Source organism: Bradyrhizobium sp. McL0615 (assembly GCF_049993905.1).
Classification (GTDB): domain Bacteria; phylum Pseudomonadota; class Alphaproteobacteria; order Rhizobiales; family Xanthobacteraceae; genus Bradyrhizobium.
Map to the genome: position 1 here is coordinate 5,126,927 of NZ_CP188254.1, position 113,576 is coordinate 5,240,502.

Genomic DNA, 113,576 nt, shown 5'->3' on the forward strand with positions numbered 1-113,576 from the left:
ACCGCCGCAAGCTCTTCCTTGATGATCGCCTGCACGCGCGCGCGCGAGCGCAGGATGTCGAGATAGTCGGCGATCTCAACCGCGAGCTTGTCGAGCTCTTCCGAAATCTCCTCGCGGCCGAGCGCCGTCAGCCGCTGCAGGCGCAGTTCGAGAATGGCCTTGGCCTGCTCCAGCGATAGCCGCGCGGTGCCGTCGGGCGCCATCCGGTGCCGGGGATCGTCGATCAGCGTGATCATCGCTTCCACGTCCCTGGCCGGCCAGTCGCGCGACATCAACGTGTCGCGCGCGGTGGTCGGATCGGGCGAGGTTCTGATGACGCGAATGATCTCGTCGATATTGGCCACCGCAATCGCGAGGCCAACCAGGATGTGAGCGCGATCGCGGGCCTTGTTGAGCAGGAATTTCGTGCGTCGCGTCACCACCTGTTCGCGGAAGGCGATGAACAGCGTCAGAAAGTCCTTCAGGTTCATCGTCTGCGGCCGGCCGGCGTCGAGCGCCACCATGTTGGCCGGGAAATTCGTCTGCAGCGGCGTGAACCGATAGAGCTGGTTCAGCACCACGTCGGGCACGGCGTCGCGTTTCAGTTCGACGACGACGCGGAAACCGTCACGGTCGGATTCGTCGCGCAGATCGGAGATGCCTTCGATCTTCTTCTCGCGCACCAGTTCGGCGATGCGCTCCACCATGGTGGCCTTGTTCACCTGGAACGGAATTTCGGTGACGATGATCGCTTCGCGATCCTTGCGGATGGTATCGATCGTCACCTTGCCGCGCATCACGATCGAGCCGCGGCCGAGATGATAGGCCGAGCGGATGCCCTGCCGGCCGAGAATGATACCGCCGGTCGGGAAATCCGGTCCCGGCACGATGTTGATGAGATCGTCGATGGTCAGCGCCGGATTGTCGATCAGCGCCACGCAGGCGTCGATGACTTCGCCGAGATTGTGCGGGGGAATGTTGGTCGCCATGCCGACGGCGATACCGCCGGCGCCGTTGACCAGAAGGTTCGGGAATTTCGCCGGCAGCACCGTCGGTTCACGGTCGCGGCTGTCGTAATTGGCCTGAAAATCGACGGTGTCCTTGTCGATGTCGTCGAGCAGCGTCTGCGCGATCTTGGTCAGGCGGGATTCGGTGTACCGCATGGCGGCCGCCGTATCGCCGTCCACCGAGCCGAAATTGCCCTGGCCGTCGATCAGCGGCACGCGCATGGAGAAATCCTGCGCCAGACGCACCAGCGCGTCATAGACCGACTGATCGCCGTGGGGATGGTATTTACCGATGACGTCGCCGACCGTGCGCGCCGATTTGTTGTAGGACTTGTTCCACTCGAAGCCGTTCTCGTGCATCGCGTAGAGAATGCGGCGATGCACGGGCTTCAACCCGTCGCGCGCGTCCGGCAGCGCACGTGCCACGATCACGCTCATGGCGTAATCGAGGTAGGAGCGTTTCATCTCGTCGAGGATGGAAACGGGACGGATATCGGAGGGCTCCGGCGGTTCGCCGGGCTTGTTATCTTCAGGGTCAGACAAAGGGGGAATCCGGTCAATTCTCAGCTGAGAATCATATAGCGCATCAGGCCTCCAATAACCACCCCGAAGCGGGCTGGAGAGGTCGTTTTTCCGCTCGTTTTTTCATGGACTTACAGGGATCGCCGGGGTGCCCCGGCGGGCTCGCCGGAGGGGGCATTTTCAGGCCCCGAAAAGCGGGCACTGACACGCCTTTTCCAGCATCGGCCTATGGGCCGAAAACCACCGCGTGCATGATCCGTCCCGGCAGGAACGTAAACAGGCCGGCAATGACGAGCGCGCCTGCAAAAATCATCGTCATGATCCGGCGATGATCGACGACCCTGTGGCGCCTGGCTCTCCATACCGCGATCGGCAGCACGATCAGGGTGAAGATCGACAGCAGGTGGATCGGGCTCCAGGGCCCGAGCAAGCGGATCTCATGGATCCAGAACGAGCTCGCCGCGACGGTGGCCATCAGGGCGACCCAGATCCAGCCGACCGTCCGGTGCGGCAGCGTTCCCTTCGGCGCCGCGAACTGGATGACGCCCAGCGCGAAGGCCGCCATCGCCGCGAAGGCATGAACAGGGATCGCAGGGGCGGCATCCAGCAGCGGCGCAAGGGACATTGGAAACTCCCCGGAAGGTCTGATCGAAGGCAGCGTTGAACGCGTGATGAAGCCGACCCCAGTCGACGCCAAGACACCGATGCGAGCCCGCATCAATGTAAGACATATTTACATTTATCTTTACAATGTCAAGTTCAAACAGTGCGTCGACCTGCCGTCGCGCGATCTCTGGACGTCACGCCTTTCCTCCGAAAATGAAGTCAGGCCCTAAGGCTTCTGCCAGCGCCGTGATAACGCGCGCCTGCCGCCATGGCCGGGCGTGGTGCCGGCCATCTGCGTTTTCCCCGCTGCGGTCGTGTGCTGGGTACGCCCGGAACGGCGCGCGGAGGCATACCCCGCGCTTTGTCCGGATATATGGTTCAGGCAGAACGCCGTGCGATCGGCGGCTGTCGGCCTCAGAACGGAATATCGTCGTCCATGTCGCTATTGCGACCGCCGCCTGCCGCCACCGCCCGCCGCGGCGCGGAGCTGGGACTGCTGGAGCCGAAATCGCCGGCATCGTCAGAGCCGAAACTGCCGCCACCGCCGCCGCTGCGGCCGTCGAGCATGGTCAGGGTCGAGTTGAAGCCCTGCAGCACGACTTCGGTCGAGTACTTTTCGACGCCGCTCTGGTCGGTCCATTTGCGGGTCTGCAGCGCGCCCTCGATGTAAACCTTGGCGCCCTTCTTCAGATATTGCTCGACAATCTTGCACAGCGGTTCAGAGAAGATCACGACGCGGTGCCACTCGGTCTTTTCCTTGCGCTCGCCGGTGCCCTTGTCGCGCCAGGTTTCCGACGTGGCGATGCTCAGATTGGCGATCGGCCGCCCGTCCTGTGTCCGCCGGATTTCAGGATCCTTGCCGAGATTGCCGACCAGAATCACCTTGTTTACGCTTCCCGCCATCGCCGCTCTCCACTCGATATATCGCCGGCAAAAATCACTGGTCCAGCCGTCGCGTGCCGGCCGCCTTCAATTCTTGACCTGTTGCCAATTCTTGACTGTGTTTTCTTGACTGTGTTTGTCCGCTCTTTCGCGTCCGCTTCCGGACATCTGAAACGACCCTATACGCCCGCAAGCGCCGCCGACTTAGCGATCCCTCGGCAAGTCAACGGTTATCCACATGCCGTTGTCCACATATAGCATCGCGCCCGCGTACGTTCCAGCTTTGTTCCGGCAGTCCCACGTCGCCATCGGTCCAACTTGCAGCTCAACCAGACGGCGACTTGAGTTGGCCGCAATTAAGGCCCGAAAACGCCAAAATGGAACCTAGAGTTCCGCACAGTAACGGGAATAACGCATATAGATCATATGCTTGAGTCCATGTTTTGGCTCACGGGTGTTGCAATTCGGAGACGCAATTTCTGGGCGACTCGCGCTATAAAATTACCACCGGCGCGGGACGCTCGCGTCATTTTGAGAACGCTTCGGGACCAACGGAAGCGGACAAAACCTGGAGATAGACCCATGAAGAAGGTTCTGTTGAGTACGGTTGCTCTCATCGCGTTCGCCGCACCTGCGGCAGCCGCCGACCTCGCGGCGCGTCCTTACACCAAAGCCCCGCCGGCGCCGATCGCCGTCGTGTACGACTGGAGCGGCTTCTACATCGGCGCCAACGGCGGCTGGGGTTCGAGCCGCAAGTGCTGGGACTTCGTGACACCGGGCGGCGCCTTCGTCGGAGCCGAGGGGTGCCATGACGCCACCGGCGGCACCGCCGGCGGCCAGATCGGTTATCGCTGGCAGGCCAGCAGTTGGGTGTTCGGCCTCGAAGCCCAAGGCAACTGGGCCGACTTCAGGGGCAGCAATGTGAGCCTGCTGTTCCCCGGCGCCAGGAATGACTCGCGGATCGACGCCTTCGGTCTCTTCACGGGTCAGGTCGGTTGGGCCGCCAACAACGTTCTGTTCTACATCAAGGGCGGCGCGGCTGTTACGGCGGATCGGTTCCGCGCCTTTGATGTTCCCACAGGCGTCATCGTCGGCACCGCCGGTGATGACACCCGCTGGGGCGGTGTGGTTGGTGTAGGCCTCGAATACGGCTTCGCCCCCAACTGGTCGGCCGCTATCGAATACGACCATCTCTTCATGCAGGATCGGACCGTCACCTTCAACGCGCCGGGCGGCGTGTTCTTCGGCACCGATCGCATCCGTCAGGACGTCGACCTCGTCACCGTCCGCGTCAACTACCGCTGGGGTGGCCCTGTGATCGCGAAGTACTGATCTTCGCATTCAATAATCGAATACTGAAAAGGCCGGCCTCGCGCCGGCCTTTTTGCTTGGTTGCATCCCCCCGCTACCTCTGGGAGTGCGACATTCTGTCCATTTGTGGCGCGCAAGCTACAGCCAAGTGCCAGGCGGTGCCTGTACCGTCGGTTCCATCAACCTTGGCTGGGGACTCACCTTGTACAAATTGCTGCTTGGCGCCGTGGGCGCGATTGGACTGACGGCTTCGGCTTCGGCGGCCGATCTTGCGGCGCGCCCCTACACCAAGGCGCCAGCCCCGATGATTGCCGCGGTCTATGACTGGAGCGGATTTTATACCGGCCTCAACGGCGGCGGCGCATCGAGCCGCGCGTGCTGGACCATCACCAACGATAACGGCAATGCGGTCACGCCGAACTCGGAGGGCTGCCACGACGCGACGGGCGGTTTGGCCGGTGGCCAGATCGGTTACCGCTGGCAGGCCGCGAGCTGGGTGTTCGGCGTTGAAGCCCAGGGCGATTGGGCCAACCTGCGGGGATCAAATGCCAGCCAGACGGTGCGAATTCCCGCAACCAACCAGACCAAGATCGACGCCATCGGCCTATTCACCGGCCAGGTCGGCTACGCCTGGAACAACGTTCTTTGGTACGTGAAGGGTGGCGCTGCGGTCACCGACAACAAATACAGCACCTTCTTCACCGCAACCGGCGTCGAATATAATCAAACGAGCGAAGCCCGCTGGGGCGGCGCTGTCGGGACCGGAATTGAAATCGGTTTTGCGCCGAACTGGTCCGTTGCCGTTGAATACGACCATCTGTTCATGGGCACCCGCAACGTTACGTTCCCGGCAACGGCCATTGCCGTCTCGCGCGCCGACGACATTCATCAGAACGTCGACATGGCAACGATACGAATCAATTATCGCTGGGGCGGCCCGGCCATCGCGAAGTACTGAATATCGCTTTCAGCAAACGAAATACCGAAAGGTCCCGCCTCTTGAAAAAGCCGCTGTTCGCCGCCACCGGTCTGATCGCCTTTGGCCTGACTGCGCCCACTTCCGCTGCGGATCTTGCAGCGCGCCCCTACACCAAAGCCCCGATGATTGCCGCCGTTTACGACTGGAGCGGGTTCTATGTCGGCCTCAACGGCGGCGGTGGCTGGAGCGGCAAGTGCTGGGACATCGTGACGAACATTCTCGGCGCACCGGTGGTCCCGCCCGTATCCGAAGGCTGCCACACCGCGTCTGGCGCCGTGGCCGGCGGCCAGTTCGGCTATCGCTGGCAAACCGGCGCATGGGTGTTCGGCGTCGAAGCGCAGGGTGACTGGGCCGATCTGAGCGGGTCCAATGGTCCGAGCCTGCTCGTGGGCGGCGGCGGCTCCAACCGTTCGAAGATCGATGCCATCGGCCTGTTCACCGGCCAGGTCGGCTACGCCTGGAACAACGTCCTGTTCTACGTCAAAGGCGGCGTCATGGGCGTGAACGACAAGTATGAGGGCTTCATCACCGCCACCGGCTTCGTGTTCGACCATGCGAGCGAGACACGCTGGAACGGCGCGGTCGGCGCCGGCCTCGACTTCGGCGTGACATCCAATATCGTGCTCGGCGTCGATTACGTGCACGGCTTCATGGGCTCGCGCGACAACAGCTTCACGTTCAACGGCGGCGGATTCTCGCGCACCGATCGCATTCGTCAGGACGTCGACATCGTCACCGCACGCGTCAGCTACAAATTCGGCGGCCCCGTCATCGCGAAATACTGACCGCGCTCCGCGCGCATTGAATGCAAAAAGGCCGGCGTCACGCCGGCCTTTTCGTTTTGGTTGTACTGCCGGATAGCGCGCACCCGCGGCGGTTGCATATTACCCACTTTCGCCGCCGATGTGGTTTTTCGGCGACAGCATTTTGCGGTGACTTTGCGCTATATGCGCAGGCAACCTGAAATTGACTGCTCCGACAGTTGCGTGGGACACGCCGAAAGGAAGAGAAACGTGAAGAAAATTTTGCTGACGACGACCGCCTTGATCGCGCTTGGGGTCGCCCCTGCGGTCGGCGCCGATCTTGCCGCACGGCCCTATACCAAGGCGCCCGTCGCGGTTGCGATGTACAACTGGGGCGGCTTCTACGCCGGCGTTAACGGCGGCTGGGGATCGAGCCGCAATAGCTGGGATGAGACCTTCGGCGTCGTTTTCCCGATGGGCAGCCATGACGCAACCGGCGGCACCGTCGGTGGTCAGATCGGCTACCGCTGGCAGGCTGCTTCGTGGGTGTTCGGCGTGGAAGCGCAGGGCAACTGGGCTGACTTCAAGGGCAGCAATGTGATCCCGCTTGCTGCGGCGTTCACCAACGAGACGCGTGTCGATGCCTTCGGACTGTTCACGGGTCAGGTCGGCTACGCCGCAAACAACGTCCTGTTCTACCTCAAGGGCGGCGCCGCCGTGACCTCCGATCGCTACCGTATGCTCGCGACCGCCACCGGTGCCCAGGTCGTCAACAGCGTCGATGACACCCGTTGGGGTGGCGTGGTCGGCGTCGGCCTGGAATATGGCTTCGCCCCGAACTGGTCGGCCGGCATCGAATACAATCACCTGTTCATGCAGGACAAGACCTATAACTTCGTGAGCAACGGCGCCATCATCCCGGCTGGCGCATCGTTTGCCCAGAACCGTATCCGTCAGGACATTGATCTCGTCACCGCTCGCATCAACTACAAGTTCGGCGCGTACTGATCTCCGCGTCATCTGAGTTCCCAAAATTGAGAAAAGGCCGGCCTTGCGCCGGCCTTTTTTTGTGCCGCACTGCTGACTGCTGCTGCCAAAAAGCTTGCTTGACGCGTTTTCTTCACGCGACCCGGTCCCAACTTCGCTCGAAAACGCTATGGCCCAACTAATCCGTTGATGATTCGCACGCGGCACTGGAAATCCCTCATCGTTCTTCCTATGTTCCGACTTTCAATCATCGGCGCCTGATCCCGGCTCTCACGGGCAATGCGCGCCCAACTTGGCGCGTCTCCGCACGCGTCTGGAAATGCCGATATGGATGAAGTGCTCAGGGCGAAGCGCCAACCTAACGCCGGCTCCGCATCGCGCGCGATAACCATTCGCGGTGCGCGCGAGCACAATCTCAAGAACATCGATGTCGAGATACCGCGCGACAAGCTCGCCGTGTTCACCGGCCTCTCCGGCTCCGGCAAATCCTCGCTCGCCTTCGACACCATCTATGCCGAAGGCCAGCGCCGCTACGTCGAATCGCTCTCGGCCTATGCGCGCCAGTTCCTGGAGATGATGCAGAAGCCGGATGTCGACCAGATCGACGGCCTGTCGCCCGCGATCTCGATCGAGCAGAAGACTACGTCGAAGAACCCGCGCTCCACCGTCGGCACCGTCACCGAGATCTACGACTATATGCGCCTGCTATGGGCGCGCGTCGGCGTGCCCTATTCGCCCGCCACGGGGTTGCCGATCGAAAGCCAGATTGTCTCGCAGATGGTCGACCGCGTGCTGGCGCTGCCCGAAGGCACAAGGCTCTATCTACTGGCCCCGGTCGTGCGCGGCCGCAAGGGCGAGTACAAGAAGGAGCTCGCCGAATACCTCAAGAAAGGCTTTCAGCGCGTCAAGATCGACGGCACCTTCCATGAGTTGGCCGAAGCGCCGACGCTCGACAAGAAATTCCCGCACGACATTGACGTGGTGGTCGACCGCATCGTGGTCCGCCCCGACATCGGCCAGCGCCTCGCCGAAAGTTTTGAGACCGCGCTGAAGCTCGCCGAAGGCCTCGCCGTGATCGAATATGCCGACGCGCCGGCGGCTGCGGCGGACGAGAAGAAGTCCGACAAGAAGACCGCAAAAATCCACGACAAGAGCGGGCCCGAGCGAATTCTTTTCTCGGAAAAATTCGCCTGCCCGGTTTCCGGCTTCACCATTCCCGAGATCGAGCCGCGGCTGTTCTCGTTCAACAACCCCTATGGCGCCTGCCCGGCCTGCGGCGGCCTCGGCGTCGAGCAGCATATCGACGAGGACCTCGTCATTCCCGACAAGGAGATGACCTTGCGCAAGGGCGCGATCGCGCCGTGGGCAAAGTCGTCCTCGCCCTATTACATCCAGACGCTGACCGCGCTCGGCAAGTTCTACAAGTTCACGCTCGACACCAAGTGGAAAGACCTGCCGAAGAAGACGCAGGCCGCGCTGCTGCACGGCTCCGGCGACGACGAGATCAAGTTCTCCTATGAGGACGGCGTCCGCTCCTACGACACCAAGAAGCCGTTCGAGGGCGTCATCACCAACCTCGAGCGCCGCTTCCGCGAGACCGAGAGCGAATGGGCGCGCGAGGAGCTGGCAAAGTATTTCTCCGACATCCCCTGCGCGGGATGCCATGGCCATCGCCTCAAGCCCGAAGCGCTGTGCGTCAAGATCGGTGGCAAGCATATCGGCGAAATCTCCGAACTCTCGGTGAAGGGCGCCGGCGAATGGTTCGAGACCGTTCCGAAGGCGCTCAACACGCAGCAGAACGAGATTGCCGGGCGCGTGCTAAAGGAGATCCGCGAGCGGCTGTCCTTCCTGCTCGACGTCGGCCTGAATTATCTCACGCTGGCGCGCGCCTCCGGCACATTGAGCGGCGGCGAAAGCCAGCGCATCCGCCTCGCCTCCCAGATCGGCTCGGGGCTGACCGGCGTGCTCTACGTGCTGGACGAGCCCTCGATCGGCCTGCACCAGCGCGACAACGCCAGGCTTCTGGAAACGCTGAAGCGGCTGCGCGACCTCGGCAATACCGTGATCGTGGTCGAGCATGACGAGGACGCCATTCGCCTAGCTGATTACGTGCTCGACATCGGCCCTGGCGCCGGCATGCATGGCGGCCACATCGTGGCACAGGGCACGCCCGCCGAGATCATGAAGAACCCGAAATCGCTGACCGGCAAATACCTCACCGGCGAGATGTCGGTGGCGATCCCCGAGCGCAAGCCGCCGAACCACCGGCGAACCATCAAGGTCGTCAACGCCCGCGGCAACAATCTGAAAAACGTCTCGGCGGAAATTCCGCTCGGGCTGTTCACCTGCGTCACCGGCGTCTCCGGCGGCGGCAAGTCGACGCTCCTGATCGACACGCTCTACAAGGCGATCGCCCGCAAGCTGAACAACGCCAGCGAAGGCGCCGCGCCCCACGACCGCATCGAGGGGCTGGAGCATATCGACAAGATCATCGACATCGACCAGTCGCCGATCGGCCGGACCCCGCGCTCGAACCCCGCGACCTATACCGGCGCCTTCACGCCGATCCGCGAATGGTTCGCAGGGCTCCCCGAAGCCAAGGCGCGCGGCTACGAGCCCGGCCGCTTCTCCTTCAACGTCAAGGGCGGCCGCTGCGAGGCCTGCCAGGGCGACGGCGTCATCAAGATCGAGATGCACTTTCTGCCCGACGTCTACGTCACCTGCGACACCTGCAAGGGCAAGCGCTACAACCGCGAGACGCTGGAAGTCCTGTTCAAGGGCAAGAGCATCGCCGACGTGCTCGACATGACGGTGGAAGAAGCCGCCGAGTTCTTCAAGGCCGTCCCGCGCGTCCGCGAGACATTCAAAACGCTGCACCGCGTCGGCTTGGATTACATCCATGTCGGCCAGCAGGCCACCACCCTTTCCGGCGGCGAAGCCCAGCGCGTCAAGCTGGCGAAGGAACTCTCAAAGCGCGCGACGGGACGCACGCTCTACATCCTCGACGAGCCGACCACGGGCCTGCATTTCCACGACGTCGCAAAACTATTGGAAGTGCTGCACGAACTGGTGTCGCAAGGTAACACGGTGGTCGTGATCGAGCACAATCTCGAAGTCATCAAGACCGCCGATTGGGTGATCGACCTCGGCCCCGAAGGCGGCGACGGCGGCGGCGAAATCGTCGCCTGGGGTCCGCCGGAGGATATCGTGAAAGCGCCGCGGAGCTACACGGGGAAATTCCTCGCGCCGGTGTTGAAGAAGGCGGCGGGCAAGCCAAGGAAAAGCAGCAGCGCGAGTGAGGCGGCGGAGTAGCCGGGGTAATCGTGCAAACTTCGACTAAGCTAAAGGCTGTATATGCCCTTTACCCGCCACTTCGGGTGGATTCAGAAGCGGCCAAAAGTCGATATCGTCAGTTCTTCGAGCATTTTAGAGCAGGAAAAACGATTCCCATCCGAGGTAGTTTTACGCACAACGGGGAAACCCTCACTATTGCGGCACGACCATGCACAGCCGATCAACTAAAGCGACATTTCAGCAAATCCCCATTTCTTCAAGCGGGCGACGCTGTTTTGGAATTCTCGGCCAACTTCGAATTTCCAGGTCAAGAAAAATATTTTTGGACGGATCATAGCGGAGCAAGAATTAAGCGAACGACCGAACAATCAGTCGCCAATTGGAGAGCTTCTTTATCGCATGACCTAGAGCTTACAGTTCAAACCTATTTTTGCGCTTTGGCCATTGCATACGAAGGAGGCGGTTCGTCCCACCAGGGGCATTTGGATCCTGGATGGATCCAACTGCAGAGTTGATCGCTGCTACTTATCTGAAATTCATGGGTCGGTTGAATTTTTGAGAAAAGAGAATGCCTTTCCAGAAATTGATCTCGAAGTGAATGCTGTCATAAACTGGACATTCGCTCAAAACGGAATGTTCGACGGATATAGTGATACATCGGCCTCGCGCGCGTTAAACTACTTTACGAGATTATTTGTCGGCGAATTTCGAAATGACGAGTTGTCTAATCTTGTTTGGGCTTTAGCCGGAATCGAAGCCCTCGTGGTCGAAAGCGGCCGATCATCGATCGGGCAGTTAAAGGAAAAGCTCGGTGCCCTCTTTGCAGAGAAGATTGACCTTCGCTGGCTAGCAAAAATGATTGCAGATTCATACAATTTCCGGTCCAGAATGATCCATGGAGATCGACAAATACGATCATTCTTCCGAAGCAACGAAGATGAAAACAAAAAGCGACTTGATGAAGAGTACAACAGTCAGTTGTTTGCAATCGGCATGCTAGTTCTACTTCTCAGATTTATCATCTCGAATAAGCTATCTGAACTCCATTTCAAGACCGTACTGAGCTCATAGGCAGCGAGCGTTGGGCGGATTAGCGAAGCGCAATCCGCCATTTCTCACTACGTCGAGCGGAGCTTTGTGCCTACAGCTAATTCGTCGGCCCACTACACCGTCCAATAATGCGGATGCGGGCGCGATCGGTCGCCCCAGTCGAAGGCTTCTTCATCGAGTTCGGACGGCCCCGCGCGCAGATCTTCCACCGTCACGTCGGTCTGGTAGGCCTGACGCGCGGGATCAAACCGGAGGGCGTCCCACCGGATCGGACAATGATGGTGGCTGCCGAGCAGCCCTCCGGTCTTGATGACGGCGTAGGCTACCGTTCCGCTGGCCTTGTCGAGCATCAGGCGTTCGATCGAGCCGAGCTTTGTGCCGTCGCGGCAGTAGACGCTCACGTGCTCAACGCGATCACTGGGCACCAGGGTATGCGGCATGGCGTCCTCCCTGTCTTCTCTGTTCTCCCGGCATCATAGCACAAATAAACGCGGCACGAGCGGGCGTCCGACGCCGCGACTCACGGACGCATGTAGGATGGGTAGAGCGCAGCGAAACCCATCAATCCCGCGCGCGGAGAGATGATGGGTATCGCTTCGCTCCACCCATCCTACGGCCACTACCGCCGCAGAAACGCCCCGAACGCCCGCGGCCCGTCGCCGACCTTGACCTCGCCTATCACCTTCAGCTCGACCGCATCGATCACGCTGATCGAGTTGCTCTCCCAGTTCGCCACGATGATCCGCTTACCGTCCGCCGTCGCCGCGATCCCTTCCGGGTAATCGCCGACAGTGATGCGCTTGACCGGCACCAGCGTTACGAGATCGAACACGCTGACGGTGCCGTCATACTGGTCGGTGACGAAGCCGCGGCCTTGCGCGAGTGCGACCGCATAGGGGCGCAAGCCCGTCTTCACACGCCCGATCTCTCTGTTCTCGGCGATGTCGATCACCGACACGTCGTTCGAGCCGACATTGGCGGTGTAGGCGCGCCGGCCCTCCGCATCGATGGTGATGCCAAACGGGCGCTCCCCGACCTTGATCACGGCCCGCCGCTGGCGCGTCGCGGTGTCGATGACGGACACGCTGTCGGCGTCGCGGTCGGCCGAGAGCAGGAGCCGCCCGTCCGGCGTCACCGCGAGGCCCGACGGCGAGGCGCCGACCGCGATATCGGCGATCACGCGCTGCGCTACCGGATCGATCACCCGCACCGCCGCGGCGTACCAGTCGGCCACGTAGACGGTGGCGCCATCCGGCGCCACTGCGACACCGAGCGGACCACCGCCGGTGTTGATCCTGCCCACGACCCGGCGTGCGGCGGCATCGACCACCGTCAGCGCCTTGGCGTCGGGGCTCGTCACATAGGCAAAGCGTCCATCCGGCGTGATGGCGACGCCCGCAGGCTTGCCGCCGATCGCGATGGTCGCGACCGGCTGCAAGGATGTGAGATCCACGACCGTCAGGTTCTCGCTGAGCTGATTGGTGACGAAGGCCTCCTCGGCCCTCGCCTGCCCGGTCCAGGCGGTGCCGATGCCGGCGACGAGCGCCGCCAGAGCGATCGCCCGCACGGTCAGCTTCCGCTTTCGACCTTCTTCTTCAGCGCCTCGAGGCCAGCCTTATAGAGCCCGCTCACCGCCTTCACCGCGGCCTCGTCGCTCAGTTCCGGCGGCGGATCGTTGTTGGGAAAGCCGCGATAGAACGCGCCGGCCCACTCCAGCGTGCTGCCCTTGCCGTCGGCGCTGGGCGTGATCGTCAGGGTGGACGAATAGTTGGTGACCGGCAGCACCTTCACATCCACGGCGGTGATCCGGTACGAATAGGTCATCTTCTCGGCATCGTATTTGTAGAGTTCCTCATCGACGGTCGCGCCGGTCGCCAGCGTCAACTTCCGCGTGGCCTCGATCGCGTTGCCTTTGTCGCCCTCGGTCTTGCTGACCGGCGGCAGCCAGCTCATGTCCTGAAAATTGCCGATCACGGCCCACACCTTGGCCGGCGGCGCGTTGATCTCGATCGATTCCCGCACCTTCTGGCGGGTCGGCCCATGCGCCCAGGCTACGCCTATCACTGCCAGCGCCGCCACTGCGGCCCCCACCCTCGCGAGCGTCGTCCTCATGTCGTTTCCCCATTGTCTTTGTTGGCCTGCGCAGGCGTGCAGCCGCGTTATGATAACGCATTTTCAGACCAAAGGAGGCTGGTTTGTGGCGCCGCCGGGAAGACGAGCGTCCCGCCCGGATAGCCCGCATCGGCGGCGTAGGATGGGTGGAGCGAAGCGATACCCATCGTTTGTCGCGCGTTGCGGCACCGCCGGTGGGTTTCGCTTCGCTCTACCCACCCTACGAAGCGCACCCTGCTCACTCCACAATCGCCGCGTCGACAAACCCCTTCGGGTCCTCACAAAACTCCCGCATGACCTTGTAGTGGTCGGTGTCCTTTACCTTCACCGGCTCCAGTCCGTACTTCGTCAGCCGCAGCAGCGTTGCGTTCGGATAGGCCATCAGCATCGGCGAGTGGGTCGCCATGATGATCTGGCAACGGCCGATGTCCTCCATCCGCCGCATCAGCTTCAGAAACGCGATCTGACGCGAGGGCGACAGCGCGGATTCCGGCTCGTCGAAGATGAAGATGCCCTGGCGCTGGCAGCGTTCCTCGAAGAAGCGCAAGAAGCCTTCGCCGTGGGAATGGGAGAGGAAGTCGGGCGGTGGGCCTCCTCCCAATGGATATTTCTGGGCCATCTCGTCCAGGTATCGGGCGACCGAGAAAAAGCTTTCGGCGCGGAAAAACCAGCCGTTGGTGATTTTGGGCAGCCAACTCGCCCGCAACGCGCTGGATAATCGACCTCCCATTTTTTCCAACGCCCATGAGTGGTCGACCGTCATGTACCCCTTGCCGCCGCCGGCCTCGTCGTAGCCGGCGAGCACGGCGATGCCTTCAAGAAGTGTGGATTTGCCCGTACCGTTCTCGCCGACGATGATGGTAATCGCCTTGTCAAAACTCAGCTCGAAATCGTCGCGCAGCAACGGCAGGCAGAACGGATAGGCCTCGCGATTGGTGATCCGCGAAGGCTCGACCCAGATCCGCTTGAGATACGGCGCCGGCAGGTTGATCGGCTTGTTTCGTCGTGAGGCCATGAGCACAGGTCCGATGGAACAACATCGCATTCTCTGCATATATCTCGATCGTCACGCAACCCCCGATAGCAATCCACTCTGCACAGAACGACAATGCCAAGCCCCACCTACACCCTCTTCCGCAACGCCATCCTCAGCGAGCAGCAGGTCGTGTGCCGCTATGACGGCCGCGTCCGCGAGCTGTGCCCGCACATCATCGGCACCAACAAACGCGGCGAAGAGGTCGTGCTGGCTTGGCAGTTCGGCGGCGAGAGCTCAGGACCGTTGCCGCAATGGCGCTGCCTGAAGCTCGCCAACGTCAGCGGGGCGCGCCCACGCTCCGGCCGCTGGCATGAAGGCGGCTCACATCAGACGACACAGACCTGCGTGAGCGATATCGACATCGATATCAATGTTCACGTGCGCAAACGCAGATGAGGCAAATGCTGCAGTCGCAGGGCAGGCAAAGCGTGCCCACCATTTCAAGACATGTTCGACGAAAGATGGTGGCCACGCTTCTCTTTGCCCGCCCCACTGGCTGCGAACTGATTTGCTTTGCGCGCAAGCACAACTTCATGCAGCGGCCTGCGACCAATTGACACGACGGGCAAATCACCAAAAATCTGTCCAGCCCTTCGCGCAAAAGCAATCCATGCTGCGGCATAAAGAAAGAATGGATTGCTTCGCTTCGCTCGCAATGACGTGGAGCGAGTGCACCACGACGCTTCCCAATATTCCAAGCGATATCGATGCTTTAAACGGCAAACCGCAGCGTACTGAGCACTCGCACACGCGGACACAACGATCGTGATCGCACGAACACAGCCGCCGCTCTCTTCACAAGTCGAACAACTCCGCGCCGTGCGCCGCCGCAGTGCCGTCGAAATGGCAACCTGCCCGCGTCAATGCGCCGTCGCGCTTCGGTCCAACTTTTGCCGGCATACAAATCGTATGGTTAACCCGCAAGTGAACGTTCTCACATCCGCCGGACATCGCTTGCAGACGGCTCTTTAAGGGCGCGTTCGCGCCCACTTCCACAACGATGCGTCACCATGCCGGTGCGATCGGTTCGCTATCGAGCCCGCAGGGGGTTATACGTATGCTCAACTTTAGGGGACAAAATATGAAACTACTACTTATAGCTGGTGCGGCCCTTTCGGTCGCGACTGCGGCCTCGGCTGCCGACATGCAGGCCCGGCCCTACACCAAGGCGCCCCCGGCGGCGGTGGTTGCGGTGTACAACTGGTCCGGCTTCTACATCGGCGCGATGGGCGGCTATGGCTGGGACAGTGGCAACAGTAGCGGCGGCTTCGGCGGCGGCACGGTCGGCTACAACTGGCAGCTCCCAGGCAGTCAGTTTGTTTTCGGTGTCGAAGTCGACGCCGCCGGCGCCAGCATCAAGGACAGCCTCACCGCAGACATCGGCGGGGGCGTCCTGGCCACGGAGGAACTCAAGATCAACTCGTTCGGCAGCGTGACCGGCCGTGCGGGCTTCGCAATGGATGCGGCCCTCATCTACGCCAAGGCCGGTTTTGCGTGGGCCAACAGAAAGGACTCGGTTTCAGTGCCAGCGCTCGGCGCGTCGTTTTCGGATAGCCAGACTCACACGGGATATACCATCGGTGGCGGTCTCGAATATTTGTTCACTCCAAACTGGTCGGCCAAGGGCGAATACATGTACACCAACCTCGGCGGCAAGACTTACAACCTAGGCGGCGACCTGTTTGACTCCGGCACCGTCGACTTCCACACCATCAAGGTCGGCGTGAACTATCACTTCCGGTAAGACAGCAACTTGGTTGTGTAGCTGCGTAGGGTGGGCAAAGCGCAAGCATGCCCACCATTCAGCACACGAACCCGAGAGATGGTGGGCACGGCGCAATCGCGCCTTTGCCCACCCCACGGACCACAGAAGCACTCAGATCACCTCGAGCACCAGCTCCATCGTCATCAGCACCGGATTGTCGCCGCGCATCAGCCGGCCCTCGGCGATGCCGCCGAGATAATCGACCAGCGCGATATCGAGCTCCGCCTGCAGCGTCCCATCAGCGCCGGGCGCGATGCTGCCGGCCTTGATCGCAAGCTCGGTGGCAAACGGCACAACGGTGCGGCCGTCGGAGAAATGCGCGCCGATCGTGCTTCCGACTCCGCCATGAATGCGCGCGCGCAGGATGCCGTGCTGGCGGCAGAAGGTCTCCAGCGCCGCAGAAAACTCCTGATTCGGCCGCAACCGCAGCGCGAAGGCGCGGCTGTCGGCCTCCACATCCGTGCCGGCGCGCGCGACGGGGCCGAACAATTTGAAATTGGTCTCGGGATCGAGCGCGGCCGTGAACATCGCGCCGTCGATGCCGAACGCTTCCACCGCGAACGACTCGGCGACCATGCTCTCCTCGGGCAGAATGTGGCCACCATGCAGATATCCATCAGTCTCGGTCCACAGTCCGTGGCAATGGAAGAACGGCGCGCCGTCACGCTCGCCGAGCGTCATCGCGCCGAGCTTCAGCCGCGTGACGCCGGAGGGACGAAACGTGTCGCTGTAGAACGCCGCATTGGCGCCAGTCTTCGACAGCGCCGGCATCACATAGGCAAACGGCCCAAGCGCCCCTCCTTGCATGCTCAGCACGCCGCCGGAAAATCCGGCCTCGGCAAAGCCGCGGCGCACGGCCTCCAGCAGCGGCAGGCCGGCGGCAAGCGTGAATGAAAACGCTCGGCCCCGCGCCTCGACCCATTGGATGCGCTCGGGCACCGGCGGCCCGGGCTGCTCGATGCTGCGCATCGCCTCAGCTACCCGTTTTGGAAATGAGCTCAAGCAGCCCTCGCGCCTCGAGTTCGTCGCGGACCAGCCGCTTTGGAATCTTGCCGTAGCCGGATTTCGGCAGCGCCTCCCAGAAGAAGAAGCGTTTTGGCATTTTGTAGCGCGGCACCTTCGGCGCAAGAAATGCGGCGAGCTCCGCCTCGCTCACGGCGCCAGCGCCCTCGCGCGCGACGCAAACGGCTACTCCCACCTCGCCCCAGAACGAGTCGGGCACGCCGAGCACCGCCACCTCGCCGATCGCCGGATGGGTGAGAATCTTCTCCTCGACCTCGCGCGGATAGATGTTGGAGCCGCCGGAGATGTACATGTCGGAAGCGCGGCCGGTGATGTAGACAAAGCCCTCCTCGTCCATGTGGCCGAGATCGCCGGTACGAAACCAGCCGTCGCGAAACGCCTTCGCGTTGGCCTCGGGGTTGTCGTAATAGCCGGCAAACACGGCGGGACCGATCACGCAGATCTCGCCGGTCTCGAACGGTTTCAGCTCGCGCCCGTCATCGCCCTGGATCGAGACCTGCATGCCCGTGCGCTCGAAGCCGCAGGTGCCGATGCGGGCCTGTGGGCCGTCCTCGGGATCGTGCAGATTGGCCGGCATCACCGTGATGTTGCCGGTTACCTCGCCAAGCCCGAAATACTGCACCAGCACCTGGCCGAGCTTGCCGAGCGCCGCCTTCTGGTCCTCCCGGTACATCGGCGCGCCGGCATAGATCACGAAGCGCAGCGACGAGTGATCATATTTATCGACCGCGGGATGCTCGACCATCATCTTCAAAATGGTCGGCACCGTAAAAATGTTGCTGACGCGGTGCGCCTCGATCAGCCGGAACGCTTCGGCGATATCGAATTTCTCCGACGGCAGCAGGATGGTCGGCACGCCGCGCGCGGCCTGCACGAGCTGGTGCACACCGGCGCCATGCGACAGCGGCGCGACCACCAGCGAGGCATCCGTCTCCGTCGTGCCCGGCATCAGGTCGGCGAGATGATTTGTCACCACAAAGGCCATCTGCCCGTGGGTGAGCACCGCCGCCTTGGAGCGCCCGGTGGTACCGGAGGTGAAGAAGAACCAGCAGGGATCGTCGTAATCGACCGCGGCGTTATCGACCTTGGTGCCCGCATGATCGGCGATCACGCCGCCCACGGATTTTTCGCCAAACGCGCCCTCGCCGATCCGCCAGATAAATTCCAGCGCGGGATTGGCGGCCGCCTTGGCGTGATCCGGAAAATCGCCATGGCACAGAAAAGCCTTCGCACCGGAAGCGGTGGCGAGATAGGCGACCTCGTCCGGCATCAGGCGGAAATTGGTCGGCACCCAGACGGCGCCGAGCCTGAAGGCCGCAAACATCGACCAGAACATCTCGTCGCAATTTTTGGAATGCACCAGGACGCGGTCGCCCTTGGCGATGCCCCGCGCGGCGAGGCCCGCCGCCAGCGCGGAGACGTGGCCGTCGATCTCGCGCCAGGTCCAGGATTTGTCGCCCCAGATGAAGCCGGTGCGGTCGCCGTGGCGGCGGGCATTCTGGGTCAGCATGTGCGCCAGGTTCATCACCCGGCGCGACATCCGCGCCAGGCCGCCGCGCGGGGTGGGAATAGTCACGGTTTCAGTCACAGCGAATCGACCATCACGCTTCGAAAAACAGACATGGAACACCTCATCGCAACGATAGCAGAAAGCCTCGTGCCAGCTCAAATCGACGGCGGGCCGGCGTCACCGTACGCCGGTCCCCTTGCAACGCTGGCACTTGACCACCCTGTCGCCCTTCTTCAGCAGGCCCTTGCCCTCGCAATTCTTGCATTTCTGCTTCTTCTTGATGTTGGGGCCTTTTTCATTGGCCATGATAATCTCCCGGCAAGCGTTGCACGCATCACCATAGCCAGCCCCGCACTCCCGTCCATAAGCCCGCACCAACGATTTAAGAGATCACCATGGTTACCCGTCGAAAGCTGATATTGTCTGGCGCAGCCGGCCTGCTGGCGGCCACCTTGCCGCGCGCGGCGCTGGCGGCGCCCGACGACCCCGCCGGCATCCTGACCGCGATCTACACCCGTGTCGCCCAGGGCAAGGGCGATGGCGGCGGCACATTTGTGATTCAGACCAAGGCTGCCCGAACAAAATACCTGTCGAACGCGCTGGTCGCACTCTGGGCCAAGGCGGACGCCCGCACGAAGAAGGGCGACGTCGGGCCGGTGGATTTCGATCCCGTCACCAACTCGCAGGATCCCGACGTGAAGTCGTTCAGGCTGGCCGCCGAGCAGCAGGGAGCCGGCAAGGCGACCGTCGCCGTCACGATCGAAAGCCATCAGCGGGAGGCGCGCGCCAACGCGGCCGACAAAATTATCCGCTACGACTTTGTCCAGGAGGCCGGGCAGTGGAAGATCGACGACATCAAGGGGGCCATCGACGGCAGCCCGTGGTCGGTCCGCGCCTTGCTCGCCAATTCATTGAAGCACTAGGGATTTAGTCGAGGGCCCGCCGGTCACGTATCGGGCCGGCGGGCCCCGCCCGCAATTACTGCGGATGGTTGGCCAGTTCCTGGTCGCTCAACCGCCAGTCCTGCCAAAGCTGGAGCGCCCCCAGCAGGACGATGATTGCGCCGAGGGCGATGTGCCAGGCCCGAAGCAGATCGTCACCGGAGTAGCCGAGGACGAAGGGCGAGGCGATTAGCCAGAGGCCGAGCGCGATCTCCGCCACCTCCTCCCAGCGCTGCAGTGCGACATATTCGAGCTGGGCCAGGCCGAAGACCAGCATGCCGACCACGAACGTATTCAGGATCATGGTGCTGCGTTCGGCGTCCATCACGTCATGGCTGGAGAACGGAAACCACGGCGATACCACGATCAGCATGCCAAGCAGCATGCCGAACCAGTCTTCCCACGTGCGATGCTTGTTGAAGAAACCAAAGCCGGACATTGCAGACCTCCCGTTGAAAAGAGGCATACGTCGGCGGCCGCGATCACAGCATTTTCGATATCGAGCCCAGACCCGGCCGCCTCGGCGGCGTATGTCATGCAAAAGACCTAGGAACCCCACAACCCGTTGCAAGGCCCGCCTGCAAAGATCTTGGAGCGAGCCGCGGGCGCCGTCGCCGGTTTGCATCGCCGGGTTCATGTCCCTAAATGAAACGGTAAATCATCCGGGAATCGTTGCATGGCCGCCGTCCGCGACAACAAGGCTCAAAACCGCTTCGAACTCGATGTCGGCGGCGCTGTGGCGTTTGCGAATTATCGCATTACGCCCGCGGCGGTCATCATCACCCATACCGAAACGCCCCGCGCGCTGCGCGGCCGCGGCATCGCTTCCGAATTGGTCAGGGGCGCGCTCGAACTGATCCGTGCCGACGGCCGCAAGGTCATCGCCGGCTGCGGGTTCGTCGTGGACTATCTGCGCAAAAACCCGGAATTTGCCGATCTGACGGGGTGACATTGCACACCGGCATTCCGGGGCGCGCATTAGCGCGAACCCGGAATGACATGCGTGGCCGAATGACAAACCTCACGTAATCCGGATCGACATATCCGGCAGGCCTTCGAGCTTGCACAGGAGGACGTCGCCCTTCACGACCGGGCCGACATTTTCCGGCGTGCCCGAATAGATGATATCGCCCGGCTTGAGTTCGAAGGCATCCGAAAGCTTGGCGATCTGCTCGGCCACGCTCCAGATCATGTTACGCAGATCGGAGTTCTGCTTGACCGTGCCGTTCACCGCCAGCGAGATCGCGCCCTTGGTGAAATGTCCGGTCTTGGCTGCGGGGTGAATCGGCCCGAGCACGGCAGAACGATCGAAGCTCTTGATGGCTCATCGGCGTCCTCCTTGTTTTGCAAAGTCTTCTTGTCCGCCCGTATCTACAGCGTTTTTCTCACGAAGTGGATACCGTTTGCGCGTTGTTGCATTGCAATCGCACCAAAGAAAAAGGCCCGCGTCACCGCGGGCCTTTGCATCTGTGAACCGGGCGAAGCGTCAGTGCTTGATGTCAGGAGGCAGCTTGCCGCCATTGGCGGCCAGCTTGGTCATGACCTGCTTGTGCAGCCAGATGTTCATGCTGGCGGAATCGTTGCTATCGCCGGTATAGCCGAGTTCCTTCGCCAGCTCTTTGCGCGCCGCGAAGCTGGAATCGATGTCGAGCGCCTTCATCAGATCGACGATCGAGGTGCGCCACTCCAGCTTTTCGCCCTTGGCCTTCACCGCCTGGTCGAGGATGGGTGCGACCTCGACGGTTGCGCCGGCTGGCGCTGCAGCCCCACCAGAAGATCCGGCAGCCCCACCGGACGATCCAGCACCCGCGGCTGCGCCACCGCCGGCCGGCGCAGCGTCTGCCTTGGTGCCGAAAATCGCGCCCATGATTTTTCCGAAAATGCTCATCGTTCGCTCCCAATGACTTGTGGATGGGGTTGAGTCTCTGGCGGCGCTGTCTGACCGGCAGCACCACACCGGGATCGCCGGCCAGTCTAGCCAGCCGGATGAAGCTTTGCCAACGAAACATTCACCGAAGCGTGAGTGCGTTTGTCGCTGTTTGGGAGTACGCTGTTGACTCAGTTCGCGACGTGGCCAGTTTCCCCATCCTGTTTTCGCGTCTGGCTTGATCGTGATCGTTTTATGAACGGCGCTTGGCGTCTTTCGGTTGGCGCGCAATGCGACCGCGAGGGAGACAGCGACCATGGCCACCTATCACGGCAATGTCACAACGGTGGCGCAGAGCGGACCTGACACCGCCGCCGCGCCCGTTATCCGAACCATCGGCCTATCGGAACTCCATCGGGCCTTGCAGCGCGGCTGGGAAGACTTCAAAGCCGTACCAAGCCACGCCATCATCCTGTGTATCATCTACCCCGTGCTCGGATTGATGCTGGCGCGCGCCGTGCACGGCTATTCGGTGCTGCCGCTGCTGTTTCCGCTCGCCGCCGGCTTCGCCCTGCTCGGCCCGTTTGCCGCGCTCGGTCTCTATGAAATGAGCCGCCGTCGCGAACGCGGCGAACAGGCAACCGCCTGGGACGCGCTCGAGGTCGTACGCTCGCCGTCGTTCGGCGCGATGCTCGGGCTCGGCGTGCTATTGCTCGCGCTGTTCGTGACATGGGTGGCGACCGCGCAGGCGATCTACATCGCCGCGTTCGGGTATGCCGGCGCGACCGGCGTTTCCGATTTCGCCGAACGCGTGCTGACGACGACGCAAGGGTGGTGGCTGATCGTGATTGGCTGCGGTGTCGGCTTCCTGTTCGCGCTCGTCGCGCTGTGCATCAGCGTGGTGTCGTTCCCGTTGATGCTCGACCGTCATGCCGGCGCCGGCGATGCGATGGTGACCTCGCTGCGCGCCGTCGCACGCAATCCCGTGCCGATGGCGGCCTGGGGCTTGATCGTCGCGGTGCTGCTGGTGGCGGGATCGTTGCCGGCCTTCCTCGGCCTTGCCGTCGTCATCCCCCTGCTCGGTCACGCCACCTGGCATCTCTACCGGGAGGTGATCGAGCCGGAACTCAATCCGCAGCCGCTTCCGCCCCGCGCGCAGCGCGAGCGCAAGCCCGCCGCCGATTTCCCGGCCAATCTGTTCCCCTGGCGGCGCAAGGACAGCGCATAAGCCTGGACGGAACCCGATCGATCACACCGCCGGCCGAACCGACCGGCGGTGGTGTCGTTCACCGCACGCTAACGATGAATTGAGCATCTTCAACGGAAAGGTATCGAAGACAACGGCCTCAGCCTTGTTTTGGCCGATCTTGCTTCGAACATTCGACGTGACATAGACACGAACCGTCAATGACGCATCGTCGAGGAGCGAACGGCACGATGATCTCCCGCCTTTCTCTGCGCGCCCTGACCCTGGGCGCGCTGTTGCTGACTTCTACGATGCCGGCGTTAGCAGCGCCCTGTGGCACGGGCCCGTTCGAAACGTGGCTGGAAGATTTCAAGAAGGAAGCTGCCGCCAAGGGGATCTCGGCTTCCGCCATCCAGGCTGGTCTGACAGGCGTGACGCTCGACAAGAGCGTACTGGCTCGCGACTCATCGCAAAAGGTGTTCAGCCAGACGTTTGAGGAATTCTCCGGCCGCATGGTTCCGCCCCGGCTGACCCGTGGCGCCAACATGCTCAAGCAATACGGTTCGGTGCTCGGGCGCATCGAGGAGAAGTATGGCGTGCCCGGCGATGTGCTGGTGGCGATCTGGGGCCTGGAAACCGATTTCGGCGTCAACATCGGAAAATTCCAGACGCTGCGCGCGCTGGCGACGCTGGCCTATGATTGCCGCCGCAGCGATCTGTTCAAAGCGGAGTTGATGGACGCGCTGCGCATCGTCGAGCGCGGCGATATCGCGCCGCAGGATCTGCGCGGCGCATGGGCCGGCGAAATCGGCCAGACCCAGTTCATGCCGTCGTCCTACGTCAAGTACGCGGTCGATTTCGACAGCAACGGCCGTCGCGACCTGCTGCGCAGCCCACCGGACGTGCTGGCCTCGACCGCCAACTTCCTCGCCAGCCACGGCTGGCAACGCGGCAAGGACTGGGAGCCCGGCAGCGCCAATTTCGCGGCGATCAAGGAATGGAACAAGAGCGAGGTCTACGCCAAGACCATCGCCTATTTCGCGACCCAGCTTTCGCGCGCGCCTTGAATAGAAAAATTCAAAGGGCCGATCGGAAGCCGACCGGCCCTTTGCAAGCTGATCTACTTCGCCGTACCCACGTGCATCGCCTTGCTCAGATGTGACGCACAGACACCCATCTTGCCGCTCAGCATAGCATCCTGGGCAGCCGCAATTTCCTTCTGGGCAGCGATTTTCCCCTCGCCGTCCGCCATAGTTTCGATCATTGATTCAGTCTTGCTAAGATTGTCGCCGCTGCAGCCCGCCTTGACTCGCGCGGCATCGGCCGGAGAGACGGCGTATGCCATGGCTGCTATCGCAGTGGCCGCGAGTAATTTGTTGAGCATTGGTAGCTCCCCTTTTGTTTTTGGACAGACAGCATCATTGCCGTCTGCAAAGCGATTGTTCGCTGAATCGTGAGAACTTTCAGAATGAACTTCGCGCGAGGTTCTGAGCGCAGCGCGCAGAGGACTTATGCGGAATCATGCTTTTTCATTACAGTCCGGTAAGAAAGGCCGGCGCAGCCTTGTGGCAATCATCGTTGGTGATGCTGCAAATTCATTTCCACGGTGGAGACACCTCAGGCGCGAGTTCGATGCAGCGCTGATGACAAGAGGACAAAGCAATTGAGGCCTGTCTTCCTCATCCCGAAAGGTCAAAGGCGAGACGCCTACGCAATGACACCGACCGCCCATCATCAACCTTAAGCGTGCGGGTGCTGACGAAATGGAACCGTCACGCGGGCTGGCCGCAGAGTTCCACGCCTGCAAGCAGGCCTAGTTTCACCGATCATAATAATGAATTTATATTCATTATTTATCGGCACGACACATGCGATTCGTGCATAAGAAAATTCCAAAAAACCTAGTCAGTTTGCACATTTTGTTCGGGCGGTCCGGTCGCGGACTTGTGTTCTGCCCTCGCTACCGCCACTTGGTCAAACGACAGAAACGATCACGAAATTACAAGAAACCCACAAATTTACGGCATTACTTGCATAGCCCGGTCGCGCGAGGGAGCGCGCTGCTCGGCCGATCCGGCAGCCATGCGCAAAGGTTAAGCTGCCCTTACCGCCGTCATGCGTTTTAGGATTAGCTGCACCGCAACATCGGAACTTCTGCACTGCAGAATCCAAGCTATATTCATTTCAACGATGAGGCCGATCTCAAAGGCTGAATCGTAACTTCAAGGAGACTACGATGTTACTCTCGCTCATCCGCATGATCCAGGCGTTCCGGGATTATCAGCGCAATGTCAGCGAACTGTCCCAGCTCAGCGATCGCGAACTCGCCGATATCGGCCTCGATCGTGCGGACATTCCGCGCGTTGCAGCCGGAAACTACAGCAGCTGATTTTCTGTTCGGCCACCTGACGAACGGATAACGCCCGCCCTGCTGCGGGCGTTGTCGTGTTCGGCCTTTGGTTTGACGCGTTTTCTTCACGCGAACCGGTGCGCTTGGCGCGAAAACGCGCTAACGCTGCGCGCATGATTTCCTCAGCTCCCCAAACTGATACCGTCCATGTGATTGGCGGTGGCCTCGCCGGCTCGGAAGCCGCCTGGCAGGTCGCCAATGCAGGCGTTCGCGTGGTTCTGCACGAGATGCGGCCGTTGCGCATGACCGAGGCGCACCGCACCGAAGGCCTGGCCGAGCTCGTCTGCTCCAACTCGTTCCGCTCGGACGATGCCGCCAACAACGCTGTGGGCCTGCTGCATGCCGAAATGCGCCGGCTTGGCTCGCTGATCATGCGCTGCGCCGACGCCAACCAGGTGCCCGCAGGCGGGGCTCTGGCGGTCGACCGCGACGGGTTTTCCGCAGCCGTCACCCGCGCGCTGCACGACCATCCCCTGATCGAGGTCGACCGCGCCGAAATCGCCGGGCTGCCGCCGGCCGAATGGGGCAACGTGATCGTCGCGACCGGCCCCCTCACTTCGGCGCCGTTGGCGGACGCCATCCGCCAGCTGACGGACGAGAACGCGCTGGCGTTCTTCGATGCGATCGCGCCGATCGTGCACAAGGATTCTATCGACATGTCGGTGGCGTGGTTTCAGTCGCGCTACGACAAGGTCGGGCCCGGCGGCACCGGCGCCGACTACATCAACTGCCCGATGACGAAAGAGCAGTATGACGGCTTCGTCGCGGCACTGCTGGCCGGTGAGAAGGTCGATTTCAAGGACTGGGAGACCAACACGCCCTATTTCGACGGCTGCCTGCCGGTCGAAGTGATGGCGGAACGCGGTCCGGAAACCCTGCGGCACGGACCGATGAAACCGGTAGGACTGACCAATCCCCACAACCCGACGGTCAAGGCCTACGCGATCGTTCAACTGCGGCAGGACAACAAGCTCGGCACGCTCTACAACATCGTCGGCTTCCAGACCAAGCTGCACTACGGCGCGCAGCAGCGCGTGTTCCGCACCATTCCGGGTCTCGAGAATGCTGAATTCGCCCGGCTCGGCGGCCTGCACCGCAACACCTTCCTGAACTCGCCAAAGCTGCTCGACGGCCAGTTGCGGCTGCGCGCGCAGCCAAGGCTGCGCTTTGCCGGCCAGATGACCGGCTGCGAGGGCTATGTGGAATCCGCCAGCATCGGCCTGATCGCGGGTCTTTACGCCGCGGCGAACGCACGGGCGCAGTCGCTTGAGCCGCCGCCCGTGACCACGGCGCTGGGCTCGCTGCTCGGGCATATCACCGGGGGCCACATCGAAACATCAGAGGCCGGAACGCGCTCATTCCAGCCGATGAACATCAATTTCGGGCTGTTCCAGCCGCTGGCGAGCTTGCCGACCAAGAAAGCGGACGGCACACGGCTGCGCGGCAACGAGAAGACGGTAGCAAAAAAGCAGGCGCTGAGCGCCCGCGCGATGGCCGATCTCGATCGCTGGATCGCCGATCATCTTCGCGTAGCGGCGGCGGCGTAACACCATGAGCTTGCCGAAAGATGACGCCGCCATTCTGTCGGCGCGCTGGACCGAAGGCGTGCTGCTGAAGCGCGACGTGTTCTCGACCGTCGAGCGCGGCCGCTTTCGCGATGATGCCGGCGAGGTCGACGCGGTGCTGCGCCGGCTCGATCAGGTGCCGCTGTGGTCCTATCCGCTCGCCCGCCATTTGTTCGCCCGCGAACGCCGCGCGCTGGCGCTGGCGCGCGATCTCGACGTCGGCCCGAAGCTGCTATGGGCCGGCCGGCAAGCGCTGATGCGCGGCTTCATCGATGGCGTCGCGCTGCATCTGGCCAAACCCCATGGCGACCTCGCTTACTTCCGGTCCGCGAAGCTCGCCCTGCGCAAGCTGCACCGCGCCGGCATCTGCCATAACGATCTCGCCAAGGAGCAGAACTGGCTGCGCGGCAGCGATGGCCGCGCCTATGTGACTGATTTTCAATTGGCCGCCTGCTTCAAGACGAGAAGCCGCCTGTTCCGGATAGCGGCCTATGAGGACCTGCGGCATCTGCTGAAGCACAAGCGCAGCTATGCGCCGCAGGCGCTGACGCCGATGGAGCGCAAGATCCTCGCGCGCAAGTCCTTTGTCGCCAGCATCTGGCTCAAGACCGGCAAGAAGGTGTATCAGGCCATCACCCGCGGCCTGTTCAATTTCACCGATCGCGAAGGCGGCGGCCGCCGGCTGGTCAACGATGCGCCGGTGCTGATCGACCTGATCAGGAAGAACCCTGAAGTGCGCGACACCGCCATCGTCGCGTTCGCCGACCGCCGCACCGGCGTCGGGCTGTATGCCTTTGTCGAGGCCGACGAGGTCGCGCTGGAAAAGCAGTTGCGCAGCGAATTGTCTTCCGCCAAGGGCGTCAAGCCGCCGGAGCATATCCAGGTGGTGCATGCCCTGCCGCGCGATGCCGCCGGCAAACCGCGCACCGAGATATTGCAGCTCGTCGCCATGAACCAGGTCGACCTGATCGAGCCGCTGATCAAGAACGAGGTCGACCGCGCGTTCCTGAAGGACATTCTGGAAAGGCGCAAGAATTTGCGGGACCGGTTCAATTTTGAGTCCGCGGATATGGATAGGCCGTCAGCTTAGCGTTTGCTGTCATCACCCGCGAAGGCGGGTGACCCAGTATTCCAGAGACGTCACCGATTGAACGGAAGGCCGCGGCGTACTGGATACCCCGCTTTCGCGGGGTATGACGACGGCCTCTATGCGCGGCAGGCTTTCTACCCGACGAACTCGCGCGATCGTGAGGCACGCCACAGCGTCCACAGGGTCCGCAGCCGCGACGTCGCCTGCGGTGCGAAGGGATCGGCGTCTGCGCGCGACAGGCGCGTCAGGTCGCGGCGGACCAGCGCCAGCGGGAGGAACACCGGCCGTGCCTGCGGCGGCACATGCGTGAGCAGCTCGAAGGCGGTGTCGAGATGCTTTCGGGCGTCGCCCGCCAACTGATCGATCGCGGCACGCGTTCGCGGCGTCTGCTTGCCCGAAAAGACTTCCTCGATCCCGCTGCCGTGTTGCTGCAGCAGCTGCAGCGGCAGGAACAGCTGGCGCCGCGCGGCATCAAGCGGCAGCGCTGCGATCACCTGCGCCATGCCCTGGGCGAGGCCAGCATGGCGGGCGAGATGGTCGATCACGGCCGACGGCTGTACCGCGATCCGCGCGCCAAGCGAGAACAGCGCCGAGGAGGTGTCAGTGACATAGCCTTCCAGCGCCGCCATCGACGGCATCGGATCGTTGTAGAGGTCGAACTGGTGCTCCTCGATCAGCCGCGTCAGCGGCTCAACCGGCAGGCGGAATTCACCGATCGTCTGCAGCAGTTCGGCCGCGACCGGATTGCCCTCGACGCCACCATGGCCGGCGCCTTGCAGCATGTCGGTCCACCATTGCAGCCGCATTTCGCCCGGCAGCGGCTGGCTGACCTGGTCGCGCACCCGCGATATCTCGACATTGAAGGCGTAGACCGCCAGTAGCGCGCAGCGCTGGATCTGTGGCAGGAACAGCGTCGACGCATAGCGGGCAAAGTCGTGCGTACGCACCAGATCGGCGCAGAACGCTGCGGATTCCTTCGACGTCGCCGCCCCGCTCATGGCACCGCGATCAATGCCGCAGCGACCCGTCGGCGCTCGCCCAGCATGATGTTGTAGGTGCGGATGGCAGGTCCCGTCTGCATCGCATCGAGCACCACGTGCACGGCGCGCAGCGCCTCGCGCAGGCCCCGCGGCGGCACCCAGACTTCAGTGCCGGTGCCGACGATCAGCGTGTCGATGGAATTGGCAGCCTTGAAGACGCGCGAGAGCGAATATTCGTCGATCTCCGCAGGCCTGGTCACCTGCCAGGCCCAGATCGCATCCGGCAGGCACAGCAGCGAGCCACGATGCGACATGTCGGCGAAGGCGAAGCCGCCCTTGCCGTAGGCTTCGATCGGCGCCGACCTCGGAAGATGCGGGGCGTCCGAGGATGTAGTCGTTCGATTTGGCATGATCTTTTTCCGAAAATCGGTTCCCAACCCCGGGGCAAGCCCGAGGGCAGGCTTTTCGGACCTGCCTTACTTCTTCGCAGGCTTATCCGGCGCGTCGCGATGCTCACCAACGCCGAGATAGATCAGGATCGGCGCGGCGATGAAGATCGAGGTATAGGTGCCGACCAGCACCACGCCGAACATCATGACCGCCGTGAAGCTGTGGATCGCATGGCCGCCGAACAGCAGCAGGGCCAGCAAGGCCAGCGTCACCGTGACGTGGGTGATGATCGAGCGCGACAGCGTCGAATTGATGGATTCATTGAGGAGCTGCGGCATCGGCATTTTCTTGTAGCGACGCAGCATTTCCCGGATGCGGTCGTAGATCACGACCGTATCGTTCAGGGAGTAGCCGAGAATGGTCAAGAGCGCGGCGATACTGGTGAGGTCGAAATCGACCTGCGAGATCGACATGAATCCGATCGTCAGCACGATGTCGTGGACGTTGGCGATCATAGCGCCCAGCGCGAACTGCCATTCGAACCGGAACCAGAGATAAATCAGGATTGAGAAAATCGCGAGCATCAGGCCCAGCATGCCATAGGCAAGCAATTCGCCGGAGACGCGCGGGCCAACCACTTCGACGCGGCGGTAGTCCACGCTCTCTCCGAGCGCGCCACGAATCTTCTGCACGGCCGCCTGCTGCGCGGCGTCACCGCCCGGTTGTTCGGCCACCCGGATCAGCACGTCCGAGGGACCGCCAAACTGCTGCAACTGGATGTCGCCGAGCCCGAGCGCGCTCAGTGTCGCGCGCATCGCGCCGATATCGGTAGGGCCGGACTTGTTCTGCACTTCCAGCAGCGTGCCGCCCCTGAAGTCGATGCCGAAATTCAGCCCGTGGGTGAAGAACAGCACGATAGCGACGATCGAGAGCGCCGCCGAGATCGGAAAGCTGATGCGGCGAAAGCGTGTGAAATCGAAATGCGTGTCGTCGGGGACGATGCGCAACGGCGGCAGCAGATCGAGCACGGCGACAACGGTCAGCACGGCGATCAGCACGCCCAGCCCAATGAGAACGTAACTGGTCACAGCAAATCCTTAGATCGGCACGGTCTTCGGCCGCTTCCACCGTACCCAGCCGGCGACGATCAGGCTGGTGAGAGTAAACGCGGTGAAGACCGTGGTTATGATGCCGATACCGAGCGTGACGGCGAAGCCGCGGACCGGGCCGGTGCCGATATAGAACAGCACCGCGGCGGCGATGAAGGTAGTGATGTTGGAGTCCAGAATCGTCGACAGCGCCCGCCGGAACCCGGCGTCGATCGCCGAGATCGCATTGCGTCCGCCGCGCAGCTCTTCGCGGATGCGCTCATAGATCAGCACGTTGGAATCGACCGCGATGCCGACCGTCAGCACGACGCCGGCGATGCCGGGCAACGTCAGCGTGGCGTTGAGCAGTGACAGGATGCCGAAGATCATCGCGACGTTGATGGCCACCGCGATGTTGGCGAACACGCCGAACAGTCGATAGGTCAGCAGCATGAACACGATGACCAGGATTGAGCCAACATAGGCGGCAAGCTCGCCTTTCTCAATCGAGTCCTGGCCGAGGCCCGGACCGACCGTGCGCTCCTCGACCACGGTCAGCGGCGCCGGCAGCGCGCCAGCGCGTAACAGCACCGCCAGATCGTTGGCCGACTGAACGGTGAAGCTGCCGGAAATCTGGCCCTGTCCGCCAGTAATCGGCTCGCGGATCACGGGCGCAGAAATCACCTCATTGTCGAGCAATATCGCAAACGGCACCCCGACATTCTCCGACGTCGCTTGCGCGAATTTGCGCGAGCCCGAACTATTGAACTTGAAGTTGACGATCGGCTCGTTCGTGCGTTGGTCGAAGCCGGGCTGCGCATCTGTCAGGTCGCCGCCGGATACCAGCACCTGCTTTTTGATGACGTAGGGCACCTTCGGCGACGACGCGCTCATCAGGACTTCGGAGTCCGCAGGCACCCTGCCCTGCTGCGCCTGATCCGGCGACACGGTCGTGTCGACCATGCGGAATTCCATCTGGGCGGTCTTGCCCAATAATTCCTTCAGGCGCGTCGGGTCCTGCAGGCCTGGCACCTGCACCAGGATGCGGTCAGCCCCCTGACGCTGGATGAGAGGCTCCACCGTACCGAGTTCGTTGACGCGACGCTCGACGATCTGAATCGATTGCTCGATGGTCCGACGCAGAAGGTCGGTAATCGCAGCCTGCGGCACCGAGAGGCGGATCAGGCCGCCGCCGGCATCGGAAACCTCCAGGCTACGCTGGCCGCTCGAGCCGACTAGGCCGCCGAGCGGCTGCGACAGCTCTCGCAGTTTGCTGAGAGACGCCTGCTGGTCGCTCTCCTTGACGCGGACTTCGACGACATCGCCGCGGACGGCCAAGCCGGTATAGCCGATCTTAGCGTCGCGCAGCACCCGCCGTGCGTCATCGCGGAACTGTTCGAGCTTCTTCTTCTTCACATAGTTGGAGTCGACTTCGAGCAGCAGATAGGAGCCGCCCTGCAAGTCGAGGCCGAGCACGATGTGGCGTTGCGCCCACACCGGCCAAGTCTTTACCCGCTCCTGGGGAAAGAAGTTCGGAACCGCGAACAGGCAGACCACAAGCGCGGTCAGAATGATCGCCAGCGCCTTCCACCGCGTGAAATACAACATCGAGTTGACCCGTCAGATCCAGGAAAATACGCCGCGAGAGACGCGGCGCGCAAATCAGCTCGCGGACGTCTCGTCCTTGGCCTCAGCCTTTTCCTTGGCTGGCTCGCCCTTGGCGCGGACGCCCGAAATCATCTGCCGCATCTGCCGCACGCGGACGCCGTCCGAAATCTCGAACTCGATCTGGTCGTCGTCGACAACCTTGGTGACCTTGCCGACCAGGCCGCCCGAGGTGACGACCGTGTCGCCGCGGCGGATGTTTTTGACCAGCTCGGCATGATCCTTCACCTTCTTCTGCTGCGGGCGCAGAATCAGGAAATACATGATCACGAAGATCAGCGCGAACGGCAGCAACGACATCAGCATGCTGTTGGCATCGCCGCCGGCCGCAGCCTGGGCGTACGCAGGGGTAATCAGCATTCGAACAATCCTCGTGAGAAGGAAAAGAACCGGCCATGCCTGGGCTTAGCGCCTTGGGCAAATCGCCGGTCCGGGCAAATTCGCGCGGACTATAGCGGCGGCGGGCCCAATTGCAACGTGGCCGGACCCCTCATTTAGGTCGCTTGCGGGACCTTCCAAGGCCCGTTAAGGCTGCGCCGTCAGGAACTGCAAAAATGTCGAAAAAAGCCAAGAAAACAGCGACTCGCGCCACCCCCAAGGCCGCCTCGCGAGGACCAGCGAAAACCGCGACAAAACGTCCGGCAAGCACGCTCAACGGCGCCGCCGCCGAGCGGATCGCAACCGCGCTGGAAGCCATCGCCGGCCACCTTTCGGCGGCCTCCCCGGGGTCGGGAAACCTCGAGTCGTTCGGCTCTGCGGATGCCTTTGTCTGGCATCCGGACGGACGGCTTTCGCCGGTGCCGCGGGTCAGCCGCGTCGACCTTGGCCTGCTCAAAGGCATCGACCGGATGCGCGACATCCTGATCGAAAACACCGAGCGCTTCGCCGACGGCCTGCCCGCCAACAACGCGCTGCTGTGGGGCGCGCGCGGTATGGGCAAGTCGTCGCTGGTAAAGGCCACTCACGCCAATATCAACATCGACCGCAAGCCGGCCGACCGGCTCAAGCTGATCGAGATCCACCGCGAGGACATCGAGAGCCTGCCCGGCCTGATGGATCTCTTACGCAGCTCCGATTTCCGCTTCATCGTGTTCTGCGACGACCTCTCCTTCGACGGCAATGACGCCTCCTACAAATCGCTCAAGGCGGTGCTGGAAGGCGGCATCGAGGGGCGCCCCGACAACGTCATCCTCTACGCCACCTCGAACCGGCGGCACCTCTTGGCGCGCGAGATGATCGAGAACGAACGCTCGACCGCGATCAATCCGGGCGAAGCGGTCGAGGAAAAGGTGTCGCTGTCGGATCGTTTCGGTCTCTGGCTCGGCTTCCATCGCTGCAGCCAGGACGAATATCTGGCGATGGTGCGTGGCTATTGCGGCCATTACGGCATCAAGATGGATGACGAAGCGCTGGAGCGCGAGGCGCTGGAATGGTCGACCACCCGTGGCTCGCGGTCGGGCCGCGTCGCCTGGCAGTTCACGCAGGAACTGGCGGGTCGGCTCGGCGTGAGGCTTTCGGGGAAGTAGGCGTAGCAAACGCGTAGCCCGGATGAAGCGCAGCGCAATCCGGGGGCAGTCTGGGCCGTTGAAAGAACCGGCCCCGGATTTCGCTACGCTTCATCCGGGCTACGCGCGCTCACGCCCCGTTCAGAAATTGAAGCGGGTCAACCGGAGATGATCCCTTGCGGATCTCGAAGTGGAGCTGCGGCGACCCCACCTCGCCCGATTGACCCGACTTGGCAATGATCTGGCCGCGCTTGATCGTATCCCCGCGCTTCACCATCAGTTCACTCGCATGGGCATATGCGGTGACGTAACCGTTGGAGTGCCGCACCAGAACCAGATTGCCGTAACCCTTGAGCTCGTTGCCGGAATAGGCGACCACGCCATCTTCCGCTGCCTTCACCGGCGTGCCTTCCGGCACCGCCAGGTTGATGCCGTCATTCGATTTGCCGTTGGTCTTGGCGCCGTAGCTCGTGATCACCTTGCCGCGCACCGGCCAGCGGAAGGTCGGCAGCGCGCCGGTGGCTTCGCTTGATTTGACGGACGCTGCTTCGACGACGGGTTTTTCTTCGACGACATTGGTCGTGGCAGACGCCAGCCGCGCGCTTTGCGGCGGACCACCGGCCGAAGCCATTTTGGTGGCCGGCGCCGCAACCGGGGCGACCGGCTGGGCGGGCGCGACGGCGACAGCGACAGACTGAGCGACGGGCGCAGCGGCCGCGGATTTCGAACCGGGCACGGTGAGCTTCATGCCGAGGCTGAGCTTGGCCGTTTGATCGAGATTGTTGGCCTTGGCGAGCTCGCCGACCGGGACATTGTTCCGGCGCGCGATGCTCATCAGCGTATCGCCGCGATTGACGATGTGGACGCTCGCCGGCCCAGCCACTGCGGCAACCGGCTTGCTGACCGCCGGCGCGAGCGCCGGTGCGGCCGCAGCCACTGCGGTTTGCTTCGGAATGATCAGTTGCTGGCCGGGCGACAGCACGCGCGGACCTTTGTAGCCATTGGCCTGCAGGATGGCGGCGGATGAAACGTTGTAGCGCTTGGCCAGACCGTCGAGCGTGTCGCTGGTGCCGACGATGATCGTGGTGCCGTTCTGCGCAGACGGTCGCGCGGCGGCGACCGAGCGCGGCGGTACCGTGGCGGTGGTCTCGATCGGCGAACGGGTCGGCGGCGCGTAGGACGAAATCCCGCGCCCTCCTCCCGACACCCCACCTGAACTGGCCGGATAGGCGTGCGGTGCAGCGACAGCGGGCGCCGGCAAAGCCTGGGACTGGAATTGCGGCGCGGAGGCCTGCGGCCGGGCGTATTGCGGCTGCTCGCGGCGTTCGACGGCGGGCGTGCGCACCGAACCGGTGGCTTCGGGCTGCGAGGCAAAGGGGTTGGAGAATGAGCTATCGGAAAGGCGCGTCTGCATATCGGCGCTGCAGCCGGCAAAGCCGACCGACATCAGCGCCAGCACCGCGACTTGCGGCACCCGACGCGAGCGAAGCAACTCGGCGACACGGGACATGGTTACTCACTCGTACGCAACAAAATACTGTTTTGAGTAAACACGTGCCGAGTAAATAAGCGCTTAACCCTTGGAATAAGATGTTGGCGGGAACCGCCAATCCGAGTTTCTACAGTTCGCGCGCAATTCCCGGCAGGGCCGGCACGAAGCGGACATCGACCAATTCCTTGCGCTCGAACCCGCTGTCCGTCCTGATCACCCGGACCAGCGTCTGGGTGCCGTGATGGGGGCCGACGGGTGCGATCAGGATGCCGCGCGGCAACAGCCGCTCCTGCAGCTTTTCCGGAATTTTCTCCATCGCAGCCGTCACGATGATGCGGTCGAAATCGCCGGCGCCCACTGGCACGTCGAAGCCGTCGCCGTACATCACCTCGATATTGTAGTATCCGAGCGCTTCGAGCCGGTCGCGGGCCGTGTCCGCCAGCGTCCGGTAGCGCTCCATGGTGAGGACGTGCGTGCATAACCGCGATAGCACCGCGGCCTGATAACCGGAGCCGGTGCCGATCTCGAGCACCTTGTGGCTCTTTTGCAGTTGCAGCTGCTCGGTCATGTAGGCCACCACGAAGGGCTGGCTGATGGTCTGCCCGCAGGCGATACCAAGCGCGCTGTCACGGTAGGCATGACCGCGGTCGCCAGCCGCCACGAAAACCTCCCGCGGGACCTCTTCCATGGTACGCAGCACCGCCTGGTCGCTGATCCCCCGCCGCCGCAGGGTGAGCTGAAACATCATCTTCTCGGGCGGTTCTTGCGACATTGCGGTCTCGCAGCGGGGCTTCTGCCGCCAATTCAATGTTCAGGCCTCGCGAGATGTAATAGCGTCCGTGCACTTAAGGAAGAATTTCCTCAAGATTTCGGTTCCGGCTGGGGGAACCGTTGTCGCGCCCCCGACGTTAGGGCACGGCTAATCCCTCGCCTGAGTCTTTGCTTCAAAGCGTGCCGGTTCATGTCGACGTTGCGCCCAGGGGTGTTTTTTGCGAACCTCAAAGCCTTGAAAGGGCAAGGATTCCCCTCATGATAGCGACACGGCCGCCAGGCTGTTCTGTTTTCCTCGTTGAAGACGAGGTGATGATCCGGATGATGGTCGCTGACATGCTGGAAGAGCTGGGCCACAGCGTGGCCGCCGAGGCCGGCGAAATCGGCGAGGCGGTCAAGCTGGCGCAATCGACCGAATTCGACATCGCCATTCTCGACGTCAACGTCAACGGCAAGGTGATCACGCCGGTCGCCGAGCTGATCACGGCGCGCAACCGCCCGTTTATCTTTGCGACCGGTTACGGCTCCTCCGGCCTGCCCCAGGAATATCGCGACCGCCCCGCGCTGCAGAAGCCGTTCCAGCTGGAAACGTTGGCCCAGGTCATCGCCTCGACGATGAAGAGCGCGACGGTTTAAGGATCACAGACTCCGCTGTCATCATCCGCGAAGGCGGATGATCCAGTATCCCAGAGACCTGCGAAAGAATCGAGAAGCCGCGGCGTACTGGATACCCGCCTGCGCGGGTATGACGCTTCGCGTCACTTCAGCGTTGCTGTCAGCGCTTCCGAAAACGCTTCATCGGTGCGGTCGAGCCGCAGCGGCGTGACCGATACGTAGCGGGCCGCAAGCGCCGCAAGATCGGTGCCTTCGGCCGGCGTATCCATCATCGCGGCGCGTTCAAAGCCGATCCAGAAATAGGGATTGCCGCGGCCATCATGGCGCTTGTCGACTTTGAGGAAGCCGAGATTGCGCTTGCCTTGCCGTGTGACGCGAACGCCCTTGACCTGGTCGGGCGTGCAGGCGGGAAAATTGACGTTGATCACCGTGTTCTTCGGCACGCCCGCATCGATCACCTTGCGCAGGATATCGGGGCCGAATTTCAGCGCGGTGTCCCACAGCGGCGCGTGGCGGGTCTCGATGGAAAACTCCTGGCTCAGCGCGAATGACGGGATGCCCAGGATCGTGCCTTCGAGGGCGCCGGCGATGGTACCGGAATAAACCACGTCCTCGGCGACGTTGCGGCCCCTGTTGACGCCCGACAGCACCAGATCGGGTCCCTTTTCGCCGAGGATGTGGCGCGAGCCCATGATCACGCAATCGGTCGGCGTGCCCCGCACGGCGAAATGGCGCGGACCGACTTCGCGCAGACGCAAGGGATCGTTCAGCGACAGCGAATGCGACACGCCGGACTGATCGAGCTCCGGCGCCACGACCCAGACGTCGTCGGATAGTCCGCGCGCGATCTCCTCGACGATTTTCAACCCCGGTGCATGGATGCCGTCGTCGTTGGTGCAGAGAATTCGCATCCGTCAAAATGCCTTCTGGTTCGGGTCGAGGCAGGCTGTTGCCTTTGGGCGTCGTCTTATCCGGCTATCGCGGGCGAGGCAAACCGGCCGATTTCCTCATGTTTTCTTCATCCAAACGCGCCAAGGGCGCGCAAATTTGGCGCCGCCGTCGATTTTCATCTGCATGTCCGGCGATGCCTGCTTTGGCGGCTCAATGGGTAGAGGCGGCAACCTCTCCGGCGCAGGCGGTGCCGCTGCTGCATAGGAACGCGCGACAGGAGCAGGACGTTCGGGCCTCGCCGGTTCGAGCTTCGGCGCTTCCGGTTTCGCGGCAAGCGGAGGCGGCGCGGTCGGCTCTCGCAACGGAACCTGCGCAGTTACCGGCACCGGCGGCACGACGCCCGACGGCTGCGGATGTCGCGTCCGCGCAATCGCCAGCCCCTTGTCGAAATCCTCGATCTTGAGCCACGCCTTGGCACGCAAGCTCTCGATGAGATCGTCGTCCCACAGCCTGATAACTTCGATATCGAACGCCCCCTCCAGCCGCTGATCAATCAATTGCATCCCGTGGCCGGTAACAGCCCATTGCCTCCCGATCCAAAAGATGTCGCGATGCAATGCCATTTTTGCCTTGCGCTATTTGTCCCGCTCGATGGTCTTGAGCCCGCCCATATAGGGCTGCAACACGTCGGGCACCGCGATCGATCCGCCCTGCTGTTGATAGGTTTCCATCACCGCAATCAGCGCGCGGCCGACCGCCGTCCCCGAACCGTTCAGCGTGTGTACAAAGCGCGGCTTCCCGTCCGGCCCGCGCGAGCGCGCATCCATCCGCCGCGCCTGGAAATCGCCGCACACCGAGCAGCTGGATATTTCACGATAGGCGCCGCCCTCGCCCTGCCCCGGCATCCAGACCTCGATGTCGTAGGTTTTTTGCGCGGAGAAACCCATGTCGCCGGCGCACAGCGTCATCACGCGGTAATGCAGGTCGAGCCGTTTGAGCACTTCCTCCGCGCAGGACAGCATGCGCTCATGCTCATCACGGCTGGTCTCAGGCGTTGCGATCGAGACCAGCTCGACCTTGGTAAATTGATGCTGGCGGATCATACCGCGGGTATCGCGTCCCGCCGCGCCCGCTTCGGCGCGGAAGCACGGCGTCAACGCGGTCAGCCGCATCGGCAGCTCTTTTTCGTCGACGATGGATTCGCGGACCAGGTTGGTCAGCGAGACTTCGGCGGTGGGAATGAGACCGAGACGCTCGGTCTTCAGCCGTTCGCCGGGAGCTGCGAGCAATTCGCCCTTGATGGCCCAGAACTGGTCATCCTCGAATTTCGGCAATTGCCCTGTGCCGAACATCACGTCGTTACGCACAAGCAACGGCGGATTGATTTCTGCGTAGCCATGCTCGTTGGTATGTAGGTCGAGCATGAACTGCCCGATCGCGCGCTCGAGCCGCGCCAAGCCCTTTTTCAGAACGACAAAGCGCGCGCCGCTCAGCTTCGCAGCCGCCTCGAAATCCATATAGCCTAGCGCACCGCCGAGATCGTCGTGCGGTTTCGGCGTAAAGCCGTAGTCGCGAATCTTGCCGTAGACGTGCCGCTGCACGTTACCGTGCTCGTCGACGCCATCAGGCACCTCATCAAGCGGCAGGTTGGGGATCGCAGACAATTCATTGGCCAAGGCTTCGTCGGCGGATTTCGCTGCCAGTTCGAGCTCCGGCATCGTGGTCTTGAGCTCGGCGACTTCGGCCATCAGCTTGGTGGCGCGCGCGTCGTCCTTGGCCTTCTTGGCCTCGCCGATTTCCTTCGAAGCCGCATTGCGCCGCGCCTGCGCCTGCTCGGACGCCAGGATCGCCGCCCGGCGTTTTTCGTCGATCGCCAGCAGCCCAGCCGACAGCGGCGCCAGCCCGCGGCGCTTCAGTCCGGCGTCGAACGCCTGGGGGTTGTCGCGGATCGATTTGATGTCGTGCATTGGGCCATTCCTGAATCGTGCCGATAAAGGCGCGATCCCAGTACCACACCGGTCATCCCCCGCGAAAGCGGGTGGTCCAGTATTCCAGAGCATCGGTGCTTAATCGAGAGGGCGCGGCGTACTGGATTCCCCGCTTTCGCGGGGAATGACGGCCGATAATCGGGCGCCAAGGCTGCCCTACTCCGCTGGATTGGCCTCGGGCGGTGGCGGGCTCGCGGAGGGCGGCGTGCCGGCCGCGGACTTGGCCGCGGCGGCCTTCTTTTCCACGACGGCGACCGCAATGATCGCGCCCTCGTAGAGCGCCAGCAGCGGGATCGCGAGCGAGGCCTGGCTGATCACGTCGGGCGGCGTCAGAACGGCGGCGATCACGAAGGCGATGACGATGAAATAGCGCCGCTTCTCGCGCAGCATCTTCGAGGTGACGATGCCGATCCGCCCCAAAAGCGTCAGGATGACAGGCAACTGGAACGCGATGCCGAAGGCAAAGATCAGCGACATCATCAGCGACAGATACTCGCCTACCTTGGGTAGCAGCTGGATCTGAGCTGTCTCGCCGCCGCCCACCTGCTGCATGCCGAGCGAGAACCGCACCAGCATCGGCAGCACGATGAAATAGACCAGCATCGATCCCAGCACGAAGAAGAACGGCGTCGCGATCAGATACGGCAGGAACGCGCCGCGCTCGTGCTTGTAGAGCCCGGGCGCCACGAATTTATAGATCTGCGTCGCCACGATCGGGAACGAGATGAAGCCGGCGCCGAACAGCGCGAGCTTCAATTGCGTAAGGAAATATTCCAGCAGCGCCGTGTAGATGAACTTTGAATTTTCCGCGCCTGCGACCCAGACGAACGGCCAGACCAGCACGTTGTAGATCTGCTTGGCGAAGAAGAAGCAGAAGATGAAAGCAATGCCGAAGCCTAGCAGCGCCTTGATCAGCCGCGAACGCAGCTCGATCAAGTGATCCATCAATGGCGCCTTGCTGGCCTCGATGTCCTCGACGGTCATGACGCTTTGGCGTCCTTGAGAACGTCAGGCGAAGCCGGCGCGATATCCTGCGCCGCCGCCTGAGCTTCACGCGTGATCGCAAGCGGCTCGGACGCCGCCGCATGCGCCTCGGCTTCGACGAAGGTTTCCGGCGTAGGCGCGACCGGTGTCGTCGGCGTGACGGGTTCGCCGATCGCGGACGCTACCTGGGCGTCGTTGGCTGTGACGGCAGGCTTGTCGATGTCGCCGATCTGCATGGCGTCGCTGACGTCCTTCTGCAGCGAGGTCATGACGTTGGCCGGGGAAAGGCCTGTCGCCACGTCCTTGACCTCGTCAAAGCTCTTCTTGAGGTCGGCCATTTCGGCCTCGCGCATGGCTTCCTGGAACTGGCCCTGGAATTCAGCGGCCATCTTGCGCGCCTTGCCCATCCATTGCCCGACCATGCGCAGCACGCCCGGCAGCTCTTTCGGGCCGATGGCAATCAGCGCGACAACCGCGATGACGACCAGTTCACTCCACCCGATGTCGAACATGAATTCTTCCGCTCGCGCGAGACGTCCGCGCCCCAATCCATCATAGCCAAGATCTGGAGCTGCCCGCGCCTTTTCTCAACCGGCGTCCTTCAACCGACGCCCGGTCCAAATGCCTGGTTCAGACAGCCTTGCTGCCGACATCTGTCCGTGCCGCCGTCGGTGCTGGCGCCGCATTGTGATCGATGGTCTTCACCGGTTCGGCAGGCTTGTCGGCGGCCGTCTTGTCGTCGTCCTGCATGCCCTTCTTGAAGGCCTTGATGCCTTGCGCGACATCGCCCATCAGGTCGGAGATCTTGCCGCGGCCGAACAACAGCAGGACCACTGCGATCACGACGATCCAGTGCCAAATGCTAAGCGAACCCATCCTGCAACCCTCCAAAAAGAGACGGCCGGAAACCGGCCAAGCTTTGGCGGAAGGTAGGCCCGGCGGGTGTCAAAAACAAGGACCCACGCCGCGGCAAATCGCTGTCGCGGCTACGTATTATTGCTATCATTAACCCCGTCTGGCGGGACGGTTGGCGAAGCGTCGGAACCAGATTCCGGCTCATCTTCGGGCTCCGCGGCCGGCGCCAGCAACAGTTCCAAGGTGTCGCCGGCATCCAGCGGGTCTTCATCCTCGCGCAGCGCCACGTCGTCGGACGGCGTCGGAACGTTGAAGCCGGAAGGAAGCCGCGAGTCCAGCAGCCCCGTGCCCTTCAACTCTTCGAGACCCGGCAGATCGCCAAGCGCTTCCAGGCTGAACTGCGACAGGAACGCTTCCGTCGTGCCAAAGGTCAGCGGCCGGCCCGGCGTCTTGCGACGGCCACGGGGACGGATCCAGCCGGTTTCCAGGAGCACGTCCAGCGTTCCCTTTGACGTGATCACGCCGCGGATATCCTCGATCTCGGCGCGCGTCACCGGCTGGTGGTAGGCGATGATCGCGAGCACCTCGATGGCGGCCCGCGACAGCCGCCGCGTTTCCGTGCTTTCGCGCGTCATCAGCCACGACAGATCGCCTGCGGTGCGAAAGGTCCATTTGTTGGCGACGCGCACCAGATTGACGCCACGCGGGGCATATTCCGCCTGCAGCTGTGCCAGCGCCGCCTTGACGTCGACGCCGTCGGGCATGCGCTTGGCCAGCGCCGCCTGATCGATCGGCTCGGCGGAGGCAAACAGCAGCGCTTCGAGAAGCCGCAATTCCTCCGGCCGCGCCTCGACTTCAGTAATCTGGTCGATGGGATGATCCTCGGCATCTTCCATGCGTTTTTCCGCCAGGCTTGCCATGGCTGGGTCTCCTTCCACTACTCGACCGTCATATCCGGCGCGGGCATCGCTGCCTGCGGCGGACGTTTACGAAAATAAAGCGGCGCGAACGCCTCTTTCTGGTTCAATTCCATCTCGCCTTCGCGCACCAATTCGAGCGCTGCGGCGAAGCTCGACGCGAACACCGTCGCCTTCTGCGAGGGATCGACGACGTAGCTGAGCAGGAAATCGTCGAGGCAGCTCCAGTCTTCCGACTCGGTCATGCCGACCAGCCGCTCCAGCGACGCGCGCGCTTCGGCCAGCGACCACACCGTGCGCTTGGCCAAGTGGACCGTCGCCAGCACGCGCTGCTGACGCTGCGCGGAATAGGCGGTGAGCAGGTCGAACAGCGTTGCCGTGAATTTGGGGTGACGGATTTCAGCGATCGATTCCGGATTGCCGCGCGGAAAGATATCGCGCTGGAACTGCGGCCGGTTCATCAGCCGGTTGGCGGCTTCTCTGATAGCCTCGAGCCGACGCAGCCGATTGGCAAGCGCGGTTGCCATCTCCTCGGCGCTCGGTCCGTCCGGCGTCGGCGGTTCGGGCAGCAGCAGCCGCGATTTCAGGTAAGCCAGCCAGGCGGCCATCACGAGATAGTCGGCCGCGAGCTCGAGACGGATCTTTCGCGCGGCCTCGATGAACGTCAGATACTGATCGGCCAGCGCCAGGATCGAAATCTTGGCGAGATCGACCTTCTGCTGCCGCGCCAGCGTCAGCAGCAGGTCGAGCGGGCCTTCATAGCCCTCGACGTCGACCACCAGCGCGGCCTCGCCGTCGGTGACTTCGGCGGGCCGTCCGGTTTCAAACGATAGAATTTCCGCGGTCATGCCGTTCCTACCCGATCCGTCAACGCATCCAGTTCAGCCCGTGCCGCCTGCCGGTCGAATGGCTCAGGCGCTTTTCGCGAGGCCAGCGCCCGTCTTGCGCGATCGAGGGCCTCGCCCGCCAGCTCCGGCGTCTCGCGCGCCACGTCGCGCATCTCGTCGAGCTTGCCGTTGCAATGCAGGACCATGTCGCAGCCGGCGTTGACGATGGCGCGGGTCCGCTCGGCGAGCGATCCCGCCAGGGCATTCATCGACACGTCATCACTCATCAACAAACCCTGGAACCCAATTCCGCCGCGAATCACCTGCCGGATGATTGTCGCAGAAGTCGTCGCCGGTTGGGCGGGGTCTAATGCGCTAAACACAACATGTGCGGTCATCGCCATCGGCAGGTCCGCCAGCGGTTGAAATGCGGCGAAATCGGTTCGTTCCAGCTCGTCCCGCGGCGTATCAACGGTCGGGAGCCGGAAATGGCTATCCGCGGCGGCCCTTCCGTGGCCGGGAATGTGCTTCAGGACAGGCAGCACGCCGCCCTGCTCCAGCCCCTCGGTGACGGCGCGGGCGATCGCCGCGACCTTCACCGGCTCGGTTCCATAGGCCCGGTTGCCAATCACGGCGTCGGCCCCGGCCACCGGCACGTCCGCCAGCGGCAGGCAATCGACGTTGACGCCGAGGTCGATCAGGTCGGCGGCGATCAGACGCGCGCTGAGCCGCGCAGCCTTCAGCCCCATCGCCTTGTCGAGGTCGTAGAGCGCCCCGAAGGTGGCGCCTGGTGGATAGACCGGCCAATGCGGCGGCCCGAGCCGGGCCACCCGCCCGCCTTCCTGGTCGATCAGCACCGGGGCATCCGCCTCACCCAGGCAATCCCGCAATTCCCTAACAAGCGCAGACACTTGACTAGGGGCCTCGATATTGCGTTTGAACAGGATGAAGCCCCATGGCCGCGTCCCACGGATAAACTCGCGCTCCGCGGCGTCAAGTTCCAGTCCCGATATGCCCGTGATGAATGCGCGGCTGCTCATGCGCGCCGATTAGGCCCGTCACGGCACCCGGGTCAAGGAAACCGCAGATAATTCTACGGGATAAAGCACTGTCCCCCGGCGGCCTTCAGCTCGGTACAGAAGGCAACGGCCTCCTGCCGGGTCCGGTACGGCCCGACCATCGCACGGTACTTGGTCTTGCCGTCGGCCAGATTCACCTGCTTGATCACCGGCGAGCGCGAACCGAGCACCGAGGCGTACTTGCCTTGCACGGCGCGGAATGACTCCCGGGCGGCGGCTTCGCTGTCCTGCGACGTCACCGAGACCAGGAAAGTGCCGCCACCGTCAGATGCCGCAGCCGGCGCGGTCTGCGTCGGATTGGTTGCGGCCACGCGGGTCTGCGGCTCCGGTTCGGAGGCCTGCGGCGCGAGCGACATCGGCGAATTGGCGCTGGCATTGGCCGAGGCCGGGTTGCGTGCCGGTGCGGCGGCAGGAGCCGGCGCAGCAGTGATATTTCGGGTCTGCGGCGCGGACCTCGGCGGCGGCGCATTGGCGCCTGCCGGAATGCCGCCATTGTCGGCGTCGCCCTTGACGGCGAGCGTCTTGATCCTGCGCGGCTCGTTGTTCGGCATCGTGCCGGTGGCGGCCGCAGGCATAGGCGCCGACGGAGATACACTGGAGGCCGGCGGCGGGTTGGCGTTCTGGTTCAGCTGCGGAAACACCACGCGCGGCCCACCGGACCTCGAATTGACGTCCACCGGCGTCTCTTCGCGCGACACCAGCTTCTCGCCGCCATCGCCCGAAAGCATGCGGTCGGGGTTTTTGGCCGCGTTTGCATCTGACGCCACCGGCACCACCTTGGTCGGGCTGTTGTCGGCCCTGATGATCGGCGGCTCGCCCGAGCGGGGCGAACCGACGAAGGTGCGATAGGCAAAGGCAGCCCCGGTCCCCACCACGGCCAGCGCGAGCACCGCGGCAACCGTCATCAGGCCGCTGGAGCGCTTCTTCGGCGCGGGCTCTTCCTCGTATTCGCCCTGATAGGCATAGGGATCGTCCGGATAGGCCGGATCGCGCTGATAGTCGTGCTCGCCGGTTTCCAGCCGCCCATACAGCGCGTCGTCATAGCGTGACGGGTCTTCCAGCGGCTCGTCGGCGTATTGTTGCTGAGGCTCCTCCGCGTATCGTTGCTGAGGCTGCTCGGCGTATCGTTGCTGGGGCTCCTCGTAATAGTCCTGCTCGGGCAGCTGCGGGGGCTGCTGGCGGGCTGCGTACTGCGGCTGCTGGGCCGCGGCGTGCTGCGGCGGCTGCGTCGCGTAGCGGTGCAACGGATGCACCGGCGTGGGCTCGTAATCCGGCTCGTCATCGTATTCCTGGTGTTCCAGCGGCACAGGCGGCACAGGCGGCGGCAGCGGGGTTTCGTGGCGCGCACGCTGCATCCATGCTGGTGGCGCCGGAGGAGCGTCGGGCAGTTCTTCCGGCGCATCATACTGCGGTAGCCGGACGTTGGCTCGCGACTGCAGCGGGCGCGGCGCAGGCTTGGCGGCGGCCCCCAACGGATCATTCTGCCCGATCAGCCTTGCGAGCTCCGCAAGCGGATCACTCTCGCCGCGAGCCTGGTCGGCGGAGGGAAAAGGTCGGTCCTGATATCGATCAGCCATCGTGATGATGCATCCCCTTCGGGACAGCGCCAAACCCGCCATGTCAAACAAACCATGACGAGCGTGGCCCCTGCCAGATACCCCACGGACCCCCATCCGTGGAGCCTTCGCCCCTGCCTACCGCATCTCGGTCGGAGCGTGGACGCCGAGAACGGCTAAGCCCGATGCCAGAACCGAGACGACGCCCTGGACCATCGCCAGTCGCGCCCTCGTGATCTCTGCATCATTAGTCATAATGAAGCGTAAATAGGGCAAATCCCGCCCTTTCGTCCATAACGCGTGAAATTCACTGGCCAAATCATATAGATAAAAGGCGATTCGGTGGGGCTCATGTGCCACCGCCGCCGACTCAAGCATTCTGGGGTAGAGCGCCAGTCGTTTCAAGAGCTCGAGTTCCGCCGGATCGGTCAACCGCTCCACAGGGGCGGAACCCAGCCAGGCGGACCTGGCGGCATCGTCCTCCGGCAGCTCCGGAACCACCTCGCGGGCATTCTTGAAGATCGAATGGCCGCGGGCATGCCCGTACTGGACGTAGAAGACGGGGTTGTCCTTCGATTGTTCGAGCACCTTTGCGAGGTCGAAATCGAGCACGGCGTCGTTCTTGCGGAACAGCATCATGAACCGCACGGCATCCGAGCCGACCTCGTCGACCACCTCGCGCAACGTGACGAAATCGCCGGAGCGCTTCGACATCTTCACGGGCTCACCGTTGCGCAGCAGGCGAACGAGTTGCACAACCTTTATGTCCAGCGTCGCATTGCCAGAGCTGACCGCCTTCACCGCCGCCTGCATGCGCTTGATGTAGCCGCCATGATCGGCGCCGAACACGTTGATCATGTCGAGGAAGCCGCGATCAATCTTGTTTTTGTGATAGGCGATATCTGAAGCGAAATAGGTGTAGGACCCATCCGACTTGATCAGCGGACGATCGACATCATCGCCATAGGCGGTGGCGCGGAACAGCGTCTGGATGCGGTCCTCGTAATCCTCGACCGGCTTGCCCTTCGGCGGCGGCAGGCGGCCCTCATAGACGTCGCCCTTGGCACGCAGGAAATCGATGGTCTCGGTGACCTTGTTGTTGCCGGTCTCGATCAGCGACCGCTCCGAGAAGAACACCTCGTGCTTGATATTCAGCGCGGCGAGATCGCCCTTGATCATGTCCATCATCATGGCGATCGACTTGGCGCGCACGATCGGCAGCCACGCGCTTTCCGGCATCGCCTTGAGCTTGTCGCCATGCTCGGCCGCGAGCGCCAGCCCGACCGGCGCGAGATAGTCCCCCGGATACAGCCCTTCCGGGATCTCGCCGATACTCTCGCCTAGCGCTTCGAGGTAGCGCAGGTAGGCCGAGCGCGCGAGCACGTCGACCTGCGCGCCGGCGTCGTTGATGTAATATTCGCGTGTAACGGCGTAGCCGGCAAAATCAAGCAGACTGCACAACGCGTCGCCGAACACCGCGCCGCGGCAATGGCCGACATGCATCGGCCCGGTCGGATTGGCCGAGACGTATTCGACGTTGACCTTGGCGCCATGGCCGATCGCGCTTTTGCCGTAGGACGCGGCCTCGCGCAGCATCGTGCGCAGTTCGTCCGCCCAGACCTGAGGCTTCAAGGTGAGATTGATGAAGCCGGGTCCGGCGACCTCGACGGCGGCGACCAGCTCGTCGGCGCGCAATTTTTCCGCGATCTTGTCGGCGAGATCGCGCGGCTTGATCTTGGCTTCCTTGGCCAGCACCATCGCAGCATTGGTCGCCATGTCGCCATGGCCGGCATCGCGCGGCGGCTCGACCACGACGCGGGAGAAATCGATGCCGGCGGGCCACTGGCCCTCGGCCGCGAGCGCGGCGCAGATCGCCTGCACCCGCGCCAGCGCGTCGGCGAACAGATATTGTGAAGCTGGCTTGTCGGACATGGCCGCCGCCTAACGCAAATCCGGGGTCGAGTCAAAAAGCCTTTGATGCTCGATTAAGGCGAAACGGTCGGTCATTCCGGCGATGAAGTTGCCGATCCGGCGGGCGCGTTCCCCTTCGCTCTCGCGCTCGGACCCCTCGACCCATTCGGACGGCAGGTCGCCCGGGGAGGTCTGGTAGCGCGCGAACAGGTCGAACAGGATGCCTTCGGCCTCGCCCATCACCCGCATGACGCGGGGGTGGCGGTACATGTGCTGTTTCAGGAACGCCTTGATCGCGGCTTCCTCCTCCGCGACCTCGGGCGGAAAGGCGACCAGCGGCTGATGGTGGTGGCGCACGTCATGCGCCGATTGCGGTTTTGCCGCGGCAAGCCGCCTGCCCGCCTCCGACATGACAGCCCCGATCATGTAGGAAATCAGCTCGCGCACCAGTTCCGCGCCGCGTCTGGCATCGTCGAGATTGGGGTAATGCCGGTCGATCTCGGCGATAACAGCGGCCGTCAGCGGCATGACCTTCAAATCATCGACGCCGAACAGGCCGGCGCGCAGGCCGTCGTCGATGTCGTGGGCGTCATAGGCGATATCGTCGGCGAAGGCCGCGGCCTGCGCCTCCAGCGAAGCGTAGCTCCACAGCTCCAGATCGAATTTTTGATTGAAATCGGCGATGCCGACCGGAATGCCGCTTTCGCGGTATGGGCCGGCCGGGGCCCCGCCCCGCCCGGTGAGCGGGCCGTTGTGCTTGACGATGCCTTCGAGCGATTCCCAGGTCAGGTTCAGCCCATCGAATTCGGGGTAACGATGCTCCAGCGAGGTCACCACCCGCAGCGCCTGCGCGTTGTGGTCGAAACCGCCATGGGCGGCGAGGCATTTGTCCAGCGCCCGCTCGCCGGCATGGCCGAACGGCGGGTGGCCAAGGTCGTGCGCCAGCGCCAGCGTCTCGGTAAGGTCCTCGTCGAGGCCGAGCTGGCGGGCCAGCGCACGCGCAATCTGCGCCACTTCCAGCGAATGGGTCAGCCGGGTGCGGTAATGGTCGCCCTCATGGAACACGAACACCTGCGTCTTGTGCTTGAGGCGGCGGAAGGCGGTGGAATGGATCACCCGGTCGCAATCGCGCCGGAACGGGCTGCGGGTCCGGCTCGGCGGCTCCGCAAACAGCCGGCCGCGGCTGGAATCCGGGTCACAGCCATAAAGCGCGCGGGGGGCAGCCATTCCGACCGACACGATTTTTTAGTCCTTATCCATTTGATTCCGTGAGACTACGCACTTAACTATGTCTGACCGGCCATACAGTGTATGACCGGCCATACCAAGTATGGCCTGCCATACCAAATGAATTGGGTATGACGGGCCGGAGAGCATGCCATGACCACTGCCATCACCGTCAGCGAGCGGGCCGCCCGCCGCATCGGCGAAATCCTCAAGACCGAAGGCGACGGCGCCATGCTGCGCATCTCCGTCGAAGGCGGCGGCTGCTCCGGCTTCCAGTACAAGTTCGACGTCGACCATGACAAGGCCGCGGACGATCTGGTGATCGCGCGCGAGGGCGCGGTGGTGCTGGTCGATCCAGCCTCGGTGCCATTCCTCGCCGGCTCGGAAGTCGATTTCGTCGACGATCTGATCGGCGCCTCGTTCCGCGTGGTCAACCCGAATGCCACCGCGTCGTGCGGCTGCGGGACCAGCTTTTCGATCTGATTTCCGGTGAGACGTAGCGCGGCCTCGCGGACTACTCCGCAGTCGTAGGGTGGGCAAAGCGAAGCGTGCCCACCATCAAGCAGTGCGCTTGCGGATATATGGTGGGCACGTCGCTTCGCTCCTCTGCCCACCCTACGAAATCTGTACCGAAATCGTAGCCCGCATGAGCGCCAGCGATATGCGGGGACAGTTTCCCCGGACCGGCCTACGCCTCCCGCGCGTAGCGCGGCAAATCGGCTTTCAGCATCTCCAGCACGTCATCGCGCACCGGATCGCGGGTGCCGCGGGTGAAGGCGGCCGCCAGCGGCAGCTTGTTCATGTCGGAGGCTGCAAGGCGGATGAAGCGAACGCCGCGCGTGGCCATTCGCGAGGTCCAGCGCGGGACGATGGCGACACCCAATCCGGCGGAGACCAGATTGACGATGGTCTGCTTTTCGTCGGCGATCTGGGCGACGCGGGCCTCACAGCCGGCCTCGGCGAACAGTTTCATGGTGAGATCATGGCTGTGCGGGCGCGAGCGGCGTTCGGGCACGATCAATGGCTGGTTCTCGAGATCGGCGATGCTCACGCGCTTTCGCGCCGCCAGCGGATGACGCTCGGCAACCGCGACGACGGCGGTCTCGTGAAGAAGAAAGAGAAACTCCAGCCGCTTGTCGGACCGCTCCGGCGGGCGCACGAAGGCGAGGTCGAGCCGGCCGGACAACAGGCGCGGCAGCAGGCGGACGGTCTTTTCCTCGACCAGTTGCACGGCGACGTCGGGCCGGCGCTTGCGGAAATCATGGAGCAGCCGCGGCAACAGCCCTGCGGCGGCGCTGTCGATGGCGCCGACGCGAATGACCGCAGCCCGCTTGCGGCCGCGCGTCCGGAACCGGCCGGCCAGCGTATCGGCCTGCGCCAACAATGACCGCGCTTCCTTCAGCAGCACGGCGCCATCGTCGGTCAGCGCGACGCTGCGCGTCGTGCGCGTCATCAGCCGCGTGCCGAGATCGTCTTCAAGCAAACGGATGAAGCGCCCAAGCGCCGACGGCAGCATGTCGAGCCGTTGCGCCGCCCTGCCGAAATGCAATTCCTCGGCCGCGGCCACGAAGCAGCGCAGGTGATGTAGGTCCATCCGTCCTCCCGGATGGGATTATATCAATTTTTTGTATAAACGCGAGGCAATTGCCCATCTAGGCAAGCGGCCGCAGGATGCCTTGATCGCAAGGCATGCTAGCTCCGCGTCATTGCGAGCGCAGCGAAGCAATCCATAGCGCCGGACGTGGAGAGGTGGATTGCTTCGCTGCGCGCAATGACGGTTTTGCGGCCCAACCAGACCCGAGGGAGATTCCGATGCGTGAATATTCAATCGCGGCAATTCCGGCCGACGGGATCGGTCCCGAGGTCATCGCTGCCGGCGTTCAGGCGCTCGAAAGCCTGCAGCAGCGCCTCGGCGACGTGAAGTTCAATGTCGAAACCTTCGATTGGGGTTCGGCATATTATCGCAAGCACGGCGTGATGATGCCAGCCGACGGTCTCGCTACGCTGAAGAAATACGATGCGATCTATTTCGGCGCGGTCGGCGCACCCGACGTTCCCGATCACATCACGCTGTGGGGCCTGCGCCTGCCGATCTGCCAGGGTTTTGACCAATACGCCAATGTCCGGCCGACCCGGATCCTGCCCGGCATCACCTCGCCGTTGCGGAATGTCGGTCCCGGCGACCTCGACTGGGTGATCGTACGGGAAAACTCCGAAGGCGAATATGCCGGCTGCGGCGGCCGCGTCCATCGCGGCCTGCCCGAAGAAGTCGGCACCGAAGTCGCGATTTTCACCCGCGTCGGCGTCCAGCGCATCATGCGCTATGCCTTCAAGCTGGCGCAGTCGCGCCCGCGAAAATTCCTCACCGTGGTTACCAAATCGAATGCGCAGCGGCATGGCATGGTGATGTGGGACGAGATCGCCGACGAGGTCTCGAAGGAATTCCCCGATGTCACCTGGGACAAGATGCTGGTCGATGCGATGACGGTGCGGATGACGCTGAAGCCGCAGAGCCTCGATACCATCGTGGCGACCAACCTCCACGCCGATATCCTGTCCGACCTTGCCGGCGCGCTGGCTGGCAGCCTCGGTGTGGCGCCTACCGCGAACATTGATCCCGAACGCCGCTTTCCTTCGATGTTCGAACCGATCCATGGTTCGGCATTCGACATCACCGGCAAGGGCATCGCCAACCCGGTCGCCAGTTTCTGGACGGCGTCGCAGATGCTCGATCATCTCGGCGAAGCCGAGGCCTCGGCCCGGCTGATGCGCGCCGTGGAGAAGGTCACGGGCGCCGGCATCACGACGCCCGATGTCGGGGGCACCGCAACGACGAAGGATGTCACCGCCGCCGTCGTGGACGCGATCCACAGCTCCAACGTGTGACGGCCGGCCGCCGCCATGACGGATCGATCGCGAGGCCAAAGGCCCGCGCGACAAATCAGAACAAGAAACTCGGGGAGCTGACGATGCAGACGAAGAAGACGGCCGCCATTGCGCTCGCGTTCGCAATTGTCAGTTCCGCGAGCCTGGCGCAGAACTATCCGAACCGGGCCATTACGCTGCTGGTCCCCTTCGCAGCCGGCGGCGCCACCGACACGGTGGCGCGGGTGACCGCGCAGTCGATGTCGAAACTGCTTGGCCAACCCATCATCATCGAGAACGCCCTGGGCGCCGGCGGTACGATCGCGGCCACGCGGGCCTCGCGCGCGGAGCCGGACGGCTACACGCTGATGATCCACCACATCGGCATCTCCACGGCCGCCACGCTGTACCGCAAGCTGCCCTACGACACCAAGACCGCGTTCGCACCTGTTGGACTCGTGACCAACGCCCCGATGACCATCATCGGCCGTCCCGATCTGCCGCCGAACACGCTGGCCGAGCTCGTCACCTACATCAAGGCGAATGGTGACAAGATGACCTTCGGCAATGCGGGCCTAGGAGCCGCCTCGCATCTCTGCGGGATGCTGTTCATGACCGCCGTCGGCAAGGAAATCCTCGCCGTGCCCTACAAGGGCAATGCGCCGATCATGAACGATTTGATCGGCAAACAGATCGACCTCTCCTGCGACCAGACCACCAACACCACGGCGCCGATCGCCTCAAAGCTGATCAAGAGCTACGCCATCACGACGAAAACCCGGCTTGCATCGATGCCCGATCTTCCGACGGCAGACGAAGCGGGCTTGAAGGGTTTTGAAGTCGGCGCCTGGCACGGCATCTATGCGCCCAAGGGCACGCCCGACGAGATCATCCAGAAGCTGTCCAGGACGCTTCAGGAAGCGTTGCGCGACCCGGACCTCGTAAAGCGTTTCAACGACATCAACACCGAGCCGGTCCCGCAGGATCAGGCCACACCCGAAGCGCTGAAGGCACAATTGATCAGCGAGGTCGATCGCTGGGCACCGCTCATCAAGGCGGCCAATCAGTTCGCGGATTGAGGCGACCTTCGCAGTTCGCCGTCACGCCGTGGATCGCGGCGACCACAAGGTGACCGGCGTTGCGTTTGCACAGCGTGAACTGACGCGAATGAGCAAAGCCGCGCCTCACGGCACTAGAGTGGCGGAGGCGCGTCTGTGTAGGGCCTCTTACGTCCCGGGCGTTTTGACGACGAGTTTTATGTTCAAGAGGTTGACACCCTTGAACGGGTTCGGTGCGCTTTCGATGGTGCCCGTGCCCGTAGCGTTCGCATAGGCACCCGTGCCCGAGAGGATCGTATATTCGCCGGTTGACCGGCCGTCTTTGGTCGAGCCGGTGTAACGCGCCGTGATCGAACCATCCTCGAACGTGTAGGTGCTGTAGCCGTAGAAGGGTCCCGTGCCTTTGAGCGAGTCTGAGGAATTGACGAACTCTTTCACCCCGATACGGCCGTCCTTGAAGACGGCAACGCCGAACAGTCTGCCGGACCCGACCGTCTGGCCTTCGATATTTGCTACCTCTGTTATTTTGTAGTCGATCGGCTTGGTGACGAGCTTGAACTCGAGTACCTGCTCTCCAGCCAGAGCGGTCGACGCCGCAAGGGCCAGAGCCACGCCAGAAAGGAAAACGGCGAGGGACTTGCGCATGTGCTCCTCCTGCGTTTGTTGGAACTAAAATGTGGAATGCTTGCCGTGCCTCGCCAGCGGCTGACGTTCCTGGGATTGTCCAGCATGCAGGCTCGGACACAACGATAGGTCTTAGCGACGGAAGAAAGGTTCAGCGCCTGCGCTCGTGATCCTCTCCGGCCGGGACGCGGTACCGAGCGCATGCCAATTCCGGGCGCGACAGCGCAGGTTCTGGCTATTTACCGGAAACCGGGCACAATCGCCGTCAATGGCCCAGGAAATCTCCGTGAGGCTGTTGCGTCCTCAGGTGACGATGGATCGAAGGTCGCTAGCCCGTCAGCGCGGACCGGAGCTTAGGATGAAACGTCGGTCGCGGTTTTGCACCGGCCGGGCGTTCATCGGGTACAGCTTGGCAAAACGGGCAATATCGCTTTCTGCCACCTCAATCTCATGCATGAGCACGAGCCAGTCTACCGTCTCGCTACATGGCGGCGTCGTCAAAGAGCCCTGATATTGATAGTAGCCGCGTTTGGCGGGCAGCAAAGCCATGGGGTCGATGGTCTGATCCGCAGCAACGGGAGGCCCCTCCTCCTGCGGCATCGTCGAGACGATTTTCTTGAACACCGGGTGGGACTTGCCCGGAATGATGAGTACACCCACGACAGCCAGCCCGCCGCTCTCCGCAGCATGGACAAAATGCGCTTCCATCGCGAAGGCCTTACCTTCGAGGCGATGTTCGCTCGGATGGTGGAAATGGCATTGCTTCAGCTCATAGCTGCGGTCGCCGACCTTGAGCCTGTCGCCTTCCGCGAAGTTGAGCTGGACGGTGTGCCCGTTGTTTACAATCGTGCCAGGCCGCTTGCTCCAGCTGATCTTGAGCGGCGCTTGCTGCGCGGTGACGGCGCCGGTGATGTCGATGGGGGACTGCTGGTGACCAATCGAGCACACCTGGTTCGCAGCGTCGAGACCGCCCCACTTGTCCGGCCCTGTCTCGCCCTCGTAATTCCAATGCGGACGGCTCTCGGCAGCGAACGAGGCCGGCGCACACAGGGGACACAGTGCCAAGCCGGCGAAAACCCTCAATGCCTGACGACGATGCATGATCGCCTCCCTTTGCAGCGGCTGCCACGTCGGCGTTGAGCTACCGCGATTGCTCAGGGCTGCTGCCCCAGTACACCTTGAAGCAGAGATCAAGGACGTTGATCTTGATCAATGTTCCGACCTGGGGAGCTAATCCAATGAATCGCCTCATCCGGGGATATTTCGGTCATGGCGAACTCCGGCCTTGCTTCGGTGCCTCAAAGGCTTCTTCCGATGCTCGAGTGGATTCCCGGATACCGCCGCGAATGGCTGCTGCCCGACTTTCTTGCAGGCATTGCGCTGTGGGCGGTAATGGTGCCCGAGGGGATGGCCTACGCCGGCATTGTCGGCGTCCCGCCGATCATGGGTCTCTACACGATCGTGCCGGCATTACTCGCCTATGCGGTGTTTGGCACGTCGCGCCAGCTGGTCGTCGGACCGGACACTGCCACCGGCCTGCTCTCCGCCCTGACCATTGGAGCTGTCGCGGCGCACGGAACGGCCGAGTTCAATTCGCTCACCTCGACCCTGGCCGTCATGATCGGAGTTCTCTTCCTCTTCTTTGGCCTCGCACGCATGGGGTGGGTAGCCAGCTTCATTCCGACGCCGGTCATGCGCGGCTTCATCGAAGGCCTGGTCTTCGTCACCATCATCGGCCAGGTTCCTCATCTGCTGGGGATCGACGGTACCTCCGGCAACTTTTTCGCAAAGCTTTGGCACATCCTGCAGCATCTTGCGGACATCCCTGCGCTGCCGGCGTTGACGGGGATCCTCTGCCTCGCCGCGATGCTGCTATTGCGCCATCTGATACCAGGCGTACCAGCGGCACTTGTCGTTATGTCTGCGGCAACGATCTTGATCGGGTTGCTCGGCGGAGAAGCAAGCGGGGTGCATGTGGCCGGCCACGTTCCGTCCGGACTGCCCGGCCTCACGGTGCCGAACCTCGATATCGCAATATTGCGAGAGCTCCTGCCGGGTGCGCTGGCGATCGTGCTGGTGGGCTACGCCGAGGCGTTGGGCGCGGCGAAGGCCGCGGCCATGCAGGACGGAAGCGACATCGATGCGAACCAGGAATTGATCGCACACGGGCCCGCGAACATCCTCACCGGGCTTTTCGGAGGATTCCTCGTTGTAGGCAGCCTGTCGAAAACATCCGTGGCGATGGCGGCTGGGGCGCGCAGCCAACTCGCCAACCTGATCGCCGCGGCCCTATGCTTCCTCACGCTGATATTGCTGACGCCGCTGTTCCGAAACATGCCCCAGCCGGCACTCGCAGCCATTGTCATCGCTGCGATGCTGCATCTCACCAAGCCGCACTACCTGCGCAGCGTGCTGGCGCGCAGCCGCTGGTCATTTGCCGTCGCACTGATCGTCATCGCCGGCGAACTGATATTGGGGGTGCTGCACGGCATCGCCGTCGGCGTGACACTGTCGATCGCAAGGCTGATCTATCTCGCGAGCCGTCCCAAAGGTGCGGTGCTTGGGCAGCTTCCAGACACCGAGGCTTATCGCGACGTTCGTATGCACCCCGAGGCGATCACGTTTCCCGGACTGCTGATTTGGCGGATTGGCGGCGATCTTTTCTTCGCGAGCGTCGGCCACATAGGAGCAGCCTTGAGAGCGTCAGCCTCCGCATCATCGGTGAAGCGGGTGCTGTTCGATTTCGGTTCGGTCGACTTTCTCGATATCACCGGAGGTGATGAGCTGCTCAGACTCCTCCGCGACCTGCAGACAAAGGGCATCAGCACGGGCTTCGCGCGCGTGCGAGACCCCATTCGGGAGGACATGCGGCGCGCGGGAATAGAGGCTGTCGTGAGCCCTGACAATTTCTATGAACGGATAACTGATGGAGTGCACGCCTGGCAGCAGCAAGCCGGTCATTCAATCTGCAATACCGATCGCGAGACGGGAGCTGGTCATGAGAGCCGATAATCTGCAGCCGCCCTCAACTTTTTACCGCATGATCGAGGCCCATGGCGACCAGGCCCTGATCGACAGTTTCCTGTTGAAACGACTGGCGGTCGGCGAACGCCTGGCTGCAGGCAAAGCGCTGCGAAAGCAAGTGCCGCGCTCGGCGCACGCAGCCTACAAGCCGCGTGCAGATCGGCCCGACCCAGTCGATGTCCTGAAGCAACAGGACGCCGCACGAGTGACGGAGCTCCTGCCAATCCGGTACGGCCGGATGCTCGATAATCCCTTTGCTTTCTTTCGAGGAGCCGCGGCCATTATGGCGAGCGACCTGTCGGCTTTGCCGATCTCGGGTACGGCCGTCGTGGCATGCGGCGACGCGCACATTAAAAACTTCGGCGTGTACGCCTCGGCCGAACGCAATCTGATCTTCGCGATCAACGATTATGACGAGGCGTATATTGGCCCCTGGGAATGGGATCTGAAGAGGCTGGCAGCCAGCGCCGTCGTCGCGGTGCGATGTCTGGGCGGGGACAAGGCGAAATGCGAGGACGCTGCCCGCGAATGTGTTCGAACATATCGCGAGCGCATTTTTCGCTACGCCGAAATGGGGTATCTGGAAGTTTGGTATGATCGCATCGACGAGCGCGCCGTGCTCGACAGCCTGTCCCCGAAGCTGCGCCGCGTCGCGCTGGACATCATTGACCAGGTCCGCCACATTCGTCCGCTCGAGAAACTGACCGAGCAGGTGAACGGCAAGTACCGTTTCATCGAGCACATTCCCCTGATCGAGCGCGTTTCGCGTAGCGGATCGTCTACTCCGGCACGGGTGTTTCTCGATCGTCTCCTGCAAGCCTATATCGATTCGATGACCTATGATCGAAGGATGTTGCTGTCCCGCTACCAGCTCGTCGATTTTGCGCACAAGGTCGTCGGCATCGGCAGCGTCGGCACCCGCTGCTGGGTGCTTCTGTTACAGGGGGTCGATGACGCCGACCCGCTCTTTCTCCAGATCAAGGAAGCACAATCATCGGTGCTTGCGCCGTACATCGGAACCAAATTGCCATTTGACCATCAGGGTCGCCGGATAGTCGTGGGACAACGCCTGACCCAGGGGTCGCCGGACATCTTCCTGGGCTGGGGACGAGCTGAAGGAAGGGATTACTACGTTCGCCAGCTTTCGGAATTAAAGGGCGGCGCGGCGCTCGACGATATTGAGGCCCTGCCGGAATACTGCGCGATGTGTGGCTGGGCGCTGGCGCTGGCGCACGCCAAATCCGGCGACGCGGCAGCGATTGCAGGTTATTGCGGCAAAAGCGAAGCGCTCGACGAAGCCATCAGCACATTCGCAAGGGCTTACGCGACACAGACTGAGCAGGATTACCAGGCGTTTGAAAAATTGAAGCGCTCGGGCCGGATCAAGGCCACGTCGGCCTATGCGTAGATTCGATCGAGCTCGCCAGCATCACTTGTTGCAGCCGAACCAGCTTTCAGCGCTCGCCGCCAAACAACGCCTTCGCATTGCCGTTCGCAATCTGCGCCGCGACCTTTGGCGGCAACTGTGCGAGCCACGCCCGGTAGCCCGCCATGATGTCGCCGTAGCTCTGCCAGCGCTCGTTGATCCAGGTGTCGGAGCCGAGCAGGAAGCGGTCCGGGAAACGTTCGAACAGCGCGCGCCATTCCGCCCTCAGCTTGCCGCTGCCGTCGACGATGCCGCCGCGGTAGGATAGTTCGCCCCACAGCTTTGGATATTTCGACATCATTTCCGAAACGCGGTCGGTCGAGAGGCCAAAGCCGGTATGGGCCCAGATGATGCGGGCGCGTGGATTGTGGCGCATCAGGATTTCGACGGCGATGTCGTCGGCATGAGCGTGCAGATAAAGGTCGTTTGCAACGGCGAAGTCGACGGTCTTCTTCACCCACTCGCCTTCGGCCGCCCTGCCCGAGATGTGAAACTCGCCGATGCCGCGGTAATAGCCGCGTTTGAATTCGTCCTGCACCAGGTCGAAGATGAAGGGGTCGCCGAACCAGGTCTGGATGTCCGCGCGCACGCGATAGGGCCGGATGAAGGGAATGATCTGCAGGCCCGGTGGCTTCGCATCAACAAGCGCATGCGTGCCGGTGTTGGGACGGCTGGTCGCAAGAATGCCGGTGACGCGGTGCTTTTTGAACAGCGCCAGCACCTCGTCGACGCCGTAGTAGGGCTTCGGCTCCCAATTGTAGTGCATATGGGCGTCGAAGATTTCGATCGGCTCGTCGGCGCGGGCCGGGCCGCTCGCCGCGGCGACAAGGACGAAAGCAGCCAGAATGGTAACGTCGCGGGCCGCCGAGCGTATCGCCCGCCCGAACAGCATCATTCGGCCGCGACCACTTGCGGCCGCTCGCCCTCGCCGGTTTCTTCCAGTTGCGGATCGAGCTTGCGCCGCAGCCGGCGGTCAATGCGGTCGAGATAGATGTAGATCACCGGCGTGATGTAGAGCGTCAGCAATTGCGACAGGCAGAGGCCGCCGACCACGGCGATGCCGAGCGGCTGGCGCAATTCGGCACCGGCGCCCGCGCCGAGCGCGATCGGCAGCGTGCCGAAGATCGCCGCGAACGTCGTCATCATGATCGGGCGGAAGCGCAATAGGGCCGCTTCCCGGATCGCGTGCTCGGCGCTCAGGCCGACGCGGCGGCGCTCCAGCGCGAAATCCACCATCATGATGGCGTTCTTCTTGACGATGCCGACCAGCATCACGATGCCGATCATGGCGATGACCGACAACTCCATCCCGAACAGCATCAACGTCACGATCGCGCCGATGCCGGCCGACGGCAGGCCGGAGATGATGGTGATCGGGTGGATGAAGCTTTCGTAGAGAATGCCAAGAATGACGAAGGCGGCAAACACCGCCGCGAGGATTAGCACCCCCTGCCCGCGCAGCGAATCCTGGAATACCTGCGCCGTGCCCGAGAAGCCGGTGGCGATGGTCGCCGGCAGGTTCGAATTCTGCTCAAGCTCGGTGATCTTGTCGACGGCATAGCCCAGCGAAATGCCGGGTGCGAGGTTGAAGGAGATCGTCACCGCGGGCTGCTGGCCCTGGTGGTTGATCTGCAAGGGACCTACGGTCGGAACCAGTTTAGCCACCGCCGATAGCGGAATGGTCACGTTGTTCTGGGTCTTCATATAGAGCTTGGAGAGATCGGACGGGTCGACCTTGAACTGCGGCTGCACTTCCAGGATGATCTGGTAGTCGTTCGACGGCATGTAGATGGTGCCGACCTGGCGCGCGCCATAGGCGTTGTAGAGCTGATTGCGGACCTGATCGACGGTGATGCCGTAGACCGCAGCCTTTTCGCGGTCGATATCGACCGTCATCTGCGGGTTCTTGAGGTAGAGGTCGGTGGTGACGTCGAGCAGGCCCGGCAGCTTCTCGATCTTGTCGCGCATCTCAGGCGCAAGGCGATACAGCGACTCGGTGTCGCCGCTCTGCATGACATACTGATACTGGCTCTTCGATACCCTGCCGCCAATGTTCAGATTCTGGATCGGCTGGAAGAACGCCTGCATGCCGGGGATCTGGCGGGACTTGGCCCGCAGCCGGCCGATAATCGCATTGATGTTGTCGCGTTCCTTCTTCGGCTTCAGCGCGAGGAACAGTCGGCCGTAATTCGCGGTCGGGTTGGGTCCGCCGGAGCCTACGGTGGAGTTGATGTATTCGATCGCCGGATCGGCCTGCAGTATCCCGACCAGCGCCTGCTGCCGCTCCTTCATCGCCTCGAAGGAGGTGTCGGTGGCGGCTTCGGTGACGCCGATCAGGAAGCCGGTGTCCTCCTGCGGGAAGAAGCCCTTCGGCACGATCATGTAGAGGTAGACGGTGCCGCCGAGGGTGGCGAGCGTCACCACGACCATCACCGCCTTGCGCGCCAGCACCCAATCGAGCGTCCATTCATAGGCGCGCAGCCAGGAATCGAACATCGCTTCGAAGACACGGAGCACGACATTCGGCCGCTTGGTGGCGTCATGGGCCCGCAGCACGCGCGCGCACAGCATCGGCGTCAGCGTCAGCGACACGAACCCGGATACGATGATCGCGACCGATACCGTGACCGCGAATTCGCGGAACACGCGGCCGACGATGCCGCCCATCAGCAGCACCGGAATGAACACCGCGATCAGCGAGAAGGTGATCGAGATGATGGTAAAGCCGATCTCGCGGGCGCCCTTCAGCGCGGCCTCGAATGGCCGCATGCCGTGCTCGATGTGCCGGACGATGTTTTCCAGCATGACGATGGCGTCGTCGACCACGAAGCCGACCGAGAGCGTCAGCGCCAGCAGCGTCATGTTGTTGATGGAATAGTCGAGCCCATACATCACCGCGCAGGTACCCAACAACGAGATCGGAACCGCAAGCGCCGGAATGAAGGTCGCCGAGGCCGAGCGCAGGAACAGGAAGATCACCAGGATGACCAGTCCCACCGCGATCAACAGGGTCTCCTCGACGTCGGCCACCGCCTGACGGATCGACACCGAGCGATCCATCATCACCTGCATGGTGACCGAGGGCGGAATCTGCGCCCGCAGCGCCGGTAGTTTCGCAAGCACCGAATCGACCACCGCCACGGTGTTGGCGTCCGGCTGCTTCTGGATCGCGAGCACGACCGCCCGCTCGCCGTTCAGCCAGGTCGCGATCTTGTCGTTCTCGACGCTGTCATAGATTTTCGCGACCTCGTCGAGCTTGACCGGCGAGCCGTTGCGCCAGGCCACCACGATCTTGCTGTAGTCGGCCGCCTTGTCCATCTGGCCGGAGGCCTGCAGCGCGACGTCCTGCTTCGGCCCGTTCAATGTGCCGACCGGCGTCGACGAATTGGCGCGCGACACCGCGGTCCTGATGTCCTCGAGCGACAGCCCGCGCGCGGCGGCAGCTTCCGGATCGGCCTGGACGCGGATGGCGAATTTCTGGGTGCCGTAGATCAGCACCTGCGCCACGCCCGGAATTTGCGACAGCGTCTGCCCGATGGTGATGTCGCCATACTCGTTGACGGCGGACAGCGGCAATGTCGCCGAGCCGAGCGAGACGAACAGCACCGGGAAGTCGGCCGGGTTCACTTTGCGAAAACTCGGCGGGATCGTCATTTCGATCGGCAGCCGGCGCTGCGCGATGGTCAGCGCGGTCTGCACGTCGAGCGCAGCGGCGTCGATGTTGCGGTTGAGGTCGAACTGGATGGTGATGACGCTGGTGCCCTGCGAGGAACTCGACGACATCGAGGAAATGCCGGCAATGGTCGAGAGCTGGCGTTCAATGATGCCGGCGACCGAGGCCGCCATGGTGTCGGCGCTGGCGCCCGGCAGGGTCGCGGTGACGGCAATGGTCGGGAAGTCGACCCGCGGCAGCGCCGAAACTGGCAGCAGGCGGAAACCGAAGATGCCGAACGCGATGATCGACGCTGTGATCAGCGTCGTCATGACCGGCCGGCGGATACAGAGTTCGGAGAGCGTCATCGGTTACGCTCCGGCCTTTTTGGCCCGGGCCTCGACCCGCGTTCCATCCGACAACAGCAATTGTCCGTCGACAACGACGCTTTCGTCGCCGGCGAGCCCTTCCAAAATCACCGACATGCCCTGCGCGGTGCGGTCGACCTTGACCGGCTGGACCTTGGCGGCGCCGTCCTTGACCACGAACACGAAATTGCCGCTCTGGCTGCGCTGCACGGCGACCGTCGGCACCACGACCGAATCCTCGACGCGGATGACGAGCTTGGTCGCAACCAGCGTCCCCGGCCACAACGTCTCGTTCTCGTTGTTCATGATGCCGCGCACGGTGACCATGCCGGTGGTCTGATCGACGGTGTTTTCGACCATCGCGACCTTGCCGGTCTCGGAGCGCTGGTGGCCCGGGATGGTGGCGGTGACGCCGGAGACGCCCTTGCCCATGGCCTCGCGCAAATCGACCAGCACGCGCTGCGGCACCGCGAAGGATACATAGACCGGCGCCATCTGGTTGATGACGGCAAGCGGCGCGGTATCGGCCGGCCGCACGAAATTGCCGATCTTCACATTGGCGGCGCTGATCCGCCCCGCGAACGGCGCGCGGATCATGGTGTAGCTTTTCTGGACCTTCAGATTGTCGAGCGCGGCCTGATCGGCCTTGATGGTGCCGGTCAGGATGTCAGACTGGGTCCTGGCGTTATCGACATTGACCTGCGTGGTCGCACCCTTGCCGACGAGATCGTTGTAGCGGCGCAGGTCGCGCTGCGCGCCCTCGAGCTGCGCCTGATCCTTGACCAGCACACCCTCGGCCTGTTCGATCTGCGCGTCGATCTGGCGGCTGTCCAGCGTGAACAGCAGATCGCCTTCGTTGACCTTGGCGCCATCCTCGAAATGCACCGCAACGATGGTGGTCTCCAGCCGCGACTTCAGCGCCACACTGGAGATCGGCGTCACCATTCCGATCGCGTCGACGTCGACGGGCACGGATTTGCGCTCCGCCTTGGCCAGCTCGACAGAAACCATCCGCGGCCGCTGCGGACCCTGGGCGTTGCTGCTGCCGCCCATCCACGAGGAGCGGGTAATGAAACCGGCCGCAGCAGCAATGCCGACCGCGCCAGCAAGAAGTATCAAGGTCCGCTTTTTCATAATTTTTCACGCCCGCCAGTCCTAAAGGACTGGACAGTTGTTTTCGTGCCCCTTGACGGCGACTTTTGCGCCTTATTTCTAAACGGTTATCACAGCCTTCCTGCACATGGTATGCCACTGCTGGAAAATGTGTAGTTACTACTTCTTGTTCGAGCGCGAAAAGCCGGGATTTCCCGGATATGCTCCAGCCCGGGTCCCCATTCATGCGTATAGCCACTTGGAACGTCAATTCGGTCCGGCAACGGCTCGACCATCTCCTGACCTGGCTCAAGGAGTGCTCGCCTGATGTCGTCTGCCTGCAGGAAATCAAATGCGTCGATGAGGCATTCCCACGGCTGGAGATCGAGGCGCTTGGCTATAACGTCGTCACCCACGGCCAGAAGACCTTCAATGGGGTGGCGCTCCTGTCAAAACTGCCGTTCGATGAGACCAAATCGGGCCTCGCCGGCGACGATGAGGACGCCCACGCCCGGTTTCTCGAAGGCGTGGTGACGCTGAAGACTGGCGTAATGCGGATCGCCTGCCTCTATCTGCCCAATGGCAACCCGCCGGATACCGACAAATATCCCTACAAACTCAAATGGATGTCGCGCCTTCTTGAGTATTCGAGGGAACGACTTAAGGCGGAAGAACCGCTGGTGCTCGCAGGCGACTTCAACGTCATTCCGGCAGCCGCCGACGTCTATAACCCCGCCGCCTGGGCCAACGACGCGCTGTTCAAGCCCCAAACCCGGGAGGCCTTCCAGTCGCTGCTCGGCCTCGGGCTGACGGACGCGTTGCGCGCGGTGACCGACGAGCCAAACCTCTACACGTTCTGGGACTACCAGGCGGGCGCCTGGCAGAAGAACTGGGGCATCCGGATCGACCACCTCCTGCTGTCTCCGCAGGCCAGCGACCGCCTGACCAATGTCGGCGTCGACAGCTATGTGCGCGCCTGGGAGAAGCCGTCCGACCACGTGCCGGTCTGGGCGGATTTCGACCTGGCGACGCTTTGAGCGCAACCGGAGCGGCAATGGTGGCGATTCGGGATGCAACGCCCGAAGACGCCGTCCCGGCCTGCCATGTCCTCAGAGAATCGATTTCCCGCTTATGCGTTGCCGATCACGGCAACGATCCGGCGATCCTGAATGCGTGGCTGGCCAACAAGACGCCGGAAATCGTGGCCACATGGGCGATCCAGAAAGGAAACTCGCTCCTGCTCGCCGTCGAGGATGATGCCGTCCTCGGCGTGGGGTCGGTAACGGACGCAGGCGAGATTACACTGAATTATGTGGCGCCCCCTGCACGGTTTCGCGGCGTCAGCCGTGCCTTGCTCCGCGCGCTCGAAGTCAGGGCGGCGGCGCGAGGCAACACGCGTTGCACGCTGACCAGCACCAAGACGGCGCATCGGTTCTATCAGTCGGCTGGTTATGTTGACGACGGGGTGCCGACAGGCAAGTTCGGCACGAGCTCTGGCTATCCGATGTCGAAGCAGATCGTTGCTTCGCGTTAGCTTGTAGGGTCGGCCAAGCGAAGCGTGCCCACCATTGAAGCCAACGATCTCGGAGATATTGGTGGGCACGGCGCAAGAGCGCCTTTGCCCACCCTACGGCAGCTACGACTGCGGCCAGCGCCGCTTAGTCCTTCTTGCCCTGCACCCAGTGCTCAAGCATCTGCAACGCCATGGCGCGGTCCTCGTCGGAGGCCTTGGTGAAAGCGCGGTTATAGCTTTCGCGGATCCAGGACTCGTCGGGGGCGGCGTTGTCGCGCGCGAGCGTCAGCCACATCAAGCCGCGCGCGGCCTGCCGCGGCAGCCGGTCGCCGGCGAACAACATCTGGCCGAGCATGGCCTGCGCCTGATGCTGGCCCTTCTGGGCGGCCAGACCAAGCCAGCGCGCGCCGTAGCGGAAATCGTCCCGCGAGGCGTCCGGCGTCTTCAGGTAAAGCCGCGCCAGATCGTATTGCGCGTCAGCGTTGCCGAAATAGGACGCGGCATAGGAGAACATCTCCCGGGCGCGATCAGAGTCGGCCTTGATCTTCGAATTCGGGATGCCGTTGAGGTAGTAGCGTCCCAGCGCCACGAAGGCGTTGGCGACGATCGTCGCCTGCGGTGCCGACGGGCTGTCCTCGGCATGCGCGTTGGCGATGCGGCTGAAATATTCGAAGGCGCGCAGGTCGTCCTGGATGACGCCATCGCCATCGGCATACATCCGGCCGAGCTTCCACTGCGCCACGGGATGACCACCCTCGGCGGCGTATTGCAGCGAGTTCAGGGAGGGCGCGGCAACCGCAGTTGCCGTCGCAGCCGCCGTCGGCGCTGCGGACGGGACCTTCTTCAGGGCCTGGGCGGTGACGGCTTGCGCTGCGTCCGGCTGGCTACGCATCGGCAGCGTAGCGTCCGGCTTCACCGGCGCGCCATCAAATGCGAAGCCGGGAGCCGCCATTGGCGTGGCCCCGAGCATCAACGCGAGTATGATACGCCTAGATGTCCGCATAGCATTGTTTCTCGTGCGCACCGCCAGGATGGGTCACAGCCCCATCCACCGCCGGCCCAACCTGTTGGGCATATTTCCACAGCGCACCCGACGTGTGGTTAGTCTGTCGAGGCGCCCACTTGGTTTTACGTTCGGCGAGTTCGGCGTCGGTCAATTTTACGTTAAGAATTCCGGCCTCGGCGTCGATCTCGATAATGTCACCATTCTGCAACAGGGCGATCGGACCGCCCACGGCCGCCTCCGGCCCGACATGGCCGATGCAGAACCCGCGGGTGGCGCCGGAGAACCGGCCGTCCGTGATCAAGGCGACCTTGCCGCCCATCCCCTGCCCGGTCAGCGCCGCCGTGGTCGAGAGCATCTCCCGCATACCGGGACCGCCGCGCGGCCCCTCATAGCGGATCACGATGACCTCGCCCTCTTTGTAGGTCTTCTTCTGGACCGACTCGAAAGCGTCTTCCTCGCGATCGAAACAGCGCGCCGGACCGGTAAATTTCAGCTTCGACATGCCCGCGACCTTCACGATCGCACCTTCTGGCGCGAGATTACCCTTCAATCCGACAACGCCTCCCGTGACGGTGATCGGGTTGTCGGCGGACCGCACCACATCCTGGTGCGGATTCCATTTCACGCTCTTGAGGTTTTCGGCGATCGTACGGCCCGTGACGGTGAGGCAATCTCCGTGCAGGTGACCATTGTCGAGCAGCGTCTTCATCAGAAGCGGTATGCCACCAACCTCGAACATGTCTTTGGCAACATAACGGCCCCCTGGCTTCAAATCCGCGACATATGGTGTCTTTTTGAAGATTTCGGCGACGTCGAATAAGTCAAACTTAATGCCGCACTCATGGGCGATGGCCGGCAGGTGCAGCGCAGCATTGGTCGACCCGCCGGAGGCGGCAACGACTGCGGCGGCGTTTTCCAGTGAGCGGCGGGTGACGATGTCGCGCGGCCGGATATTGGCTGCGATCAGCTCGACAACCTTCTCGCCGGCGGCGGAGCAAAACGCGTCGCGGATTTCGTAAGGCGCTGGCGCCCCGGCCGAATACGGCAGGGCCAGGCCGATCGCCTCGGATACCGTCGCCATGGTGTTGGCGGTGAATTGTGCACCGCACGCTCCGGCTGAGGGGCAGGCCACCCGCTCGATTTCGTCGAGATCTTCATCCGACATTTCGCCGACCGAATGCTTGCCGACGGCCTCGAACATGTCCTGCACTGTGACCTGCTGGCCACGGAAATTGCCCGGCAGAATCGAGCCGCCATAAATGAAGACCGAGGGCACGTTGAGCCGGACCATCGCCATCATCATGCCCGGCAGCGACTTGTCGCAGCCGGCAAGCCCGACCAGGGCGTCATAGGCATGGCCGCGAACGGTGAGCTCGACCGAATCGGCGATGCATTCCCGTGACGGCAGCGACGAGCGCATGCCGTCATGGCCCATGGCGATGCCGTCGGTCACGGTGATGGTGCAGAATTCGCGCGGGGTGCCGCCAGCCGCAGCGACGCCCTTCTTGACCGCCTGCGCCTGGCGCATCAGCGAGATATTGCAGGGTGCGGCTTCGTTCCAGCAGGACGCAACGCCGACGAAAGGCTGGTGAATCTGCTGGGTGGTCAGCCCCATCGCATAGAGATAGGACCGATGGGGCGCGCGCTCCGGCCCCTCCGTCACGTGACGGCTCGGCAATCTCTTCTTGATGTCGGTCTTGGCGTCCATCCGCAGAACCTGTTTCCCCCAGCCATCTTCCCGTCGGTCTCGGGAGCAATTTCCCGTCGCCTTCGTCGGCGCTGAGGCCAATCAGCTTTGAAAGAGATGGTTTCACGGAGGGGTGTGGCTAAAAAGCGGCGCAAGCAAGAGGCGGGCTTGCGATTAACCAAATGTTCGATAACTGTTGCGGTCACGCAACAATCGTGGCCCGAGGGCAACCTTTATTTGGACTGATTTGAATCTTGCCCCGTGTCGCCTACCCTCCAACGCCTCGATTTCAAGAGTCTGAGCGGGGCCCGTCACAACCTGAGCGCGACCGGGATGAAATTTCTCCCGCGGATTCGCCGCCTCATCGCGGACCAACAGATTTGCGGACACGCGTCGCCGAGAATCGCAAAGCGCGATTCGGACCACGTCCCTACCGGAGTTGATCTTTCGATTCGCCTTGCGTGCGATGGGCGTATTGAAAATTACGACGCCTGACATCAATCGTGTTCGAAAGGGATCGCGTCATTTTTGTGCGGCCAGCACTTTTTGCGCGCGTTTTCGTCACGCGATGATGCAGCCCGCGACACGCGCGCCGACAGCGGGTTATCTTTCAGACGCAAGACAGAACAATGCCGTGCGCAATTTGTCGCAGCCGTTTTTCATCGCCGTCGGAATTGAGGCACGCGCCTGAGAGGTGGTCGCATCAACGCCTTTCGCGTCACCATATTGCCCCTGCCGCGCGCAAATCCGCCGCGCGCACGTCCAGCCACGGACCCGTTTGGCTGTTCATCCTTCGGTGCGGGTGAGGGAATCCTGCCTCACGTTCTCCCCGCGCGCATCACTTCACGATTCCCAAAATCCGTGGTGGTCGTTTTTAGTCCGTGAGGCCTCTTGAGTAAGAGGTTTGAATAAATGGCACGCTTTAATCTGAACGGCTTCCTCGACAATAGCCGCTTCGAGGATTTTTTCGCCAGGTTCACAGGCGGCACCTCCGACCATGATCATCTGAACGGGTCGACGAGCGGCAATGCCCTGTTCGGTGGCCGCGGCGACGACGACGTCTCCGGCATGGCCGGAAACGATACGCTCAGCGGCGGCTCCGGCGCTGACAAGCTCTGGGGCGGCTCGGGCAACGACAACCTGTCCGGCGGCACTGGCAACGATCTCCTGGTCGGCGGCTTCGGCGCTGACCGGATGGATGGCGGTGCCGGCAACGACGTCCTGCTCAGCCGATCGGATGCCGGCGAGATGGTCGCAGCCCAAGACGGCAAGACGCAGATTTTCGCTGCGGAAACCGCGGCGTTCAAGGCGGTCAACGATACGCTGACCGGCGGCGGCGGCGCTGACACCTTTCGCTTCGAAGGCATGGTCAACGCCAAGGACGAGATCGTCGCCAAGCACGTCAATGCCGACGGCACGATCGACTGGAATGGCGTCACCGGCGAGAACAATGCGGTTCACGATCACTGGGTCGACGGTTTCGGCAACGATGTGATCCGGGACTTCAACCGCGCCCAGGGCGACAAGATCGAAATCTCGGCGCACACCGCCGAGGTCAAATCGATCGAGTACAAGGACAGCAATGGCGACGGCAAGAACGACTACAGCGTGATCACGGTCATCAGCCAGCAAGGCAATGCCGGCGCGCATGACGAGGATCTGCTCGGCACCATCACCGTCTACGGCAACCTCGTGAAGCAAAGCGATATCACCGTTACCCAGACGGTGTATGGCGCTTACGAGAAGGTCGGCGAACTCAACGGCGCGCACTTCGAACTGGAGGACGACGGCGTGCTGCCCAATGGCGGAACGGATGGCGGCCACCATGACGCCGCGACGGCGATGGCCAACATGCACATGTAAACCAAGAGCAAGACACGATCACGGACAAGGACCGCCTCCCGGCCCTTGTCCTCCAGCGCCCGGTGCCGATTCATTCGTCACCGGGCGTTGGGCCGTATCCGCCTCACTGCAAGCAAGTAGCCCGCATGAGCGCATGCGATAGCGGGAAACTTCGAAGATCCCGGAATATCCCACGCTTCGCTCATCCGGGCTACGCTTGCTCATAAATCACTGCTGCTTTGACTCATTTTCGAGCAAAAGCTCCCAAACTTGATCCGGACTGGCGCGTAGCAACATCAAGCTCGCGCAGACTGCGTAGACTTCTGCGGTAGAGACGCGTCAAGAAAAGAATCCGGAGCTTCGGCTCTGATTTCGATCGGAACCCATAACGTTCTAGTTTGATTTTTGCCTGACGTACCGGCCGGGCGCCGGCTCGAGCACACCGAAAGTATCATTGCCCAATTCGGCCGGGGCCTGAATGGAGCCGCTGGAATGGCTTTTCATCCAACCATCCCAGACAGGCCACCAGCTTCCCGGCTTCTCGTCGGCCTTTTCCAGCCATTTGCTCGCGTCACAATTCAGATTGTCATTGACCCAATAGCTCCGCTTGTTGCGGGCCGGCGGGTTAATCACGCCAGCAACGTGGCCGCTGGCGGCGAGCACGAAGCACGGGTCTTTCCCCATGAGGTCCTTTGAACGAAACGCGCTCTGCCAAGGCACGATATGGTCCTCGCGAGAGGCCAGTATGAACATCGGCACCTTCACCTTGGCGAGGTCGATCCGTTCACCACATTGGGTGGTCGCGCCGGGCTCCTTGATCTTGTTTTCAACGTAGGTGTTGCGCGTGTACCAGCAGTACATCGGGCCCGGCAAGCTGACGCTGTCGGAATCCCAGTAAAGCAGGTCGAAAGCGTCGGGCGTCGCACCCTTCAGATAACTTTCGACAACATAGCGCCAGATCAGATCGTTTGCGCGCAGGGTTCCGAAGGTAAAGGCCAGTTCCTTTCCAGGCAGTATGCCACCCATTCCGATCGTCGCTTCGCGCATGGCGACGGAATTTTGGTCAATCAGTAGACCGATTTCTCCGGTATCCGCGAAATCTATCATCGTCGTCAGAAGGGTTATCGATGCAAGCTTGTCTTCTCCGCGCGCGGCGAGAACGCCCGCGGCGCAGCTCAAAATGGTGCCGCCGACGCAGAAGCCCAGCGTATGAATCTGATCGACCTTTGCAATGTCGCGCACAACATCGATGCTCCTCAGCACCCCGAGGTTCAGGTAGTCGTCCCATGTCAGATTCTGGATCTCGGGGACGGCGCTTCGCCAGGAAATCAGGAAAACCTGATGCCCCCGAGAGACCGCATATTCAACAAACGAATTTCCGGCGCCAAGATCGAGCAAATAGTACTTGTTGATGCAAGGCGGCACGATCAGGAGCGGCGTTTTCTCGACCTCCGCCGTCTGCGGCTTATATTGGATGAGCTGAATCAACTCGTTCTCAAAGACCACCGATCCGCGCGTCACGGCCAGATTGCGCCCCACCTCAAAGGCGGATTCGTCGACCCGGGTAATGCGCCCCTTCTGGAGATCTTCGATCAGGTTCTTCATCCCGGCCACCAGGCTGCCTGAACGTGTCTGGATGGCTGTCCGAATGACTTCCGGGTTGGTTGCCGGGAAATTCGACGGGCTCATCGCATCAATGAATTGACGCGCGTAGAAGCGAAGCTGCAGCTTCGATTTTTCGTCTACCTCGGCTTCGTCGACAAACTCGGCCAATTGCTTGGAAGTCGTCAGGTAGGATTTCTTGACAAGTTCGTAATATGGCGAATGCTGCCAAGCCTCGTCCTGGAAGCGCCTTTCCTGGCCCGACCGCCGGGCACCATCGGGAGACGCGTCGCCGAGGAAGCCCTTCCAGAAGTCCATAACAGGAGACCAGAACTGCCGCTGCATGTTTGCCGTGAAGGCAAAGGGCCATGGCTCACGCGCGGCAGGCTTGCCCTCTATGCCCATGGCACTGACCAGCGCCTCGTCAAATTGCTTCATTGATTGCTGGCCGGCACGCATCAGGCTCTCAAGATATGCCGAGGTGCCATCTGGGGATGATGAGCTGTTCATATGAGCCTCCCGGAATCGCTCCGTATCTGGTCGTTGTGGCGCCAGAGAGTCGATCGGTGTCGATTATCGCCCAAACGGCGATCAACAAAATAAAAGTGTTTGGCATGTCCTCGGCATGCGGCTTGACCTAGATCAACGAACAGTCCGTTGCCCGCCCCTAGTCCATTGCTCGAGCACGGCCGCGCGAGATGCAACGATTTTTCAGAAGCCGGGAGCGACGGTCGAAGCTTGACGAGTGGTGCGTGCTGTCTTGATGTCAGCTCGCTCCAGGCCATTCCCTCCCGGGAAGTGAGGCGCCATGGATCATCCGCTCAGACGGCCGGAAGAAATTCTGACGTATCGCTCATTGAAAGAGATCATTGCTGCCAAGCCGAGTTTCCTGTGGACCGTCGGCCCCAAGGATAACGCGCTCACGGCAATGCGTCTGATGGCCGAAAAGAACATCGGGGTTGTCGTGGTCATGGAGCATGGGGCGATCGCAGGCATTCTATCTGAACGTGATTGCGTGCGGCGACTGGTGCTTGCCGGAAAAGTGCCAGAACGTACCCCGGTAGCGGACATTATGGTCCGGGAAGTTATCACAATTGATTTTGCGAAGACGTTCGCGGACTGTCTGAAGCTGATGCACCTGCACAACGTTCGTCACCTGCCGGTGGTCGAGAACGGTATCCCAATAACCGTTATCTCGGTCCGCGACTTGCTGGCCGAGGCAGTCCAACACCACGCCAAGGTCATCGACGAACTCGAGCGCGAACGCATGACCATGTTCACGTCAACGGCTTGAGCATACCTGTATCCATTGGACTACCATTGGAGAGGAAGTGTCGTCATGAATCTCTTGATCGTGCTGGGCGCTCTGATCTTTCTGATGTTTGTGGCCTACCGCGGCTACAGTGTCATCTTGTTTGCTCCGATCGCTGCGCTTGGCGCGGTGTTGCTGACCGATCCCTCGCTCGTTCCGCCACTATTCTCCAGCGTCTTCATGGAGAAGATGGTCGGCTTTGTGAAGAATTACTTTCCCGTTTTCATGCTGGGCGCCGTCTTTGGTAAAGTCATCGAGCTGTCAGGCTTTTCCAAGTCGATCGTCGCCGCCGTCATCGGGGTGCTCGGCCGCGAGCGCGCTGTCCTATCCATTGTTGTTGTCTGCGCAATCCTGACCTATGGCGGCGTGTCGTTGTTCGTCGTTGTGTTTGCGGTCTATCCGTTCGCGGCCGAGATGTTCCGGCAGGGGGATATTCCAAAGCGGCTCATCCCCTGCACGATCGCGCTCGGTGCGTTCAGCTTCACGATGGACGCCTTGCCGGGGACGCCGCAAATCCAGAACATCATTCCCACGACATTCTTCAATACGACGACGTGGGCCGCCCCAGTGCTGGGGCTCGTCGGCAGCGCTTTCGTTCTCGGCGTCGGCCTTGCCTATATCGAGAACCGCCGACGGGCGGCACAAAAGCGCGGGGAAGGCTACGGCACTGAACTTCTCAACGAGCCGGTGCCATTCGAAGAGAAGGAACTGCCCAACCCGTGGATCGCCATGCTGCCGCTGGTGGTGGTGGGCGTCACTAACCTCATATTGACGTTTCTGGTGCCTCGGGCTTACGGCGCGAAACACGAGGTCGTACTCGGCGGTCATCCGATCGTTACGCAGATCGGCCCGGTGGCGGCCATATGGGCGGTCGAGGGCGCGCTGCTCCTTGGTATAGCGACCGTATTCGTCTTTGCCTGGCGTCCCGTGCTTGCAAAATTCGCGGATGGCAGCAAGGCGGCGGTTGCCGGGGCCTTGCTTGCGTCGCTTAATACCGCGTCGGAATATGGGTTCGGCGGGGTGATTGCGCTGCTGCCGGGCTTTGCGGCGGTTTCCGCTGCGCTCAGGGCGATCCCCAATCCGCTCGTCAATGAAGCCGTCACCGTGACCGTGCTTGCCGGCATCACCGGCTCGGCTTCCGGCGGCATGAGCATCGCCCTTGCCGCGATGTCCGAAGAATTCATTGCTGCTGCAAAGGCGGCAAACATCCCGCTTGAAGTCTTTCATCGCATCGCGGCCATGGCGAGCGGCGGCATGGATACATTGCCTCACAATGGAGCCGTCATCACACTGCTTGCCGTTACTGGCCTGACCCACCGACAAGCCTATAAAGACGTGTTCGTGATCACGTTGACCAAAACCGCGGCGGTGTTCGTTGCCATCGCGTTTTTCTATTTGACCGGGATCTACTGAGAAAGCACCACGGGGCTGGCCTCCGGGGACAATCCCTCACCTGGGCCACGACGGTCTAGTCCAGCTCGACGTTGGCGGCCTTGATCATCGGCCACCATTTTGCAATTTCGGCTTTCTTCCAGGCGCCGCGCGCGTCCGTCGCAAGCTTGTCCTTTGGCGGCATCCGCAATCCCAGATTTTCGAGTTGCTCTCGCACCGCCGGATCGTTCAGGGCATCGACGGTCGCGGCATCGAGCCCGCTTCATCCACGGTCGAAGGCGATTCCACCTGTGCGCTGGAACTCTTCGGGTTCCGTTTGCCTCATTTTGCACGCGTTTGTTGTGCAGAGGTGACACCTACACCTTGAGCGTGGTGGTATCTTTTCGAATAGTTCAGGGCCACACGCTTCACGCGATCTCTTGGTGTTGCGATCTCTTGGTTTGACAGTGTTTGTGACGTGGGTTTCGCAGGGGGACCATGGAATGAACCGGTGCTTGCGCTCACTGTCTTGTTTTTTCACGGTAGCTGGGCTCGCCCTCCTTTCGACGGATGCGACCGCGCGGGCCAGCCATAAGCCACATGCCCAGAAGGCGCACGAATCGACCAAGAAGTCGCACGCGGGGAAGGAAGCTCGCCCCCATCGCAGCGCCACGTCCGAAAAAAAACGGCAGGCCAAGCACGCTTCCGCGCAACGCAAGGCGAAGCCGTCGAAGGCATCGCCTGCTCCCAAGGAGGCCGTCAAGGAAACTGCCGCTCCGCTGACGGGCGATCTTGCGCTGGTGAAGGAAGCCATCGATCTCGCGCGCAAGGCAAAGACCCAGGAGGCGACGGACGTCAGGAACAGGATCGCCGATCCGGCAGCGCAGAAGCTCGTCGAATGGTACATCCTGCGCCACCCGGAGACGACGGCGCCTTTCAGCCGCTACGCGGCGTTCATCGCCGCCAATCCGCAATGGCCGAGCGCGCCGTTGCTACGCCGGCGCGCCGAGGCGCGGCTGTGGGAGCAGCGCAGCGATGCGGTGACGGTCCGCGGCTTCACCGGCGACCGGCCCGCCACTGCCAAGGGCAAGTTGGCGCTGGCGCGCGTGCTGCTCGCCGAGGGCGACCGGGACGGCGCGGCGAGGCTGGCGCGCGATGCATGGCGATCGGACGAATTGTCGGAGCGCCTGGAGACCGACGCGCTCGAGACGTTCCGCGACCTTCTCACGCGCGATGACCATCGAGCGCGCATGAACAGGCGGATCGGCGCCAAGGACCTCGCCGGCGCGAAGCGCGCCGCGCAGCGCCTTGGCGGCGACGAGCTTGCGATCGTGAAGGCTTGTGCCGCGGTCAAGGGAAAATCGGACAAGGCGAAGGATACGCTCGACGATGTCGCAATCGAGGCACGGCAGGACCTCGGCTACACCCTCTGCCGTATCCAGTGGATGCTCGCCAAGGAGCGGATCGACGACGCGGCCCGCCTGATGGTGGCGGCCTCGCCAGAGACGATGGCGCTGCAGGACACCGATCAATGGTGGCGCGAGCGGCGCTCGCTCGCCCGCAAGCTGCTCGACCAGGGCAAATTCCAGACCGCCTACGATGTGATCCGTTCCGCCGCAACGCCAGCCAATGAATATTACCGGGCCGACGTCCACTTCATGTGCGGCTGGATCGCGCTCCGCTATCTCGACAATCCCAAGTCCGCAGCCGCGCATTTCGCCCACATCGACGACGGCGCGACCAACCCGATCGTGCTGGCGCGGGCGAACTACTGGCGCGGACGCGCCGCAGAAGCCCTCGGCCAGGCGGATGCGATGCGTGCGAGCTATGAAGCGGCCGCCCGCTACCCGACCGCCTATTACGGGCAGCTGGCGCGCGCCAGGCTTGGCCGTGGCCAGATCGAGCTGCGCACGCCCTCGCCCGTTCTCGCGTCCGCCGACGCTTCGGCCACCGACGAACGCGTGCGCGCCGCCGAGATGCTCTACGAGATCGGCGAACGCGATGTCGTGCTCTATTTTGCCGCCGATCTCGGCGAACAAAGCTCCGATGTGGCCGTGCTCGAAGCGCTCGGCGAGCTTACCGGCCGCCGCAACGACGCCCGCGCAATGCTGCAGATCGGAAAGCCCTCGCTCGGCCGCGGACTGCCGCTTGACCATTATGCGTTTCCCACCATCGGGATTCCGCCACACCGTCAGCTTGCCCCCGAAATCGAGCACAGCATGATCTATTCGGTGGCGCGCACCGAGAGCGCGTTCGACCAGCGCGACAAGTCTGCGGCAAATGCGGTCGGCTTGATGCAGGTGACGCCGGAAGCGGGACGCGATACCGCAAAGCGCTTCAAGGTCGACTATGACTGGGACCGGATGGTTTCCGACCCGGTCTACAACACGCAAATCGGCGCCGCCGAGCTCAGCGCGCTGCTATCGGAATACAAAGGCAATCACATCATGACCTTTGCCGGCTACAATGCCGGCCGGGGCCGGGTGCGGGATTGGGTCAAGGCCTATGGCGATCCGCGCGATCCCAAGGTCGACCCGATCGACTGGGTCGAGCGCATTCCGTTTTCCGAAACGCGAAACTATGTCCAGCGCGTGATCGAGAATCTGGCGGTCTACCGCGTCCGTTTCGACGTCAGCACGACAGCGACGGCAAAGACCGGCGCGCGCGTTGTGACCCAGGAGACGAACGCGGCGCCGGGGCCGGCGAGCCCGGCACAATAAGTTCGACGCATCGAGGGGGGCCGTGTGCGCCGAATACCGGCAGGCGGTCAGTGGGCTGCAACCTCGCGCATCCCGGTTTCCTTGATCGTTGGCATCCACAGTCGTGCCAACACCGGGATGACCAAGAGGCTGCAGATCGGGGACAGCAGCATCCCGCCAACGATCACTAACGCCAGAGGCTGCTGAACCTGCGAGCCGATCCCTGTCGAGATCGCCGCCGGGACCAGGCCGATACACGCCGATAGCCCCGTCATGAAGATTTGCCGCATCCTGGTTTCGGAAGCGCGGATGATGGCATCCTCCGTCCCCATGCCTTCCTCGATGTCGCGGCGGATATAGGACATCAGCAGGATGCCATCCATCGCCGAGACGCCGAACAGCGAGATGAAGCCGACCGCGGCCGAGACGCTGAAATTCAGGCCGCCGATAGAGAGGCCGAGAATGCCGCCGGCCACCGCGAACGGAATGCCCGACAGCGCCAGCAGGCTGTCCCGTATCGAATTGAACAGGCTGTAGAGCAGCATCAGGATCAGAAGCAGGCTCAGCGGCACAATCAGCGCGAGCCGCTTCTTGGCGTCAACCAGCGCGCCGTATTCGCCCGACCATTCGAGCGAATAGCCCTGGGGGAGCGGAACGTTTTTCTGAACCCGCTCCTGGGCCTCGACCACGGTCGAACCGAGATCGCGGTCGCGGACGCTATACTTCAGCGGGATAAAGCGCTGGCTGTTCTCACGGTAGATATAGGCCGCGCCGCTGACGAGCTTGATCTCTCCAAGATCGCCAAGCCGGATATAGGCGGTCGGCATCTTCGGATCCGAATTGGGCAACGCGACCGGGATCGCGCGGATGGCATCGACATCCCTGCGGAATTCTGGCGCCAGGCGGACCGTCAGCGCGAAGATCATCTCGCCTTCATAGACCTTGGAAACTTCCTGGCCGCCGATCGCGGCCTGGACCACGGAATTGATGTCGCCCGAGAAGCCGTAGCGCGCGGTCTTGGCGCGATCGATCTGGACGATCAAATTGGGCTGGCCGAGCAGGTTGAAACCGGCGGGATCGGCGACGCCACGGACGCCCGAGAGTTCGGTCTTCACCGACCTGGACAGCCGTTCCAGTTCATTGAGGTCCCTGCCGAAGATCTTGATCGAGTTCTCGCCCTTCACGCCGGAGACGGCCTCCTCGATATTGTCCTGGATATACTGCGAGAAGTTGAAATCGACGCCGACGAATTCCCGATTGAGCTTCTCGCTCATCTGCTTGACCATCTGCTCCTTGGTCAGCCCAGATGGCCACGTGTCGGCCGGCTTGAGCGGAACGAAGAACTCGGCGAGAAACGAGCCGTCGGGATCGGTGCCTTCTTCGCCGCGTCCCTGCTCGGAAAACACGGTCTGGACCGGTGGATAGCTCAATATGATGGCGCGGATCTTTGCCACCGTTTCCATCCCGGCCTCGAGCGTGATGGTCGGCGGCATCACGGCCCGGATCCAGAGGTTGCCCTCCTCCAGCTTGGGCAGGAACTCGGTGCCGAGCCGCAACCCCAGACTGAGGCACAGCACGAGAAACACCGCGGCGATGGCTGCGGCGCGGCGATAGTTGCGGACCGCGAGCGCCAGAACGGGCTGGTAGAGCTTGCGGATATGGCGGACCACGAAGGTTTCGACTTCCTGGACGTCGGCCGGCAGCAGAAATGAGGCCAGCACCGGCGTTACCGTGAAGGTCGCGATCACGGCGCCGAGCAAGGCATAGGCGTAGGTCCGCGCCATTGGCCCGAAGATCTGGCCTTCCACCCCCTGCATGGTGAAAAGCGGCAGAAACGCCGCGATGGTGATGATGACCGAAAACAGGATCGCCTTGTCGACCTCGACCGCGCCGGTCAGGATCCAGCCAAGTTTGTCGCTGCGCGTGGCGATGCGTCCCGGCGGCAATCGTGGCGAGTGATGGGCGATCTGGCGGAAGATATTTTCCACCATGATGACGGTGCCGTCGACGATGATGCCGAGATCGATGGCGCCGACCGACAACAGGTTTGCAGACTCGCCCCGCATCACCGTGATCATCACGGCCAGCAACAGCGCCACCGGAATTGTGGCCGCGACGATCAACGCGCAGCGGAGGTCGCCGAGAAATACCCACTGGATCAGAAAGATCAGCGCTATTCCGAACAGCAAATTATGCAGAACGGTCTGCACCGTGATCGCAACGAGGTCGCCGCGGTCATAGAACGGCACGATCTTGACGCCGGCCGGCAGCGATCCATCGGAGTTGATCCGCTCGACCGCGACGCGTACGCGCTTGACCACGTCCATGGTGCGTTCGAGTTTCTGCATCAGGACGATGCCGGTCACGACGTCGGTCCGGTCGTCACGGCCGGCGAGACCGAGCCGGGGCGCGTAGCCGATCTGGACCTTGGCTACGTCGGACACCAGTACCGGCACGCCGCCCTGCTGGGTCAATACGATATTGCCGATGTCGTCCATCGAGGTGACGACGCCGATACTGCGGACATTGACCGATTGTTCGCCGATCGCGATGGTGCGGCCGCCGACATTGGAATTGCTCGCCGAAATCGCGGTCATGATCTGCGGCAGCGTCAGCCCATAGGCCATCATGCGGTCGAGATTGATCTCGGCCTGGAACTCCCTGGTCTTGCCGCCGAGCACGGCGACGTCGGCGACACCCGGCACGATGCGCAGCTTGCGTTCGACCACCCAGTCCTGCAGCGTCTTGAGCTTCATGACGTCCATGCCCGGAGGCCCGGTAAGCTCGTAGCGAAAGACTTCGCTGATGCCTCCGGCGGGCGAGATCACCGGCAGGACGCCGGCCGGCAGAACCGCATCCTTCAGCCGGTTGATGGTCTGCTGACGAACAAAATGATAGTCGCGGCCGTATTCGAACTGCAGGCGGATAAAGCCCAGTCCGTAGACGGTATTGGAGCGGATGAACTTCAGGCCGGGCGTGCTGGCGACCGCGATCTCGATCGGAATCGTGATGTAGCGCTCGACTTCCTCCGGCGACTGGCCTGCTTGCTGGGCGATGATCTCGATGATCGGCGGCGCCGGATCGGGATAGGCCTCGATGTTCAAGGCCAGGAAAGCAACGCTGCCGATACCGAGAAAGGCCACGAACGCGACCATCACCAGGAGCCGCCGCGAGAGGCAGAATGCGATCAGACTACGCAGCATCGATGACCCCGTACCGTCGGTTCACTGGCGCCACTCGTTGTCAACGAAGATCGCCCCTCGCGCGACCACCATTTCTCCGAAATCGAGACCGCTGCGAATCTGCGTCAACCCGTCCTGCTGGATACCGATGTCGACCACGCGGCGTTTGAACAGCTTCGGTTCGGTCTCGACCCAGACGGTGGCAACGTCTCCCTCGCGGATCACCGCGTCCGTCGGCACCGCCGGGCTGTTCGATCCATCGTCGATGCTGATCTTGAACATCGCAAACATTTCAGCCTTGAGCAGACCATCGGCATTCTCGATCTCGGATCGGACGACAACACGGCGCGTCGCCAGGTCCGAAGCCGAGTTGATGGTGTTGATGCGGGCCTTGAAGATCCTGTTCGGCACGGCGGAGACCCTGGCCTCGATCTCCTGGCCGATACGCACCTGCGCGATATCCTGCTCGAAGATCTGGGCCTTCAACCACATCGTCGAGAGATCGGCGATCGTATAAAGGGCGTCCCCCGAATCGGCTTTGACATGTTGTCCGGGCCCTACCTTGCGTGAAACGACCGTGCCGCCGATCGGCGCCGTGATCGTGGTCACGCGGCTGAGCATGCCGCTCAGTTCGAGTTTCAGGATTTCCTCATCGGTACGGCCGAGAATCCGCAGGCGGGCGCGAGCAGCCTCGAACGCCATGTCAGCCGACCGCAGGTCATTTTCGGCCGCCGCAAGCTGCGCCTCGGCCTGCTGCAAATCCTTGGACGGTGCGGCCTTGCCCTCGTGAAGGTCGCGAACGCGCTTCTCGACGATTTGTGCCAGATCGTGCTGGGAGCCTGCCTTTCTTTTTGCGGCCTGTGCGGCGATGAAATCGTTCTGTGGGACCAATTGCTCGGGACTATCGATTTCCAGCAGCGGGTCACCTCGCTTGACCTTGTCACCGGGCTTGGCAATCAGGCGGGTAACCCGGCCGGAGAATGGCGTCAGAACGACCGTGCTGGCATCCTCATTGTATCCGATCTGCCCGATGGCCGAGGTTTGCGCACGGAACGCATAGCTCCCGACCTTCACGATCTGCAGCTGATGCATTTGATCGGGGACAACACGCAAAAAGTCCGGCCCCTTCATCTGGCCCTCGGCGACGGCGAACGATGCCATCAACGTCCCACCGAACAGCGGGGCAAGCAGCCGAAGCAAAAGCGCTTTCGCGATCATTGACATGCCCCGGACGATACCCCTGCCGCGCAACCCAAGACAAAGAAAATCGCGCGAGCCGCGCGCCCCGCAGCTCTACGCGATCGCCAGTGAGGAAGCCCAGAAGCCGGCGTCATACAGGGGATCAAAGCATGCGGGTCGAGTCGCAGCCAGCGACCACGAAGTTCATATCGGCCGGAATGCCCGTTTCCAGTCAATGGCGCCGATTCTGGCGCGTGTGGTGCAGAGGATTTCCTGGAAATGCAGTTATCCGGATTCGGCCGTTCACTCCACCTTGACGTTGGCCGCCTTGATCATCGGCCACCATTTTGCAATTTCGGCCTTCTGCCAAGCGCCGAGCGCTTCGGGCGTGAGCTTGTCCTTTGGCGGCATCTGCAGGCCGAGATTCTCAAGCTGTTTGCGCACCGCCGGATCGTTCAGGGCGTCAACCGCCGCCCCGTTCAGCTTCGCGACGATGTCCTTTGGTGTGTCCTTGGGCACCCAGAGGCCGGACCACAGCGTCATGTGGAATCCGGGCAATCCGGCTTCGTCGACGGTCGGAACGTCGGAAGCTGATTCCACGCGCTTGCTATCGGTGATGGCATAGGCGCGGATGTTGCCGGCGCGCACCTGCCCGATCGAATTGGAAGTCTGGTCGACGATCAGGTCGATCTGGCCGGCGACGAGATCGTTCATCGCGGGGCCGGTGCCGCGATACGGCACGTATTGCAGCTTAATGCCGGCGACGTTCTCGAAATAGAGCCCGGCGATGTGGCTTCCAGAGCCCGCTCCCGCGGTGCCGGCCGTCGGCGGCGATGGCTGCGCCTTCAGCCACGCCAGTAATTCCTTCAGCGACGTTGCCGGGACTTCCTTCTTGCTGACGATGATCATCGGGTTGCTCGGCAGCAACGCGACCGGTTCGAGATCGGTAACGAGGTCGTAGCCGAGCTTGTAGATCGCGCCGTTGGCGACGTGGGTGCCGAGATGGCCGAAGCTGATGGTGTAGCCGTCAGGCGGCGAACGCACCGCGCGGCCGACACCGACCGATCCGCCCGCCCCCGTCACGTTTTCGACCAGCAACGTTTCGCCAAGCGTAGTCTTCATTCGCTCGGCGAGAATCCGCGCCATCGCATCCGACGGCCCGCCAGCGGAGAACGGCACGATGATGGTGATGGGACGTGATGGAAAGTTTTGGGCGGACGCGACGCCGGCAAATGCCAGCGTTGCTAACAAGGCCGCCACAACAATTCTGCACATATGCTTCCTCCCACGCGCCATTTCAATCCTCATGGTGAGGAGCGCGGCAACGCCGCGCGTCTCGAACCATGAAGCCACCGGACTCGCAGCCATCCTTCGAGACGGCGCTTCGCGCCTCCTCAGGATGAGGATCCTAGAGTTTCGCGTAGTCGATCGGCTGGTGTCGATCGAGCGTGCGCGTGACCGGCGGCAGCGGATATTTAAGCCCTGTCGCGCAATTGAACAGCATGACGCGATCATTTTTCGTCACGCGGCCGTCGGCAAGGCTTTGCTGGTAGGCGGCGTAGGTTGCAGCCCCCTCGGGGCACAGCAACAGCCCCTCCTCGCGCGCCACTTCGTTGAGCGCAGCAGAAATCTTCTCATCCGGTACCGCGATCGCAAATCCCTTGCTCTCGCGGACCGCGCGCAGGATCAGAAAATCTCCGACTGCCTGCGGCACGCGGATGCCCGATGCGATGGTGTGGGCATCCTCCCAGCGCGGCGCGTGCTCGGTGCCTGCTTCAAAAGCACGCACCATCGGCGCGCAGCCCGAGGCCTGGACCGCCACCATCCGCGGCCGCTTCGCGCCGATGAAGCCGATGGCTTCGAGTTCGGCAAACGCCTTCCACATGCCGATCAGGCCGGTGCCGCCGCCGGTCGGATAGAAGATCACGTCGGGCACCTCCCAGCCGAGTTGCTCGGCAAGCTCCAGACCCATCGTCTTCTTGCCTTCGATCCGGTACGGCTCCTTGAGCGTCGAGGTATCGAACCAGCCGGCTTTTGCTTTGCCCTCGCCGACGATCTTGCCGCAATCGTCGATTAGCCCGTTGACGCGATAGACGGTGGCACCCTGCAACTCGATCTCGCTGACGTTCACCTCAGGCGTATCGGCCGGGCAGAAGATCGTGGTCCTGATGCCGCAGGAGGTCGCATACGCCGCCAGCGCCGCGCCAGCATTGCCGTTGGTCGGCATCGCCATATGCTTGATGCCGAGCGCCTTGCCCATCGACACCGCCATCACCAGACCACGGGCCTTGAACGAGCCGGTCGGCAACCGGCCTTCATCTTTTACAATGATCTCCCCGCCGCCGAGTTTCTTTGCAAGCTTCGGCAACCGGATCAGAGGCGTCGTAACCTCGCCGAGGCTGACGATGTCGGAGACTCTTCGCACCGGCAGCAGTTCGCGGTACCGCCACATATCGGCGGGACGCTGTGCCAACGCCTCCTTGGTCAGCGCCTTCTTCACGCCCGCGAGGTCATATCGCACCAGCAGCGGCTTGTTCGCCTTTGAGAGATTATGGATCTGGTCGGCGGGATAGTGATCGCCTTCCATCGCGCATTCGAGATGGGTCACGAACGTCGGGCGTTCGATGGTCAGATTGTCGTTGTCTTTCACGCTTCGTTTTCTTTCTTGTTCACGTGGTCTTTGTAATCGTCATTGCGAGCGAAGCGAAGCAATCCATGCTTCCGCTTGTTGCGCTATGGATTGCTTCGCTTCGCTCGCAATGACGGGGGCATCACATATTCAGCACGCGCCCATAAGCATCCAGCACGGCTTCCTTCATCATCTCCGAAAGCGTCGGATGCGGGAATATCGTGTGCATCAGCTCTTCTTCCGTGGTTTCCAAATTCATCGCGACCACGTAGCCCTGGATCAGCTCGGTCACTTCGGCGCCGACCATGTGCGCGCCAAGCAGTTGCCCCGTCTTTTTGTCGAAGATCACCTTGACCAGTCCCTGATCCTCGCCGAGCGCAATCGCCTTGCCGTTACCGACGAACGGGAAGCGCCCGACCCGGATTTCCCGTCCGCCCTCTTTCGCTCTCGCCTCGGTCAGGCCGACGGAGGCAACCTGCGGGTGGCAATAGGTGCAGCCGGGAATGAGGTTCTTGTCCATCGCGTGCGGATGCAGGCCCTTGATCGCCTCGATGCAGACCACGCCTTCATGCTCGGCCTTGTGCGCCAGCATCGGCGGTCCCGCGACATCGCCGATGGCGTAGATGCCCGGCACGTTGGTCTTGCCGTAGCCGTCGATCACGACGCAGCCGCGGTCGGTCTTGACCCCGAGCTTTTCCAGCCCCAGCCCTTCGATGTTGCCGACCACGCCGACCGCGGAGATCACGCGCTCGAATTCGACTGTTTGCGGCTGCTTGCCGTCATCGATGGTGGCGACGACGCTGTCGGCCTTCTTCTCGAGTTTTGTGACTTTGGTGTTCGAGAGAATCTTGATGCCCTGCTTCTCGAGCTGCTTGCGCGCCAGCCCAGCGATCTCGGCGTCCTCGACGGGAAGAATCTGCGGCAGCACCTCGACCACGGTGACGTCGGCGCCCATGGTGCGGAAGAACGAGGCGAACTCGATGCCGATTGCGCCGGAGCCCACCACCAGCAGCGATTTCGGCATCCGCTCCGGCACCATCGCCTCGAAATAAGTCCAGACCAGTTTTTTGTCGGGCTCGAGCCCCGGCAGCACGCGCGGCCGCGCGCCGGTCGCGACGATGATGTGCTTGGCCTGATAAGCGCCCTCGCCCAGCGCCCCCTTCGGCGCCTCGACGGCGGACTTCTTCACGGTGATCTTGCCGGGCGCGTCGATCGAGGCATCGCCCCAGATCACCGTCACCTTGTTCTTCTTCATCAGGAAGCCGACGCCGTCATTAAGGCGTTTTGAGACGCCGCGCGAGCGCGCCACCACGGCCTTCGGGTCGAACGAGACTTTCTCGGCGGAAAGCCCGTAGTCCTTAGCGTGCTGCATGTAGTGGTAGATTTCGGCCGAGCGCAGCAGCGCCTTGGTCGGGATACAGCCCCAGTTCAGGCATATGCCGCCGAGATAGGATTTTTCGATGATCGCCGTCTTGAAGCCGAGTTGGGCGGCTCGGATCGCGGTGACGTAGCCGCCGGGGCCGGAGCCGATGATGATGACGTCGAAGGAAGTGTCGGCCATTACAGATCCGATCGTGAGAGAACGAGCAGCAAGCCAGTCCAGAGCACAGCAACGGCTCCGGCGCTGCCCAGGATGATACGAACCTGCGTCGTCGACGCGAGGTCCCGCTGACGTATGATAACCGCGGCGATCGCGGCCGCTGCGGCAAGAATGTGAGGAGCCAAGATCGCAAGCATGGCGATCTCCCTCACACCATCATCATCACGGGGTTTTCAATCAGCCGCCTGAACGCCCCGATCAGCTCCGCGCCGAGCGCGCCGTCGATGGCGCGATGGTCGCAGGACAGCGTCGCGCTCATGATGTGCGCGGCCTCGATTTTGCCGTTCCGCACCACCGCCCGCTCCTCGCTGGCGCCGACTGCGAGGATAGTCGATTGCGGCGGATTGATCACGGCCGTGAAGTGGCTGATGCCGAACATGCCGAGGTTGGAAACCGACGACGTACCGCCCTGATATTCCTGCGGCTTGAGTTTTCGCGTCCGCGCGCGGGCCGCCAGGTCCTTCATCTCGTTGGAGATGGTCGACAGCGACTTGCTTTCGGCATTGCGGATGATCGGCGTGATCAGCCCGCCGGGCATGGCGACGGCGACGCCGATGTCGGAATGCTTGTGCTTGACCATGCCGCCCTCGGTCCAGCTGACATTGCAGTCCGGCACCTGCTGCAATGCGACCGCGAGCGCCTTGATGACGAAGTCGTTGACCGACAGCTTGTAGAGCGGCTTCTTTTCCTTGTCCTTCGGTGCGGCGGCGTTGATCTGCTCGCGCGCGTCGAGCAGCCGGCCGATATCGCAGTCGATGGTGAGGTAGAAGGTCGGAACGCTCTGCGTCGCCGCTGTCAGGCGCTGCGCGATGGTGCGGCGCATGCCGTCATGCGGCACGATCTCGTAGGAGCCTTCCTCGAACAGCGAAAGGATTTGCTTGTCCGACATCGTCGGTGCGATCGTAGGCGCTGCACCAGGCGCCGCGGCCGGAGCTTTCAGGCCCTTGCCGGATTTCGCGCCCTCGACGTCACGGGCGACGATGCGGCCGTGCGGGCCGGAGCCGTCGATCCGCGCGATGTCGATGCCGGCTTCCTTGGCGAGGCGACGGGCGAGCGGCGACGAAAAGACGCGCGCGTGGCCATTGGTCTTGGCAGGCGCAGCGGCAGCCTGAGGCGTCGGCGCGGCTGCTGCTGCGGGCGCAGGCGTTGGGGCCGCTGGCGCAGGTGCAGCCGCGGGCTTCGGGGCCTCGGCGGCCTTCGGTGCGGGCGCCGCGCCTGCTCCAGCCGCCTTCACGTCCTCGCCGTCGCCGGCCAGGACCGCGATGATATCGTTGACCGGGACATCCTGCGTGCCTTCCGGCACCAGGATCTTTGCAATCGTGCCCTCGTCGACGGCCTCGACTTCCATCGTCGCCTTGTCGGTCTCGATCTCCGCGATCACGTCGCCGGACTTGACCTTGTCGCCCTCTTTCTTGAGCCACTTGGCAAGGTTGCCCTTTTCCATCGTGGGCGACAGCGCGGGCATCAAAATGTTGATCGGCATTGTCAGTGACCTTGTTGCGACCGGGGCATGGTAGAACCCATGTCGGTCGGCCGGTTGATTTCGGCTTCGAACATGTCGACGATACGCGTCAGCGCCTCGTCTTCGGTGTAGCCGCTCTCGCGCGCATAGGCGCGAGCAGCGTGGCGCGCGATATCGACCAGCAGCATGCCCCACATGTCAGGCTCCTCGAACGCGCGCTGGAAGGCGATCGAGAGCCCGCCATCGACCACGAACGCCCGCAAGACCTCGACTGCATCCTCGCGGCCGATGACGTCGGGCGGCAACGGCTGTTCACTGGGACCGGCCATATCGACCTACCGATAGGCAACGGCCTTGGCGGCCGCGACCACCTCGGCGACGTTGGGCAATGCGAGCTTTTCGAGGTTTGCCGCATAGGGCATCGGCACGTCCTTGCCGGAGACCCGCGCCACCGGCGCGTCGAGATAGTCGAAGGCGTGCTCCATGATGCGGGCGGCGATCTCGGCGCCGACGCCCGACTGCTGCCAGCCCTCTTCTACCGTCACCGCGCGACCGGTCTTCTTCACCGATGCCACGATGGTTTCGGTGTCCATCGGGCGTATCGTGCGCAGATCGATCACTTCGGCCTCGATGCCTTCCTTGGCCAGTTCATCGGCAGCCTTCAGCGCGTAGGTCATGCCGTTCGACCACGAGATCAGCGTGACGTCCTTGCCCGAGCGAACGATGCGCGCCTTGCCGATCGGGATCACGTAGTCATCCAGCTTCGGCACCTCGCCGGAATGGCCGTACAGCATCTCGTTTTCGAGGAAGATAACGGGATTGGGATCGCGGATCGCGGCTTTCAAGAGGCCCTTGTAATCGGCGGCCGAAAACGGCGCGACCACCTTCAGGCCGGGAACCTGCGAGTACCAGGCCGAGTAATCCTGGCTGTGCTGGGCTGCGACGCGAGACGCGGCGCCATTGGGCCCACGGAACACGATCGAGCAGCCCATCTGGCCGCCCGACATGTACAGCGTCTTGGCCGCGGAGTTGATGATCTGGTCGATCGCCTGCATGGCGAAGTTGAAGGTCATGAATTCCACGATCGGCTTGAGGCCCGACATCGCCGCACCGACGCCGATGCCGGCAAAGCCATGCTCGGTGATCGGGGTATCGATCACGCGCCGCGCCCCGAATTCCTGCAGCAGCCCCTGACTGACCTTGTAGGCGCCCTGATATTCCGCAACCTCTTCGCCCATCAGGAACACGTCGCCGTCGCGCCGCATCTCCTCGGCCATGGCATCGCGTAGCGCGTCGCGGATGGTCTGGGTGATCATCTCGGTGCCGGCGGGGACTTCCGGGTCGGGCTCGGCGACGGCGGCCGCCGGTGCAGCCGGCGCCTTCTCGGCCTTGGGCGCCTCAGCAGCTTTGGAGGCCTCCGCCGGAGGAGCGGACGCCGGCGCCGGTGCGCTCGCCATGCCGAGATCGGCGGCGCTTTCGCCGTCGGCCAGAATGGTCGCGATCGGCGTGTTGACGGCGACGTCGGCGGTGCCTTCGGGGATCAATATCCTGCCGAGCGTGCCCTCATCGGTCGCCTCGACCTCCATCGTCGCCTTGTCGGTCTCGATCTCGGCGATGACATCGCCCGACTTGATGGTCTCGCCTTCCTTCTTCAGCCACTTCGCAAGGTTGCCCTTTTCCATGGTGGGCGACAACGCAGGCATCAAAACTTGAATGGGCATATCAGCTCCCGAAATCACTCTTCACTTTGTTCTGCGCGTCGTTTGAATTAGCGATAGATGTCGGTCCAAAGCTCCGAAGGATCGGGCTCGGGATCGCGTTGGGCGAAATCCGCCGACGCGTTGACGATCTCGCGCACCTCGGCGTCGATGGCCTTCAGCTCCTGCTCGCTGACCTTGGCGGCCAGCAAGCGGCTGCGAACCTGTTCGATCGGGTCCTGATCGGTGCGGATCTTCTCGACCTCTTCGCGGGTCCGGTACTTGGCCGGGTCCGACATCGAGTGGCCGCGGTAGCGATAGGTCTGCATTTCCAGGATGTATGGCCCCTTGCCGGCGCGGCACCAGGCGACCGCCTCGTCGCCCGCGGCCTTGACGGCGCGGACGTCCATGCCGTCGACCTGCTCGCCCGGAATGTTGAAGGAGATGCCGCGCTTGGAAAAATCGGTCTGGGCCGAGGAGCGCGTCACCGACGTGCCCATCGCGTAGCGGTTGTTCTCGATCACATAGATCACCGGGAGCTTCCACAGCTCCGCCATGTTGAAGCTCTCGTAGACCTGGCCCTGGTTGGAGGCGCCGTCGCCGAAATAGGCGACGCTGACGAGATCATTGCCGCGGTAGCGGTTGGCGAAAGCGAGACCCGTCCCGAGCGAGACCTGGGCGCCGACGATGCCGTGGCCGCCGAAGAAATTCTTCTCCCTGCTGAACATGTGCATCGAGCCGCCCTTGCCCTTGGAATAGCCACCCCGGCGTCCGGTGAGTTCGGCCATCACGCCGTTGGCTTCCATCCCGCAGGCCAGCATGTGGCCGTGGTCGCGGTATCCGGTTATGACCTGATCGCCCTGCTTCAGCGCCATCTGCATGCCGACCACGACGGCTTCCTGGCCGATATAGAGATGGCAGAAACCGCCGATCGCGCCCATACCGTAGAGCTGGCCGGCCTTTTCCTCGAAGCGGCGGATCAGCAGCATGTCCCTGAGCGCAGCAAGCTCCTGCGCCTTGGTGAACTCCGGTGGGGACCCGTTTGCCTTCTCCTGCCCTGTTTCCTTCGCGGCGACGCTTTTCTTGGGTACAGCCATGGCAATTCCGGGTGAGAGAGACCGATCAGCCCTCTCTATCCCAACTCAAACCGGCGTGAAAGGATTGCGTGCGCTGGAGAAAATATTGCTATGCCGCACTGCAGCGAGCCACGACATTTTCGAAATCGATTTTGGGGTTTTTTGAAATTTGCAGACCGGCCTGCCCGCATCATCAGGACGAACCCAGCGTTCGTGACATCGGTTTGAAAATCAGTTCGGCTTGATGGTCCGAACCAGGTCGCGCGGATTGGCGTAGTCGAGCTGGAAGCGCGCGCGCTCGTCCAGCATGTCGGGGTCGACCCGGTCGGACCGCAGCAGCGACACCCGCTGCTCGCCCTGCGCCCGCTCCCGCTTCAGCCGCGCCAGTTCCGAGGTCAGCGCGATGATCTCTTGATCGAGTTCCTGCCGCGCGTTCAGCCCGTATTTGCCGGTATAGGCGTTGACCCCGAAATAGCCGACCATCAGCGCCGCCATCGTGTAGAGGGCGAGGCCTGTCAGAATGGATTTTAAGCGCGTGCGGGAAACCATGCGCCCAAGATGCGATGGCCGGGTTAATGGAATCCTAACACGGCGAACGCGGGTGCAAATGGCGCCTCCCCGCCATTGCGAGGAGCGACAGCGACGAAGCAATCCATCGCGCGGCATAACGGATGGATGGATTGCTTCGCTACGCTCGCAACGACGCTGAGAGAGCGCCTATCCGTTCTGCTTCTCGACGAACGCCGCGTAGGCATCGATATATTGCTGCAGAACCTTCTGTAGCGCTTCCTTGGTCAACTGACCCTTGTCGTCGAAGGCGTCACCGACAGCGTTCAGGTAGATTTCAGGCTGGCCGAGGATCGGACCGGAAATGCCCGGCAAAATGTTCTGCAGGGTCTTGGCTGCGCTGACGCCACCCAGCGGCCCCGGAGAGTTGCTGACAATGCCGATCGGCTTGCCGAGGAACGAGCTCTTGCCGTAGGGGCGCGAGCCGACGTCGATGGCGTTCTTCAACACGCCGGGAATCGCGCGGTTATATTCGGGGGTGACGAATAGCACGCCGTCCGACTTCTGCAGCTTCTCGCGGAACGCCAGCCAGTCGGCCGGGGGATTGGCTTCCAGGTCCTGGTTGAAGAAGGAAATGCCTTCGAGCGTGGTCACGTCGAGCTTTAGCGAGGCCGGCGCCAGCTTTGCGAGCGCATTGGCGATCTTGAGCGAAAAGCTCTCCTTGCGAAGCGAACCTACGATCGTGACGATGGTGTGGGTGGCCATGAGATATCCCTTGTTAGCAAAAGCGCCTGCCCTCTCTTAAGCCCGATCGGCCGAAAGATGCAAGTGCATGAAATGCGCAATTCTGGAAACGCAACGTTCGCATAATGAGCCTATAGCAAAAACAAGCAGGCCGCCCCTTCGGGCGGCCTGCTCAGGTCGGATGCGTTAGCCGAAGCGCTCAGCCCTTGTTCGGGTTGATCAGGAATTTCTCGCCGGTGGAGCGCTTGTTGTAGACCGCGATGTTGGAGAGCTGCAGCGTCTCCTGCAACGACACCACCTGCGTGTAATGGCTGGCAAAGGTGGTCTTGAGTTCGGAAGCGACGCGCTGGCGCAGCTTGCCGATTTCGGCCGGGCCGATCTTCTGCAGGAACGGCGTCAGCAGCCAGCCGCCGACGCCCCAGGTCAGGCCGAAGGCCCGGCTCAGTTCGGTCGGGCGGTTGTCGAGGCTGCCGTAAATATAGACCTGCTTGTACACGTTGGAGCCGTAGCGGCTGTATTCCTTGGCGGTCTTGTTGGCCGCGATCTCCATGCAGGTGAGGATTTGCCCCGCGAGCTTGCCGCCACCGATGGCGTCGAACGCGATCGTGGCACCGGTCTCCACCAGCGCGTTGGTCAGATCGTCCATGAAGGTATCTGCGGTGGAATCGACGACATGCTTGGCGCCGATCTTGTGCAGGATGTCGGCCTGCTCCTTGCTGCGCACGATGTTGACGAGGCCGATACCGTCCTTGATGCAGATCTTGTTGAGCATCTGGCCGAGGTTGGAGGCGGCGGCGGTATGCACCAGCGCCTTGTGGTTCTCGCGCCGCATGGTCTCGGTCATGCCGAGCGCGGTCAGCGGATTGACGAACCATGACGCACCGTCGGCAGGCGTGGTGCCGGCCGGCAGCTCCATCACGTCCCGCACCTTCATGGTGCGGTACTGCGAGTACATCGCGCCGCCGATGATCGAGACGTTCTTGCCCATCAGCGCTTTCGCAGCATCCGAGGATCCGGTCCTGATTACGACGCCGGCGCCCTCGTTGCCGACCGGCAGCGATTGATCGAGCCGCGCGCCCATCATCTTCACGGCGGCTTCCGGCATCTTCGCCGTCACCACGGGCGTGTCCGTGCTACCCGAAACCTTGGCGGTCGACATGTCGGCCGGGCCGATCAGGAGCCCGAGATCGGACGGATTGATCGGCGTGGCCTCGACCTGGACCACGACTTCGTCGTCGGCCGGTTCAGGCGTCGGGACGTCCACCAGCGACAGTTCGAGCTCGCCGCTCTTCTTGAGCAGCGAACGCAGTTGCAGTCCGCTCTTGCCGTCACTCATCGCAATCCTCCCGTTTTATGTCTGTTATATCTTAACGCGCCTTTGCGTTACGCCAGAGCCTTGAGCGCCGCCTTGCCGGCATAGATCGCCTGCTCACCAAGCTGCTGCTCGATGCGCAGGAGCTGGTTGTACTTGGCGGTGCGGTCGGAGCGCGCCAGCGAGCCGGTTTTGATCTGGCCGCAATTGGTGGCGACCGCGAGATCGGCGATGGTGGAGTCCTCGGTCTCGCCGGAACGGTGCGACATCACGGCGGTGTAGCCGGCCTTGTAGGCCATCTCGACCGCGGAAAGCGTTTCCGTCAGCGTGCCGATCTGGTTGACCTTGATCAGGATCGAGTTGGCGCGACCGTTCTTGATACCGTCGGCAAGGCGGGTGACGTTGGTGACGAACAGATCGTCGCCAACGAGCTGGCACTTCTTGCCGATCAAGTCGGTCAGTTCCTTCCAGCCGTCCATGTCGTCTTCCGACATGCCGTCCTCGATGGTGACGATCGGATAGCGTGAAACGAGATCGGCGAGATATTTTGCCTGCTCGGAGAGCGAGCGGGTCTTGTCCTCGCCGCCGTAGACGTAATTGCCATCCTTGAAGAACTCGGTCGCCGCGCAATCGAGGCCGAGCATCACGTCCTCGCCTGCCTTGTAGCCGGCCTTTCCAATGGCGCTCACCACGAAGTCGAGCGCGGCATCTGCCGACGGCAGGTTCGGCGCAAAGCCGCCCTCATCGCCGACATTGGTGTTGTGGCCGGCCTTCTTCAATTCGCCGCGCAGCGTGTGGAAGATTTCCGAGCCGCACCGCAGCGCCTCGGCAAAACTCGCCGCGCCGACCGGCAGGATCATGAATTCCTGGAAGTCGATCGGGTTGTCGGCATGCACGCCGCCATTGATGATGTTCATCATCGGCACCGGCAGTGTCCGCGCCGAGGTGCCGCCGACGTAGCGATACAGCGGCATGTCGAAGGATTCGGCCGCCGCCTTGGCGCAGGCGAGCGAGACGCCGAGGATAGCGTTGGCGCCAAGTCGGCTCTTGTTCGGGGTGCCGTCGAGATCGATCATGATCTGGTCGATCTGCACTTGTTCCTCGACGGCCTGATCGCTCAGTGCCTCGAAGATTTCGCCGTTGACGGCCTCGACCGCCTTCTGCACGCCCTTGCCGAGATAACGCTTCTTGTCGCCGTCGCGCAGTTCGACCGCCTCATGCGCGCCGGTGGAGGCGCCCGACGGCACCGCCGCACGGCCGATCGAGCCGTCTTCCAGCACCACATCGACTTCAACGGTGGGATTGCCCCGGCTATCGAGAATTTCGCGGCCAATGATGTCGACGATGGCGGTCATGTCTTGAACTTTCCTGGGAATGGTGGGTCAGGCTTCGGGGGCGTCTTACACGGCGCGCAAGCAAATGTGAACGCTTGACCAGCGGCCTTTTCCGGACGGTAGGTCCGGTTCGGAAATGACCACCTCAAAGTTGATATCAGCCACCGAACCTTCACATTGATAGGCCGGGGTAACGCGCTGAATCCCCTCCAGTTTCCTGGAACCACGCTTTCTTGCCGCCCCTCTCGCTACCGGTTGACGATCACGGCCCGTTGCGTCCATGACAGCCCTCGCAACAGGACGATCATGATGGCCAAGAAATCACTACAGAAATCATTGCAGCTCGGCCGCGCCGTGGAATGGCCGGACAGCCCGGAAAAGGCGCAACTGGACCGCGTGCCCAATCCGCAGGCCGACACCAATTATCTGGTTCGCTTCACCGTGCCGGAATTCACCTCGATCTGTCCGGTGACGGGCCAGCCTGATTTCGCGCATCTCATGATCGACTATGCGCCGGGCCAGTGGCTGCTGGAATCCAAATCGCTAAAGCTCTATGTCGCGAGTTTTCGCAATCACGGCGCCTTCCACGAGGATTGCACGGTCATGATCGGCAAGCGGATCGCAAGCGAGATCAAGCCGAAATGGCTTCGCATCGGCGGCTACTGGTATCCGCGCGGCGGCATTCCGATCGACGTGTTCTGGCAGACCGGCAAACTTCCTAAAGGCATGTGGGTACCCGACCAAGGCGTCGCGCCCTATCGCGGTCGAGGCTAAGCGCCAACCAGAAACGTGGACTCGCAGCGGACCTGCGAGAACTGTCTTGGCTTGAGGACCGAAAGGTCAGGTGCGCTGCCATGATCCACATATCGGTTCAGCACAGGCGCGAAAGTCGTATAGTTCAATCCATTAGTGCAATTCATTCTTTCTAGGTGCGCCAAAAGGAGGAAGCCCATGCGGAAGTCTCTCCTCGGGTTTGCTGTCGCAGCTCTTACCTTATCGACATCTCAGCCGCTGTTTGCGCAAGACGATGTGGACCAGCAGCTTGGTACCCTGCACTTCAAAACCTCCTGCAACGACGTGGCGCAGCGTCGCTTCGATCGGGGGATGCGCTATCAGCACTCCTTCTGGTACACCAACGCAAAGGAGATCTTTGAGGAGGCCATAAAAGCCGACCCGACGTGCGCTATGGCATATTGGGGCATCGCGCTCACGCTGATGGACAATCCGCACGCCGCAATCCCGCGGCCGAATCTGGCGCCCGGTCTCGCCGCCATTACGAAGGCCAGGGAGATCGGCGCCCCGACCGAGCGCGAACGCGGCTACATCGATGCGCTGATGGTCATGTATGCGGATTACGACAAAATCTCTCACGTCCAGCGTATGCGCGCGCTGCGCGACGCTCTGGCTCAGGTCGCAGCGAAATATCCAGACGATGACGAGGCTCAAATCGCCTACGCGATCATTCTCAACACCTCGGCGGATCTGAACGACAAGACGTACGCTCAGCAGACCAAGGGCGCCGCAATCCTGGAGCCGATTTCCCTACGGCTGCCGCAGCATCCCGGCGTGACGCACTACCTGATCCATCTCTATGACTATCCGGCGACCGCGCAAAAAGGTCTCGACGCCGCCAACCGCTACGCCAAGATCGCGCCAGCCGCGCCGCACGCCCAGCACATGCCGTCACACATTTACACCCGTGTCGGTTATTGGAAGGAATCAATCGACTCCAACGCAGCTTCCGTGAAAGCCGCGAGGGCGGAAAAGTCGGTGGGCAATTACCTGCACGCGCAGGACTATATGGTTTATGCCCATCTCCAACTTGCCCAGGACCAGCAGGCGCGCGCCGTCATCGACGAAATGACAAAGGAGAACGACTTCAAGGCCACGGTCGCGGCGGCCGACTACGCACTGGCGGCTTCGCCGGCCCGTTATGCGATCGAGCGCGGCGACTGGGACGCCGCCTCCCAACTGTCGGTCAGGCCGAGCAACCTCAACTACGCGATGGCCGTCTCGCACTTCGCCCGCGCACTCGGCGCCGCGCGCTCCGGCAAGCCGGAGGCCGCCAAGGCCGACGTTCAGAAGCTCGCCGAATTGCGCGACAAGTTGCGCGAAGCCAAGGATAATTATTGGTCCGAGATCGTCGATATCCAGCGTCAGGTGGCCGTTGCCTGGGTGCTTCACTCAGAGGGCAAATACGACGAAGCGCTCAAGGCCATGAGCGTTGCAGCTGACGCCGAGGACAAGACCGAAAAGCATGTGGTCACGCCAGGTCCGCTGGCGCCGGCGCGCGAGCTTTACGGCTTCATGCTGCTCGATCGCGGCATGGCCAAGGAGGCGCTCGCGGCTTTCGAGGCCACCAAGGCCAAGGAGCCGAACCGCTTCCAAGGCTACGCCGGCGCCGCCAAGACCGCCGACACGCTCGGTGACAAGGCTGCGGCACGACAAAACTATCAGCAACTCGTGGCACTGACGGCGAGTGCCGACGCGGAGCGGCCGGAGCTCGTAGCAGCGAAGATGTATCTCGCCAGCAACTAGCCCGACCAGAAACTGGAACGATGGTGCAATGAGGACGGTAAGTCGTGTTGCCATTGTAGCAGCGTCGCTGGGAAGCGTGCTCGCGGCGGTGCTGGCATGGACCGGTCTGCCACGGCACGCGGCCGCAACTGCGACCGCGCCGGTATGGACCGAGATAGCCTGGCCCTTCCCCAAAGATCCGTGGGGCAAAGGAAAGGCGTTCCGCTGCAAGGCTGCGGATTGTGGTGCCGAGGTGAACGTTTATCTGCGCGCCAAGATCGGCTTTTGCAATTGCACGACCGGCGTGGCCGATGACGATGATGTGGACCGCATGGGAGATCTTGTTCTCCTCGGCGAGGCCTCGCCGCTCGGCACCAGCCGTCCGATCCGAATTGCGTGGATGGAAGGTCGCAGCCGCGCTTACGCACTCAACGCTCGCAACCCGTCTGGCAAGACGGCGATATCGGTCGTTTTCAGGGACCGCTGCGACATGATCGCCGCGACTGCTGTACTCGGCCACGACCGGCCGGCAGCTATCGAGCCCAGCGTGATCGAGTTTCTCAATGGCAATACCGTCATGCGATGGGCCGAGATCACGCTAGGCCTCTAATCGGACGACGAGAACTCGTTGCCGCTTTCGCGACCGTTTGCTATCGAAAGGGAATAAGTTCCTCGCCCCCATGGGAGCGGAATCTCGTCATCCGCCGATCAAGCAGGGTGAACCGTGGGCTTCTGCCTGAGAATCCCGCGGCGATCATGAATCAAACCCTCCAGCCGATGGGCTGCTATGTTCAGGGTGGTGGCATCCACCGCACTTTCGTCGCCGCTCGCCGCCCTGGCGCGTTGGGCTTTGAGAATGTTGTCGATTTCGTCCTCGATATCCGACAGTTCGGCTTCGGACTCGACCTTCCGTATGCGCCGCGCCAAGGCATAAAGCGAATCCAGCGGTCCTTCCGGGGCTGGTGGATTTCCGATCCCCAGAAATTTCCAGGCGGCCGCAAGAACAGATGCGACACCGCCCAGGATCATCGGCGCCAAAAAGATTTCATTGCTATACTCATCCATGAAGGATTGTTCCGTGCCGTTGTAGTAAGCCGCCGCCCCTGGATGTACCGCAAGGTAAGCATCTGGATCGGTGCTGGCAGCGGTGATCTGCGCGAGAATCGGCTGCTCGGTCATAAGGTCCCGGCGTGCGGTCATGATCGTCTGCGTCAGCGTTGCGATGACGTCGGAGCTGAGTTTCTTGTTGGCGACCAGGTAGAGCGACGTCCTTAGTGTCGTCACGTCATCTTCCGGCACGGGCGGCGATCCGCGCAGGGTGCCCTTCGGCACATCGAAGCTCTCATAGGCCCGTTCGGTCTCGGCTATCGCTCCGGCGGAGTCTATGGCGATCAGAACCGGCAGCGCCTTCGGACCCTGCTGAAAAAGCCCCCGTACGAGCGACAAATATTTCCCGCTTAGAGGGATGACCACCAACAGCGCGCTGACTTCCTTGGATTGGAGCGCCTGCCGGGCTTCCGTCAAAGCCAGGTTCTTGAACAGGACCTTTGCGCGGGACAGGTCATACGTATTGTTCAGGACATCGACAATCTTTGCGTTCACCTCACCTCCAAGAACACCAACAGTGCGGCCCTTGAGTGTACTTATGCTCGTTATAGATGAACCTGGCGGAGCAATGATCAGCGCGGCCATATGAGCGACCACCAGGACGGCCTGCGCCTGCGACAAGTCACCAGCGTCGCCACGAACCACAGCCAGATCCGCTTTTCCCGCCGCAAAAGCCTTGGCGGCTTCAAGGGCGGTGCCGGTATCGGTTACGTTGAGCCTGACGGGCGCCCTGATCGAAGCGAGCCGGCCGGCAATGGCCGACATCGCCTTGGCGGCCTCACCGTCAATCGAGCCGACCGTGACCGTGAGCGTTGTGGGGCGCGTAAAATAGCGATAGCCGAGGAGACTTACGCCGGTCACGACGACGACGACACCGGCAAGGAGGACTATGCGACGCCACAACGACAATCTTATTGAGTTCATGCGCATCGTTCCAAGTCCGTAACCTGCCGGATGAGCATTAGCGGCGTCAGACGTCTTCCACGGCCCGCTTCGGTCAGGATCTGGCGGCATTCTGCAGCCTCATCAGCGGTCTGGTCGAGCTTTGCCGATTTGGGATCGATCGTCGACCCCCCCTTCCCTGTTCGCCTTCATGCCAGAGTGCTCGCGCCGAACGGAACGCATTCACGATCAACGGGTCGCCCGCGTTCGAAAAGTGCCAGACGCGGACGTCACGATTGGCATGTTAACCTGGATGCACCGCGCTATCCCGATGTGCCTCGATCCACCTTTTGACGGCATGCTGGAAAGCAGCGATGAAGCCGTAGTGATTCCGAACATCATGAGACCATTTGCGGCCTGCACTCGACCCACCACAGCGGAGGCCGTAATTTATTTAAACTGACTTAGTGTCCGCTCAGCACCAGCGTCTTGATCGGCAATAGCAGCGCCTGGATCCGCAACAGCAAGGCATGAACGAGTCCAGTCGCATCGACGGCGTGCAGGGCAAAACCCTTCAGCGCGCCGGTTTTCGGGTCGGCAATCACGTCATGGTTGCTGGTATAGGCATTGACGATGCAGGAGCTGCCCGGCGTAACACCGTCGAGGCCACCCTTGTAAAGCGGCTCAAGGAACACGAGAATCGAACCCGGCCTTTGCAGGTTCTGCGGATCGATCAACACCTCAGTGGCCCGGAACTGACCGGCGGCGATGAAATCCTGCACGCTGGTGATAACGAGCGGAATGATCACCCAAGGTCTCGAGATGCAAGTGGCTTCCGCGATCATGCCGGGCTTCATCACCTGGGCCTCGATCTGCCCAAAGCCGGCCTGCAATCTGCCGCGGCCCGCTTCATCGGGAATCATGACTCCGGCCGGCCGCATGATCTGGGCGACGAGGTCGCCGGGGCGAACGAGGAATTGCTCGACGCGGCCATCGACGCCAGCACGGACAAAGGTCTTGTCGAGATCCACTTGCGCCTCCGCCTGTGCGGCCTCAGCGCTCGCCCTCTCGGCCGGCAACAGCGTGGAGACACGCAACGCCGAAGATTCCCTGGCGGCAGCTGCGGCATCGACGCCAGACTGTCGCTGATCGACCAGCACCTGCAGCTTCTCGATGTCACGTTGCGGCACGATGCCCGGATTTCGACGTTGCAATTCACTCTTCACGTCCAGTTCGTCCTTGGCCTGCTGCAGGGACGCTTTCGCCTCACCGATCTGGGCGTCCGCCTTGACGACGTCGGCCCGCGCCGAGATCAACGACGCATCCACCTCGGCGATCTTTCGCTTGGCGGTCTCCACTGCGGCGGCTTGCTTCGAACTGTCCAGCCGGAACAGAACGTCACCCTTCTTTACCGGCGCGGTGAAGTCGACATTGACCTCAACGACGCGGCCGGAGCCTTCGGGCAAGATCGGCACTGTGCGGAAGTAGATCGCCGCGGAGGTTGTCGAGGGATGGAAATAGAAGATCATCGTGATCAGTGAGATCGTGAGCATCAAGCAGCTCGTGATGCCCCATCGCAACTCGTACCAGACGGAGAAAAAGGTAATCTCCTTGCCGAGCCGCTTGCCCTGCCGATAGCGGCGAAAGAGGTAATCGGGAAGGATCGTCACCATCGAGCAGAGCATGAGCTCAAACATGGTTGTGCACCCCTTCCCTCGCGGGCGTCTTGGCGCCCGAATGGCCGCCAGGAGTGGGCTCAACTTCGGGTTCGGCAGCCGGCGCGCCCGGCGTGGCGTCGGCAATGCGCTCGACAGAGTCGGCAATACTGCGCATCGGCGTGCCGAAATCCGGCAGGTCGATCAGGGCAAGCAGCAGCCCCGCGACCCAGAAGATATGCATGTGGGTAAAGAGCGATATCAGCCCGAGCACGGCGACAACCTCGAACTGCAGCTTCTGGGACTTGTGCGCCATGCGCTCGGGCAGGCTGTGCAGCTTCCAGTACAGGGTGCCCACCCATAATACGGTAGCTACAAGGAAAATGCCCATGATCACCGTCAGGGTGTCCGACCCGTCAGCGCCGGGAATAAAAAACGGCAGGTGATGCGGCGCGCTCGGGTGAATCGACTCGCTCAAATGGCTCTCCATTCCGAATGCCCGCGATTATTCCGCAGGCCACTTAAGCACGAGGCCAATTCGACCCCGTCAAGGGAGCTAATCGTTGATTTAAGTCAAACCAAACAGCCGAGAGCGCCGACAGTCGAAGCCGGCTCATCCTTGCACAATACAGAAACTTGGCAAGCGCCGAACGTGCGCCTGCGACGCGAGAGGAGTTCATCGCAATCGTTCGCCTTGAACCAGACGGCGGGTGTGACCGACCACCGCACATGCACAATACCTTTTCCGCCCTTCTCGGGCTGATCGCCCCACTCTTTCTCGCCGCCACAATTGCGAACGCCGCACCGCCGGCAAAGCAGGCTGAAGACCACTACATCGCCGCGCGCGACGCGGCGATCGAGAAAATTTCGGCCATCTACGATGCCGGAAACACCGACGATGCAGCTCGGAAGGCCGAGGAAACCGCGAGCGCCGATCTCACAGCGCAGATGCGTGCCATTCTCAATGAGGCCGTCCGGGAGGGCTTTGGCCCGGCCAAGCTCCACATCGACACCTTCAACAAGGGCGACGAAGGCTTTGGCATGCTCGACGGGCTGCGCTTCGACGCCGTGGTCGGCAAGAACGGCGACAAGGCCGGCCAGGACGGCGCCGACGGCAAGTATGTCGAGCCGAAGGCGCATATCATCGTTACATCGCAGACGCTGTTCGAACGATGGCTGCGCGCCCACAAGGAGTGGTGGGGCAACAACGTCAAGAACGTGCCGCAGCAGATCGGCGCCGCGCTGAAGGACGAGAGTTTTTACACCCAGGCGGTATCCAGCGGCTCCGCGGTGGTGAATTTCAATTCGCTACCCATCGCAAAGCCGGCCGGCGCAACCTTCGCATATGGGATGCTGGCGGGCCGAACCCAGTCGGACATTCCCGACGCGGCCGACACCGTGTTCGTCTCGGCGATCGCCAACGGCAAGGTATATGTCGCCTACGGATCATTCGATCCCAAGGTACAAATCCCGGCCTGCATCGCCGTCCGGGCCAGCTTCAACAAAAAGGCCGAACAGGCCGAGGACGACCTCCGGTTCGAGAGGATCGGCAGGAAGGCCTACGACAAATTGGGAAACCTGCGCCAGAAGGGCGAAGACAAATACAAGCGCTGCTTCACCCAGAATGCGCCAAAGCAGGCCTCCTTTTCGGAAGCGACCCGGCAGGCGCAGAAATTGTTGTCGGCGGCGATGGGAAGATAGCTCGGGCGTGAGCTGATCGATTCAGACGTCCGCTTTTGTGCAAGCGCCAAGCCATCTTCGAGAGGTGAGGCACAACCACCGAAGCGCTGACATCCCGTTGGCACGCACTGGCTTTCAGACGAACCTTCCTTTAGTGAGTGAGGTCGATGGGCCTATCGTTCGCCCGGCCAACGCGGCGTCAGATTTCGGCCAAGCTGCGAGCTGAACATGCGCAACTTTCTGACGATCATTGCGGTGGTATTCATGAGTTCGACGCACGTCGTTCAGGCTCAACCGGTCACTGTCGATCCGGAGTCCGTCGTCCCCCTGCCGGACAAGTTCGATATCGAGCTGCCGGCGCCCGACGTGCCGCCCGAGGTTGCCCGCTTTCACGGCGCCTGGATCGGAACTTGGGGCGACGACAACAGGCATGTCCTCGTGGTCGAGCGCATAAGGCCCGACGGGCATGCGAACGTGGTTTTCGCGCACGCGGACTCGGCTTATTACAACATGTATCGCGAATGGTTTCGGGGCGAGGCGACGATCGCTGACGGCGTGCTTACCTTCCACGCTACTTTCACCGTCGCATCCGTGACGCTGCGATTTGTGTTCGACGGCCCCGACCGGTTGTACGAGACCGCGACCTACCGACCGGAGGGCGTCAGATCCGGAACACTGGTCCGCACCGATTTGGCGCGGCTATCTAAACACGATCTACCGATAGAATGGCCGGGGCCTGGCGAGCGCGTGTCCATTCCACACCTGACGGTCCGGACGCCGGATGGCGCACGGCCGATCATGCTCGAAGCAACGGTGTACCGGCCTGCCGGGTCTGGGCCAGTGCCGCTTGCGATCGTCAGCCACGGAGCCGACGCCGGCCGCAACCAGCTCAGGACGTGGTCAGCCTTGACCGAAGCGCATTGGCTTCGCGACAGGGGATTTGCCGTGCTGGTGTTGATGCGCCGCGGACGCGGCAAGTCCGAGGGAATCAATGGCGAGGAAAACTTCGGGCGTGACCACGAGGGCAGCCTCGTCGATCTTTCGGCAGGGATCGCGGAGGCTGTCGAGGATCTCGCATCGGCAATTGCCTATGGCCGCAAACTGCCCAACGTACGGCCGGGTCCCGTGCTGCTCGTCGGCCAGTCGCGTGGCGGATATCTCGCCCTCCACTATGCCGGTCTCAAACCCGGCGAGGTCATGGGCGTGGTGAGCTTCTCCGGCGGCTGGTACCCGTATGCACCGGTCACCACGCCGGACTTCGCCAAGGCTGGCCGCGGCGCGACGAACAAGGTCCCGCAGCTTTGGCTTTATGCAGACAACGACCGCCTCTACGACGAGGCGATGATCCGCGGCTATTATCAAGCGTTCGTCGCAGCCGGCGGCAGCGCGCGCTTCGAGTTGCTCCACGGTATTCCCGGCGACGGCCACTTACTGCGGCTTTATCCCGACCGGTGGCGGCCGATTGCCGACCAATTCCTGGCAACGCTCGAGCTGCAAAGGCGCTTCTAGCAACACGGGCTACGTTCCCACCGCGTCCGCCGGCCGCGTCTGGCGCAGCAGCTTTGCACAGGCAAAGCCGAGCACGATCATCACGGCTCCCGCGGTCAGCAAGGTCGGGGCCTTGCCGGCATGCTGGATGCCGAAACCATAGGCGATCGGGCCGACGGTTTGGCCCATGAAGAAGAAGAACGAATGCAGCGACAGCGCGGTCGCGCGGGCTTCTACCGACAATTCACTGGCGAACACCTGCAGGCAACCGTGGATCATGTAGAAGCCCCAGCCCATGAAGATCAGACTCAGAGCTTGGACCTTCGCGCCGGGACCCAAGGCGACGACGGCGAGTTGCAACCCCACCAGCGTTGCGCCTGATATCATCATCCCTTTGACGCCAAGCAGCGGCAGAAATCGCGAAACGCTCAGCGTGTAAAAAAGGCCTCCCACCGCGAAGCCTGCGATCACGAGGCCGGCGATCGACAAACTGGTTTCACCGAGTTCAAACAGAAACGACGCGATGAAGGGAAACAACCCCAGCACACAGCAGCCTTCGACAAACACCGCCACATAACAAAAAGCATTGGGGTTGGAGAAGATGGTGCGATAGCCCTGTTTAAGCGCCGCAAAGTCCGTTTTGGGAGGACGGGTCAACGCAGCGCCGCGAAACCCGGCGGCCACGGCGATCGAGGCCACAATGACCAAAACGCCAAGTACGGCAAGAACGCCGCGCCAGCCAAGAAGATCACCGATCAGCCCGGAGACCGAGGCCCCCAACAGATTTCCGGTCATGGAGCCCATCAGCGTGCGTCCGATGGCGATCTGGCGTTTTTCAGGTCCGACCAGATCGCTGGTAAGACTGAGCGCAACTGGAAATACGCCGCCTGAGCCGATCCCGGCGAGAATCCGCGACGCGAACAGCAGCCAGAACGACGTCGCCATCGCGCCGAGGATGTTGGCAATGCCCAGCAGCACCAGGCACACGATCATCAGCCGCGCCTTGCCGAACAGATCGGCCGCCGCGCCGAGCACCGGCTGTATGATCGCAAAGGTGAAGGCGAAGACGGCGGCGAAACTGGCGGCAGACGCGATGCTGACGCTGAAATCGTCAGCCACATGCGGCAACACCGGATCCAGCGCCCGCGCCGACAGGCTTGCAGCAAATGTCGCGAGCGTGATGATATTGAGCGCCGGGGGCAGGCGGCTCGATGAGGTCACAGCGAGGCGTTCTTGGCCAATGCGTCGAAATCCATCAGCCGCTTCACCAGCGCTTCGAACTCGCGCAGCGGCACCATGTTGGGCCCATCCGAGGGTGCACGATCGGGATCGGGATGGGTCTCGATGAACACGCCGGCGACGCCGACGGCCACCGCCGCGCGCGCCAGCACGGGCACGAATTCGCGCTGGCCCCCGGATGAGGTGCCCTTCCCGCCCGGCTGCTGCACCGAATGGGTGGCGTCGAAAATAACCGGCGCCCCCGTCGTCTGCGCCATGATCGGCAGCGCACGCATGTCGGAGACCAATGTATTGTAACCGAACGAGGCACCGCGTTCGGTCACCAGCACATTTGGATTGCCGCCGCCGGTGACCTTGGCCACGACGTTCGCCATTTCCCACGGCGCCAGGAACTGGCCCTTCTTGACGTTGACGACCTTGCCGGTCGCCGCGGCCGCCAGCAGCAGATCGGTCTGACGGCACAGGAAGGCCGGGATCTGCAACACGTCGACCGCCTGGGCGGCCTCGGCGCATTGCGAGGGCTCGTGCACGTCGGTCAGCACGGGCAGCCCGAGCGAGGAACGTATCTCGGCGAAAATCGGCAAGGCCTGCGGCAGGCCAATGCCGCGACCGGCCGCGCCCGAGGTGCGGTTCGCCTTGTCGAAGGAGGTCTTGTAGACGAGGCCAATTCCGAGGCGGCCCGCGATCTCCTTCAACGCGGTCGCCACTTCAAGGGCGTGCGCGCGACTCTCAAGGGCGCAAGGGCCGGCAATGATCGAAAGCGGCAAGCTATTGCCGAATTTGACCGGGCCAACCGAGACGACCGGGGCTGCATCGAGTTTCGCGTTCAAGGGATTTTCCTTACGTTGAGCGCGGACCATGCCGGTCCGCGCTTTCAGGATCAACCCCGTTTAACCCCTGAATATCAGGGTTGCGCCAGCGGCTATTTTACCGCGGAGAACGCCGTCGGCACCAGCAGCTGGCTGACGATGTTGTCGATGATTTGGCCGTCTTCCTCGCTCTTCGCGCGGCCGGCGATCCAGTCGGGATCGGACTGGAATGCGGTCCATTTCTTCTCGCGATCGGCGAGCGAATCCCAGGCGACGAAATAGGTCAGTTCCTGATTGGAGGTGCCAATCAGCGTGGTGTAGAAGCCGGCCTGCTTGATGCCGTGCTTGTCCCACAGTTTCAGCGTCAGCGTATCGAAGCGCTTCATCAGCGCCGGCAGGCGGCCCGGCAGACAACGGTAAACGCGCATTTCCATGATCATCGGCTTCACTCCTTCAATTATTGTTCTTGCAGTTCAAGGGAGGAGTTTGTCGCAACAATTGGCGCGTTCGTCAAAGGCGGAGGGTCGATCCTCATGGTGAGGAGGCGCGAAAGCGCCGTCTCGAACCATGCGGCCCGGCTGGTGCCATTCATCCTTCGAGACGACCGCTCCGCGGTCTCCTCAGGATGAGGTCTGGCAGCCACGAGAAGGACAAACTTTGTAGGGTGGGCAAAGGAGCGTAAGCGACGTGCCCACCATCGCTCAGCGAATGCGGTGCAAGATGGTGGGCACGCTTCGCTTTGCCCACCCTACGAAAAGTTACACCAGCCGCGACTGCGCCATCGCGGCCTGAATGAACGACGCGAACAGCGGGTGCGGCTCGAACGGGCGCGACTTCAGCTCGGGGTGAAATTGCACGCCGATGAACCAGGGATGATCCTCGTATTCGACGATCTCCGGCAGCACGCCATCGGGCGATAGCCCAGAGAAGCGCAGGCCGTGCTGTTCGAGCCGGTCTTTATACGCGGTGTTGACCTCATAGCGGTGGCGGTGACGCTCCGAAATCTCCGTGGCGCCGCCATAGACTTCCGACACCCGGCTGCCGCGTTTAAGTGCCGCCGGGTACGCGCCGAGCCGCATGGTGCCGCCGAGATCGCCGGCCTTCGACCGCTTCTCCAGCTCGTTGCCGCGCAGCCATTCGGTCATCAGGCCGACCAGCGGTTCTTTCGTGGGGCCGAACTCGGTGGAGTTGGCCTCCTCGATGCCGACGAGATTGCGTGCGGCCTCGATGACCGCCATCTGCATACCGAAGCAGATACCGAAATACGGCACGTCGCGGACGCGCGCGAACTGCGCCGCGCGGATCTTGCCTTCGGCCCCGCGCTGGCCAAAGCCGCCGGGCACCAGAATGCCGTTGACGTGCTCGAGGAACGGCGCCGGATCCTCGTTCTCGAACACTTCGCTTTCGATCCAGTCGAGATTGACCTTCACCTTGTTGGCGATGCCGCCATGGGACAGCGCCTCGATCAGCGATTTATAGGCGTCCTTCATGCCGGTGTACTTGCCGACGATGGCAATGGTCACCGCACCTTCGGGATTGCGCACGCGTTCGTTGATGACGTTCCAGCTCTGCAGCGCCGGCGGAATTTTTGGCGCGATGCCGAACGCGGCCAGCACCTCGTCGTCAAGACCTGCGGCGTGATACGCTTCCGGCACGGCGTAAATATTGTCGACGTCCCTCGCCTCGATCACGGCGCTTTCGCGCACGTTGCAGAACAGACCGAGCTTGCGCCGCTCTTCCTTGGGGATTTCGCGATCGGTGCGGCACAAAAGGATATCCGGCTGGATGCCGATCGAGCGCAGTTCCTTCACCGAGTGCTGGGTCGGCTTTGTCTTCAGTTCGCCGGCGCTTGGGATGAACGGCAGCAGCGTCAAATGAATATAGACGGCGTGATCGCGCGGCAGTTCGTTCTTGAGCTGGCGGATCGCTTCGAAGAACGGCAGGCCCTCGATGTCGCCGACGGTGCCGCCGATTTCCACCAGCACGAAATCATATTCATCATTGCCCGAGAGCACGAATTCCTTGATCGCGTTGGTGACGTGCGGAACCACCTGGATGGTCGCGCCGAGATAATCGCCGCGGCGTTCCTTGGTGATGATGTCCTGATAGATGCGCCCGGTGGTGATGTTGTCGGCCTTGGTGGCCGGACGCCCGGTGAAGCGCTCGTAATGGCCGAGATCGAGATCGGTCTCGGCGCCGTCGTCGGTCACGAACACTTCGCCGTGCTGATACGGCGACATCGTTCCGGGATCGAGGTTGAGATAGGGATCGAGCTTTCGGAGACGGACCTTGTACCCGCGAGCCTGCAGCAGGGCACCAAGTGCCGCCGAAGCCAGACCCTTTCCGAGCGAAGAAACCACGCCGCCGGTGATGAATATGTACCGCGCCATGGGACTCAACCTTTAAGGCCACAAACCCGATTCGCCAAAACGAATCGCATGCACGGGCAAACATTCTGCCGGGCTGTGGGTGACGTGAATTTTAAAGCGATATCAGCGCATTGATGGGAAGTTCTGATGCAGGACGGTAGAGGCCGTTCCTGCATAGCCACCCTGCTTTATTGCGAACGGGGGGCCTGCGGGCCCGCCGGTGCCTGCTGTTCATCCACCTTCTTGAGCGTATCGAGCACGCCGCCGGAGGTCGGCGGGGCGACCGGCGTCGCGCCACCCGGCTGCGACTGCGTCGTCGGCGCGCCCAGGATCGAGGCCGGCTTGCGGTCGACGCCGGCGAGCCAGGCCAGCGCCATGCTGGTCAGAAAGAAAATCCCTGCCAGAATCGCCGTCGTCCGCGTCAACAGATTGGCGGTGCCGCGGCTCGACATGAAGCCGGCGCCGCCGCCCATGCCGAGGCCGCCGCCTTCGGATTTCTGCAGCAGCACGGTGCCGATCAGCACCGAGACGATCATGAGGTGAATGACGATAATGACGGTCTGCATCTTAAAAACCTTCCGTCACAAGCTGACAGCGCCGGGCTTCGGCTGCACCAAGAGCTTGTGGGTTTTCCTGAAGTTGCGCGGTGTTACACGATCGGACCGGGCATTGTCACCCCCAACCGCAGCCCCGGAGATAATTGCCGCAGGCGTTCCGGCAAGGCTGTCCCCAGCTTTCGCCGGCGGTCGAATCCGGACTTGATGGCGCGGCTATTTCTCTTATAATAGACAAATGGATACTATAGTAGACGATCTCAGCGCCCGGCTCGCCCAGCGCCTGCGGCTTGAGCGCGACAGCCGCGACTGGTCGCTGGCCGACCTCGCCGAGCGCTCCGGGGTTTCCAAGGCCACCATCAGCAAGATCGAGCGCGCCGAGGTCAGCCCGACCGCAGTGGTGCTGGTGCGGCTCGCCAGCGCCTTCGACCTCACCCTCGCCGGCCTGATGCTGCGCGCCGAAGGCCAAGGCGAACGCCTTTCGCGGGCTGCGGACCAGCCGGTGTGGCGCGATCCCGAAACCGGCTATCTGCGCCGCCAAGTGTTCAACAGGCCCGATCATCCCGTCGAAATCATCAAGGTCGAGATGCCGGCGAAGCAGCGCGTGACGCTGCCCGCCTCGTCCTACGCCCACATCCGCCAGGTTCTCTGGGTGTTGTCGGGCGCGCTCGTCCTGATCGATGGCGGCGAACGCCACGAACTTCGTGCCGGCGACTGCCTCGGCTTCGGCCCACCCGCGGAAGTGACGTTTGCCAACGAGAGCGCTGCGCCCTGCGCTTACGTCGTTGCCCTTGCCCGGAGCTAGGCTTGCGATGTCGGAGATCGAGACCAGGCGTTCTCCGACCGGGCCGGTGAGCCCGGCAAGCTCCCCAACCGCCGGCCACAATCTCGGTCCGCCGCTCGACGAGCACACGCCGGAATGGGGCAACAACGGAATTGGAAACTACTTTTACTGGAAGGCGGCGCATCGCGCGGCCTGGAAAAACCCCTCGCCCGGCATCGTCGCGTTCCGCATCAAGAAAGCCGAGCGGCTGGGTCTCACCTACGAAGAATACACGCTGGAAATTCTCGAACGCGGCCGTCACCTGCAGGTCGAGGACGTCGAACGGATTGCAGAGGTCAAGCGGGCGCGTGGCGAGCACGCCGTCAATCACCGAAAGTAAACCTCGCGGAAATTTATCCTGATGTCGAATATTGAGATCAAAGCCTTGAGCCCGTCGCCCGAAATTCGCGCGATGCTCAGCGAAATCCTGATCGAAACCGTGGCGAACGGCGGCTCGGTCAGCTTCATGCATCCGCTGTCACAGCAGGCGGCGGAGGCGTTCTGGTCGAACTCGCTCGGCGCGGCGGACCGCGGCGAGCGGATTATTCTCGGCGCCTTTGACGGCGTCAGGCTAATCGGGACCGTCACGCTGTTGCTCGATCTTCCGCCGAACCAGCCGCACCGCGCCGAGATCGCGAAGATGATGACGCGCGTCAGTCACCGCCACCGCGGGATCGCCACGGCGCTACTGCGCGAGGCCGAGCGCATCGCGATCGAGCGCGGGCGCTGGCTATTGGTCCTCGATACCGCCGAGGACGAGGGCGCGGCCGGCCTGTACGAGCGGATGGGATTCAAGCTGAGCGGATTGATTCCGGACTACGCACTCAAGCCGCATGGCGGCCTCACCGGCACGCTGATCTACTGGAAGCGGCTCCAGGACGCAGTGCCGGCATAAGCTGCCCGGTCACACAGCCAGCCTCACCTGAATGGTGCAAGCTTTGGCAGCACGATGCGTGTAAGTCGCCGCCGGTCGACCGTCCGGATAGGTAATTCAGGGCGTCGCATCACAGGCTGCTGACACCATACTGTCAGCAGGACTGACTTAAGGACGCGTCGGGATCCGCTAATCCATCGCGCGTCGGCGCGTCCTCGATTCTGGACCTGCCTTCCAATCACCGAAGTCGACGGCCGGCATGCACCAACGTACATCTCCCGGGGCGGAAGGGCGAATAGTCCCAATCACATCTGCCCTTGGCCTCGGCATATTTCTGATGCTGTTTGACGTGACCGCAGTCGTGGTCGCCATGCCCGACCTTGCAAAGGACCTCGGCTTCGCCGTCGCCGGCGCCGCTTGGGTCATCGACGCGTACAGCCTTGCCTTCACGGGCGCTCTCCTTGCTTCCGGGGCGCTCGCAGCGTGGTTCGGCTGGCGTTGGATCTTCTACGCCAATATCCCCATTTGCCTTTTGCTGGCCCTCGCCGTGCCGCGATGGGTTGCCGAGGCGAATCATCCGGACGGGCCACCGCTCGACCCTGTGGGTGTCGCGTTGCTGACGATATCGCTGGGCTTGGCGATCGATGCACTGCTCAGGCGAGACGGTTCATTGCCAGCTCGCGCAACCTGTCTCGCCGGCGGCGCAATGGCGGCGCTCGTGTTCGTTTTGCAGCAAAGGCACCGTTCGCGCCCCGTGCTCGATCCCCGGGTATTCGCGACACCAGCAATGGCCGGGGTCGGCGCGTTGCTCACGGCCATCCAGTTTGGCTACTGGGCCGTGCTTGTCTACTTACCCCTGTTCCTGAGCGCCGGGCTCCTCGTAAGCATGGAGGTGGCAGGTGTAGCGCTGCTTGCGGCAACGTTGCCGATGCTGGTGGTACCACTGATCGGCGGCCGCTTTGTTACGCAATGGGGATGGAGGCGCTTCTTCGTCGTTGCGTTCGGCATTATCGCCTCCGGAGACGCATTGCTTGCGTTAGCTGCCGTCTCCAGCAGCCCGGCAATACGTCTTGCCGCAACCATCACCGGAATGCTCACAATCGGCATCGGCGCCGCCTTGGCGAATCCGCAAATGTCGAGCGTGGTTCTGGCGCTCGCACCGCCCACGCAAACCGGCATGGCCTCGGCCGTGACGTTGATCGTGCGTCAAGCCGGCTTTGCCATCAGCATTGCGGCGTTGGGAGCAACGCTCACGACGACCGACATGGCAACGGCGTTGCGGCACCATTCACCCTGGCGACACTATCCGCCTTGGTCGCCATCGTCGCCGCGTTCATTTTGCTTCCGGCGAGGTCTGCCCAACAAGACCTTGCTCAAAAAGATCTGGCAGGTTGAGCATTCCGGGTTTCGCTGGGAAACGCGCGACGGCCTAACACCCCGCTGCGATCGCGAGGAAATCGGCTGCTTTCAGGCTGGCGCCGCCGACCAGTGCGCCGTTGACATCAGTGACCCCCATCAGTTCCGCCGCATTGGAGGGTTTCACCGATCCGCCGTAGAGAATCCGGACCCTGCTACCTTCCGCCTTAAATCGGCTGGTGAGAACCCCGCGGATAAAGCGGTGAACTTGCTCGACATCTGCAGGCGTCGGCGTCAGCCCGGTACCGATCGCCCAAACCGGCTCATAGGCCACCACCAGATTGGCTGCCGTAGATCCATCCGGCAACGAACCCGCGAGCTGTCCGCCGCAGATATCCAGCGTCTGGCCGGCATCGCGTTGCTTCTGGGTCTCGCCGATGCAGACGATCGCCACCAGGCCCGCCCGCCAGCTGGCTTCCGCCTTTTGCCGGACCAGCGCGTCGGTTTCGCCATGGTCGGCGCGGCGCTCGGAATGCCCGACGATAATGGCGCTGGCGCCGGCATCCGCCAGCATTTCCGCCGAGAGATCGCCGGTATGGGCGCCCGAAGCCTTGGGGTGGCAATCCTGGGCCCCGACGGCGAGTTTTGAGCCGAGCGCCTTGTCGGCGAAACCGGCGATCAGGGTCGCCGGGGGGCAAACCAGCAGGTCGGCCTTGCCGGCCAATGTACCTGCCCCCGCAATCATTGCCTCGAATTCACCCAAGGCGGATTTCAGGCCGTTCATTTTCCAGTTGCCGGCGATCAGCGGCCGGATGGCGTCGGTCATGTCAATTATCCCGCAAATGTCAGCGTTATAGATGCGCTAGCAGAGGGACGCCGCCAGTTCCAGACACCCGCAAGCCGTTAACCGCTTCAAATGGCCCACTCTGCCGAGGTTGCGAGGGGGGCGCTGCCACTTTATGATGCTTTTTCAACTCGGTGACGCCCTGTTGCGGAAGTCGATCCTGAACGGATTCGAATTTTCGCCGGGCACGACCCGGTTCCCCCTCTCCTGCAAAAACAAGTTGGACCTATGCTTCGAGGAATTCGGAAAGCCTCATCAAACTGGCTCGGCAAGGCCGTGATGGCCGTTGTGATGGGCGTCTTGATTGTCAGTTTCGCAGTCTGGGGCATTGCCGACATCTTCAAGGGGTTCGGCCAGTCGTCGCTCGCCAAGATCGGCAAGACCGAGATTTCAACCGAGCAATTCCGCCAGATCTATACCGAGAGGCTGCAGCAGCTCGGCCGCAGTTTCGGCCGTCCGCTGACCTCGGAACAGGCCCGCGCCTTCGGGCTCGACCGGCAGGTGCTGCAACAGACCATCGCCGATGCGGCGCTGGATGAGGAAGCGCGGCGCATGGGGCTCGCCCAGTCCCAGGAAGAAACCATGCGATTGATCTACGGCGATCCCAATTTCAAGGGATTGGGCGGCAATTTCGACCCGGCACGCTTCCAGGCCACGATCCGCCAGTTCGGCTACACCGAGCAACGCTATCTCGCCGAACAGCGGCGCCTCGGGCTGCGGCGCCAGATCGCCGCCACCGTCTCGGCCGGGGTGGAGCCGCCGAAGGTCCTGATCGACGCCATGACCCGATTCCAGAACGAGCAGCGCTCGATGGAGTACGTCAAACTCGACGCCGCGCAGGCCGGCACCATCGATCCCCCCTCGCCCGAGGCGCTGGCCGCCTATTTCGACGACCGCAAGACCCAGTTCCGCGCACCCGAATATCGCAAGCTGTCGTTTGTCGTGATCAGCCCCGAAGAGATCGGCAAGTGGATCGAGGTCACCGACGAGGATGCGAAGAAGATATTCGAACAAAACCGCGACCGGCTCGGCACGCCGGAGAAGCGCGAAGTGTCGCAGATGGTGTTTCCCAACGAAGGCGAAGCGCAGGCCGCGCGCGCCCGCATCACCTCGGGCACGTCGTTCGACGACATCGCCAAGGAGCGCAATCTCAATCTGGCCGACGTCGACCTCGGCATGATCACCAAGAGCGCGATCATCGATCCGGCGATCGCGGATGCGGCGTTCTCGCTGCCGTCGGGCGAAGTCAGCCAGCCCGTGCAGGGGCGGTTTGGCGTGGCGCTGGTCAAGATCGGCAAGATCGAGGCGGGCTCGATGCCGACGTTTGAAAGCGTCGCGGCCCAGGTGAAGAAGGAACTCGCAACCGAACGCGCGCGCGCCAAGGTCAGCGAAATCCAGAACAAGATGGAAGACGAGCGCTCCGGCGGCGCCAATGTGGTGGAGGCATCGCAGAAGCTTGGCCTGACCGCCGTCACGATCGACGCCGTCGACCGCTCCGGCCGCAAGCCGGACGGCCAGCCGGTTGCCAATATTCCGCGCGGCCTTGACGTGGTCTCGCAGGCCTTCAACAGCGATGTCGGCGTCGATAACGAACCGATCCAGTTTGCCGGCGGCTATGTCTGGTACGATGTGCTCGGCATCACGCCCTCGCGCGAGCGCCCGCTCGACGAGGTGCGCAGCCAGGTCGAGGCGAAATGGCGCGAAGACCAGGTTTCGAGCAAGCTGCGGGCGAAGGCGACCGAGATGGTGCAGAAGGTCGAGCAAGGCGGCAGCCTCGCCACGGAGGCGGCTGCCGTCGGAGCGAAGGTCGAGACCGCGACCGGCTTCCGCCGCGACGCCTCGCTTTCAGATGTCCCCTCGGCCGCCGTCGCGGCCGCGTTCCGGACGCCCAAGGACGGCGTCGGGCAGACGCCGGGCACCGGTGGCAGCGAGTGGATCGTGTACCGGGTTACCGATGTGACCGTGCCGCCGGTCGACGCCGCCTCCGATGAGCTGAAGAAACTGAAGGACACCCTGCAGCGCGGCCTGGCCGACGAACAGGTCGCGCAGTACGTGACGAAGATCGAATCCGAGATCGGCACCACCATCAACCAGGCCGCCTTCGCGCAGGTGACGGGCGCTAACAACTGAGCATGATCGGCCGGCAGCGCCGGCCATGCTTCGAGACGACACCCAATCCTGAAAGCCCACGCGATGGACGATCTCAAATCTATCATCGGAAAAGTCGCCACCGGCGCCACGCTGTCGCGCGAGGAGGCGGCCTCCGCCTTCGACAGCATGATGTCCGGCGAAGCCACGCCCTCGCAGATGGGCGGGCTGTTGATGGCGCTGCGGGTCCGCGGCGAAACCGTCGACGAGATCACCGGCGCGGTGTCGGCGATGCGCGGCAAGATGCTGCGGGTCAATGCGCCCGCAGACGCCATCGACGTGGTCGGCACCGGCGGCGATGGTTCCGGTTCGGTCAACGTCTCGACCTGCGCTTCCTTCATCGTGGCGGGCGCCGGCGTGCCCGTCGCCAAGCATGGCAACCGCGCCCTGTCGTCGCGCTCCGGGGCTGCCGACGTACTGGCTTCCCTTGGCGTCAAGATCGACCTCACGCCCGATCAGGTCGGGCGCTGCGTGGCCGAGGCCGGGATCGGCTTCATGTTTGCACCCGCGCATCATCCGGCCATGAAAAACGTCGGCCCGACCCGGGTCGAGCTCGCTACCCGCACCATCTTCAATTTGCTCGGGCCGCTCTCCAATCCGGCCGGCGTCAAGCGCCAGATGGTCGGCGTGTTCTCCAGGCACTGGGTGCAGCCGTTGGCGCAGGTGCTGAAAAATCTCGGCTCCGAATCCGTCTGGGTGGTGCACGGCTCCGACGGGCTCGATGAGATCACCCTCACCGGGCCAAGTTTCGTTGCCAGCCTC

General features: G+C 62.6%; 103 protein-coding genes and 4 pseudogenes (2 of these 107 running past the window's edge). 40 read left to right on the forward strand and 67 right to left on the reverse strand.

Annotation, left to right across the window (positions count from 1 at the left end):
• The 3 genes from gyrA to ACPPVP_RS24350 form a co-directional block, all read right to left on the reverse strand.
• Positions 1 to 1,529, reverse strand: partial view of a DNA gyrase subunit A gene (gene gyrA, locus ACPPVP_RS24340; RefSeq protein ID WP_426525184.1) — the 5' portion only. It extends 1,201 nt beyond the left edge of the window; only the first 1,529 of its 2,730 coding nucleotides appear in the window; it begins with the start codon at positions 1,527 to 1,529; the stop codon falls past the left edge of the window.
• A gap of 205 nt (positions 1,530 to 1,734) precedes the next feature.
• Positions 1,735 to 2,133, reverse strand: a complete 399-nt coding sequence (locus ACPPVP_RS24345) for a DUF2306 domain-containing protein (RefSeq protein WP_426525186.1) — start codon at positions 2,131 to 2,133, stop codon at positions 1,735 to 1,737.
• A 395-nt stretch (positions 2,134 to 2,528) separates the two neighbouring features.
• Entirely contained in the window at positions 2,529 to 3,017 is a 489-nt protein-coding gene (locus tag ACPPVP_RS24350) for a single-stranded DNA-binding protein (protein WP_426525188.1), read from the reverse strand.
• Between the two features lie 561 nt (positions 3,018 to 3,578).
• Between ACPPVP_RS24350 and ACPPVP_RS24355 the strand changes: the two genes are divergently transcribed.
• From ACPPVP_RS24355 to ACPPVP_RS24380, 6 genes are all read left to right on the forward strand, one after another.
• A complete protein-coding gene (locus ACPPVP_RS24355) occupies positions 3,579 to 4,328 on the forward strand; it encodes an outer membrane protein (protein ID WP_426525190.1) in 750 nt (249 codons plus the stop codon).
• Positions 4,329 to 4,509: 181 nt separating this feature from the next.
• Positions 4,510 to 5,265, forward strand: coding sequence for an outer membrane protein (locus tag ACPPVP_RS24360; protein WP_426525192.1), 756 nt, complete (start codon positions 4,510 to 4,512; stop codon positions 5,263 to 5,265).
• A gap of 41 nt (positions 5,266 to 5,306) precedes the next feature.
• Positions 5,307 to 6,071, forward strand: a complete 765-nt coding sequence (locus tag ACPPVP_RS24365) for an outer membrane protein (protein WP_426525194.1) — start codon at positions 5,307 to 5,309, stop codon at positions 6,069 to 6,071.
• Between the two features lie 228 nt (positions 6,072 to 6,299).
• The gene (locus ACPPVP_RS24370) at positions 6,300 to 7,037 is read left to right on the forward strand and encodes an outer membrane protein (protein WP_426525196.1); all 738 of its coding nucleotides are present in this window, start codon (positions 6,300 to 6,302) and stop codon (positions 7,035 to 7,037) included.
• A gap of 306 nt (positions 7,038 to 7,343) precedes the next feature.
• Positions 7,344 to 10,328, forward strand: a complete 2,985-nt coding sequence (gene uvrA / locus ACPPVP_RS24375; protein ID WP_426525198.1) for an excinuclease ABC subunit UvrA — start codon at positions 7,344 to 7,346, stop codon at positions 10,326 to 10,328.
• A 537-nt stretch (positions 10,329 to 10,865) separates the two neighbouring features.
• Complete coding sequence (locus ACPPVP_RS24380; RefSeq protein ID WP_426525200.1) at positions 10,866 to 11,381, forward strand: hypothetical protein; 516 nt, start codon at positions 10,866 to 10,868, stop codon at positions 11,379 to 11,381.
• A 92-nt stretch (positions 11,382 to 11,473) separates the two neighbouring features.
• Here the strand turns inward: ACPPVP_RS24380 and ACPPVP_RS24385 are convergent, their stop codons facing one another.
• From ACPPVP_RS24385 to ACPPVP_RS24405, 5 genes and pseudogenes are all read right to left on the reverse strand, one after another.
• Positions 11,474 to 11,800: a PRC-barrel domain-containing protein gene (locus ACPPVP_RS24385; RefSeq protein WP_426525202.1), complete on the reverse strand. Its 327-nt coding sequence runs from the start codon at positions 11,798 to 11,800 to the stop codon at positions 11,474 to 11,476.
• Positions 11,801 to 11,979: 179 nt separating this feature from the next.
• Entirely contained in the window at positions 11,980 to 12,927 is a 948-nt protein-coding gene (locus tag ACPPVP_RS24390) for a cytochrome D1 domain-containing protein (protein WP_426525204.1), read from the reverse strand.
• Positions 12,928 to 12,929: 2 nt separating this feature from the next.
• Positions 12,930 to 13,472 carry an SRPBCC family protein gene (locus ACPPVP_RS24395; RefSeq protein ID WP_426525206.1) on the reverse strand — a complete coding sequence of 181 codons (543 nt, stop codon included), beginning with the start codon at positions 13,470 to 13,472 and terminating at the stop codon, positions 12,930 to 12,932.
• Positions 13,473 to 13,710: 238 nt separating this feature from the next.
• The gene (locus ACPPVP_RS24400; RefSeq protein WP_426538032.1) at positions 13,711 to 14,235 is read right to left on the reverse strand and encodes an AAA family ATPase; all 525 of its coding nucleotides are present in this window, start codon (positions 14,233 to 14,235) and stop codon (positions 13,711 to 13,713) included.
• Between the two features lie 45 nt (positions 14,236 to 14,280).
• Positions 14,281 to 14,376 (reverse strand): annotated as a pseudogene (locus ACPPVP_RS24405) (AAA family ATPase); the annotation flags it as partial.
• Positions 14,377 to 14,580: 204 nt separating this feature from the next.
• Here ACPPVP_RS24405 and ACPPVP_RS24410 point away from each other — a divergent pair.
• Both ACPPVP_RS24410 and ACPPVP_RS24415 read left to right on the forward strand, forming a co-directional pair.
• Entirely contained in the window at positions 14,581 to 14,904 is a 324-nt protein-coding gene (locus tag ACPPVP_RS24410) for a hypothetical protein (protein WP_426525208.1), read from the forward strand.
• A 685-nt stretch (positions 14,905 to 15,589) separates the two neighbouring features.
• The gene (locus ACPPVP_RS24415; protein WP_426525210.1) at positions 15,590 to 16,252 is read left to right on the forward strand and encodes an outer membrane protein; all 663 of its coding nucleotides are present in this window, start codon (positions 15,590 to 15,592) and stop codon (positions 16,250 to 16,252) included.
• 132 nt (positions 16,253 to 16,384) lie between these two features.
• Here the strand turns inward: ACPPVP_RS24415 and ACPPVP_RS24420 are convergent, their stop codons facing one another.
• The 3 genes from ACPPVP_RS24420 to ACPPVP_RS24430 form a co-directional block, all read right to left on the reverse strand.
• Complete coding sequence (locus ACPPVP_RS24420) at positions 16,385 to 17,242, reverse strand: PCC domain-containing protein (protein WP_426538034.1); 858 nt, start codon at positions 17,240 to 17,242, stop codon at positions 16,385 to 16,387.
• Between the two features lie 4 nt (positions 17,243 to 17,246).
• Positions 17,247 to 18,836, reverse strand: coding sequence for an acyl-CoA synthetase (locus ACPPVP_RS24425; RefSeq protein WP_426538036.1), 1,590 nt, complete (start codon positions 18,834 to 18,836; stop codon positions 17,247 to 17,249).
• A gap of 147 nt (positions 18,837 to 18,983) precedes the next feature.
• Positions 18,984 to 19,112, reverse strand: a complete 129-nt coding sequence (locus tag ACPPVP_RS24430) for a hypothetical protein (protein ID WP_256467493.1) — start codon at positions 19,110 to 19,112, stop codon at positions 18,984 to 18,986.
• Between the two features lie 89 nt (positions 19,113 to 19,201).
• On the opposite strand from ACPPVP_RS24430, the gene ACPPVP_RS24435 reads away from it, so the two are divergent.
• Positions 19,202 to 19,729, forward strand: a complete 528-nt coding sequence (locus tag ACPPVP_RS24435; RefSeq protein ID WP_426525212.1) for a DUF3828 domain-containing protein — start codon at positions 19,202 to 19,204, stop codon at positions 19,727 to 19,729.
• A 55-nt stretch (positions 19,730 to 19,784) separates the two neighbouring features.
• On the opposite strand, the gene ACPPVP_RS24440 is transcribed toward ACPPVP_RS24435, so the two are convergent.
• Positions 19,785 to 20,186 carry an SPW repeat protein gene (locus ACPPVP_RS24440; RefSeq protein ID WP_426525214.1) on the reverse strand — a complete coding sequence of 134 codons (402 nt, stop codon included), beginning with the start codon at positions 20,184 to 20,186 and terminating at the stop codon, positions 19,785 to 19,787.
• Positions 20,187 to 20,423: 237 nt separating this feature from the next.
• On the opposite strand from ACPPVP_RS24440, the gene ACPPVP_RS24445 reads away from it, so the two are divergent.
• Positions 20,424 to 20,696: a GNAT family N-acetyltransferase gene (locus ACPPVP_RS24445; RefSeq protein WP_426525216.1), complete on the forward strand. Its 273-nt coding sequence runs from the start codon at positions 20,424 to 20,426 to the stop codon at positions 20,694 to 20,696.
• A gap of 72 nt (positions 20,697 to 20,768) precedes the next feature.
• Here the strand turns inward: ACPPVP_RS24445 and ACPPVP_RS24450 are convergent.
• Both ACPPVP_RS24450 and ACPPVP_RS24455 read right to left on the reverse strand, forming a co-directional pair.
• Positions 20,769 to 21,065, reverse strand: a pseudogene (locus ACPPVP_RS24450) (fumarylacetoacetate hydrolase family protein); the annotation flags it as partial.
• Positions 21,066 to 21,233: 168 nt separating this feature from the next.
• Entirely contained in the window at positions 21,234 to 21,635 is a 402-nt protein-coding gene (locus ACPPVP_RS24455; protein ID WP_426525218.1) for a DUF3597 domain-containing protein, read from the reverse strand.
• Between the two features lie 295 nt (positions 21,636 to 21,930).
• Here ACPPVP_RS24455 and ACPPVP_RS24460 point away from each other — a divergent pair, with 295 nt between their 5' ends.
• Both ACPPVP_RS24460 and ACPPVP_RS24465 read left to right on the forward strand, forming a co-directional pair.
• Positions 21,931 to 22,842 (forward strand): DUF2189 domain-containing protein, encoded by a 912-nt coding sequence (locus tag ACPPVP_RS24460; protein WP_426525220.1) that lies wholly within the window; start codon positions 21,931 to 21,933, stop codon positions 22,840 to 22,842.
• Positions 22,843 to 23,051: 209 nt separating this feature from the next.
• On the forward strand, positions 23,052 to 23,867 hold the full coding sequence (locus ACPPVP_RS24465; RefSeq protein ID WP_426538038.1) for a lytic murein transglycosylase: 816 nt from the start codon (positions 23,052 to 23,054) through the stop codon (positions 23,865 to 23,867).
• Positions 23,868 to 23,920: 53 nt separating this feature from the next.
• Here the strand turns inward: ACPPVP_RS24465 and ACPPVP_RS24470 are convergent, their stop codons facing one another.
• Positions 23,921 to 24,184, reverse strand: coding sequence for a hypothetical protein (locus tag ACPPVP_RS24470; RefSeq protein WP_426525222.1), 264 nt, complete (start codon positions 24,182 to 24,184; stop codon positions 23,921 to 23,923).
• Between the two features lie 852 nt (positions 24,185 to 25,036).
• On the opposite strand from ACPPVP_RS24470, the gene ACPPVP_RS24475 reads away from it, so the two are divergent.
• The 3 genes from ACPPVP_RS24475 (at position 25,037) to ACPPVP_RS24485 (ending at position 27,865) form a co-directional block, all read left to right on the forward strand.
• The gene (locus ACPPVP_RS24475) at positions 25,037 to 25,189 is read left to right on the forward strand and encodes a DUF1127 domain-containing protein (RefSeq protein WP_426525224.1); all 153 of its coding nucleotides are present in this window, start codon (positions 25,037 to 25,039) and stop codon (positions 25,187 to 25,189) included.
• Between the two features lie 134 nt (positions 25,190 to 25,323).
• Positions 25,324 to 26,757 carry a methylenetetrahydrofolate--tRNA-(uracil(54)-C(5))-methyltransferase (FADH(2)-oxidizing) TrmFO gene (trmFO, locus tag ACPPVP_RS24480; RefSeq protein WP_426525226.1) on the forward strand — a complete coding sequence of 478 codons (1,434 nt, stop codon included), beginning with the start codon at positions 25,324 to 25,326 and terminating at the stop codon, positions 26,755 to 26,757.
• A 4-nt stretch (positions 26,758 to 26,761) separates the two neighbouring features.
• Positions 26,762 to 27,865, forward strand: coding sequence for a serine/threonine protein kinase (locus ACPPVP_RS24485; protein ID WP_426525228.1), 1,104 nt, complete (start codon positions 26,762 to 26,764; stop codon positions 27,863 to 27,865).
• 134 nt (positions 27,866 to 27,999) lie between these two features.
• Here the strand turns inward: ACPPVP_RS24485 and ACPPVP_RS24490 are convergent, their stop codons facing one another.
• From ACPPVP_RS24490 to yajC, 5 genes are all read right to left on the reverse strand, one after another.
• Positions 28,000 to 28,863, reverse strand: a complete 864-nt coding sequence (locus ACPPVP_RS24490; protein ID WP_426525230.1) for a phytoene/squalene synthase family protein — start codon at positions 28,861 to 28,863, stop codon at positions 28,000 to 28,002.
• A complete protein-coding gene (locus tag ACPPVP_RS24495; protein ID WP_426525232.1) occupies positions 28,860 to 29,255 on the reverse strand; it encodes an Mth938-like domain-containing protein in 396 nt (131 codons plus the stop codon). The genes ACPPVP_RS24490 and ACPPVP_RS24495 overlap by 4 nt, the downstream gene beginning before the upstream one ends.
• A 66-nt stretch (positions 29,256 to 29,321) precedes the next feature.
• Positions 29,322 to 30,323 (reverse strand): protein translocase subunit SecF, encoded by a 1,002-nt coding sequence (gene secF / locus ACPPVP_RS24500; protein ID WP_426525234.1) that lies wholly within the window; start codon positions 30,321 to 30,323, stop codon positions 29,322 to 29,324.
• Positions 30,324 to 30,332: 9 nt separating this feature from the next.
• A complete protein-coding gene (gene secD / locus ACPPVP_RS24505) occupies positions 30,333 to 31,931 on the reverse strand; it encodes a protein translocase subunit SecD (protein ID WP_426525236.1) in 1,599 nt (532 codons plus the stop codon).
• 54 nt (positions 31,932 to 31,985) lie between these two features.
• Positions 31,986 to 32,348 (reverse strand): preprotein translocase subunit YajC, encoded by a 363-nt coding sequence (yajC, locus tag ACPPVP_RS24510; RefSeq protein WP_426525238.1) that lies wholly within the window; start codon positions 32,346 to 32,348, stop codon positions 31,986 to 31,988.
• Positions 32,349 to 32,542: 194 nt separating this feature from the next.
• Here yajC and ACPPVP_RS24515 point away from each other — a divergent pair, with 194 nt between their 5' ends.
• Positions 32,543 to 33,514, forward strand: a complete 972-nt coding sequence (locus tag ACPPVP_RS24515; RefSeq protein WP_426525240.1) for an ATP-binding protein — start codon at positions 32,543 to 32,545, stop codon at positions 33,512 to 33,514.
• A gap of 109 nt (positions 33,515 to 33,623) precedes the next feature.
• Here ACPPVP_RS24515 and ACPPVP_RS24520 read toward each other — a convergent pair whose 3' ends face one another.
• Both ACPPVP_RS24520 and ACPPVP_RS24525 read right to left on the reverse strand, forming a co-directional pair.
• The gene (locus ACPPVP_RS24520; protein WP_426525244.1) at positions 33,624 to 35,003 is read right to left on the reverse strand and encodes a peptidoglycan DD-metalloendopeptidase family protein; all 1,380 of its coding nucleotides are present in this window, start codon (positions 35,001 to 35,003) and stop codon (positions 33,624 to 33,626) included.
• A gap of 109 nt (positions 35,004 to 35,112) precedes the next feature.
• Positions 35,113 to 35,757, reverse strand: coding sequence for a protein-L-isoaspartate(D-aspartate) O-methyltransferase (locus ACPPVP_RS24525; protein WP_426525246.1), 645 nt, complete (start codon positions 35,755 to 35,757; stop codon positions 35,113 to 35,115).
• 257 nt (positions 35,758 to 36,014) lie between these two features.
• On the opposite strand from ACPPVP_RS24525, the gene ACPPVP_RS24530 reads away from it, so the two are divergent.
• The gene (locus ACPPVP_RS24530; protein WP_426525248.1) at positions 36,015 to 36,392 is read left to right on the forward strand and encodes a response regulator; all 378 of its coding nucleotides are present in this window, start codon (positions 36,015 to 36,017) and stop codon (positions 36,390 to 36,392) included.
• A gap of 122 nt (positions 36,393 to 36,514) precedes the next feature.
• Here ACPPVP_RS24530 and surE read toward each other — a convergent pair whose 3' ends face one another.
• From surE to ACPPVP_RS24590, 12 genes are all read right to left on the reverse strand, one after another.
• Positions 36,515 to 37,282 carry a 5'/3'-nucleotidase SurE gene (gene surE, locus ACPPVP_RS24535; RefSeq protein WP_426525250.1) on the reverse strand — a complete coding sequence of 256 codons (768 nt, stop codon included), beginning with the start codon at positions 37,280 to 37,282 and terminating at the stop codon, positions 36,515 to 36,517.
• A gap of 96 nt (positions 37,283 to 37,378) precedes the next feature.
• Entirely contained in the window at positions 37,379 to 37,885 is a 507-nt protein-coding gene (locus ACPPVP_RS24540; RefSeq protein ID WP_426525252.1) for a hypothetical protein, read from the reverse strand.
• A gap of 12 nt (positions 37,886 to 37,897) precedes the next feature.
• Positions 37,898 to 39,229: a serine--tRNA ligase gene (gene serS, locus ACPPVP_RS24545; RefSeq protein ID WP_426525254.1), complete on the reverse strand. Its 1,332-nt coding sequence runs from the start codon at positions 39,227 to 39,229 to the stop codon at positions 37,898 to 37,900.
• A gap of 177 nt (positions 39,230 to 39,406) precedes the next feature.
• Complete coding sequence (gene tatC, locus ACPPVP_RS24550; protein ID WP_426525256.1) at positions 39,407 to 40,234, reverse strand: twin-arginine translocase subunit TatC; 828 nt, start codon at positions 40,232 to 40,234, stop codon at positions 39,407 to 39,409.
• Positions 40,231 to 40,746: a Sec-independent protein translocase protein TatB gene (gene tatB / locus ACPPVP_RS24555; protein WP_426525258.1), complete on the reverse strand. Its 516-nt coding sequence runs from the start codon at positions 40,744 to 40,746 to the stop codon at positions 40,231 to 40,233. Before tatB ends, tatC begins: the two co-directional genes overlap by 4 nt.
• A gap of 118 nt (positions 40,747 to 40,864) precedes the next feature.
• Complete coding sequence (locus ACPPVP_RS24560; protein WP_426525260.1) at positions 40,865 to 41,110, reverse strand: twin-arginine translocase TatA/TatE family subunit; 246 nt, start codon at positions 41,108 to 41,110, stop codon at positions 40,865 to 40,867.
• 110 nt (positions 41,111 to 41,220) lie between these two features.
• Positions 41,221 to 42,009: an SMC-Scp complex subunit ScpB gene (gene scpB / locus ACPPVP_RS24565; RefSeq protein WP_426525262.1), complete on the reverse strand. Its 789-nt coding sequence runs from the start codon at positions 42,007 to 42,009 to the stop codon at positions 41,221 to 41,223.
• A 17-nt stretch (positions 42,010 to 42,026) separates the two neighbouring features.
• Entirely contained in the window at positions 42,027 to 42,854 is an 828-nt protein-coding gene (locus tag ACPPVP_RS24570) for a segregation and condensation protein A (protein ID WP_426525264.1), read from the reverse strand.
• On the reverse strand, positions 42,851 to 43,873 hold the full coding sequence (gene nagZ / locus ACPPVP_RS24575; protein ID WP_426525266.1) for a beta-N-acetylhexosaminidase: 1,023 nt from the start codon (positions 43,871 to 43,873) through the stop codon (positions 42,851 to 42,853). The genes ACPPVP_RS24570 and nagZ overlap by 4 nt, the downstream gene beginning before the upstream one ends.
• Before the next feature lie 53 nt (positions 43,874 to 43,926).
• Positions 43,927 to 45,489 (reverse strand): SPOR domain-containing protein, encoded by a 1,563-nt coding sequence (locus tag ACPPVP_RS24580; RefSeq protein WP_426525268.1) that lies wholly within the window; start codon positions 45,487 to 45,489, stop codon positions 43,927 to 43,929.
• Between the two features lie 117 nt (positions 45,490 to 45,606).
• Positions 45,607 to 47,400 carry an arginine--tRNA ligase gene (argS, locus tag ACPPVP_RS24585; RefSeq protein WP_426525270.1) on the reverse strand — a complete coding sequence of 598 codons (1,794 nt, stop codon included), beginning with the start codon at positions 47,398 to 47,400 and terminating at the stop codon, positions 45,607 to 45,609.
• A 9-nt stretch (positions 47,401 to 47,409) separates the two neighbouring features.
• Positions 47,410 to 48,618: a deoxyguanosinetriphosphate triphosphohydrolase gene (locus tag ACPPVP_RS24590; RefSeq protein ID WP_426525272.1), complete on the reverse strand. Its 1,209-nt coding sequence runs from the start codon at positions 48,616 to 48,618 to the stop codon at positions 47,410 to 47,412.
• Positions 48,619 to 48,759: 141 nt separating this feature from the next.
• Between ACPPVP_RS24590 and erpA the strand changes: the two genes are divergently transcribed.
• The gene (gene erpA / locus ACPPVP_RS24595; RefSeq protein ID WP_426525274.1) at positions 48,760 to 49,089 is read left to right on the forward strand and encodes an iron-sulfur cluster insertion protein ErpA; all 330 of its coding nucleotides are present in this window, start codon (positions 48,760 to 48,762) and stop codon (positions 49,087 to 49,089) included.
• 205 nt (positions 49,090 to 49,294) lie between these two features.
• Here erpA and ACPPVP_RS24600 read toward each other — a convergent pair whose 3' ends face one another.
• Complete coding sequence (locus ACPPVP_RS24600; protein WP_426525276.1) at positions 49,295 to 50,200, reverse strand: LysR family transcriptional regulator; 906 nt, start codon at positions 50,198 to 50,200, stop codon at positions 49,295 to 49,297.
• A 218-nt stretch (positions 50,201 to 50,418) separates the two neighbouring features.
• On the opposite strand from ACPPVP_RS24600, the gene ACPPVP_RS24605 reads away from it, so the two are divergent.
• Positions 50,419 to 51,492 carry a tartrate dehydrogenase gene (locus ACPPVP_RS24605; protein WP_426525278.1) on the forward strand — a complete coding sequence of 358 codons (1,074 nt, stop codon included), beginning with the start codon at positions 50,419 to 50,421 and terminating at the stop codon, positions 51,490 to 51,492.
• Between the two features lie 83 nt (positions 51,493 to 51,575).
• Complete coding sequence (locus tag ACPPVP_RS24610) at positions 51,576 to 52,550, forward strand: tripartite tricarboxylate transporter substrate-binding protein (protein ID WP_426525280.1); 975 nt, start codon at positions 51,576 to 51,578, stop codon at positions 52,548 to 52,550.
• A gap of 147 nt (positions 52,551 to 52,697) precedes the next feature.
• Here ACPPVP_RS24610 and ACPPVP_RS24615 read toward each other — a convergent pair whose 3' ends face one another.
• Together ACPPVP_RS24615 and ACPPVP_RS24620 are read right to left on the reverse strand one after the other, a co-directional pair.
• Positions 52,698 to 53,174, reverse strand: coding sequence for a hypothetical protein (locus tag ACPPVP_RS24615; RefSeq protein WP_426525282.1), 477 nt, complete (start codon positions 53,172 to 53,174; stop codon positions 52,698 to 52,700).
• Between the two features lie 315 nt (positions 53,175 to 53,489).
• A complete protein-coding gene (locus ACPPVP_RS24620) occupies positions 53,490 to 54,254 on the reverse strand; it encodes a carbonic anhydrase (protein ID WP_426525284.1) in 765 nt (254 codons plus the stop codon).
• A gap of 168 nt (positions 54,255 to 54,422) precedes the next feature.
• Here ACPPVP_RS24620 and ACPPVP_RS24625 point away from each other — a divergent pair, with 168 nt between their 5' ends.
• A complete protein-coding gene (locus ACPPVP_RS24625) occupies positions 54,423 to 56,165 on the forward strand; it encodes a SulP family inorganic anion transporter (protein WP_426525286.1) in 1,743 nt (580 codons plus the stop codon).
• Positions 56,152 to 57,585, forward strand: a complete 1,434-nt coding sequence (locus ACPPVP_RS24630) for a DUF2252 domain-containing protein (protein WP_426525288.1) — start codon at positions 56,152 to 56,154, stop codon at positions 57,583 to 57,585. Before ACPPVP_RS24625 ends, ACPPVP_RS24630 begins: the two co-directional genes overlap by 14 nt.
• A gap of 46 nt (positions 57,586 to 57,631) precedes the next feature.
• Here ACPPVP_RS24630 and ACPPVP_RS24635 read toward each other — a convergent pair whose 3' ends face one another.
• From ACPPVP_RS24635 to ACPPVP_RS24645, 3 genes are read right to left on the reverse strand one after another with little or no spacing between them, the layout of a single operon-like run.
• Positions 57,632 to 58,498, reverse strand: a complete 867-nt coding sequence (locus ACPPVP_RS24635) for an amidohydrolase family protein (protein ID WP_426525290.1) — start codon at positions 58,496 to 58,498, stop codon at positions 57,632 to 57,634.
• A complete protein-coding gene (locus ACPPVP_RS24640) occupies positions 58,495 to 61,623 on the reverse strand; it encodes an efflux RND transporter permease subunit (RefSeq protein ID WP_426525292.1) in 3,129 nt (1,042 codons plus the stop codon). Before ACPPVP_RS24640 ends, ACPPVP_RS24635 begins: the two co-directional genes overlap by 4 nt.
• Before the next feature lie 3 nt (positions 61,624 to 61,626).
• The gene (locus tag ACPPVP_RS24645) at positions 61,627 to 62,757 is read right to left on the reverse strand and encodes an efflux RND transporter periplasmic adaptor subunit (protein ID WP_426525294.1); all 1,131 of its coding nucleotides are present in this window, start codon (positions 62,755 to 62,757) and stop codon (positions 61,627 to 61,629) included.
• A gap of 203 nt (positions 62,758 to 62,960) precedes the next feature.
• Between ACPPVP_RS24645 and xth the strand changes: the two genes are divergently transcribed.
• Together xth and ACPPVP_RS24655 are read left to right on the forward strand one after the other, a co-directional pair.
• Positions 62,961 to 63,752 carry an exodeoxyribonuclease III gene (gene xth, locus ACPPVP_RS24650; RefSeq protein WP_426525295.1) on the forward strand — a complete coding sequence of 264 codons (792 nt, stop codon included), beginning with the start codon at positions 62,961 to 62,963 and terminating at the stop codon, positions 63,750 to 63,752.
• Between the two features lie 17 nt (positions 63,753 to 63,769).
• Positions 63,770 to 64,249 (forward strand): GNAT family N-acetyltransferase, encoded by a 480-nt coding sequence (locus ACPPVP_RS24655; protein WP_426525297.1) that lies wholly within the window; start codon positions 63,770 to 63,772, stop codon positions 64,247 to 64,249.
• A gap of 124 nt (positions 64,250 to 64,373) precedes the next feature.
• On the opposite strand, the gene ACPPVP_RS24660 is transcribed toward ACPPVP_RS24655, so the two are convergent.
• Positions 64,374 to 65,231 carry a tetratricopeptide repeat protein gene (locus ACPPVP_RS24660; RefSeq protein ID WP_426525299.1) on the reverse strand — a complete coding sequence of 286 codons (858 nt, stop codon included), beginning with the start codon at positions 65,229 to 65,231 and terminating at the stop codon, positions 64,374 to 64,376.
• Positions 65,218 to 66,942, reverse strand: coding sequence for a dihydroxy-acid dehydratase (ilvD, locus tag ACPPVP_RS24665; RefSeq protein ID WP_426525301.1), 1,725 nt, complete (start codon positions 66,940 to 66,942; stop codon positions 65,218 to 65,220). Before ilvD ends, ACPPVP_RS24660 begins: the two co-directional genes overlap by 14 nt.
• A 436-nt stretch (positions 66,943 to 67,378) precedes the next feature.
• Between ilvD and ACPPVP_RS24670 the strand changes: the two genes are divergently transcribed.
• Positions 67,379 to 67,612 (forward strand): hypothetical protein, encoded by a 234-nt coding sequence (locus tag ACPPVP_RS24670; protein ID WP_426525303.1) that lies wholly within the window; start codon positions 67,379 to 67,381, stop codon positions 67,610 to 67,612.
• Positions 67,613 to 67,833: 221 nt separating this feature from the next.
• Positions 67,834 to 68,784 (forward strand): calcium-binding protein, encoded by a 951-nt coding sequence (locus ACPPVP_RS24675; RefSeq protein ID WP_426525305.1) that lies wholly within the window; start codon positions 67,834 to 67,836, stop codon positions 68,782 to 68,784.
• Positions 68,785 to 69,156: 372 nt separating this feature from the next.
• Here the strand turns inward: ACPPVP_RS24675 and ACPPVP_RS24680 are convergent, their stop codons facing one another.
• Positions 69,157 to 70,875 carry a PHA/PHB synthase family protein gene (locus tag ACPPVP_RS24680; RefSeq protein WP_426525307.1) on the reverse strand — a complete coding sequence of 573 codons (1,719 nt, stop codon included), beginning with the start codon at positions 70,873 to 70,875 and terminating at the stop codon, positions 69,157 to 69,159.
• Between the two features lie 298 nt (positions 70,876 to 71,173).
• Between ACPPVP_RS24680 and ACPPVP_RS24685 the strand changes: the two genes are divergently transcribed.
• Both ACPPVP_RS24685 and ACPPVP_RS24690 read left to right on the forward strand, forming a co-directional pair.
• The gene (locus ACPPVP_RS24685; protein ID WP_426525309.1) at positions 71,174 to 71,659 is read left to right on the forward strand and encodes a CBS domain-containing protein; all 486 of its coding nucleotides are present in this window, start codon (positions 71,174 to 71,176) and stop codon (positions 71,657 to 71,659) included.
• A 45-nt stretch (positions 71,660 to 71,704) separates the two neighbouring features.
• Positions 71,705 to 73,090 carry a GntP family permease gene (locus tag ACPPVP_RS24690; RefSeq protein WP_426525311.1) on the forward strand — a complete coding sequence of 462 codons (1,386 nt, stop codon included), beginning with the start codon at positions 71,705 to 71,707 and terminating at the stop codon, positions 73,088 to 73,090.
• A gap of 55 nt (positions 73,091 to 73,145) precedes the next feature.
• Here the strand turns inward: ACPPVP_RS24690 and ACPPVP_RS24695 are convergent.
• Positions 73,146 to 73,325, reverse strand: a pseudogene (locus ACPPVP_RS24695) (tripartite tricarboxylate transporter substrate binding protein BugD); the annotation flags it as partial.
• Positions 73,326 to 73,551: 226 nt separating this feature from the next.
• Here ACPPVP_RS24695 and ACPPVP_RS24700 point away from each other — a divergent pair.
• Entirely contained in the window at positions 73,552 to 75,768 is a 2,217-nt protein-coding gene (locus ACPPVP_RS24700) for a transglycosylase SLT domain-containing protein (protein ID WP_426525313.1), read from the forward strand.
• Positions 75,769 to 75,815: 47 nt separating this feature from the next.
• Here the strand turns inward: ACPPVP_RS24700 and ACPPVP_RS24705 are convergent, their stop codons facing one another.
• The 14 genes from ACPPVP_RS24705 to eno form a co-directional block, all read right to left on the reverse strand.
• A complete protein-coding gene (locus ACPPVP_RS24705) occupies positions 75,816 to 78,950 on the reverse strand; it encodes an efflux RND transporter permease subunit (protein ID WP_426525315.1) in 3,135 nt (1,044 codons plus the stop codon).
• A gap of 21 nt (positions 78,951 to 78,971) precedes the next feature.
• A complete protein-coding gene (locus ACPPVP_RS24710; RefSeq protein WP_426525317.1) occupies positions 78,972 to 80,147 on the reverse strand; it encodes an efflux RND transporter periplasmic adaptor subunit in 1,176 nt (391 codons plus the stop codon).
• A gap of 264 nt (positions 80,148 to 80,411) precedes the next feature.
• Positions 80,412 to 81,383 (reverse strand): tripartite tricarboxylate transporter substrate binding protein BugD, encoded by a 972-nt coding sequence (locus tag ACPPVP_RS24715; protein ID WP_426525319.1) that lies wholly within the window; start codon positions 81,381 to 81,383, stop codon positions 80,412 to 80,414.
• A gap of 133 nt (positions 81,384 to 81,516) precedes the next feature.
• Positions 81,517 to 82,758 carry a threonine synthase gene (locus ACPPVP_RS24720; RefSeq protein WP_426525321.1) on the reverse strand — a complete coding sequence of 414 codons (1,242 nt, stop codon included), beginning with the start codon at positions 82,756 to 82,758 and terminating at the stop codon, positions 81,517 to 81,519.
• Positions 82,759 to 82,879: 121 nt separating this feature from the next.
• Positions 82,880 to 84,298, reverse strand: a complete 1,419-nt coding sequence (lpdA, locus tag ACPPVP_RS24725; RefSeq protein ID WP_426525323.1) for a dihydrolipoyl dehydrogenase — start codon at positions 84,296 to 84,298, stop codon at positions 82,880 to 82,882.
• Complete coding sequence (locus ACPPVP_RS24730) at positions 84,298 to 84,474, reverse strand: hypothetical protein (RefSeq protein WP_426525325.1); 177 nt, start codon at positions 84,472 to 84,474, stop codon at positions 84,298 to 84,300. Before ACPPVP_RS24730 ends, lpdA begins: the two co-directional genes overlap by 1 nt.
• Positions 84,475 to 84,485: 11 nt before the next feature.
• Entirely contained in the window at positions 84,486 to 85,820 is a 1,335-nt protein-coding gene (locus ACPPVP_RS24735; RefSeq protein WP_426525327.1) for a pyruvate dehydrogenase complex dihydrolipoamide acetyltransferase, read from the reverse strand.
• Positions 85,821 to 85,822: 2 nt separating this feature from the next.
• Positions 85,823 to 86,128, reverse strand: a complete 306-nt coding sequence (locus ACPPVP_RS24740; protein WP_426525329.1) for a DUF5076 domain-containing protein — start codon at positions 86,126 to 86,128, stop codon at positions 85,823 to 85,825.
• 6 nt (positions 86,129 to 86,134) lie between these two features.
• Positions 86,135 to 87,520, reverse strand: a complete 1,386-nt coding sequence (locus ACPPVP_RS24745; RefSeq protein ID WP_426525331.1) for a pyruvate dehydrogenase complex E1 component subunit beta — start codon at positions 87,518 to 87,520, stop codon at positions 86,135 to 86,137.
• A gap of 47 nt (positions 87,521 to 87,567) precedes the next feature.
• Positions 87,568 to 88,593, reverse strand: coding sequence for a pyruvate dehydrogenase (acetyl-transferring) E1 component subunit alpha (gene pdhA / locus ACPPVP_RS24750; protein WP_426525333.1), 1,026 nt, complete (start codon positions 88,591 to 88,593; stop codon positions 87,568 to 87,570).
• 210 nt (positions 88,594 to 88,803) lie between these two features.
• Positions 88,804 to 89,121 (reverse strand): FtsB family cell division protein, encoded by a 318-nt coding sequence (locus ACPPVP_RS24755; protein ID WP_108516042.1) that lies wholly within the window; start codon positions 89,119 to 89,121, stop codon positions 88,804 to 88,806.
• A 168-nt stretch (positions 89,122 to 89,289) separates the two neighbouring features.
• Complete coding sequence (locus tag ACPPVP_RS24760) at positions 89,290 to 89,844, reverse strand: NADPH-dependent FMN reductase (RefSeq protein WP_426525336.1); 555 nt, start codon at positions 89,842 to 89,844, stop codon at positions 89,290 to 89,292.
• A gap of 178 nt (positions 89,845 to 90,022) precedes the next feature.
• The gene (locus ACPPVP_RS24765; protein ID WP_426525338.1) at positions 90,023 to 91,159 is read right to left on the reverse strand and encodes a zinc-binding dehydrogenase; all 1,137 of its coding nucleotides are present in this window, start codon (positions 91,157 to 91,159) and stop codon (positions 90,023 to 90,025) included.
• A 47-nt stretch (positions 91,160 to 91,206) separates the two neighbouring features.
• Positions 91,207 to 92,490: a phosphopyruvate hydratase gene (eno, locus tag ACPPVP_RS24770; RefSeq protein ID WP_426525340.1), complete on the reverse strand. Its 1,284-nt coding sequence runs from the start codon at positions 92,488 to 92,490 to the stop codon at positions 91,207 to 91,209.
• A 288-nt stretch (positions 92,491 to 92,778) separates the two neighbouring features.
• Here eno and queF point away from each other — a divergent pair, with 288 nt between their 5' ends.
• From queF to ACPPVP_RS24785, 3 genes are all read left to right on the forward strand, one after another.
• Positions 92,779 to 93,243 (forward strand): preQ(1) synthase, encoded by a 465-nt coding sequence (queF, locus tag ACPPVP_RS24775; protein ID WP_426525342.1) that lies wholly within the window; start codon positions 92,779 to 92,781, stop codon positions 93,241 to 93,243.
• Between the two features lie 177 nt (positions 93,244 to 93,420).
• On the forward strand, positions 93,421 to 95,007 hold the full coding sequence (locus ACPPVP_RS24780) for a tetratricopeptide repeat protein (protein WP_426525344.1): 1,587 nt from the start codon (positions 93,421 to 93,423) through the stop codon (positions 95,005 to 95,007).
• Between the two features lie 76 nt (positions 95,008 to 95,083).
• On the forward strand, positions 95,084 to 95,596 hold the full coding sequence (locus ACPPVP_RS24785) for a hypothetical protein (RefSeq protein WP_426525346.1): 513 nt from the start codon (positions 95,084 to 95,086) through the stop codon (positions 95,594 to 95,596).
• Positions 95,597 to 95,694: 98 nt separating this feature from the next.
• Here ACPPVP_RS24785 and ACPPVP_RS24790 read toward each other — a convergent pair whose 3' ends face one another.
• The 3 genes from ACPPVP_RS24790 to ACPPVP_RS24800 form a co-directional block, all read right to left on the reverse strand.
• Positions 95,695 to 97,017: a TAXI family TRAP transporter solute-binding subunit gene (locus tag ACPPVP_RS24790; protein ID WP_426525347.1), complete on the reverse strand. Its 1,323-nt coding sequence runs from the start codon at positions 97,015 to 97,017 to the stop codon at positions 95,695 to 95,697.
• A 422-nt stretch (positions 97,018 to 97,439) separates the two neighbouring features.
• Positions 97,440 to 98,672, reverse strand: a complete 1,233-nt coding sequence (locus ACPPVP_RS24795) for an HlyD family secretion protein (protein WP_426525349.1) — start codon at positions 98,670 to 98,672, stop codon at positions 97,440 to 97,442.
• The gene (locus ACPPVP_RS24800) at positions 98,665 to 99,108 is read right to left on the reverse strand and encodes a hypothetical protein (RefSeq protein ID WP_426525352.1); all 444 of its coding nucleotides are present in this window, start codon (positions 99,106 to 99,108) and stop codon (positions 98,665 to 98,667) included. Before ACPPVP_RS24800 ends, ACPPVP_RS24795 begins: the two co-directional genes overlap by 8 nt.
• Positions 99,109 to 99,359: 251 nt before the next feature.
• Here ACPPVP_RS24800 and ACPPVP_RS24805 point away from each other — a divergent pair, with 251 nt between their 5' ends.
• A complete protein-coding gene (locus ACPPVP_RS24805; RefSeq protein WP_426525354.1) occupies positions 99,360 to 100,331 on the forward strand; it encodes a hypothetical protein in 972 nt (323 codons plus the stop codon).
• A 207-nt stretch (positions 100,332 to 100,538) separates the two neighbouring features.
• On the forward strand, positions 100,539 to 101,819 hold the full coding sequence (locus ACPPVP_RS24810) for a dienelactone hydrolase family protein (RefSeq protein ID WP_426525356.1): 1,281 nt from the start codon (positions 100,539 to 100,541) through the stop codon (positions 101,817 to 101,819).
• A 9-nt stretch (positions 101,820 to 101,828) separates the two neighbouring features.
• Here ACPPVP_RS24810 and ACPPVP_RS24815 read toward each other — a convergent pair whose 3' ends face one another.
• The 5 genes from ACPPVP_RS24815 to secG form a co-directional block, all read right to left on the reverse strand.
• Positions 101,829 to 103,019, reverse strand: a complete 1,191-nt coding sequence (locus tag ACPPVP_RS24815) for an MFS transporter (RefSeq protein WP_426525358.1) — start codon at positions 103,017 to 103,019, stop codon at positions 101,829 to 101,831.
• Positions 103,016 to 103,897 (reverse strand): 3-deoxy-8-phosphooctulonate synthase, encoded by an 882-nt coding sequence (kdsA, locus tag ACPPVP_RS24820; RefSeq protein ID WP_426538040.1) that lies wholly within the window; start codon positions 103,895 to 103,897, stop codon positions 103,016 to 103,018. Before kdsA ends, ACPPVP_RS24815 begins: the two co-directional genes overlap by 4 nt.
• Before the next feature lie 62 nt (positions 103,898 to 103,959).
• A complete protein-coding gene (locus ACPPVP_RS24825) occupies positions 103,960 to 104,286 on the reverse strand; it encodes an NIPSNAP family protein (protein WP_057834587.1) in 327 nt (108 codons plus the stop codon).
• Between the two features lie 318 nt (positions 104,287 to 104,604).
• The gene (locus ACPPVP_RS24830; protein WP_426525360.1) at positions 104,605 to 106,236 is read right to left on the reverse strand and encodes a CTP synthase; all 1,632 of its coding nucleotides are present in this window, start codon (positions 106,234 to 106,236) and stop codon (positions 104,605 to 104,607) included.
• A gap of 167 nt (positions 106,237 to 106,403) precedes the next feature.
• Positions 106,404 to 106,781 (reverse strand): preprotein translocase subunit SecG, encoded by a 378-nt coding sequence (secG, locus tag ACPPVP_RS24835; RefSeq protein WP_426525362.1) that lies wholly within the window; start codon positions 106,779 to 106,781, stop codon positions 106,404 to 106,406.
• A gap of 226 nt (positions 106,782 to 107,007) precedes the next feature.
• Here secG and ACPPVP_RS24840 point away from each other — a divergent pair, with 226 nt between their 5' ends.
• From ACPPVP_RS24840 to ACPPVP_RS24855, 4 genes and pseudogenes are all read left to right on the forward strand, one after another.
• Positions 107,008 to 107,574: a helix-turn-helix domain-containing protein gene (locus ACPPVP_RS24840; protein WP_426525364.1), complete on the forward strand. Its 567-nt coding sequence runs from the start codon at positions 107,008 to 107,010 to the stop codon at positions 107,572 to 107,574.
• A 7-nt stretch (positions 107,575 to 107,581) separates the two neighbouring features.
• On the forward strand, positions 107,582 to 107,932 hold the full coding sequence (locus tag ACPPVP_RS24845) for a hypothetical protein (protein WP_426525366.1): 351 nt from the start codon (positions 107,582 to 107,584) through the stop codon (positions 107,930 to 107,932).
• A gap of 21 nt (positions 107,933 to 107,953) precedes the next feature.
• The gene (locus ACPPVP_RS24850; RefSeq protein ID WP_426525368.1) at positions 107,954 to 108,487 is read left to right on the forward strand and encodes a GNAT family N-acetyltransferase; all 534 of its coding nucleotides are present in this window, start codon (positions 107,954 to 107,956) and stop codon (positions 108,485 to 108,487) included.
• A 349-nt stretch (positions 108,488 to 108,836) separates the two neighbouring features.
• Positions 108,837 to 109,634: pseudogene (locus ACPPVP_RS24855) on the forward strand (MFS transporter); the annotation flags it as partial.
• Positions 109,635 to 109,895: 261 nt separating this feature from the next.
• On the opposite strand, the gene tpiA reads toward ACPPVP_RS24855, so the two are convergent.
• Positions 109,896 to 110,648, reverse strand: coding sequence for a triose-phosphate isomerase (gene tpiA / locus ACPPVP_RS24860; protein WP_426538042.1), 753 nt, complete (start codon positions 110,646 to 110,648; stop codon positions 109,896 to 109,898).
• A 246-nt stretch (positions 110,649 to 110,894) separates the two neighbouring features.
• Here tpiA and ACPPVP_RS24865 point away from each other — a divergent pair, with 246 nt between their 5' ends.
• Positions 110,895 to 112,796, forward strand: a complete 1,902-nt coding sequence (locus ACPPVP_RS24865; RefSeq protein WP_426525370.1) for a SurA N-terminal domain-containing protein — start codon at positions 110,895 to 110,897, stop codon at positions 112,794 to 112,796.
• Between the two features lie 63 nt (positions 112,797 to 112,859).
• Positions 112,860 to 113,576 carry the 5' portion of an anthranilate phosphoribosyltransferase gene (gene trpD, locus ACPPVP_RS24870; RefSeq protein WP_426525372.1) on the forward strand. 297 nt of this gene lie beyond the right edge of the window, so only the first 717 of its 1,014 coding nucleotides appear in the window; it begins with the start codon at positions 112,860 to 112,862; its stop codon lies off the right edge, out of view.

Bases quoted from the DNA above. Each gene is read 5' to 3' on its own strand.
- ACPPVP_RS24345 (WP_426525186.1), bottom strand. From the start codon at position 2,133: ATGTCCCTTGCGCCGCTGCTGGATGCCGCCCCTGCGATCCCTGTTCAT.
- ACPPVP_RS24350 (WP_426525188.1), bottom strand. From the start codon at position 3,017: ATGGCGGGAAGCGTAAACAAGGTGATTCTGGTCGGCAATCTCGGCAAG.
- ACPPVP_RS24355 (WP_426525190.1), top strand. From the start codon at position 3,579: ATGAAGAAGGTTCTGTTGAGTACGGTTGCTCTCATCGCGTTCGCCGCA.
- uvrA (WP_426525198.1), top strand. From the start codon at position 7,344: ATGGATGAAGTGCTCAGGGCGAAGCGCCAACCTAACGCCGGCTCCGCA.
- ACPPVP_RS24385 (WP_426525202.1), bottom strand. From the start codon at position 11,800: ATGCCGCATACCCTGGTGCCCAGTGATCGCGTTGAGCACGTGAGCGTC.
- ACPPVP_RS24395 (WP_426525206.1), bottom strand. From the start codon at position 13,472: ATGAGGACGACGCTCGCGAGGGTGGGGGCCGCAGTGGCGGCGCTGGCA.
- ACPPVP_RS24400 (WP_426538032.1), bottom strand. From the start codon at position 14,235: ATGACGGTCGACCACTCATGGGCGTTGGAAAAAATGGGAGGTCGATTA.
- ACPPVP_RS24410 (WP_426525208.1), top strand. From the start codon at position 14,581: ATGCCAAGCCCCACCTACACCCTCTTCCGCAACGCCATCCTCAGCGAG.
- ACPPVP_RS24415 (WP_426525210.1), top strand. From the start codon at position 15,590: ATGAAACTACTACTTATAGCTGGTGCGGCCCTTTCGGTCGCGACTGCG.
- ACPPVP_RS24420 (WP_426538034.1), bottom strand. From the start codon at position 17,242: ATGCGCAGCATCGAGCAGCCCGGGCCGCCGGTGCCCGAGCGCATCCAA.
- ACPPVP_RS24425 (WP_426538036.1), bottom strand. From the start codon at position 18,836: ATGTCGCGCCGGGTGATGAACCTGGCGCACATGCTGACCCAGAATGCC.
- ACPPVP_RS24430 (WP_256467493.1), bottom strand. From the start codon at position 19,112: ATGGCCAATGAAAAAGGCCCCAACATCAAGAAGAAGCAGAAATGCAAG.
- ACPPVP_RS24435 (WP_426525212.1), top strand. From the start codon at position 19,202: ATGGTTACCCGTCGAAAGCTGATATTGTCTGGCGCAGCCGGCCTGCTG.
- ACPPVP_RS24440 (WP_426525214.1), bottom strand. From the start codon at position 20,186: ATGTCCGGCTTTGGTTTCTTCAACAAGCATCGCACGTGGGAAGACTGG.
- ACPPVP_RS24445 (WP_426525216.1), top strand. From the start codon at position 20,424: ATGGCCGCCGTCCGCGACAACAAGGCTCAAAACCGCTTCGAACTCGAT.
- ACPPVP_RS24455 (WP_426525218.1), bottom strand. From the start codon at position 21,635: ATGAGCATTTTCGGAAAAATCATGGGCGCGATTTTCGGCACCAAGGCA.
- ACPPVP_RS24460 (WP_426525220.1), top strand. From the start codon at position 21,931: ATGGCCACCTATCACGGCAATGTCACAACGGTGGCGCAGAGCGGACCT.
- ACPPVP_RS24465 (WP_426538038.1), top strand. From the start codon at position 23,052: ATGATCTCCCGCCTTTCTCTGCGCGCCCTGACCCTGGGCGCGCTGTTG.
- ACPPVP_RS24470 (WP_426525222.1), bottom strand. From the start codon at position 24,184: ATGCTCAACAAATTACTCGCGGCCACTGCGATAGCAGCCATGGCATAC.
- ACPPVP_RS24475 (WP_426525224.1), top strand. From the start codon at position 25,037: ATGTTACTCTCGCTCATCCGCATGATCCAGGCGTTCCGGGATTATCAG.
- trmFO (WP_426525226.1), top strand. From the start codon at position 25,324: ATGATTTCCTCAGCTCCCCAAACTGATACCGTCCATGTGATTGGCGGT.
- ACPPVP_RS24485 (WP_426525228.1), top strand. From the start codon at position 26,762: ATGAGCTTGCCGAAAGATGACGCCGCCATTCTGTCGGCGCGCTGGACC.
- ACPPVP_RS24490 (WP_426525230.1), bottom strand. From the start codon at position 28,863: ATGAGCGGGGCGGCGACGTCGAAGGAATCCGCAGCGTTCTGCGCCGAT.
- ACPPVP_RS24495 (WP_426525232.1), bottom strand. From the start codon at position 29,255: ATGCCAAATCGAACGACTACATCCTCGGACGCCCCGCATCTTCCGAGG.
- secD (WP_426525236.1), bottom strand. From the start codon at position 31,931: ATGTTGTATTTCACGCGGTGGAAGGCGCTGGCGATCATTCTGACCGCG.
- yajC (WP_426525238.1), bottom strand. From the start codon at position 32,348: ATGCTGATTACCCCTGCGTACGCCCAGGCTGCGGCCGGCGGCGATGCC.
- ACPPVP_RS24515 (WP_426525240.1), top strand. From the start codon at position 32,543: ATGTCGAAAAAAGCCAAGAAAACAGCGACTCGCGCCACCCCCAAGGCC.
- ACPPVP_RS24520 (WP_426525244.1), bottom strand. From the start codon at position 35,003: ATGTCCCGTGTCGCCGAGTTGCTTCGCTCGCGTCGGGTGCCGCAAGTC.
- ACPPVP_RS24525 (WP_426525246.1), bottom strand. From the start codon at position 35,757: ATGTCGCAAGAACCGCCCGAGAAGATGATGTTTCAGCTCACCCTGCGG.
- ACPPVP_RS24530 (WP_426525248.1), top strand. From the start codon at position 36,015: ATGATAGCGACACGGCCGCCAGGCTGTTCTGTTTTCCTCGTTGAAGAC.
- surE (WP_426525250.1), bottom strand. From the start codon at position 37,282: ATGCGAATTCTCTGCACCAACGACGACGGCATCCATGCACCGGGGTTG.
- ACPPVP_RS24540 (WP_426525252.1), bottom strand. From the start codon at position 37,885: ATGGCATTGCATCGCGACATCTTTTGGATCGGGAGGCAATGGGCTGTT.
- serS (WP_426525254.1), bottom strand. From the start codon at position 39,229: ATGCACGACATCAAATCGATCCGCGACAACCCCCAGGCGTTCGACGCC.
- tatC (WP_426525256.1), bottom strand. From the start codon at position 40,234: ATGACCGTCGAGGACATCGAGGCCAGCAAGGCGCCATTGATGGATCAC.
- tatB (WP_426525258.1), bottom strand. From the start codon at position 40,746: ATGTTCGACATCGGGTGGAGTGAACTGGTCGTCATCGCGGTTGTCGCG.
- ACPPVP_RS24560 (WP_426525260.1), bottom strand. From the start codon at position 41,110: ATGGGTTCGCTTAGCATTTGGCACTGGATCGTCGTGATCGCAGTGGTC.
- scpB (WP_426525262.1), bottom strand. From the start codon at position 42,009: ATGGCAAGCCTGGCGGAAAAACGCATGGAAGATGCCGAGGATCATCCC.
- ACPPVP_RS24570 (WP_426525264.1), bottom strand. From the start codon at position 42,854: ATGACCGCGGAAATTCTATCGTTTGAAACCGGACGGCCCGCCGAAGTC.
- nagZ (WP_426525266.1), bottom strand. From the start codon at position 43,873: ATGAGCAGCCGCGCATTCATCACGGGCATATCGGGACTGGAACTTGAC.
- ACPPVP_RS24580 (WP_426525268.1), bottom strand. From the start codon at position 45,489: ATGGCTGATCGATATCAGGACCGACCTTTTCCCTCCGCCGACCAGGCT.
- argS (WP_426525270.1), bottom strand. From the start codon at position 47,400: ATGTCCGACAAGCCAGCTTCACAATATCTGTTCGCCGACGCGCTGGCG.
- erpA (WP_426525274.1), top strand. From the start codon at position 48,760: ATGACCACTGCCATCACCGTCAGCGAGCGGGCCGCCCGCCGCATCGGC.
- ACPPVP_RS24600 (WP_426525276.1), bottom strand. From the start codon at position 50,200: ATGGACCTACATCACCTGCGCTGCTTCGTGGCCGCGGCCGAGGAATTG.
- ACPPVP_RS24605 (WP_426525278.1), top strand. From the start codon at position 50,419: ATGCGTGAATATTCAATCGCGGCAATTCCGGCCGACGGGATCGGTCCC.
- ACPPVP_RS24610 (WP_426525280.1), top strand. From the start codon at position 51,576: ATGCAGACGAAGAAGACGGCCGCCATTGCGCTCGCGTTCGCAATTGTC.
- ACPPVP_RS24615 (WP_426525282.1), bottom strand. From the start codon at position 53,174: ATGCGCAAGTCCCTCGCCGTTTTCCTTTCTGGCGTGGCTCTGGCCCTT.
- ACPPVP_RS24620 (WP_426525284.1), bottom strand. From the start codon at position 54,254: ATGCATCGTCGTCAGGCATTGAGGGTTTTCGCCGGCTTGGCACTGTGT.
- ACPPVP_RS24625 (WP_426525286.1), top strand. From the start codon at position 54,423: ATGGCGAACTCCGGCCTTGCTTCGGTGCCTCAAAGGCTTCTTCCGATG.
- ACPPVP_RS24630 (WP_426525288.1), top strand. From the start codon at position 56,152: ATGAGAGCCGATAATCTGCAGCCGCCCTCAACTTTTTACCGCATGATC.
- ACPPVP_RS24635 (WP_426525290.1), bottom strand. From the start codon at position 58,498: ATGATGCTGTTCGGGCGGGCGATACGCTCGGCGGCCCGCGACGTTACC.
- ACPPVP_RS24640 (WP_426525292.1), bottom strand. From the start codon at position 61,623: ATGACGCTCTCCGAACTCTGTATCCGCCGGCCGGTCATGACGACGCTG.
- ACPPVP_RS24645 (WP_426525294.1), bottom strand. From the start codon at position 62,757: ATGAAAAAGCGGACCTTGATACTTCTTGCTGGCGCGGTCGGCATTGCT.
- xth (WP_426525295.1), top strand. From the start codon at position 62,961: ATGCGTATAGCCACTTGGAACGTCAATTCGGTCCGGCAACGGCTCGAC.
- ACPPVP_RS24655 (WP_426525297.1), top strand. From the start codon at position 63,770: ATGGTGGCGATTCGGGATGCAACGCCCGAAGACGCCGTCCCGGCCTGC.
- ACPPVP_RS24660 (WP_426525299.1), bottom strand. From the start codon at position 65,231: ATGCGGACATCTAGGCGTATCATACTCGCGTTGATGCTCGGGGCCACG.
- ilvD (WP_426525301.1), bottom strand. From the start codon at position 66,942: ATGGACGCCAAGACCGACATCAAGAAGAGATTGCCGAGCCGTCACGTG.
- ACPPVP_RS24675 (WP_426525305.1), top strand. From the start codon at position 67,834: ATGGCACGCTTTAATCTGAACGGCTTCCTCGACAATAGCCGCTTCGAG.
- ACPPVP_RS24680 (WP_426525307.1), bottom strand. From the start codon at position 70,875: ATGAACAGCTCATCATCCCCAGATGGCACCTCGGCATATCTTGAGAGC.
- ACPPVP_RS24685 (WP_426525309.1), top strand. From the start codon at position 71,174: ATGGATCATCCGCTCAGACGGCCGGAAGAAATTCTGACGTATCGCTCA.
- ACPPVP_RS24690 (WP_426525311.1), top strand. From the start codon at position 71,705: ATGAATCTCTTGATCGTGCTGGGCGCTCTGATCTTTCTGATGTTTGTG.
- ACPPVP_RS24700 (WP_426525313.1), top strand. From the start codon at position 73,552: ATGAACCGGTGCTTGCGCTCACTGTCTTGTTTTTTCACGGTAGCTGGG.
- ACPPVP_RS24705 (WP_426525315.1), bottom strand. From the start codon at position 78,950: ATGCTGCGTAGTCTGATCGCATTCTGCCTCTCGCGGCGGCTCCTGGTG.
- ACPPVP_RS24710 (WP_426525317.1), bottom strand. From the start codon at position 80,147: ATGATCGCGAAAGCGCTTTTGCTTCGGCTGCTTGCCCCGCTGTTCGGT.
- ACPPVP_RS24715 (WP_426525319.1), bottom strand. From the start codon at position 81,383: ATGTGCAGAATTGTTGTGGCGGCCTTGTTAGCAACGCTGGCATTTGCC.
- lpdA (WP_426525323.1), bottom strand. From the start codon at position 84,298: ATGGCCGACACTTCCTTCGACGTCATCATCATCGGCTCCGGCCCCGGC.
- ACPPVP_RS24730 (WP_426525325.1), bottom strand. From the start codon at position 84,474: ATGCTTGCGATCTTGGCTCCTCACATTCTTGCCGCAGCGGCCGCGATC.
- ACPPVP_RS24735 (WP_426525327.1), bottom strand. From the start codon at position 85,820: ATGCCGATCAACATTTTGATGCCCGCGCTGTCGCCCACGATGGAAAAG.
- ACPPVP_RS24740 (WP_426525329.1), bottom strand. From the start codon at position 86,128: ATGGCCGGTCCCAGTGAACAGCCGTTGCCGCCCGACGTCATCGGCCGC.
- ACPPVP_RS24745 (WP_426525331.1), bottom strand. From the start codon at position 87,520: ATGCCCATTCAAGTTTTGATGCCTGCGTTGTCGCCCACCATGGAAAAG.
- pdhA (WP_426525333.1), bottom strand. From the start codon at position 88,593: ATGGCTGTACCCAAGAAAAGCGTCGCCGCGAAGGAAACAGGGCAGGAG.
- ACPPVP_RS24755 (WP_108516042.1), bottom strand. From the start codon at position 89,121: ATGGTTTCCCGCACGCGCTTAAAATCCATTCTGACAGGCCTCGCCCTC.
- ACPPVP_RS24760 (WP_426525336.1), bottom strand. From the start codon at position 89,844: ATGGCCACCCACACCATCGTCACGATCGTAGGTTCGCTTCGCAAGGAG.
- ACPPVP_RS24765 (WP_426525338.1), bottom strand. From the start codon at position 91,159: ATGAGTGACGGCAAGAGCGGACTGCAACTGCGTTCGCTGCTCAAGAAG.
- eno (WP_426525340.1), bottom strand. From the start codon at position 92,490: ATGACCGCCATCGTCGACATCATTGGCCGCGAAATTCTCGATAGCCGG.
- queF (WP_426525342.1), top strand. From the start codon at position 92,779: ATGGCCAAGAAATCACTACAGAAATCATTGCAGCTCGGCCGCGCCGTG.
- ACPPVP_RS24780 (WP_426525344.1), top strand. From the start codon at position 93,421: ATGCGGAAGTCTCTCCTCGGGTTTGCTGTCGCAGCTCTTACCTTATCG.
- ACPPVP_RS24790 (WP_426525347.1), bottom strand. From the start codon at position 97,017: ATGAACTCAATAAGATTGTCGTTGTGGCGTCGCATAGTCCTCCTTGCC.
- ACPPVP_RS24795 (WP_426525349.1), bottom strand. From the start codon at position 98,672: ATGTTTGAGCTCATGCTCTGCTCGATGGTGACGATCCTTCCCGATTAC.
- ACPPVP_RS24805 (WP_426525354.1), top strand. From the start codon at position 99,360: ATGCACAATACCTTTTCCGCCCTTCTCGGGCTGATCGCCCCACTCTTT.
- ACPPVP_RS24810 (WP_426525356.1), top strand. From the start codon at position 100,539: ATGCGCAACTTTCTGACGATCATTGCGGTGGTATTCATGAGTTCGACG.
- kdsA (WP_426538040.1), bottom strand. From the start codon at position 103,897: ATGGTCCGCGCTCAACGTAAGGAAAATCCCTTGAACGCGAAACTCGAT.
- ACPPVP_RS24825 (WP_057834587.1), bottom strand. From the start codon at position 104,286: ATGATCATGGAAATGCGCGTTTACCGTTGTCTGCCGGGCCGCCTGCCG.
- ACPPVP_RS24830 (WP_426525360.1), bottom strand. From the start codon at position 106,236: ATGGCGCGGTACATATTCATCACCGGCGGCGTGGTTTCTTCGCTCGGA.
- secG (WP_426525362.1), bottom strand. From the start codon at position 106,781: ATGCAGACCGTCATTATCGTCATTCACCTCATGATCGTCTCGGTGCTG.
- ACPPVP_RS24840 (WP_426525364.1), top strand. From the start codon at position 107,008: ATGGATACTATAGTAGACGATCTCAGCGCCCGGCTCGCCCAGCGCCTG.
- ACPPVP_RS24845 (WP_426525366.1), top strand. From the start codon at position 107,582: ATGTCGGAGATCGAGACCAGGCGTTCTCCGACCGGGCCGGTGAGCCCG.
- ACPPVP_RS24850 (WP_426525368.1), top strand. From the start codon at position 107,954: ATGTCGAATATTGAGATCAAAGCCTTGAGCCCGTCGCCCGAAATTCGC.
- tpiA (WP_426538042.1), bottom strand. From the start codon at position 110,648: ATGACCGACGCCATCCGGCCGCTGATCGCCGGCAACTGGAAAATGAAC.
- ACPPVP_RS24865 (WP_426525370.1), top strand. From the start codon at position 110,895: ATGCTTCGAGGAATTCGGAAAGCCTCATCAAACTGGCTCGGCAAGGCC.